This window comes from Lichenicola sp. (genome assembly GCF_965198575.1).
Lineage (GTDB): Bacteria > Pseudomonadota > Alphaproteobacteria > Acetobacterales > Acetobacteraceae > Lichenicola.
Genome location: NZ_OZ240671.1, coordinates 3170001 through 3282814, shown reverse-complemented (window position 1 = coordinate 3282814; position 112814 = coordinate 3170001). Strand labels below are relative to the sequence as shown.

Annotated in this window: 99 protein-coding genes, 3 tRNA genes, 2 rRNA genes and 2 pseudogenes (2 of these 106 cut by a window edge); 59 read left to right on the top strand and 47 right to left on the bottom strand. The window is 67.8% G+C overall.

The features are described from left to right. Positions 1–543: the 5' portion of a LysR substrate-binding domain-containing protein gene (locus ACOEQ2_RS14915; protein WP_419728744.1), read on the bottom strand. 450 nt of this gene lie to the left of the window's left edge; 543 of the gene's 993 nt are visible here — the first part of the coding sequence; its start codon is at positions 541–543; its stop codon lies off the left edge, out of view. 119 nt (positions 544–662) lie between these two features. Between ACOEQ2_RS14915 and ACOEQ2_RS14910 the strand changes: the two genes are divergently transcribed. The 9 genes from ACOEQ2_RS14910 to yjfF all read left to right on the top strand — a co-directional run bounded on the left by ACOEQ2_RS14910 (position 663) and on the right by yjfF (position 10329). Next, on the top strand, positions 663–1610 hold the full coding sequence (locus tag ACOEQ2_RS14910; RefSeq protein ID WP_419728743.1) for a sugar phosphate isomerase/epimerase family protein: 948 nt from the start codon (positions 663–665) through the stop codon (positions 1608–1610). Positions 1611–1641: 31 nt separating this feature from the next. Continuing rightward, positions 1642–3354, top strand: coding sequence for a dihydroxyacetone kinase family protein (locus ACOEQ2_RS14905; protein WP_419728742.1), 1713 nt, complete (start codon positions 1642–1644; stop codon positions 3352–3354). Continuing rightward, positions 3344–3814 (top strand): ribose-5-phosphate isomerase, encoded by a 471-nt coding sequence (locus ACOEQ2_RS14900; RefSeq protein WP_419728741.1) that lies wholly within the window; start codon positions 3344–3346, stop codon positions 3812–3814. Before ACOEQ2_RS14905 ends, ACOEQ2_RS14900 begins: the two co-directional genes overlap by 11 nt. Then, the gene (locus ACOEQ2_RS14895; RefSeq protein WP_419728740.1) at positions 3807–4586 is read left to right on the top strand and encodes a triose-phosphate isomerase family protein; all 780 of its coding nucleotides are present in this window, start codon (positions 3807–3809) and stop codon (positions 4584–4586) included. The genes ACOEQ2_RS14900 and ACOEQ2_RS14895 overlap by 8 nt, the downstream gene beginning before the upstream one ends. Before the next feature lie 4 nt (positions 4587–4590). Beyond that, on the top strand, positions 4591–5556 hold the full coding sequence (locus ACOEQ2_RS14890; protein WP_419728739.1) for a 3-hydroxyacyl-CoA dehydrogenase family protein: 966 nt from the start codon (positions 4591–4593) through the stop codon (positions 5554–5556). Positions 5557–5788: 232 nt separating this feature from the next. Beyond that, complete coding sequence (ytfQ, locus tag ACOEQ2_RS14885) at positions 5789–6760, top strand: galactofuranose ABC transporter, galactofuranose-binding protein YtfQ (RefSeq protein WP_419728738.1); 972 nt, start codon at positions 5789–5791, stop codon at positions 6758–6760. Next, entirely contained in the window at positions 6760–8301 is a 1542-nt protein-coding gene (locus tag ACOEQ2_RS14880) for a sugar ABC transporter ATP-binding protein (protein WP_419728737.1), read from the top strand. The genes ytfQ and ACOEQ2_RS14880 overlap by 1 nt, the downstream gene beginning before the upstream one ends. After that, positions 8298–9338: an ABC transporter permease gene (locus ACOEQ2_RS14875; RefSeq protein WP_419728736.1), complete on the top strand. Its 1041-nt coding sequence runs from the start codon at positions 8298–8300 to the stop codon at positions 9336–9338. Before ACOEQ2_RS14880 ends, ACOEQ2_RS14875 begins: the two co-directional genes overlap by 4 nt. 13 nt (positions 9339–9351) lie before the next feature. Beyond that, the gene (gene yjfF, locus ACOEQ2_RS14870) at positions 9352–10329 is read left to right on the top strand and encodes a galactofuranose ABC transporter, permease protein YjfF (RefSeq protein WP_419728735.1); all 978 of its coding nucleotides are present in this window, start codon (positions 9352–9354) and stop codon (positions 10327–10329) included. A 21-nt stretch (positions 10330–10350) separates the two neighbouring features. Here the strand turns inward: yjfF and ACOEQ2_RS14865 are convergent, their stop codons facing one another. Next, a complete protein-coding gene (locus tag ACOEQ2_RS14865) occupies positions 10351–10992 on the bottom strand; it encodes a JAB domain-containing protein (protein ID WP_419728734.1) in 642 nt (213 codons plus the stop codon). Positions 10993–11223: 231 nt separating this feature from the next. Here ACOEQ2_RS14865 and ACOEQ2_RS14860 point away from each other — a divergent pair, with 231 nt between their 5' ends. From ACOEQ2_RS14860 to ACOEQ2_RS14850, 3 genes are read left to right on the top strand one after another with little or no spacing between them, the layout of a single operon-like run. After that, positions 11224–13485 carry an ATP-dependent helicase gene (locus ACOEQ2_RS14860; RefSeq protein WP_419728733.1) on the top strand — a complete coding sequence of 754 codons (2262 nt, stop codon included), beginning with the start codon at positions 11224–11226 and terminating at the stop codon, positions 13483–13485. Then, entirely contained in the window at positions 13482–14390 is a 909-nt protein-coding gene (locus ACOEQ2_RS14855) for a 50S ribosomal protein L11 methyltransferase (RefSeq protein WP_419728732.1), read from the top strand. Before ACOEQ2_RS14860 ends, ACOEQ2_RS14855 begins: the two co-directional genes overlap by 4 nt. Beyond that, complete coding sequence (locus ACOEQ2_RS14850) at positions 14387–14875, top strand: N-acetyltransferase family protein (protein ID WP_419728731.1); 489 nt, start codon at positions 14387–14389, stop codon at positions 14873–14875. Before ACOEQ2_RS14855 ends, ACOEQ2_RS14850 begins: the two co-directional genes overlap by 4 nt. Before the next feature lie 12 nt (positions 14876–14887). Here ACOEQ2_RS14850 and ACOEQ2_RS14845 read toward each other — a convergent pair whose 3' ends face one another. After that, positions 14888–15454 (bottom strand): hypothetical protein, encoded by a 567-nt coding sequence (locus ACOEQ2_RS14845; RefSeq protein ID WP_419728730.1) that lies wholly within the window; start codon positions 15452–15454, stop codon positions 14888–14890. Between the two features lie 208 nt (positions 15455–15662). Between ACOEQ2_RS14845 and ACOEQ2_RS14840 the strand changes: the two genes are divergently transcribed. The 4 genes from ACOEQ2_RS14840 to ACOEQ2_RS14825 all read left to right on the top strand — a co-directional run bounded on the left by ACOEQ2_RS14840 (position 15663) and on the right by ACOEQ2_RS14825 (position 19406). Next, complete coding sequence (locus ACOEQ2_RS14840; RefSeq protein WP_419728729.1) at positions 15663–16085, top strand: hypothetical protein; 423 nt, start codon at positions 15663–15665, stop codon at positions 16083–16085. A gap of 182 nt (positions 16086–16267) precedes the next feature. Next, complete coding sequence (locus ACOEQ2_RS14835; protein ID WP_419728728.1) at positions 16268–18058, top strand: aminopeptidase P family protein; 1791 nt, start codon at positions 16268–16270, stop codon at positions 18056–18058. A 32-nt stretch (positions 18059–18090) separates the two neighbouring features. Further along, positions 18091–19113 carry an isocitrate/isopropylmalate dehydrogenase family protein gene (locus ACOEQ2_RS14830; RefSeq protein WP_419728727.1) on the top strand — a complete coding sequence of 341 codons (1023 nt, stop codon included), beginning with the start codon at positions 18091–18093 and terminating at the stop codon, positions 19111–19113. Then, positions 19113–19406, top strand: coding sequence for a DUF3253 domain-containing protein (locus ACOEQ2_RS14825; RefSeq protein WP_419728726.1), 294 nt, complete (start codon positions 19113–19115; stop codon positions 19404–19406). Before ACOEQ2_RS14830 ends, ACOEQ2_RS14825 begins: the two co-directional genes overlap by 1 nt. A 3-nt stretch (positions 19407–19409) precedes the next feature. Here ACOEQ2_RS14825 and ACOEQ2_RS14820 read toward each other — a convergent pair whose 3' ends face one another. Further along, a complete protein-coding gene (locus ACOEQ2_RS14820) occupies positions 19410–19757 on the bottom strand; it encodes a DoxX family protein (RefSeq protein ID WP_419728725.1) in 348 nt (115 codons plus the stop codon). A gap of 139 nt (positions 19758–19896) precedes the next feature. On the opposite strand from ACOEQ2_RS14820, the gene ACOEQ2_RS14815 reads away from it, so the two are divergent. Continuing rightward, positions 19897–20181 carry a hypothetical protein gene (locus tag ACOEQ2_RS14815; RefSeq protein WP_419728724.1) on the top strand — a complete coding sequence of 95 codons (285 nt, stop codon included), beginning with the start codon at positions 19897–19899 and terminating at the stop codon, positions 20179–20181. A gap of 6 nt (positions 20182–20187) precedes the next feature. Here ACOEQ2_RS14815 and ACOEQ2_RS14810 read toward each other — a convergent pair whose 3' ends face one another. Continuing rightward, a complete protein-coding gene (locus tag ACOEQ2_RS14810; RefSeq protein ID WP_419728723.1) occupies positions 20188–20799 on the bottom strand; it encodes a hypothetical protein in 612 nt (203 codons plus the stop codon). 102 nt (positions 20800–20901) lie between these two features. On the opposite strand from ACOEQ2_RS14810, the gene ACOEQ2_RS14805 reads away from it, so the two are divergent. After that, positions 20902–21792, top strand: coding sequence for a LysR substrate-binding domain-containing protein (locus ACOEQ2_RS14805; protein ID WP_419728722.1), 891 nt, complete (start codon positions 20902–20904; stop codon positions 21790–21792). A gap of 4 nt (positions 21793–21796) precedes the next feature. Here ACOEQ2_RS14805 and ACOEQ2_RS14800 read toward each other — a convergent pair whose 3' ends face one another. Next, positions 21797–23347, bottom strand: coding sequence for an HAL/PAL/TAL family ammonia-lyase (locus tag ACOEQ2_RS14800; protein WP_419728721.1), 1551 nt, complete (start codon positions 23345–23347; stop codon positions 21797–21799). Further along, positions 23347–24348: an ornithine cyclodeaminase family protein gene (locus ACOEQ2_RS14795; RefSeq protein WP_419728720.1), complete on the bottom strand. Its 1002-nt coding sequence runs from the start codon at positions 24346–24348 to the stop codon at positions 23347–23349. Before ACOEQ2_RS14795 ends, ACOEQ2_RS14800 begins: the two co-directional genes overlap by 1 nt. Before the next feature lie 70 nt (positions 24349–24418). On the opposite strand from ACOEQ2_RS14795, the gene ACOEQ2_RS14790 reads away from it, so the two are divergent. From ACOEQ2_RS14790 to ACOEQ2_RS14780, 3 genes and pseudogenes are all read left to right on the top strand, one after another. Further along, the gene (locus ACOEQ2_RS14790) at positions 24419–25657 is read left to right on the top strand and encodes an MFS transporter (RefSeq protein ID WP_419728719.1); all 1239 of its coding nucleotides are present in this window, start codon (positions 24419–24421) and stop codon (positions 25655–25657) included. A 148-nt stretch (positions 25658–25805) separates the two neighbouring features. Continuing rightward, positions 25806–28178 carry a TonB-dependent receptor gene (locus ACOEQ2_RS14785; RefSeq protein ID WP_419728718.1) on the top strand — a complete coding sequence of 791 codons (2373 nt, stop codon included), beginning with the start codon at positions 25806–25808 and terminating at the stop codon, positions 28176–28178. 192 nt (positions 28179–28370) lie between these two features. Continuing rightward, positions 28371–28535, top strand: a pseudogene (locus tag ACOEQ2_RS14780) (hypothetical protein); the annotation flags it as partial. A gap of 259 nt (positions 28536–28794) precedes the next feature. Here the strand turns inward: ACOEQ2_RS14780 and ACOEQ2_RS14775 are convergent. Next, positions 28795–29595: a phosphate/phosphite/phosphonate ABC transporter substrate-binding protein gene (locus ACOEQ2_RS14775; protein ID WP_419728717.1), complete on the bottom strand. Its 801-nt coding sequence runs from the start codon at positions 29593–29595 to the stop codon at positions 28795–28797. A gap of 83 nt (positions 29596–29678) precedes the next feature. Between ACOEQ2_RS14775 and ACOEQ2_RS14770 the strand changes: the two genes are divergently transcribed. Beyond that, on the top strand, positions 29679–30701 hold the full coding sequence (locus ACOEQ2_RS14770) for a fatty acid desaturase (RefSeq protein ID WP_419728716.1): 1023 nt from the start codon (positions 29679–29681) through the stop codon (positions 30699–30701). Here ACOEQ2_RS14770 and ACOEQ2_RS14765 read toward each other — a convergent pair. Further along, positions 30610–31164, bottom strand: a complete 555-nt coding sequence (locus tag ACOEQ2_RS14765) for an SIS domain-containing protein (RefSeq protein ID WP_419728715.1) — start codon at positions 31162–31164, stop codon at positions 30610–30612. The two genes, ACOEQ2_RS14770 and ACOEQ2_RS14765, sit on opposite strands and share 92 nt — an antisense overlap. A 121-nt stretch (positions 31165–31285) precedes the next feature. Between ACOEQ2_RS14765 and ACOEQ2_RS14760 the strand changes: the two genes are divergently transcribed. Both ACOEQ2_RS14760 and ACOEQ2_RS14755 read left to right on the top strand, forming a co-directional pair. Next, complete coding sequence (locus tag ACOEQ2_RS14760; protein ID WP_419728714.1) at positions 31286–31927, top strand: nucleoside/nucleotide kinase family protein; 642 nt, start codon at positions 31286–31288, stop codon at positions 31925–31927. A gap of 34 nt (positions 31928–31961) precedes the next feature. Further along, positions 31962–32120, top strand: a complete 159-nt coding sequence (locus ACOEQ2_RS14755) for a hypothetical protein (protein ID WP_419728713.1) — start codon at positions 31962–31964, stop codon at positions 32118–32120. Positions 32121–32181: 61 nt separating this feature from the next. Here ACOEQ2_RS14755 and ACOEQ2_RS14750 read toward each other — a convergent pair whose 3' ends face one another. From ACOEQ2_RS14750 to ACOEQ2_RS14740, 3 genes are all read right to left on the bottom strand, one after another. Continuing rightward, complete coding sequence (locus ACOEQ2_RS14750) at positions 32182–33156, bottom strand: C-terminal binding protein (protein WP_419728712.1); 975 nt, start codon at positions 33154–33156, stop codon at positions 32182–32184. Further along, the gene (locus tag ACOEQ2_RS14745; RefSeq protein ID WP_419728711.1) at positions 33153–34322 is read right to left on the bottom strand and encodes a fumarylacetoacetate hydrolase family protein; all 1170 of its coding nucleotides are present in this window, start codon (positions 34320–34322) and stop codon (positions 33153–33155) included. The genes ACOEQ2_RS14750 and ACOEQ2_RS14745 overlap by 4 nt, the downstream gene beginning before the upstream one ends. An 829-nt stretch (positions 34323–35151) precedes the next feature. Further along, positions 35152–35226: transfer RNA gene (locus tag ACOEQ2_RS14740), tRNA-Met, on the bottom strand. Positions 35227–35379: 153 nt separating this feature from the next. Here ACOEQ2_RS14740 and ACOEQ2_RS14735 point away from each other — a divergent pair. Further along, complete coding sequence (locus ACOEQ2_RS14735) at positions 35380–36549, top strand: mechanosensitive ion channel family protein (RefSeq protein WP_419728710.1); 1170 nt, start codon at positions 35380–35382, stop codon at positions 36547–36549. A gap of 30 nt (positions 36550–36579) precedes the next feature. Here the strand turns inward: ACOEQ2_RS14735 and ACOEQ2_RS14730 are convergent, their stop codons facing one another. Together ACOEQ2_RS14730 and prmC are read right to left on the bottom strand one after the other, a co-directional pair. Then, positions 36580–37053: a DUF4167 domain-containing protein gene (locus ACOEQ2_RS14730; protein ID WP_419728709.1), complete on the bottom strand. Its 474-nt coding sequence runs from the start codon at positions 37051–37053 to the stop codon at positions 36580–36582. Positions 37054–37345: 292 nt separating this feature from the next. Then, complete coding sequence (gene prmC / locus ACOEQ2_RS14725; protein WP_419728708.1) at positions 37346–38227, bottom strand: peptide chain release factor N(5)-glutamine methyltransferase; 882 nt, start codon at positions 38225–38227, stop codon at positions 37346–37348. Positions 38228–38305: 78 nt separating this feature from the next. On the opposite strand from prmC, the gene ACOEQ2_RS14720 reads away from it, so the two are divergent. After that, positions 38306–38794 (top strand): hypothetical protein, encoded by a 489-nt coding sequence (locus ACOEQ2_RS14720; RefSeq protein WP_419728707.1) that lies wholly within the window; start codon positions 38306–38308, stop codon positions 38792–38794. Positions 38795–38804: 10 nt separating this feature from the next. Here ACOEQ2_RS14720 and ACOEQ2_RS14715 read toward each other — a convergent pair whose 3' ends face one another. From ACOEQ2_RS14715 to ACOEQ2_RS14680, 8 genes are all read right to left on the bottom strand, one after another. Continuing rightward, the gene (locus tag ACOEQ2_RS14715; protein WP_419728706.1) at positions 38805–39986 is read right to left on the bottom strand and encodes a ceramide glucosyltransferase; all 1182 of its coding nucleotides are present in this window, start codon (positions 39984–39986) and stop codon (positions 38805–38807) included. Between the two features lie 120 nt (positions 39987–40106). Next, a complete protein-coding gene (locus ACOEQ2_RS14710) occupies positions 40107–40628 on the bottom strand; it encodes a nucleoside 2-deoxyribosyltransferase (RefSeq protein WP_419728705.1) in 522 nt (173 codons plus the stop codon). Between the two features lie 30 nt (positions 40629–40658). Next, positions 40659–41714: a peptide chain release factor 1 gene (gene prfA / locus ACOEQ2_RS14705; protein WP_419728704.1), complete on the bottom strand. Its 1056-nt coding sequence runs from the start codon at positions 41712–41714 to the stop codon at positions 40659–40661. Positions 41715–41724: 10 nt separating this feature from the next. Further along, the gene (gene hisS, locus ACOEQ2_RS14700; RefSeq protein ID WP_419728703.1) at positions 41725–42975 is read right to left on the bottom strand and encodes a histidine--tRNA ligase; all 1251 of its coding nucleotides are present in this window, start codon (positions 42973–42975) and stop codon (positions 41725–41727) included. Between the two features lie 19 nt (positions 42976–42994). Next, positions 42995–44167 carry a flavodoxin-dependent (E)-4-hydroxy-3-methylbut-2-enyl-diphosphate synthase gene (gene ispG / locus ACOEQ2_RS14695; RefSeq protein ID WP_419728702.1) on the bottom strand — a complete coding sequence of 391 codons (1173 nt, stop codon included), beginning with the start codon at positions 44165–44167 and terminating at the stop codon, positions 42995–42997. A 255-nt stretch (positions 44168–44422) separates the two neighbouring features. Beyond that, positions 44423–45613: a helix-turn-helix domain-containing protein gene (locus ACOEQ2_RS14690; RefSeq protein WP_419728701.1), complete on the bottom strand. Its 1191-nt coding sequence runs from the start codon at positions 45611–45613 to the stop codon at positions 44423–44425. Positions 45614–45689: 76 nt separating this feature from the next. Further along, positions 45690–46778 (bottom strand): NAD(P)H-dependent flavin oxidoreductase, encoded by a 1089-nt coding sequence (locus tag ACOEQ2_RS14685; RefSeq protein WP_419731241.1) that lies wholly within the window; start codon positions 46776–46778, stop codon positions 45690–45692. Between the two features lie 34 nt (positions 46779–46812). Continuing rightward, the gene (locus ACOEQ2_RS14680; protein WP_419728700.1) at positions 46813–48036 is read right to left on the bottom strand and encodes an aspartate kinase; all 1224 of its coding nucleotides are present in this window, start codon (positions 48034–48036) and stop codon (positions 46813–46815) included. 121 nt (positions 48037–48157) lie between these two features. On the opposite strand from ACOEQ2_RS14680, the gene ubiG reads away from it, so the two are divergent. Continuing rightward, positions 48158–48919, top strand: a complete 762-nt coding sequence (ubiG, locus tag ACOEQ2_RS14675) for a bifunctional 2-polyprenyl-6-hydroxyphenol methylase/3-demethylubiquinol 3-O-methyltransferase UbiG (RefSeq protein WP_419728699.1) — start codon at positions 48158–48160, stop codon at positions 48917–48919. Positions 48920–48936: 17 nt separating this feature from the next. Here ubiG and ACOEQ2_RS14670 read toward each other — a convergent pair whose 3' ends face one another. The 4 genes from ACOEQ2_RS14670 to ACOEQ2_RS14655 all read right to left on the bottom strand — a co-directional run bounded on the left by ACOEQ2_RS14670 (position 48937) and on the right by ACOEQ2_RS14655 (position 51071). Beyond that, complete coding sequence (locus ACOEQ2_RS14670; RefSeq protein WP_419728698.1) at positions 48937–49401, bottom strand: DUF2147 domain-containing protein; 465 nt, start codon at positions 49399–49401, stop codon at positions 48937–48939. Positions 49402–49403: 2 nt separating this feature from the next. Continuing rightward, positions 49404–49928, bottom strand: a complete 525-nt coding sequence (locus tag ACOEQ2_RS14665) for a DUF1178 family protein (protein ID WP_419728697.1) — start codon at positions 49926–49928, stop codon at positions 49404–49406. A 21-nt stretch (positions 49929–49949) separates the two neighbouring features. Continuing rightward, positions 49950–50210 carry a glutaredoxin 3 gene (gene grxC, locus ACOEQ2_RS14660; protein WP_419731240.1) on the bottom strand — a complete coding sequence of 87 codons (261 nt, stop codon included), beginning with the start codon at positions 50208–50210 and terminating at the stop codon, positions 49950–49952. A gap of 108 nt (positions 50211–50318) precedes the next feature. Then, positions 50319–51071: a ComF family protein gene (locus tag ACOEQ2_RS14655; RefSeq protein WP_419728696.1), complete on the bottom strand. Its 753-nt coding sequence runs from the start codon at positions 51069–51071 to the stop codon at positions 50319–50321. 162 nt (positions 51072–51233) lie between these two features. On the opposite strand from ACOEQ2_RS14655, the gene ACOEQ2_RS14650 reads away from it, so the two are divergent. Next, positions 51234–52148, top strand: coding sequence for a methyltransferase domain-containing protein (locus tag ACOEQ2_RS14650; RefSeq protein ID WP_419728695.1), 915 nt, complete (start codon positions 51234–51236; stop codon positions 52146–52148). A gap of 87 nt (positions 52149–52235) precedes the next feature. Beyond that, positions 52236–52430 carry a hypothetical protein gene (locus ACOEQ2_RS14645; RefSeq protein ID WP_419728694.1) on the top strand — a complete coding sequence of 65 codons (195 nt, stop codon included), beginning with the start codon at positions 52236–52238 and terminating at the stop codon, positions 52428–52430. A 36-nt stretch (positions 52431–52466) separates the two neighbouring features. Here the strand turns inward: ACOEQ2_RS14645 and moaA are convergent, their stop codons facing one another. Then, positions 52467–53477: a GTP 3',8-cyclase MoaA gene (gene moaA, locus ACOEQ2_RS14640; protein ID WP_419728693.1), complete on the bottom strand. Its 1011-nt coding sequence runs from the start codon at positions 53475–53477 to the stop codon at positions 52467–52469. Positions 53478–53538: 61 nt separating this feature from the next. Next, positions 53539–53724 (bottom strand): DUF3553 domain-containing protein, encoded by a 186-nt coding sequence (locus ACOEQ2_RS14635; RefSeq protein ID WP_419728692.1) that lies wholly within the window; start codon positions 53722–53724, stop codon positions 53539–53541. Positions 53725–53855: 131 nt separating this feature from the next. Here ACOEQ2_RS14635 and ACOEQ2_RS14630 point away from each other — a divergent pair, with 131 nt between their 5' ends. From ACOEQ2_RS14630 to ACOEQ2_RS14610, 5 genes are read left to right on the top strand one after another with little or no spacing between them, the layout of a single operon-like run. After that, complete coding sequence (locus ACOEQ2_RS14630; RefSeq protein WP_419728691.1) at positions 53856–56453, top strand: hybrid sensor histidine kinase/response regulator; 2598 nt, start codon at positions 53856–53858, stop codon at positions 56451–56453. A gap of 12 nt (positions 56454–56465) precedes the next feature. Beyond that, positions 56466–56987 carry a chemotaxis protein CheW gene (locus tag ACOEQ2_RS14625; RefSeq protein WP_419728690.1) on the top strand — a complete coding sequence of 174 codons (522 nt, stop codon included), beginning with the start codon at positions 56466–56468 and terminating at the stop codon, positions 56985–56987. Then, positions 56984–57382, top strand: a complete 399-nt coding sequence (locus ACOEQ2_RS14620; RefSeq protein ID WP_419728689.1) for a response regulator — start codon at positions 56984–56986, stop codon at positions 57380–57382. Before ACOEQ2_RS14625 ends, ACOEQ2_RS14620 begins: the two co-directional genes overlap by 4 nt. Continuing rightward, positions 57379–58461 carry a chemotaxis-specific protein-glutamate methyltransferase CheB gene (cheB, locus tag ACOEQ2_RS14615; protein WP_419728688.1) on the top strand — a complete coding sequence of 361 codons (1083 nt, stop codon included), beginning with the start codon at positions 57379–57381 and terminating at the stop codon, positions 58459–58461. The genes ACOEQ2_RS14620 and cheB overlap by 4 nt, the downstream gene beginning before the upstream one ends. Continuing rightward, the gene (locus ACOEQ2_RS14610) at positions 58458–59285 is read left to right on the top strand and encodes a CheR family methyltransferase (RefSeq protein ID WP_419728687.1); all 828 of its coding nucleotides are present in this window, start codon (positions 58458–58460) and stop codon (positions 59283–59285) included. Before cheB ends, ACOEQ2_RS14610 begins: the two co-directional genes overlap by 4 nt. 27 nt (positions 59286–59312) lie before the next feature. Here ACOEQ2_RS14610 and ACOEQ2_RS14605 read toward each other — a convergent pair whose 3' ends face one another. The 4 genes from ACOEQ2_RS14605 to ACOEQ2_RS14590 form a co-directional block, all read right to left on the bottom strand. After that, positions 59313–60416: a glycosyltransferase family 61 protein gene (locus ACOEQ2_RS14605; protein WP_419728686.1), complete on the bottom strand. Its 1104-nt coding sequence runs from the start codon at positions 60414–60416 to the stop codon at positions 59313–59315. 5 nt (positions 60417–60421) lie between these two features. Further along, the gene (gene pgmG, locus ACOEQ2_RS14600; RefSeq protein WP_419728685.1) at positions 60422–61843 is read right to left on the bottom strand and encodes a phosphoglucomutase/phosphomannomutase PgmG; all 1422 of its coding nucleotides are present in this window, start codon (positions 61841–61843) and stop codon (positions 60422–60424) included. Then, the gene (galU, locus tag ACOEQ2_RS14595; protein ID WP_419728684.1) at positions 61843–62721 is read right to left on the bottom strand and encodes a UTP--glucose-1-phosphate uridylyltransferase GalU; all 879 of its coding nucleotides are present in this window, start codon (positions 62719–62721) and stop codon (positions 61843–61845) included. Before galU ends, pgmG begins: the two co-directional genes overlap by 1 nt. Positions 62722–62974: 253 nt before the next feature. Beyond that, positions 62975–63060: transfer RNA gene (locus ACOEQ2_RS14590), tRNA-Leu, on the bottom strand. A 58-nt stretch (positions 63061–63118) separates the two neighbouring features. Between ACOEQ2_RS14590 and lipB the strand changes: the two genes are divergently transcribed. Further along, complete coding sequence (gene lipB / locus ACOEQ2_RS14585; protein WP_419728683.1) at positions 63119–63865, top strand: lipoyl(octanoyl) transferase LipB; 747 nt, start codon at positions 63119–63121, stop codon at positions 63863–63865. On the opposite strand, the gene ACOEQ2_RS14580 is transcribed toward lipB, so the two are convergent. From ACOEQ2_RS14580 to ACOEQ2_RS14570, 3 genes are all read right to left on the bottom strand, one after another. Next, positions 63846–64451: a LolA family protein gene (locus ACOEQ2_RS14580; protein ID WP_419731239.1), complete on the bottom strand. Its 606-nt coding sequence runs from the start codon at positions 64449–64451 to the stop codon at positions 63846–63848. The two genes, lipB and ACOEQ2_RS14580, sit on opposite strands and share 20 nt — an antisense overlap. 13 nt (positions 64452–64464) lie before the next feature. Next, the gene (locus tag ACOEQ2_RS14575; RefSeq protein ID WP_419728682.1) at positions 64465–67023 is read right to left on the bottom strand and encodes a glycosyltransferase family 2 protein; all 2559 of its coding nucleotides are present in this window, start codon (positions 67021–67023) and stop codon (positions 64465–64467) included. 80 nt (positions 67024–67103) lie between these two features. After that, positions 67104–67427, bottom strand: coding sequence for a BolA family protein (locus tag ACOEQ2_RS14570; protein WP_419728681.1), 324 nt, complete (start codon positions 67425–67427; stop codon positions 67104–67106). Positions 67428–67516: 89 nt separating this feature from the next. On the opposite strand from ACOEQ2_RS14570, the gene ACOEQ2_RS14565 reads away from it, so the two are divergent. The 4 genes from ACOEQ2_RS14565 to ACOEQ2_RS14550 all read left to right on the top strand — a co-directional run bounded on the left by ACOEQ2_RS14565 (position 67517) and on the right by ACOEQ2_RS14550 (position 71508). After that, positions 67517–68131, top strand: a complete 615-nt coding sequence (locus ACOEQ2_RS14565) for a J domain-containing protein (RefSeq protein ID WP_419731238.1) — start codon at positions 67517–67519, stop codon at positions 68129–68131. Positions 68132–68255: 124 nt separating this feature from the next. After that, positions 68256–69290 carry a cobaltochelatase subunit CobS gene (gene cobS / locus ACOEQ2_RS14560; RefSeq protein WP_419728680.1) on the top strand — a complete coding sequence of 345 codons (1035 nt, stop codon included), beginning with the start codon at positions 68256–68258 and terminating at the stop codon, positions 69288–69290. Further along, positions 69287–71146 carry a cobaltochelatase subunit CobT gene (gene cobT, locus ACOEQ2_RS14555; protein WP_419728679.1) on the top strand — a complete coding sequence of 620 codons (1860 nt, stop codon included), beginning with the start codon at positions 69287–69289 and terminating at the stop codon, positions 71144–71146. The genes cobS and cobT overlap by 4 nt, the downstream gene beginning before the upstream one ends. After that, positions 71143–71508 carry a hypothetical protein gene (locus tag ACOEQ2_RS14550; protein ID WP_419728678.1) on the top strand — a complete coding sequence of 122 codons (366 nt, stop codon included), beginning with the start codon at positions 71143–71145 and terminating at the stop codon, positions 71506–71508. Before cobT ends, ACOEQ2_RS14550 begins: the two co-directional genes overlap by 4 nt. A 5-nt stretch (positions 71509–71513) precedes the next feature. Here the strand turns inward: ACOEQ2_RS14550 and ACOEQ2_RS14545 are convergent, their stop codons facing one another. Next, positions 71514–73448, bottom strand: coding sequence for an ATP-binding protein (locus ACOEQ2_RS14545; protein ID WP_419728677.1), 1935 nt, complete (start codon positions 73446–73448; stop codon positions 71514–71516). Positions 73449–73668: 220 nt separating this feature from the next. Between ACOEQ2_RS14545 and ACOEQ2_RS14540 the strand changes: the two genes are divergently transcribed. The 5 genes from ACOEQ2_RS14540 (at position 73669) to ACOEQ2_RS14520 (ending at position 80129) form a co-directional block, all read left to right on the top strand. Beyond that, the gene (locus ACOEQ2_RS14540; protein WP_419728676.1) at positions 73669–75654 is read left to right on the top strand and encodes a hypothetical protein; all 1986 of its coding nucleotides are present in this window, start codon (positions 73669–73671) and stop codon (positions 75652–75654) included. A gap of 5 nt (positions 75655–75659) precedes the next feature. Further along, a complete protein-coding gene (locus ACOEQ2_RS14535; RefSeq protein ID WP_419728675.1) occupies positions 75660–75818 on the top strand; it encodes a hypothetical protein in 159 nt (52 codons plus the stop codon). Positions 75819–75942: 124 nt separating this feature from the next. Further along, complete coding sequence (gene murJ / locus ACOEQ2_RS14530) at positions 75943–77517, top strand: murein biosynthesis integral membrane protein MurJ (RefSeq protein WP_419728674.1); 1575 nt, start codon at positions 75943–75945, stop codon at positions 77515–77517. 396 nt (positions 77518–77913) lie between these two features. Further along, the gene (locus tag ACOEQ2_RS14525) at positions 77914–79275 is read left to right on the top strand and encodes an outer membrane beta-barrel protein (RefSeq protein ID WP_419728673.1); all 1362 of its coding nucleotides are present in this window, start codon (positions 77914–77916) and stop codon (positions 79273–79275) included. Between the two features lie 74 nt (positions 79276–79349). Beyond that, on the top strand, positions 79350–80129 hold the full coding sequence (locus ACOEQ2_RS14520) for a hypothetical protein (protein ID WP_419728672.1): 780 nt from the start codon (positions 79350–79352) through the stop codon (positions 80127–80129). Positions 80130–80144: 15 nt separating this feature from the next. Here ACOEQ2_RS14520 and ACOEQ2_RS14515 read toward each other — a convergent pair whose 3' ends face one another. After that, a complete protein-coding gene (locus ACOEQ2_RS14515; protein ID WP_419728671.1) occupies positions 80145–80630 on the bottom strand; it encodes a hypothetical protein in 486 nt (161 codons plus the stop codon). An 80-nt stretch (positions 80631–80710) separates the two neighbouring features. Between ACOEQ2_RS14515 and ACOEQ2_RS14510 the strand changes: the two genes are divergently transcribed. The 3 genes from ACOEQ2_RS14510 to ACOEQ2_RS14500 all read left to right on the top strand — a co-directional run bounded on the left by ACOEQ2_RS14510 (position 80711) and on the right by ACOEQ2_RS14500 (position 88002). Further along, a complete protein-coding gene (locus ACOEQ2_RS14510) occupies positions 80711–82183 on the top strand; it encodes a DUF4214 domain-containing protein (protein WP_419728670.1) in 1473 nt (490 codons plus the stop codon). A gap of 88 nt (positions 82184–82271) precedes the next feature. Continuing rightward, complete coding sequence (gene mutS / locus ACOEQ2_RS14505) at positions 82272–85052, top strand: DNA mismatch repair protein MutS (RefSeq protein WP_419728669.1); 2781 nt, start codon at positions 82272–82274, stop codon at positions 85050–85052. 28 nt (positions 85053–85080) lie between these two features. Continuing rightward, entirely contained in the window at positions 85081–88002 is a 2922-nt protein-coding gene (locus tag ACOEQ2_RS14500; protein ID WP_419731237.1) for a [protein-PII] uridylyltransferase, read from the top strand. A gap of 97 nt (positions 88003–88099) precedes the next feature. On the opposite strand, the gene ACOEQ2_RS14495 is transcribed toward ACOEQ2_RS14500, so the two are convergent. Then, on the bottom strand, positions 88100–89353 hold the full coding sequence (locus ACOEQ2_RS14495) for an outer membrane beta-barrel protein (protein WP_419731236.1): 1254 nt from the start codon (positions 89351–89353) through the stop codon (positions 88100–88102). A gap of 363 nt (positions 89354–89716) precedes the next feature. On the opposite strand from ACOEQ2_RS14495, the gene ACOEQ2_RS14490 reads away from it, so the two are divergent. Further along, on the top strand, positions 89717–90178 hold the full coding sequence (locus tag ACOEQ2_RS14490; protein ID WP_419728668.1) for a hypothetical protein: 462 nt from the start codon (positions 89717–89719) through the stop codon (positions 90176–90178). A 9-nt stretch (positions 90179–90187) separates the two neighbouring features. On the opposite strand, the gene ACOEQ2_RS14485 is transcribed toward ACOEQ2_RS14490, so the two are convergent. After that, entirely contained in the window at positions 90188–92071 is a 1884-nt protein-coding gene (locus tag ACOEQ2_RS14485; RefSeq protein ID WP_419728667.1) for a tetratricopeptide repeat protein, read from the bottom strand. Between the two features lie 182 nt (positions 92072–92253). Between ACOEQ2_RS14485 and ACOEQ2_RS14480 the strand changes: the two genes are divergently transcribed. The 7 genes from ACOEQ2_RS14480 to ACOEQ2_RS14450 all read left to right on the top strand — a co-directional run bounded on the left by ACOEQ2_RS14480 (position 92254) and on the right by ACOEQ2_RS14450 (position 101821). Continuing rightward, positions 92254–93747, top strand: a complete 1494-nt coding sequence (locus tag ACOEQ2_RS14480) for a carboxypeptidase M32 (RefSeq protein WP_419728666.1) — start codon at positions 92254–92256, stop codon at positions 93745–93747. Positions 93748–93978: 231 nt separating this feature from the next. Continuing rightward, positions 93979–95301, top strand: coding sequence for an L-dopachrome tautomerase-related protein (locus tag ACOEQ2_RS14475; protein WP_419728665.1), 1323 nt, complete (start codon positions 93979–93981; stop codon positions 95299–95301). Positions 95302–95362: 61 nt separating this feature from the next. Continuing rightward, positions 95363–96763: a threonine synthase gene (thrC, locus tag ACOEQ2_RS14470; RefSeq protein ID WP_419728664.1), complete on the top strand. Its 1401-nt coding sequence runs from the start codon at positions 95363–95365 to the stop codon at positions 96761–96763. Positions 96764–96827: 64 nt separating this feature from the next. After that, a complete protein-coding gene (locus tag ACOEQ2_RS14465; RefSeq protein ID WP_419728663.1) occupies positions 96828–98123 on the top strand; it encodes a M16 family metallopeptidase in 1296 nt (431 codons plus the stop codon). Continuing rightward, positions 98120–99472, top strand: coding sequence for a TldD/PmbA family protein (locus ACOEQ2_RS14460; RefSeq protein ID WP_419728662.1), 1353 nt, complete (start codon positions 98120–98122; stop codon positions 99470–99472). The genes ACOEQ2_RS14465 and ACOEQ2_RS14460 overlap by 4 nt, the downstream gene beginning before the upstream one ends. A 43-nt stretch (positions 99473–99515) precedes the next feature. Further along, a complete protein-coding gene (locus ACOEQ2_RS14455) occupies positions 99516–100544 on the top strand; it encodes a Tim44 domain-containing protein (RefSeq protein WP_419728661.1) in 1029 nt (342 codons plus the stop codon). Between the two features lie 11 nt (positions 100545–100555). Continuing rightward, positions 100556–101821 carry a hypothetical protein gene (locus tag ACOEQ2_RS14450; RefSeq protein WP_419728660.1) on the top strand — a complete coding sequence of 422 codons (1266 nt, stop codon included), beginning with the start codon at positions 100556–100558 and terminating at the stop codon, positions 101819–101821. A gap of 42 nt (positions 101822–101863) precedes the next feature. Here the strand turns inward: ACOEQ2_RS14450 and ACOEQ2_RS14445 are convergent, their stop codons facing one another. Next, entirely contained in the window at positions 101864–103036 is a 1173-nt protein-coding gene (locus tag ACOEQ2_RS14445) for a L,D-transpeptidase (protein WP_419728659.1), read from the bottom strand. 544 nt (positions 103037–103580) lie between these two features. Here ACOEQ2_RS14445 and ACOEQ2_RS14440 point away from each other — a divergent pair. Then, on the top strand, positions 103581–105110 hold the full coding sequence (locus ACOEQ2_RS14440) for a glycosyltransferase family 39 protein (protein ID WP_419728658.1): 1530 nt from the start codon (positions 103581–103583) through the stop codon (positions 105108–105110). Between the two features lie 17 nt (positions 105111–105127). Here the strand turns inward: ACOEQ2_RS14440 and ACOEQ2_RS14435 are convergent, their stop codons facing one another. Continuing rightward, positions 105128–106024, bottom strand: coding sequence for an NmrA family NAD(P)-binding protein (locus ACOEQ2_RS14435; RefSeq protein WP_419728657.1), 897 nt, complete (start codon positions 106022–106024; stop codon positions 105128–105130). A 119-nt stretch (positions 106025–106143) separates the two neighbouring features. On the opposite strand from ACOEQ2_RS14435, the gene ACOEQ2_RS14430 reads away from it, so the two are divergent. From ACOEQ2_RS14430 to ACOEQ2_RS14420, 3 genes are read left to right on the top strand one after another with little or no spacing between them, the layout of a single operon-like run. After that, positions 106144–106422, top strand: coding sequence for a phosphotransferase-like protein (locus ACOEQ2_RS14430; RefSeq protein WP_419728656.1), 279 nt, complete (start codon positions 106144–106146; stop codon positions 106420–106422). After that, entirely contained in the window at positions 106356–106688 is a 333-nt protein-coding gene (locus ACOEQ2_RS14425; protein ID WP_419728655.1) for a phosphotransferase-like protein, read from the top strand. Before ACOEQ2_RS14430 ends, ACOEQ2_RS14425 begins: the two co-directional genes overlap by 67 nt. Before the next feature lie 57 nt (positions 106689–106745). Further along, positions 106746–108206 (top strand): serine hydrolase domain-containing protein, encoded by a 1461-nt coding sequence (locus ACOEQ2_RS14420; protein ID WP_419728654.1) that lies wholly within the window; start codon positions 106746–106748, stop codon positions 108204–108206. A gap of 149 nt (positions 108207–108355) precedes the next feature. Here the strand turns inward: ACOEQ2_RS14420 and ACOEQ2_RS14415 are convergent, their stop codons facing one another. The 6 genes and pseudogenes from ACOEQ2_RS14415 to ACOEQ2_RS14390 form a co-directional block, all read right to left on the bottom strand. Further along, the gene (locus ACOEQ2_RS14415) at positions 108356–110359 is read right to left on the bottom strand and encodes a tetratricopeptide repeat protein (RefSeq protein ID WP_419731235.1); all 2004 of its coding nucleotides are present in this window, start codon (positions 110357–110359) and stop codon (positions 108356–108358) included. Beyond that, positions 110360–110437, bottom strand: a pseudogene (locus ACOEQ2_RS14410) (hypothetical protein); the annotation flags it as partial. It abuts the gene before it with no gap. Between the two features lie 70 nt (positions 110438–110507). Continuing rightward, positions 110508–110651, bottom strand: coding sequence for a hypothetical protein (locus ACOEQ2_RS14405; RefSeq protein ID WP_419728653.1), 144 nt, complete (start codon positions 110649–110651; stop codon positions 110508–110510). A gap of 152 nt (positions 110652–110803) precedes the next feature. Then, positions 110804–110880 (bottom strand) — tRNA-Met (locus ACOEQ2_RS14400). A 31-nt stretch (positions 110881–110911) separates the two neighbouring features. Then, positions 110912–111027 (bottom strand): 5S ribosomal RNA (rrf, locus tag ACOEQ2_RS14395). A 138-nt stretch (positions 111028–111165) separates the two neighbouring features. Continuing rightward, a 23S ribosomal RNA gene (locus tag ACOEQ2_RS14390) occupies positions 111166–112814 on the bottom strand; it runs 1094 nt beyond the window's last position.

Here is a 112814-nt window from a genome sequence, read left to right as displayed (position 1 = left end):
CTCATCGCCGATCTCGTGGTAGCTGAACTGCCTGGAATGCTCGTTCGAGGTGCGGCGGCCAAGCACCATGTCCAGCTGCCCGCTGATCAGCCGCTCGAGCAGGACGTTGCTGGAATCCGCCTGCACCTCGACCTCCATCCGCGGATACAGCGCCTGCGCGCGGGCCACCGCCGCCGTCACGGTCAGGATCGCCGGCGCGTCGATGGACCCGATCGCGACGCGCCCGAGATGGCCGTCCTGGAAAGTGTTGATCTCGTCACGCGCACTTTCCAACTCCGACAGCACGGTCTGCGCGTGCCGGGTCAGGATCACGCCGACCGGGTTCGGCTCCAGGAAGCGACCCCTGCGGTCGAACAGCGCGTGACCCATGGCCGCCTCGAGATCGGTCAGCAGCTTGGAGGCGGCCGGTTGCGACAGGCCGACACTGTCCGCGGCGAGCTGCAGTTTCTGATGGCGGTGCAGCGCCACGAGCAGCTGCAGGTGCCGCAGCTTGAGCCGGCTTTGCACGAACCAGTTGAGGGAGAGGCGCCGCTGACCGGTCACGACCTATACCTGGAATCGTATGACAGGTTGTTGTCTTACGATTAGACGGATATGTCACGTCCGCATAGGCTGGCGCGTTTTCAAGGCGCTCCGGTGCCACCTTGAGATGGGAGAAGGTCATGGCCGCGAGCTTCAATCGGGACGACCTCAATCGGGACAACTGGCCGATCGCGGCCGCCATGATCCAGTACGGCAATACCCGGCCCGACGGCAGTTCGGTGCAGGACCAGTCCGCGGAAGGCTGGGCCGCCACCATGTCGGAGATCGCCGACGCGGGATTCACCGAGATCGACCCGACCGATTGCTGGCTCCGCGTGGCCGACCTGTCGCAGGCGCGCCGCGATGAGTTCAAGACCGCACTTGCCGAGGTCGGCCTGACCGTTCCGGCAATCTCGACGTCGCGGCGCAGCATCATCGATCCCGTGCACGGCGATGAATATCTGGCCTATTGCCACCGGATGATCGACGCTGCCGCCGATCTCGGTGCGCTCACCGTATGCTTCGGGCTGTTCGGTCCGCTGACCGACGCGCAGAAGCAGGTGCTGTGGTTCTGGACCGCCGACGGGTTGCACAATCCCGATGACCCGGCGGTGTATCGCAAGGCTGTCGAGGGCATGCGCGAGCTCGGTGGTCATGCCGAGAAGGTCGGGCTCGATATCGCGCTCGAAATGTATGAGGACACCTATCTCGGCACCGCCGACAGCGCGGTGCAGTTCGTGCACGACGTCAATCACCCGGCGGTGGGGCTCAATCCCGATATCGCCAACCTGATACGCCTGCACAAGCCGGTCGAGCATTGGGCGACAATGATCGAAAAGACCGTGCCGTATGTGCGATACTGGCACGTCAAGAACTACCTGCGGATCGTCGACGAGGCCAAGGGCATCTACCTGAGCGCCCCGGCACCGCTGGAAACCGGCGTGATCAGCTACCGCGCGGCGATCAAGCAGGCGATCGCGCTCGGCTTCCGCGGCGCGTTCGGCTGCGAGCATTACGGCGGAGACGGGCTGAGCGTGAGCGCGTCCAATCGCGCGTATCTGCGTCGCATCCTGCCGAAATCGCTCTGATCGCCCGCAGCGCGAGACTGGAGGAACCAGCATGACCCACGTGTTCGAGGATGCCGACAGCTTCGCCGAGGAGGCGGTGCACGGCTACTGCATGGTGCATGAGCGTATCGTGCGTGCGGTGACCGGCGGCGTGCTGCGTTCCACGGTGACGCCGGCCGGCAAGGTGGCGCTGGTGATCGGTGGCGGCAGTGGCCATTACCCGGCGTTTGCGGGGTATGTCGGAGCCGGCCTGGCGGATGCGGCGATCGCGGGTGACGTGTTCGCGTCGCCTGCAACGCAGCTGATCGCGTCAGTGGCGCGCAAGGCCGAGCGCGGCGCGGGCATCGTGCTGGGGTTCGGCAACTATGCCGGCGACGTGCTGAATTTCGGGTTCGCGGCCGAGCAGTTGCGTGCCGGTGGCATCGACGTGCGCGTGCTGGCGATCACCGACGACATTGCCAGCGCCTCGCCGGAGGAAACGTCCCGCCGGCGGGGTGTGGCCGGCGACATCCCGGTGTTCAAGATCGCCGGAGCCGCAGCCGAAGCCGGGCTTTCCCTCGATGATGTCGAGCGGCTCGCGCGGCTTGCGAATGCGCGGACGCGTTCGTTCGGCGTGGCGTTCGGGGGTTGCACGCTTCCAGGGTCGCGGGAGCCGTTGTTCGAGGTTCCGGCCGGCAAGATGGCGATCGGCCTCGGCATCCACGGCGAGCCCGGCATCGAGGAAACCGACATCATGTCGGCGTCGAGCCTGGCCGCGTTGCTGGTCGAGCGTGTGCTCGCCGAGGCGCCGGACGGTGCATCCGGACGCGCCGCGGTGCTGCTGAACGGACTGGGCGGCACCAAGCACGAGGAGCTGTTCGTGCTGTGGACGTACATCGCCGACGCACTCGAGCGTGGCGGGATCACGCCGGTTTCGCCGCTGGTCGGCGAGTATGTCACCAGCCTGGATATGGAAGGTTGCTCGCTCACCCTCACCTGGCTGGACGAGGAACTGGAGCCGTTGTGGCTGGCGCCGTGCGACACCGCGGCACTGCGTGTCGGCAACACCGCACCGGCCGAGCGGGCACCTGCGCTGCCGGATGAGAGCGACGTGCGTCGGTCATGGCCGGATGCGACACCGGAGGCGAAACGCGCGGGCCAGACGTTCGCGCTGGCCCTGTCACGGCTTGCGGCGACGCTGCGGAATGCGGAAGCGGAACTCGGACGGATCGACGCCCTGGCAGGCGACGGCGACCATGGCCAGGGCATGACCCGCGGCTCTCGTGCGGCGGCCGAGGCGGCGGACGAGGCGGCCAAGGCCGGTGCCGGTGCGGCGAGCGTGCTGGCGGCTGCGGCGGATGCCTGGGCGGCACGCGCCGGCGGCACGTCGGGCGTGATCTGGGGCCTCGGATTGCAGGCGGCGAGTGGCGCGTTCGACGACCGGACCAGCCCGACCCGTGAACAGGCCCGCCAGGCTGCCAAATCGGCGCTCGAGGCGGTGATGCGCCTGGGTGGCGCGCGTCCTGGCGACAAGACGCTGGTCGACGCGCTGGCGCCGTTCGTGGAAACCCTGGTGGCCGACATCGAGGCGGATCTGCCGACCAAGGTTGCCTGGGCGCACGCCACCGAGCGCGCCCATGAAGCGGCCAATGCGACGGCCGACCTGCTGCCGAAACTGGGGCGTGCACGCATCCATACCGAGCGCAGCCGCGGTCATCGGGATGCGGGAGCGGTGTCGCTGGCGCTGGCTGCACGGATCGTAGGCGATACCATCAATGAGCACTGATCCGTTACGCATCGTCATCGGCTGTGACGAGGCTGGAACCCGCTTTCGTGACGCGTTGCGTGCCGACTTCGAAAAGCACCCCGGCGTGTCCGAGGTGACCGATGTCGGCGTCGTGGCTGACGACACCACGGCCTATCCGCATATCGCAGTCCGGGCCGCGCGGATGGTGGCCGAGGGTCGCGCCGATCGGGCGTTGCTGATCTGCGGCACCGGCCTGGGCGTGGCGATCAGCGCCAACAAGGTGCCGGGCATCCGGGCGGTTACCGCGCACGACATGTATTCGGTGCAGCGTGCGGTGCTCAGCAACAACGCGCAGGTGCTGTGTTTCGGCGAGCGGGTGATCGGGCTCGAGCTGGCGCGTGTGCTGGCCGGCGAATGGCTGAAGCACCGTTTCGATCCGGCATCGTCCTCGGCGCCGAAAGTGGATGCGATCAGCGGATACGAACGCCCCGATGCGTGACGTCGCGCACCGCCGCCGGATCGTCGGTGTCAGTCTCAAGATGTATATGAGCCTGGCGCAGACGCGAGGCTGGATGGAACGCCTTGCCGTGATGGCGACCGCCGGACTGCCGGACGATGTCGATCTGTTCGTGATCCCGGATTTTGTCTCCCTGCATGCCTCTCGCGAGGCTCTCGCCGCAACGCGGGTCTTGCTCGGCGCGCAGGATGTCTTCTGGGAGGATAGCGGCGCGTTCACCGGTGAAGTTTCGGCGCCTGTGCTGGCGGAAGCAGGTTGCCGTTTCGTCGAGATCGGACATGCGGAACGCCGGCGGCTGTTCGGCGAGACCGACGAGATCGTCGGCGCCAAGACCGCAGCCGCGGTGCGCAACGGCCTGGTTCCGGTGCTGTGCATCGGCGAGGCCGACCCGATGGCGCCGGACATGGCGGTCGCGGAGTGCATGCGGCAATTCACCGCCGCCACCGACGGCATCGACCCGGCACGCGAGCTGGTGGTGGCGTGGGAGCCGGTCTGGGCAATCGGCGCGGCTACGCCCGCTACGCCTGACTTCATCCGTGCGGTCGGGAGCAGGCTGCGGACCGCACTTGGCGATCGGCCGGCGACGCGCCTGATCTACGGGGGCAGCGCCGGGCCTGGCCTGCTTTCCCAGCTTGGCGACGCGGTCGACGGCCTGTTTCTCGGCCGCTTCGCTCATGACATCGATGCGTTGCGCCGTGTGCTCGCAGAAGCCGGCGCGACATCCCTCCCCCTCTCACCCTCTGCCGGAAATTGACACCATGATCAGCACCATCGAAACCGCGGCCGTGATCGGCGCCGGATATATGGGCGGCGGCATCGCACAGTCGCTGGCCGCTGCCGGCATCGTCGTGACACTCGCCGACGTCTCCGCCGAGGCCACCGCAAATGCCTTGAAGCGACTGCTGCGCGAGGCGGCGGAATTCGAGGCGCAGGGTCTGTTCCCGGCCGGGTCCACCGAGAAGATCACCGCCAACCTGCGTTTCGCGGAATCGATCGAGGAGGCCGTGCGGGACGTCGACTTCATCGAGGAGGCGGTTCCGGAAGTCCCGGCGATCAAGCATGAGGTGCTGCGTCGGATCTGTGCCGCGGCCCGCCCGGACGCCATCATCGGCACCAACACCTCGACCCTGCCGGTGAAGATCCTTGCTCCTGCCGTCAGCAATCCCGAGCGGTTCCTCACGGTGCATTTCAGCAATCCGGCGCCGTTCATTCCCGGCGTCGAGCTGGTCGCCGGCGAGGCGACCGATCCCGCGGTCATCCCGATCGTGAAGGACATGCTGCGGCGGGCCGGACGGTCGAGCGCCCAGGTCGCGGATGTGCCGGGCTTCGTGCTCAACCGTCTGCAATACGTGCTGCTGAAGGAAAGCAATTCGATCGTCGAGGCGGGCATCGCGACGGCACGCGACGTCGACGTCATCGTGCGCTCGACCTTCGGCTTCCGACTGCCGTTCTTCGGACCGTTCGCGATCGCCGACATGGCAGGGCTCGACATCTACGCCGCCTGCTTCAAGACCTTCGAGGACGCGTTCGGCGAACGGCTGGCCACGCCGGCACTGCTCAAGTCGCTCGTCGATGACGGGAAGTTCGGCGTGAAGTCCGGGGACGGCTTCTACGGGAAATTCGAACCCGACATGGCTGCCAAGCTGGTTGCCTACCGTAACAAGGCGTATGCACGCATGGCGCAACTGCTGGAGGAGCTCGGGCCGTCGCCTTTGGACGAGTGAGTTCGTTACGGGCGTTCGCCGGGACTGTAACCTAAAGCTTCAAGCCGGCGGAATAGCCGGCTTGTTGCGCACAAAGCATATTCTATTACCTGCTGCGCGGTGCTATCACTGGCACGTCCAAGAGTTCGTCGTCCAAGGCGATCCAGTTCGAAATAGTCAAGTATGGCCGGCGCGACAGTCGGGGAATTGAAATCCTCGAGCGTTGCGATCGTCAAACAAAACGGGGGAAACAATGAACTTCAAGAAAACCATGCTTTCGACGGCTTTTGCCGCAACCATGCTGACCGCCGGTGTGGCGCATGCGAGCGGCCTGGTCGTGGGCTTTTCGCAAATCGGCTCGGAGTCCGGCTGGCGTGCTGCGGAAACGTCGGTGACCAAGCAGGAAGCCACCAAGAACGGCGACACGGTCAAGATCTCCGACGCGCAGCAGAAGCAGGAGAACCAGATCAAGGCGATCCGGTCCTTCATCGCGCAGGGCGTGGACGGGATCTTCCTGGCGCCGGTCGTCGCCACGGGCTGGACGCAGGTGCTCGGCGAGGCGAAGGACGCCAAGATCCCGGTGATCCTGCTCGATCGCGACATCGATCCGTCCGGCAAGTCGCTCTATCTGACCGCGGTGACGTCGGACAGCGTGCATGAAGGCACCGTCGCCGGCGACTGGCTGGTCAAGGCTGTCGGCTCTAAGCCGTGCAACATCGTCGAGATCGAGGGCACGGTCGGGTCCAGCGTTGCGGTGAACCGCAAGAAGGGCTTCGACGACGCCGTCACCAAGCAGCCGAACATCAAGATCGTGCGCTCCGAGACCGGCGACTTCACCCGCAGCCAAGGCAAGCAGGTGATGGAAAGCTTTATCAAGTCGGAGAATGGCGGCAAGGATATCTGCGCCGTTTACGCGCATAACGACGACATGATGATCGGCGCGATCCAGGCGATGAAGGAAGCCGGGCTGAAGCCGGGCCAGGACATCCTGACCGTGTCCGTCGACTCCGTGCCGGACATGTTCAAGGCGATGATCGCGCATGAGGCGAACGCCACCGTCGAGCTGACGCCGGACATGGCCGGTCCGGCGTTCGTGGCGCTCGCGGCTTACAAGGCGCACGGCACGGTCCCGCCGAAGTGGATCGAGACCAAGTCGGTCCTGCACACCTCCAACGACACCGACCTGCAGCAGATCCTGGACCAGAAAAAGGACCTCGGATACTGATGTCCGACGCGCCGGATCCCGGGCCACTTCTGGAGATCCGTGGCCTCTCGAAGAGCTTTGGCGTGGTTCGCGTGCTGGACGAGGTCGATCTCGTCCTGCGTGCGGGCGAGATCCACGCCCTGCTCGGCGAGAACGGGGCCGGCAAGTCGACGCTGATCAAGTGCGTCACCGGTGTGCATGGGCGCGACGCCGGCGAGGTCAAACTTGCGGGCAAGCCGATCGCGCCGCGCACCACCGAGGAGGCCGTGGCGGAAGGACTTGCCACGGTCTATCAGGAGGTGAACCTGCTGCCGAACCTTTCGGTGGCGCAGAACCTGTTCCTTGGCCGTCAGCCGACGCGGTTCGGGCTCGTGCGCGGTGCGGAAATGCGCCGGCGTGGCGCCGAATTGTTGCGCGGTTTCGGGCTCGACATCGATCTCGGCCGGCCGCTCGGCTCGTATTCGGTGGCGATCCAGCATGTGTGCGCGATCGCGCGCGCGGTCGATCTGTCGGCGCGTGTTCTGATCCTGGACGAACCGACGGCCAGCCTGGACGCGCATGAAGTCGGTGTGCTGCTCGACGTGATGCGGCAGCTGGCCGCACGCGGACTGGCGATCCTGTTCGTCACCCACTTCCTCGATCAGGTCTATGCCGTCAGCGACCGGATCACCGTGCTGCGCAACGGCCGGCTGGTCGGTGAGCGTCCCACGGCAAGCCTGCCGCGGATGGAACTCATCCGGATGATGCTCGGCCGTGAGCTCGACGAGGCCGTGTCCGTGCGCGAGACCAGCGGCAGCGGTGGTGAGCTGATCGGCAGCTTCCACAACATGAGCAAGCGCGGCAGCATCGCCCCCTTCGACCTCGACTTGCATCGCGGCGAGGTCGTGGGCCTGGCCGGGCTGCTCGGATCGGGCCGCACCGAGACCGTCCGCGTGGTGTTCGGGGCCGACAAGGCGGATACCGGACGGGTGGAGTTGAACGGCGCGCCGGCCCGGATCGCGTCCCCGCGCGATGCCTTGCGCCAGGGCCTCGGATACTGCCCGGAGGAGCGCAAGACCGAGGGCATCGTTGCCGAATTATCGGTGCGCGAGAACATCGTGCTGGCGCTCCAGGCGCGTCGCGGCATGTGGCGGCCGATCCCCCGCCGCGAGCAGGACGACATCGCCCGGCGCTTCGTCAAGGCGCTGGATATCCGCCCGCCCGACCCCGAGCGCCCGATCGGGCTGCTGTCCGGCGGCAATCAGCAGAAGGCGTTGCTGGCACGCTGGCTGGCCACCGAGCCGCGCATCCTGATCCTGGACGAGCCGACCCGCGGCATCGATGTCGGCGCGCATGCGGAAATCATCCGGCTGATCCGCGAGCTGTGCGCCGATGGGCTGGCGCTGCTGGTGGTGTCCTCGGAGCTGGACGAGATCGTGACCTACGCGGACCGCGTGGTGGTGCTGCGCGACCAGGTGCATGTCACCACGCTCGAGGGCGAGTTCATCACCGTTTCCGCCATCCTGACCGCCATCGCCGCCGATGACGCAACTGCGCCGGTGCAGGCGGAGGTGATGGCATGAGTGCCGCGGTGCAGCCGACGCCCGGCGCCGGATCGCGCTCCCGCCTGCGGATCCCGCGCCGTGGCATGCCGCAGATCATCGCGCTCGTGGTCGTGCTGCTGCTCGATCGGGTGGCGTCACCGGGCTTCTTCCACATCCACATGATGGGCGGCCGAATGTTCGGCAGCGTCATCGACGTGCTCAACCACGGCGCGCCGGTTGCGATGCTGTCGCTCGGCATGGTGCTGGTCATCGCCACCGGCGGCATCGACCTGTCGGTGGGTGCGGTGATGGCGATCTCGGGCGCGATCGCCGCCACCCTGGCCGATACGCAGCCGCTGGCGGTCACGCTGCTTGCGGCGGTCGCCGTCGGCCTGGTGTGCGGCGTGTGGAACGGCATCCTCGTCGCGTGGCTCAGGATCCAGCCGATCGTCGCCACGCTGATCCTGATGGTGGCCGGCCGCGGCGTGGCGCAGCTGATCACCGGCGGCCGCATCCGCACCTTCTCCTCGCACGGCCTGTCCTGGTTCGGCGGCGGCTCGGTCGCGGGCGTGCCGGCGGCGGTCGTGGTGACCATCGGGGCCGTGCTGGTCACCCTGGCGCTGGTGCGCGGCACCGCACTCGGGCTGATGGTGGAGGCGACCGGCGGCAATGCCCGCGCGAGCCGCCTCGCCGGCATCGACACCCGCACCATGACCGTCGCCGTCTATGCCTGGTCGGGGATCTGCGCCTCGGTGGCGGGCGTGCTGGCGGCGGCGGACATTCTCGGTGCCGACGCCAACAATGCCGGGCTCTGGCTCGAGCTGGACGCGATCCTGGCCGTGGTGATCGGCGGCACATCGCTGCTGGGCGGCCGGTTCAGCATCCTGCTGGCGGTGGTGGGCGCGCTGATCATCCAGTCGATGAATACCGGCATCCTGCTCTCGGGGCTGCCAGCCGAATTCAACCTGGTGGTGAAGGCGATCGTGGTGCTGGCGGTGCTGCTGGCGCAATCGCGGCAACTGGTGGCGATCGGCGGTCGGTTCCGTCGCGCCGGCCTCCGTCGCAGCCGGGTCTGAGGGGAGACCGGACATGGGCGGCAAACTTCCGGTGATCGTCACCACGATCGTGTTCCTGATCGGCTTCGCGATCTGCGGCGTGCATTTCCGGCATTTCGCGTCGACCCGCGTGGTCGCAGACCTGCTCACCGACAATGCCTATCTCGGTGTCATGGCGGTGGGCATGACGTTCGTCATCATCTCCGGCGGCATCGACCTGTCGGTGGGTGCCGTGCTCGGCTTCACCACGGTGTTCCTGGCCATCGCCATCGGCAAGCTCGGCATCCCGGTGCCGATCGCGTTCGGGCTCGTGCTGCTGCTTTCGGCAGCCTTCGGCGCGGCAATGGGTGCACTGATCCAGTACCTGGAAATGCCACCCTTCATCGTCACCCTTGCCGGCATGTTCCTGGCCCGCGGCAGCGCCTTCCTGCTGTCCACGCAATCGATCCCGGTAACGGCACCCCTCTACGACACGCTGAACAATTTCGCGGTGCATCTCCCCGGCGGCGGCAGGCTCAGCTTCGTCACGATGCTGATGCTGGCGGTGTTCGCGCTCGGCATCCTGCTGCTGCACTTCACCCGCTTCGGCGCCAACGTCTATGCGCTCGGCGGCAGCCGGGCTTCCACCACGCTGATGGGCATCCCGGTCGCCCGCACCACGGTGCAGATCTACATGCTGTCGAGCACGCTCGCCGGCCTCTCGGGCATCGTGTTCTCGCTCTACACCTCGTCCGGCTACTCGCTGTCCGGCGTCGGCAACGAGCTCGACGCGATCGCCGCGGTGGTGATCGGCGGCACCCTGCTGTCGGGTGGCTACGGCACGTTGTTCGGCACCTTCGTGGGCGTCATGATCGAGGGGCTGATCCAGACCTACATCACCTTCGACGGCACCCTGTCGAGCTGGTGGGCGAAGATCGTCACCGGCGCTCTGCTGTTCGCGTTCATCGCGTTCCAGCAGGTGATGTCGAGCGGCGTGTTGCGCCGGCGCAGGTCACCGACGGCGCGGGCCTGACGACGCCCGACCGCGCCCCTCTTACATCGCCAGCAGGCCCTTCTGGCGCAGGCTGATCCAGCTCCCCTGGCCGACCAGCATGTGGTCGTGCAGCGTTACCGACAGCAACCCCAGCGACTTGATCACCGGTGCACACAAGGCCGCCTCGCGCTTCGGCAATCCCTTCTCGAGCGGCCCCACCGGCACGACGCGGATGAGGATCAGCGCGGTTGCGTGCACTGCCAGCGCCCTCCCGCCCAGCACGTAGGAGAGGTCGCCGGGCTCGGCCACGACCACCTCGTCGGCAAGCAGCCGGTTGCGGTTGTCGAGCAGCAGCGCGCGCAACTGGCCCGGCACGGCTGCACGCAACGCCACGTCCAGATAGTCGAGCAGCCGGTCCCAGTTGTTCAGCACCGGCATGCTGCGCGTCTCGGCGGCGGCCAGGTATTCGGCAGCCGGACCGGGCAGCCCGAGGATCTCGATCGCCGCTTCGGTCACGCCGGCCTCCAGGGCCAGCGCCGTGGGGGTTGCCGACAGCACCCCGGAGAGGCTGCCGAAGACGTTGATCAGGTGCTTGGCCAGCGGCTTGGTGTCGCCCATCGGGATGCCCAGGAACAGCAGCATCTCGAGGATCTCGTAATCCGCCAGCGTCCCGGCGCCTTGCGACAGCACCCGCTCACGCATGCGGGCGCGATGCCCCTGCGGGCCGGTTCTCTCGAAGGGTGGGCGATTCGGCCGGACATCCGTTAGATGTGGGGCGAGTGCCAGCGTGACTGGATCGGGGATGGCCGTGCGCAATATTGGGCGGGTTTTTCCTAACATATCGTTAGTGTAGGCCCAGGGCCGGCTCTCCGGGAAGCCGTTCCGAGAAGGCGCATTGAGGCGCGTCCTCCGGCACCCTAGATTGTCGCCCACATGACATCCTATCTCGAACGGCTGAACCCCGAGCAGCGCGAGGCCGTCGAGACGGTCGACGGGCCCCTTCTGGTGCTGGCGGGTGCCGGCACCGGCAAGACCCGCGTGCTGACCACCCGATTCGCCCACATCCTGCTGAGCGGCCGCGCGTCGCCCGGCCAGGTGCTGGCGGTCACCTTCACCAACCGCGCCTCGCGGGAGATGCGCGAGCGGGTGGCGGCCCTGCTCGGGCGGCCGGTCGAGGGGCTGTGGCTCGGCACCTTCCACGCGCTGTGCGCCCGCATGCTGCGGCGGCATTGCGAGTATGTCGGGCTGACGTCGAGCTTCACCATCCTGGACACCGACGACCAGCTGCGGCTGCTCAAGCAGACCATGGAGCTGCACCGGATCGACACCAAGCGCTGGCCGGCGCCGGGCCTGATGGGGGCGATCCAGCGCTGGAAGGATCGCGGCCTGACGCCGGACCGCATCACGCCGGCCGAGGATACCGATTTCGCCGGCGGCAAGGCGCGCCAGGTGTACGCCGATTACCAGGAGCGGCTGCGTCAGCTGAATGCGGCGGATTTCGGCGACCTGATGCTGCACATCGTCGAGATCCTGCGCACGAAGCCGGACGTGCTGGCGCAGTATCAGCGCACGTTCCGCTACATCCTGGTCGACGAGTACCAGGACACCAACACGATCCAGTATCTGTGGCTGCGTCTGCTGGCCCAGCGCGAGGGCCAGCCCGCGAACATCTGCTGTGTCGGCGATGACGACCAGTCGATCTATTCCTGGCGCGGCGCAGAGGTCGAAAACATCCTGCGTTTCGACAAGGATTTCCCAGGCGCGAAGGTCGTGCGGCTGGAGCGCAACTACCGCTCGACGGCGCCGATCCTGGCCGCTGCGTCGGGCCTGATCGCGCATAACGAAGGCCGGCTCGGCAAGACCTTGCGGCCGGGCGGCAACGACACCAGCGGCGACAAGGTGCTGATCGCCTCGGTGTGGGACTCCGACGAGGAGGCGCGCATGGTCGGCGAGCAGATCGAGCAGCTGCACCGCGAGAAACACGCGCTGTCGGAAATGGCGATCCTGGTGCGCGCCGGCTTCCAGACGCGCGCCTTCGAGGAGCGCATGATCACGCTCGGGCTGCCGTACCGGGTGATCGGCGGCATGCGGTTCTACGAGCGCGCCGAGATCCGTGACGCGATCGCCTACATGCGGGTGATGAACCAGCCGGCCGATGACCTCGCGTTCGAGCGCATCATCAACGTTCCGCGCCGCGGTGTCGGTGACGTGGCGCTGAGCGCGCTGCACACCACCGCCCGCAATGCGCAGATCCCGATGACCGAGGCGGTGCTGCGTCTGCTCGCCGACGGCACGCTCAAGGGACGCGTGCGCGATCAGCTCGGACAGTTGATGGCGACGCTGGCACGCGGACGTGCCGCACTCGGCGAGAGCGCGCAGGATGACCGGCTCGCGGGTGGCGCGCATATCCGCGTGGTCGAGACGCTGCTCGAGGAGAGCGGCTACATCGACATGTGGAAAAAAGACAAGTCGCCGGACGCGCCAGGCCGGCTCGACAACCTCAAGGAACTGGTGCGCGCGCTGGTCGATTTCGAGACCCTCGGCGGCTTCCTCGAGCATGTGTCGCTGGTGATGGAGAACGACGAGAACGCAGGCGCCGACAGGGTCAATCTGATGACGCTGCACGGCGCCAAGGGCCTGGAGTTCGACAGCGTGTTCCTGCCCGGCTGGGAAGAGGGCCTGTTTCCGAGCCAGCGCACGATGGATGAAGGCGGCAACAAGGGACTCGAGGAGGAGCGCCGGCTGGCCTATGTCGGCATCACCCGGGCCCGCAAGCGTGCGCTGATCAGCCACGCCGCCAATCGTCGCATCTACGCCAACTGGCAGAGCTCGATCCCGAGCCGCTTCATCGACGAGATCCCCGACGAGCATGTCGAGCATATGGGCTCGGCGTCGCTGGCCCGCGAGCAGATGCGGAGTGCACCTCCGGTGTTCGGCGGCCAGTTCCCGCTGATGGCGAAACGCCCGCGCACCGTCGAGGCCTGGGAGCAGCCGGCGCGACCGGCACGACAGGGCGCGATCGAGCCCGGTACCCGCGTGTTCCATCAGAAGTTCGGTTACGGGGTCGTAAAGAGTGCGGATGACAACAAGCTCGATGTCGAGTTCGAGAAGGCCGGGTTCAAGCGCGTGCTCGACAACTACGTGCAGCCGGTGAGCGACGCGGAAGTCGGCGCCAACACCGGATCCGGCGCATGACCGCGATCACCCGCCGCCATGCGACACGCCTGGAGACCGTGCATGTCACGGTGCCGGACGAGGCGGTGGAAGCGTATGAGAGTGCGCTGGCCAGCGTCTGCACCACCGTCGGCATCTTCGAGGCGGACGACACCCAGACCGTCTGGCGCATCGAGGGCGTGAAGGATGCCGGCATCGGCGAGGCCACGCTGATGGACGCGCTGGCGCTGGCGGCGGCGGCAACCGGCATCGTCGCCCCGCTGGAGCGTCACGAGACCGAGGCCGAAGGCTGGCTCGCGCGCACCTATGAAAGCTTTCCCGAGCAGCAGGTCGGCCGCCGTTTCGCCATTCGCGGCACCCATCTGGCGGCTCAGGCGGGCGGTCCGCGGATCACCCTGACGCTGGATGCCGGGATCGCCTTCGGGTCCGGCGAGCATGGCTCCACGCGCGGCTGCCTGCGGGCGCTGGAGCGGGTCGCGTATCGCCGGCCGACGCGGATCCTCGATCTCGGCTGCGGCTCCGGCATCCTGGCGATGGCGGCGGCGGCCCTGCTGCACAGGCCGGTGCTGGCGGTCGATATCGAGCCATGGTCGGTGCGCGTGGCGGCGCAGAACGCGGCGATGAACGGGTTGCGCAACCAGTTGGTATGTCGCCACGGCAATGGCTGGCGCACGCCGGACATCCGTGCGGCGGGGCAGTTCGACTTGGTGTTCGCCAACATCCTGGCGCGCCCGCTCTGCATGATGGCGCGCGACCTCGGGCAGCACCTGGCACCCGGCGGCACCGTCATCCTGGCGGGGCTGCTCGACAGCCAGGTGCGCATGGTGCTGGCCGCCCACCGACGCCAGGGCCTAGTGCTCGAGCACCAGATGGTCGAGGGCTACTGGGCGACGCTGATCCTCCGCCGCCCGGCTGCCCGCGCATGATCCGCGACGCGGGACCGGCCGACCTGCCGCGCATCCTGGAGATCACCAACGACGCGATCCTGCACGGCACGGCGCTCTGGACGATCACGCCTGCCACGATGGAGACCCGAGGCGCCTGGATGCGCGAGCGTCAGTCGGCAGGGTTGCCGGTTCTGGTGGCAGAACTGGATGGTGCCGTTCAGGGGTTTGGCTCGTATGGCTCGTTCCGCCCGCATGACGGGTTCGTGCACACGGTCGAGCACTCGATCTACATCGACCCCACGGCGCAACGACGCGGGCTTGGCAACGCGATGCTGACGTCGTTGATCGCGCATGCGACGGCGGCGGGAAACCACGCGATGATCGGCGGCATCGCGTCGGAAAACACCGGCTCGATCCTGCTGCACGAGCGCCACGGCTTCACCCGCGCCGCCACCCTCCCCCAGGTCGGCCGCAAATTCGATCGCTGGCTCGACCTGGTGTTCATGCATCGCTTGTTGGGTTGAGTGGCAGTCAGGTCAGCGCGAGATGGCCTTGCAATCCGCCTCGGCCGGCTGCCTGTTCTCGCACAGGGTGCGAGCATTCGAGATCGCGGTATCCGCCGCTGTTGTCCGCGGCATGGCGGCCAGGATTGCGGGCAAGCACTGACCATGATCACGCGCATCCATCCGCGATGCGATGTCGATCAGCCCGACTGCGACGAAGAGGTCGCCCTTGATGTCGGCTTTGCCATACTCGCCGGCGATTGCCTGCGCCTCGGTGCATACGTCCTGGAACAGCGCCGGGTGATCGAGCAGCGCACCGTCAAGACGCTTGCGGCTCAGGTCATCACGATTGGAAGGAGTTTTGCGTGTGAGGCCGTTCGTCGTCGCTTGTGATTCGAGCAGGATGTGCAGCGACTGGTCGATGATACGGATCGTGCTGCAATGCGCGGTCGTGCAGTGGGTTTCTTCGGCATCATGAGCGGCAGATTCGATTGCATCGAGCGTCGGTGTCGAAAGACCCTGTGAAGGCTGCGCGCATGCAGGTAGGCGCGACAGCGCAAGAACCAAAGCCGAAGCTGCGGCACGAAATCTGGCAGACATGGCAACGTCCTGGCTGTCGATGGAACGAGAGGTCGCGGCCGCGGCGCCGTGGCGACTGACTGAATGAACCTGATTGCCCGGCCAGGGTCCACTCCCCCCCGCCCATGGGCGCTGAATGAAAACACAGGTCCCAGCTCCATCTCGCTCTCGGATTTCGATCCTGCTCATCGCGACAGCGCTCGGAGCGTCATGCACTGCGCCTCGAGCTGTGGGAGCGCCGTTCAGCGTCGACATTACCGTCTCCGCTGCCGATCTGCTGGTTGACGGCAGGATCACGACAACGGCGTGGCCACGCAAGGTTCTCAGGGCACCCGATGAAGATGGTCAGTTCGAGGTGCTCGTGCGCAGGAGTGCTGTGCCCGATATCGACGCGAGAGCCTGCCGTTCGTCTTGGCTGCTGGTGCGGATGCCCGCGATCGCACCGCCGCTCGATTCAGGCTACCAGCCGAAGCCGCGTGGCCCAGCCAACCAGAGGAGGCTTGATAATGCCATCGCCGAGTATGCGAAGTTGAAGGCCGATACGGCTTCCGGCCAGCCGTCCACGCTCAGGGTGAACGGGGGTGGCGACGCATCCACGACCGTGCACGGTCTCAAGCTTCCGGGATGCAACTTGTTCTTCTCATCGCCATGAGCATGAGATGGCATCGCCTCGGGACCACATCACCGAGCGGTGCCATCTCAGGGATCGACGCCTGCCAACTTCCGTTCGAACGCGGTCCGGCATCTGCTGGATCGAAAAGGTCTGGGCCTGGACGCCGACGCTCCGGAAGTCGATCCTCTAGCACTAAACGCCACATCAGGAACGCTCGCCGAATGACGCAGACGCACGCAACCGCCGCCGAACGCCTCGCAGCCCTCCGGGAAATCCTCGCTCAAGACGGGCTGGACGGGTTCATCCTGCCGCGCGGCGACGAGCATCTGGGCGAGTATGTCGCCCCCTACGCCGAGCGGCTGGCCTGGCTGACCGGGTTCACCGGCAGCGCCGGCGTCGCCATCGTGCTGGCCGACACCGCGGCGGTGTTCTCCGACGGACGCTACGTGCTGCAACTGGCCTCCCAGGTGGACGGCGACAGCTACCAGCGCCTGCACATGATCCGCCAGCCGCCGGAGACCTGGCTCGCCGAGACGGTCGCCACCAGCACACCCGGCCGCGATGCCCGCATCGGCTATGACCCCTGGCTGCTCAGCACCGATGCTGTCGCGCGCTACAGCAAGCCCGGCATCGAGCTGGTCCCGATGACCGCCAACCCGGTCGACGCGGTCTGGACCGACCGGCCCGCACCCCCGATGGCGGAAGCCCTGCCGCACCCGATCGCGTTCGCCGGGCAGTCGGCGCAGGACAAGCGGCACGAGATCGCCGGTCTGCTGCAGGACGCCGGCGAGGACAGCGTGGTGCTGAGCGACCCGGCCTCGATCGCCTGGGCGTTCAACATCCGGGGCCGGGACGTCGATTTCACCCCGATGGCGCTCGGCTTCGCGCTGCTGAACGCCGACGAGACCGCCACCCTGTTCATGGCGCCGGAAAAGCTCCCCCCCGCCACGCGCGACTGGCTCGGCAACGGCGTCCAGCTGCGGCCCGTCTCGGAGATCGGCGCGGCCCTCGCCGAGCTGTCCGGCCGCCGCGTCCGCGTCGATCCCTCGGGCGCGGCGGCCTGGTTCGGCCAAACGCTGCGGGCGGCCGGCGCCACCGTGTCCGCGGCTCCTGATCCGTGCCTGCTGCCCAAGGCGCGCAAGAACGCCGTCGAGCAGCAGGGCTCGCGCGACGCCCACCACCGCGACGGGCTCGCCCTCTGCCGGTTCCTGCACTGGCTCTCGGAGAATGGCGTCGGCCAGAGCGAGACCGAGCTCGCCACCCGCCTCGACAGCTTCCGGCAGATGGACCCCACCTATCGCGGCGAGAGCTTCCCGGCGATCTCCGGCACCGGCCCGAACGGCGCCATCATCCACTACCGCGCCGACTCTGCCACCGCCCGCCGGCTGCAGCGCAACGAGGTCTATCTGATCGATAGCGGCGGCCAGTATCCGGACGGCACCACCGACGTCACCCGCACCGTCTGGAGCGGTCCCGCCCCAGCCCCGGCGCAGGTGCGCGACCACGTGACCCGCGTGGCGCAGGGCCACATCGCCCTGGCGCGGGCACGCTTTCCAGCGGGCGTGCATGGTGGCCGATTGGACGCGTTTGCCCGCGCGGCCCTCTGGCAGGCGGGGCTCGATTACGACCACGGCACCGGCCACGGCATCGGCAGCTACCTGTCGGTGCATGAGGGCCCGTGCGGGATCTCGGCCACCGCGCGGCCGATCCCGATCGAGGCCGGCATGATCCTGTCCGACGAGCCTGGCTACTATCTGCCCGGCGCCTATGGCATCCGGCTGGAAAACCTGCTTCTGGTGCGCCCGTCGGAGCTGGGCGGCGATACCCGCTTCCTGGAGTTCGACACCCTGACGCTGGCCCCGTTCGATCGCGCGGTGATCGAGCCTGCGTTGCTGGCACCGGCCGAGACCGACTGGATCGACCGCTACCATGCGCGGGTGCTGGCCGAGCTCGGGCCGGATCTGGACCAGCCGGCACGCGACTGGCTGACCCGGGCCTGCGCGCCGCTCTGAGCCGGGGGCGTTTCGAGAGGAGCCGTTGCGACATGAGCGACACCAAGATCCCGGCCACCCTGATCCCCGGTGACGGCGTCGGGCCGGAAATCGTCGAGTGCGTCATCGAGGTGCTCGATGCGTTGGGCACCCCGTTCGAGTGGGACCGGCAGCTCGCCGGGATGGCGGCGGTCAGTGACAGCGGCGACCCGCTGCCGCTGGCGACGATCGAAAGCATCCGGCGCACCGGCCTGGCGCTGAAGGGCCCGTTGACCACGCCGGTCGGCGGCGGCTTCAAGTCGATCAACGTGACGCTGCGGCAGGAATTCGAGCTGTTCGCCAATCTGCGGCCGGCCCGCACGCTGATCCCCGGCGGCCGCTTCGACGACATCGACATCGTGCTGGTGCGCGAGAACCTCGAGGGGTTCTACGCGGCGATGGAGCACTATTTGCCGATCGGCCACGACCCCAAGGCGATCGCCATGTCGACCGGCTTCAACACCCGCGCCGAGTGCCGGCGGATCGTCGAATACGCCTTCGAGTATGCGGTGAAGAACGGCCGCAAGAAGGTGACGGTCGTCCACAAGGCCAACATCCTCAAGGCGTTGACCGGACTGTTCCTCGAGGAGGGCCGCAAGGTCGCCAAGGAGTACGAGGGCCGCGTCGAGATGAACGACCGCATCGTCGATGCCTGCGCCATGCAGCTGGTGCTCGATCCCTGGCAGTACGACGTGATCGTCACCACCAACCTGTTCGGCGACATCCTGTCGGATCTGATCGCGGGCCTGGTCGGCGGTCTCGGAATGGCGCCGGGTGCGAATATCGGCACCGATGCGGCAATCTTCGAGGCGGTGCATGGCTCGGCGCCCGACATCGCCGGCAAGGGGCTGGTCAACCCGCTGGCGATGCTGCTCTCGACCGGGCTGATGCTGCAGCATGTCGGGCGCCAGGACCTGGCCACCCGGCTGACCACCGGCATCGATCGCCTGCTCGCAAGCGGGGTGCGCACGCGCGATCTCGGCGGCACTGCGGGCACACGCGACCTGACCGGCGCCCTGCTGCAACAGCTGCGGTGATGGCAGATACCCGGCCAACGGGCCCGTCGCCGGAAGCGTTGCGCGCCGAGATCATGCGTCAGGTGACGATCCGTGGAGACGACAAGTCGATCTGCCCGAGCGAGGTTGCCCGCGCCTACGGCGAGGACTGGCAGCGCCTCATGGGACAGGTCCGGGATGCCGCCCGGGCGCTGAGCCGAGAGGGGCGGATCGACATCCTGCGCAAGGGTCGGCCGATCGAGCCCGAGGCGGTCCGCGGCGTGATCCGGCTGCGGCTTCGCCCCGCGGCACCGGATCCGGAGACCCCGGACTGAGGCTCAGCGACCGCCGATGAAGCCGGTCATCGCCGCCGCCAGCAGCCCCGCACGCGGCGTCACCAGCATGTCGTTCTTGTGCTTCAGCTCCGCGGTCAGCAGGCACACCGACGTGCCGCTCAGCAGCAGCGCGCCGAGCTTCTGGGTCGACCGGGTCACCAGCAATGCTGCACCGAGCAGCTCGGTGGCGCCCATGATCTGCATGTCGTTGCGGGTCCAGCCCCAGCTCTTGAACAAAGCGGCCTCGGCCTCCATCGGCGCCAGCTTGGCGATGCCGGCCGAGGCGAAGGCGAGACCGACCAGGGTGTGCCACAGGGACGGTGCTGCACGCTTGCGAAGAAGGCTGGTCATGTGACGGTATCTCCGGATGGTCCGGTCGGGAACGCTCGATCTCGGGCCGGGTTCGCGGGGTGGTTGCCGGCGGTTTGGTTCCGACCGCAGAATGCGACCGGCGGCGCAACGGGGCCGCTCGTAGTCGTCCGGAGACATGATGCAGCAGGCGCTTAACCTGATCCTCGGCCTCGCCGTCGGGCTGTTCAACCTGATCGTCGCCGCGATCGCCGCGATCGAGGGCTTCTGCCGCCATGTGCTGACCGGGGTGGGCATCACCGGCGAGCTCCAGACGGTGCTGCTGGTCATCCTGGCAGTGCTGCTGATCGTCGCCGCCTTCCGGGTCTTCGGGCGGCTGTTCGCGGTGCTGATCGCCCTCGTCCTGCTGCTCATGCTGCTGCACGCGCTGGTCGCCGGCGGTCACCCGGCCGGCCTGCACGTCTGAGCCGCGTCATACCCGCCGGCGGTAGTCGTATTGGTGGCCGAGCCATTCCCGGCCGGTGCCGTCGGCCGGGGTGAAGTACTGCTGCTTCACGTCGCGATCGGCGCCCCGGACGGTGATGACCTGGCGCAACCGCAGCAGCTGTCCGGTGACGATCGGCCCCGGCCCGGGGCTGGCAAAGGGCTGGAAGCTGAACGCGATGCTGACGCCGTCGCCACGATTGTCGCTGGCGGCCAGCATCAGCCCGTCAGGGCCTCTTGCATCGAAGGACACGTACTGCCATTGCGCCGTGAGCCGGTCGTAGGTCAGCAGGTCGGTCCGCGCTACGAGCGCATGCGCCGTGTCCGTCGCCGGCCGGATGATCTCCTGCAGCAGCGCTCCCAGCATCCGCCGCTCCGCAACCAGCCCGGTCGTCGTCACCGGCGCCGCGTCTGGTCCATCCCAGGCGGTCTCCGTCACGTCCCACAGCCCGACACGCTTGCCGATCATGCGCGCCTCCGGGCCGAATTCGTTCAATTGCGCCGCGGTGAACGCCTCGGCTCGTGCCATGCCGCGCGGCGCCCGTCCGAGCGACATGGCGCCGAGCACTGCGGCTCCGAGAAACAGTCTACGATCAAGCATGGCGCGCCTCGCTGGGATCCGATTGGTCGCGCCTAGCTGGGCCGCTTGCGATCTGCGGATAAATGGCCGACCGGATCGGTCGCTCGAAACCGGGAGTGGTGAATGGACCGGCTGGGCAGCATGGCGGCCTTCGTCAGGGCGGTGGATCTGGGCTCGTTCGCAAAGGCGGCAAGCGCGCTGGATATGTCGCCGCAGATGGTCGCCAAGCATGTGGCGCATCTGGAGGCGCGGCTCGGCACGCGGCTGCTCGACCGCAGCACCCGCCGGCAGAGCCTGACCGAAATCGGCCGCAGCTACGCAGCGCAATGCCGGGTGGTGCTGGCCGAAGCCGAGCGGGCGGACCTCGTCGCCGACGCGGCGCGGGGCGTGCCGCGGGGGATGCTGCGGATCAACGCACCGGTCTCCTACGGCAGCTGCCGCCTGGTGCCGCTGGTCGCCGGCTATCTCAGGCGCCATCCGGGTGTGACGGTCGATCTGGTGCTCAGCGACCGCCTGGTGGATCCGATCGAGCACGGCTTCGAGGTGCTGTTCCGGATCGGCCCACTATCCCGGACGCGCCTTCGCGCACACCGCCTGCCATTGTTCCGGACGGTCGCCTGCGCGTCGCCCGGCTACCTGGCCGAGCGCGGAGCGCCCGCGACCCCGGCGGATCTGGCCGACCACGAATGCCTGGTCTATGGGCGACCCGACGAGCCGGCGCTCGACGAGTGGCGCTTCACGCGGGGCGGCCGACCACAGCGGGTGCGCATCCGCGGCCGGCTGCGGGTCAACACCGCGCAGGCGCTGCTGACCGCCGCACTGGACGGGTTCGGCATCGGCCTGATCGCAGAGGACCTGGTGGCGGACGCGCTGCAGTCCGGCCGGCTCGTGCGCGTGCTCGGCGACTACCAGACGCCGGGGCGGCCGGTGCATATGCTGACCCAGCCCGACTCCAGGCAGACGCCGAAGCTGCAGAGCTTCGTCGCACTCGTGCTCGACACGCTCGGTGGCTGAGCGTTCATGGCGCTGCGGCCGGGAACAGCCGGTCCAGCACATCCTGGAACAGGCCGTCCCGGATTGCCGTGGCGAGGGTCTCGAGATCGCCCGCCACGGAGCGGTCCTCGTCGATGCCAGCCACCAGCGCCCTGACCGCCGCATGATGCACCGCCGTGCCGATGCCCAGGCGGACATATTCGCCCGCCATGCGCAGGTCGATTGCCTGGGCGGCGGTGACCAATTCGCACGCCGCCAACAGCCCGAGCGCCTCGACGATCGACGCCGTCTTGCAAACCACCGCCATCGCCATCCCGGCGTAATCCTCGATCCCGTCTGCCACGGCCAGGACGCAGGCGGGCACCGGCTGGGCATCGCGGGCGATTGCGGCGACCAGGGCCGCCACCGTCTTCTGCAATGGCGCCAGGCCGCTGCGACCGCCGTGGCGCGGGGTCAGGAAGCGCGGCAGCCCGGTCGTCTCGGCCGACATCAGCTGCATGATGCGCGCGCCGGTCAGGACGGCCACCCGGGACAGCGCCAGGCCGAGCGCCTCGAAGGCCAGCGCCAGGTGCGTGGTGTCGAAGCTCGCCGTGCCGACGATCTCGCCGGACGTGGCCAGCACCGCAGGATTGTCGTCGGACCAGGCCAGTTCGGTGGCCACTGCGCGATCCGCAGCCTGAATTGCCGCCAGGGCGCTGCCGAGCACCGCGGGCGCGCACCGGAAGCTCAGCGGATCGTGCAGCCGGCGGGCGCCTCCCGACTGGTCGAACGAGCCGCCCTGCAGCAGCCGCAGCATCTCGGCCGCGATCGCCACCTGGCCGGGCACCGGATGCAGCGCTGCGACCTCTGGCCGCAGCGGCGACAGATTGGCCCGCTGCGCCTCGAAACTGAGAGCCGCCGCCGCCGCCAGAGCCGAAAACACGCGCTCGATGTCCGCGATCAGAAGCGCCCCGAGGCCGCTGCATGCGGCGCTGGATGAAACCATCGCCAGTCCATCCCTGCCCTGCAGCCGCGGAACGCTCAGACCGGCCTGCGCGAGCGCCTCGCCACCGGGCAGGAGCTGACCCGCCAGCCTCGCGGTCCCCTCACCGAGCAGCACCGACCCGATATGCGCCAGCGGGGCCAGATCACCCTCTCCCAGCGAGCCCAGCAGCGGCACCACCGGGCGGATGCCGGCATTCAGCACTGCCTGGTAGCCCCGCACCGTCGATGGCGACGCACCGGACGTGCCGACCGCGAAGCCGGCCAGCCGTGCGATCATCATCGCCCGCACCTGCACGTCGCCGGCGACCGGTCCAACTCCGACCGCCCGGGTCAGCACGATACGCCGCTGCACGTCGGCGTCGTCGGGCCCGAGCGATGTGTCGGCGACGGCCCCGAGCCCGGTGGTGACGCCATAGATCGGTGCCCCGGTCGCGACCGCCCGGAGCAGCGCCGTGTGGGCTGCCGCGATCCGGGCCAGCGCATCCGGGTGCAGCCGGATCGCATGGTCGCCACGCGCAGCCGCCACCACCTGATGCGGTGTCACCGGCCGCTCCCCACCAAGTTCCAGGATCGGTGCTGCGGGCGGCAGCATCAGGCGAACCGCAGCTTCTGGCCGATGCCGAGGCGCCTCGCCTTTTCCAGCATCGCGTGACCCAGCGCGATGTCGGACAACGACAAGCCGCGATGCCACAGCAGGATGGTCTCCTGGTCCGTTTCGCGGCCCGGACGCAGTCCCGCAACGATCTGGCCGAGCTCGGCATGCAGCGTCGCTTCCGACAACAGCCCGGCCTCGACATGCGCGCGCAGGCTGCCGAACTTGCCAGTGCGGCACTGGCCCCAGTCATCGACCACCATCTTGTCCATGATCCCGGTCAGCGACAGCTCGACGGCACTCATCGTGCCGTACGGGATCACCAGCGCGCCCGGCTTGATCCAGTCGGTGTGCAGCAAAGGCTCCGGCGCATCGAGCCGCGATGCCTCGACCACGATGTCGGCACCCTCGACGCAGCTTTGCCAATCCGCAGTCGCCGTCACCGGTTTTCCGAGGTCCGCCGCCAGTTTCGCCGCGAACGCATCGCGACTTTCCGGCCTGCGCGAATGAATGCGGATCTCGTCGAACTCGAACAGCCGGTCGAGCAGCCGCACGTTCCAGTACGCGGTGCCGCGTGCGCCGACATGGCCGAGGACCTTGGAGTCGGCACGCGCCAGGTATTTCGCGCCGATCGCCGTCACCGCGCCGGTGCGCATGTCGGTGATGCCGCTCGCATCCAGGATTGCCCGGGGGATACCCGTATGGGGATCGAGCAGGAGCAGTGTCGCCAACTCGGACGGCAGCCCCTTGGTGTAGTTGTCGACGAAATCGCCGACCACCTTGACGCCGGCGAGATCGATCGGGGCCTTCAACGCGCCGCGCAGCACGTTGAAATGGCCGCGCGCGACGCCCGGCTCGAGATGCACCCGCGGCTCTATGACAGCCTCGCCGCGCCCCTGCGTCGCCAGCGAGGTCTCGATCGCCTGCAGGATCTCGTCGTCGGTGATCGCCAGCGCCTCGACGTCGAAGCGATTGAGGAAATCGATATAGATCGGCTGCATCGGCAGGCGCTCCCGTGATCGGCCGGCACCCTGCTGGCGGCGGCAAGGTGGTGCTGCTACGCCGGCCCGCATGACACCCAGGCAGCTCCGGCGCACCCGTTTCGTGGCACTCGGTCTGCTGATGCTGGCCGGCTGCGTCAACTATCTCGACCGCTCGGCGGTGGCGATCGCCAATGCGCCGATCCGCGAGAGCCTCGGCCTGTCACGCGGCGAGATGGGGGTGCTGCTGTCGGCGTTCTCCTGGAGCTACGGGCTGTCGCAGATCCCGGTCGGCATCCTGATCGACCGGTACGGCCCGCGGCGGCTGCTCACCGCAGGGCTTTGCGTGTGGTCGGCGGCCCAGGCGGCGGCCGGGCTGGTTGGCGGCCTCGGCGCGTTCATCGGCGCCCGGCTGGCGCTCGGCATCGGCGAGTCCCCGCTCTATCTCGCCGGCACCAAGGTCTGCACCGCCTGGTGGGACCCGTCGCGGCGGGCCCTGCCGATCGGCATCTTCAACGCCTCCTCGGCACTCGGCCCGGCGATCGCGCCACCGATCCTGACCGCGCTGATCCTGGCGTTCGGCTGGCGCATCGCCTTCATCGCGATCGGGGTCGCCGGGCTGCTGGTGGCGGTCGCCTGGCACGGCCTGTACCGGGATCCGCAGCGGGGCGAACGGCCGGATGCACATGTCGAGGCCGCTCTGGACCCCGCACCCGGCTGGCGCGCATTGCTGCGCACGCGCACCAGTTGGGGCATGGCGATCGGCTTCTTCGGCGTCATCTACACCACCTGGCTCTACGGCGCCTGGCTGCCCGACTACCTGCACAGCGTGCTGCACCTCTCGCTGCGACAGGTCGGAGTATGGGCCGCGGTGCCGCAAGTCTGCGGGTTCGGCGGTGCGCTGCTCGGCGGTGCGGTGTCGCATCTGCTCGGCCGGCGGGGCGTGTCACCGATCGCCGCCTGCACCCGCCCGCTAATCGCCGCCCTGCTGCTGGCCGCGTTGGCGACGGCGGCGCTGGCATTCTGCACCAGCGCGGCCCTCGCCGTCGTGCTGGCGAGCCTGGCGCTGTTCTGCGCGAATCTGGCCTCCTCGTGCGGCTGGGCACTGGCCGCGGTCGCCACCACAAGCGGATCCGTGGCAACCCTCGAGGCGATCCAGAATGTCGGCGGCTCGCTGGGAGGCGCACTGGCCCCGATGCTCACGGGGTTCCTGGTCCAGGCCACCGGATCGTTCACCCCCGCCCTGCTGACCGGTGCTGCGATCAGCGCAGGCGCGGCACTGGTTTATGCCGCCGCGGTGCGCCCGGTCGCGGCCCGGAGCGACCCTTGAGGTATCCACGGTGCAGGCTCGTGTGATGCATTATTACCACACGGTGCTCGTATAACGAGTCCATATGACGCAGCGTCTGTATCGCGGGTGTAACGCGGCGGCTAGCGTCGATGTGCGGCCGATTGCCGCGACACCATCGAGAGACGTCATGTTCCCCGCTGCACGCCAAAGCTTCCGCCCTGTCCTGCTCGCCGGCACAGCCTTGCTGGCCGTGTGCGCAGGGATTCCCGCCCGCGCGCAAACGGCGGGTATCCCGGCGGCCACCGGTGCCACGCGCACGACGGCACCCGCGCACGCGACGCCCGCCAGCACCCGGGCCGCCCTGGCCCCGAGCACCGGGGGCGCCGAAACGGTCAGCGTGTATGGCCAGGGCTCGACCCGGCAGCTGACCTCGGTCTCGGCCAAGACCATCCAGGCGGCGGCGCCCGGTACCAACCCGATCAAGGTGCTGTCGCAGCTGCCGGGCGTGGATTTCCAGTCGGCCGATCCGTTCGGCGCCTATGAATGGTCGGCGCGGGTGTATGTGCGCGGGTTCGCACAGTCGCAGCTCGGCTTCACGCTCGACGACATCCCGCTCGGCGACCAGTCGTTCAACAACTATAACGGCCTCAGCATCACGCGCGCGATCATCAGCGACAATGTCGAGCGCGCCAACGTGTCGCAGGGCGCCGGCAGCGTCTCGATCGCCTCGAGCAGCAATCTCGGCGGCGCCCTGCAATTCTATTCCGCAGATCCGTCCGACAAGTACGGCGGCGCGCTCGAGCAGACGTTCGGCAGCAACGACACGTATCGCACCTATGTCAGGCTCGATAGCGGCGTGCTGAACCAGACCGGCACCAAGTTCACCGTGTCCTACGCCCATACCGATCTCGATAAATGGAAAGGCTCCGGCTACAACGAGAGCGACCAGGTCAACGCCAAGCTGGTGCAGCCGATCGGTGGCGTCTCCAGCCTGAAGCTGTTCTTCGACTGGAGCGCCATCAAGCAGTTCGACTACCAGGACGAGGACCTGAACTATCTGCAGACCCTCGGCGGCCGGGTCGACAACTATTATCCGAACTATGCGGCAGCGTACAAGGCCGCCGAAGGCATCTACAGCCACAACGAGACCCTGACCAACGACCCGTTGGACGTCTCGTATTATGCCGGAACCGCGACGCGGCAGGACTTCCTGTCCGGCCTCACCTTCGACAGCCTGCTGACCGATACGCTGGACTGGAAATCCACTATCTACGGCCATGGCGACAATGGCTATTCGACCTGGACCACGCCCTATACCCCGTCGCCGAACGGTGCGCCGCTCTCGATCCGCACGATGCAGCCGGCGATCACCCGCTACGGGTTGCTGTCCGCGCTGAGCTGGGATGTCGGGCATCACACGATCGAGAGCGGTATCTGGTACGAGTACGACCAGTTCAGCGAGGCGCGCTATTTCTCCGAGGCACCGCTGCTCGGGCAAGGCACGCTCGGCGATCCCAACGACCACACGCCGGCCAATCCATTCGCCGTGCCATGGGCGGAGATCTGGAACACCAACACCTTCCAGTATCATCTGCAGGATACCTGGCGTGTGCTGCCGCACGTCACGTTGAATGCCGGCTTCCGTTCGCTGGTGATCCACACCGGCAACGAAGCCACGACGCAGGATCCGGCCTATAACGGCGGCAGCCAGATCGGCACCGGCGCGCTGACCGCGGCGAACGGGTTCCTGCCGCAATTCAGCGGCAACTGGCGATTCGCCAAGCACCAGGAGGTGTTCGCCGACATCTCGCACAACATGCGCGGCTACCCCGAGGACGGCTACAGCACCAACAGCTCCAACACGCCGTGGAGCGCCAACGAGGCCGCCTTCAAGCAGATCCAGAACACGCTGAAGCCGGAAACCGATTGGGTTTACGAGGGCGGCTACCGTCTCACCACGAAGCCCTTCATCGGATTGCTGTCGTTGTATCACGTGGACTTCTCGAACCGGCTGCAGACGATCTCGTTCGGCCCGATCATCAACCCCACCACGGCGGTGCAGAATGTCGGCGGCGTGACGACCAACGGCGTCGAGGCCAGCGGCACCTTCTACCCGCTGCCGCATCTGTCGCTCTACAACTCGATCAGCTACAACCGCTCGACCTTCAACGACGACCTGGTCACCGCGACCGGTGTCGACGATCTACGCGGCAAGTCGATCCCGAACTATCCGACGCTGATGTACAAGGGCAGCATCGCCTACCAGTTCGGCCGCCTCACCACCCATATCGACGGCAACTACTACTCGCATCGCTATCTGAGCTACCTCAACGACACCTCCGTGCCGGGCTATTTCATCGCCAGCCTGGGTGCGCGCTACGTGCTGGCCGACCATGGCACGCTCAGCCGCGTCAACGTGCAGTTCAACGCCTACAACCTGTTCAACAAGCAATATGTCGCGACCACGGGCGAAAACGGCAACCCGATCTCCGGCGACTACCAGTCCTTCCTGATGGGCGCACCACGACAATTCTTCGGGTCGGTGGGCGTCAGCTTCTAGAGGTCTCCGGGATACACTCATCGCCGGGACGGACAGGAATCGCCGGCGGACTTGCTCCGCCTCATCCGACGTAGGGAGGTCGCGAAGCGGACCGGGAAACCCTGGCGGCGGGCATTCCCGCCGCCGATGTCGTGGTGAGCCACGCGACCGTGAGGGGTTTCGAGGACGGGCCGGTTGCGCACGATCCGGAACATGCCTCCCTCACCGCATGGCGCGAGGTTCATGCAGTCACTCTCGATCAGCAATATATCTTCCAGGTCCAAGCTCGTCGGGATCCCGATGGCGGCAGCCTACGCATCCTCGAAGGCAGCCATCCGAAACCACTCGAAGACCGTGGCTCGGTATTGCGCGCAGAACGGATGGAACATCCGGTGCGATTCGAACCATCCCGCAGCGATCCTCACCCCCGTGTGGGAACCGATGCTGGGACAGGGTCCCGATCGGGAGGCCCGAATGGCAACGGTTGTCGCCGCTGTCGCCGTCGGACGAGGCGCCCTACGTCACAGGGTCCGAGTTCAATATCGACGGCGGCCTGTCGGCGGGTTCGGCTGCATCTCCGGGATGATGACCAGCCGTCGGCACGCATACCGGCCGAGCCGGAACCGGTGGCGACGCCTCAAGCGAGAACCGGATAGCCCGCGATTTCCGCATCGTGTTCCAGTTGCCGGATCACCTCGTATGCGTCTCCCGGCAGCACGACGAAGCGGTCGATCAGCAGTGCCCGGCGTACCGCCGCCAGCGCGGGGTCGGCAGCCACGACCGCAAGCGCCTCGCGCAACTTCTCGACCAGGCTCGCGTCGCCGGCGGTGATCAACGGCAGCCCGGGTGCCGCCGGGGTCCAGCCCAGCACCCGCATCGGAGCCGTCAGCGCCGGACGGTTCGCCTGCAGCAGCGCGAGCGTCACGCAGTCGATCGCCGCCAGGTCGGCAGTACCGCCCCCGACTGCTGCAAGGCTCGCCGCATGGCCGCCGGTGACCACGACGTCGCGGAAGAACGGCCTCCCACCGGCGAGCGGCGCGATCGTCGCCCGGAGCAGGTTCATTCCGGAATTGCTATCCGGGTTGTTCAGCGCGCACACGCCGCCGCGCAGCGCCTCCAGGTCAGCGGCCGGATTGTCCCGGTGCACGACCAGCGCACTGCGATACCAGGCGCCCTCGCAGCCGGGCGCCGTGTAGGCCGGCGTCGCCACCACCCGCACATGCTCCGGCAGCGACAGCAACGGATAGCCGCAGGTCTGCGACAGCAACAGGTCGGGCTGCCGCCAATGCGCGGCCAGCGCGTCCGGAGACGATAATTCATCGGGCGCTGCGACACCGGCCGCACGCAGCGCGACAGCCAGCGCCTGCCACAGCGCGGCGGTCTGGGGGCGAAGCTCCGGCAGGTCATACATCGGCAGGCTGCTTAAAATGCCATCCATGGATGTGATACTCCTATACTACCGGCTTCTATCGTCTTAATGTCTTACAACCGTTGTCCGCGGTGATGCGTCCAGGGAGGCTCATGAAAACCATTGCTGTGCCGTCGCCGGCCTCGTCCCGACGCCGCCTGGAGTGGCCGTCCATCGTGCTGGCCGCGGTGATCCATGCCGGCTGGCTGACCGCCACCTTCTACGCCAACATGATGGCCTGGTGGGTCGCGCTTCCGATCGGCGCGTGGCTGATTGCCTGGCACATGTCGCTGCAGCACGAGGTGATCCACGGCCATCCGACCCGACTGCCATGGCTGAACGATCTGCTCGGCAGCCTGCCGATCAGCCTGTGGCTCCCCTACCACCGCTACAAGGCCAGTCATCTCGGGCATCATCGTGGCGAGACCCTGACCGATCCGATCGACGACCCGGAAAGCCATTACATCACTGCCGATCGCTACGCCCGCAGCCTCCTGCCCGAACGCCTGCTGCTGCGTGCCAACAACACCCTCCTCGGCCGGCTGACGGTGGGCCCGCTGCTCGGCCAGGCGGTCTTCCTGACCAGGGAAGCCAGGTTGATCCTGGCCGGCGACGGCGACGCCATCCGCGGCTGGCTGGTGCATCTTCCCGGCCTGGCGCTGGTCGTCGCCTGGCTGACGCTCGTGTGCCACCTGTCGCTGCTCAGCTACGTCGTGCTGTTCGTGTATCCGGGCTATTCGCTGGCGTTGGTGCGGTCGTTCGCCGAGCACCGTTCGGCCGACGCGGCGGATCATCGCACCGCCATCGTCGAGCGCACACCGATCCTCGGGCTACTGTTCCTGAACAACAACCTCCACGTGGTGCATCACCTGCAGCCCGGCCTGCCCTGGTACCGGATCCCCGCCGCCTACCGCGCCGATCGTGCCGCGCTGCTGCAGCACAATGGCGGCCTCGTGTATCGCGGTTACCTGGATGTCGCCCGCCGCTACCTGCTGCGCCAGCACCACGACCTGGTGCATCGCAGGGAGCTGCGAGCGCCGGCCGCTATTCCAGGTTGGTGTGCCGCTGCCGCATCGCGTCGGGGTCGACCCCGATCAGATCGAGCAGTTTCATCACCATCACCTCGAACAGGATGAACAGGCACCCCTCGTATAGCGAGCCCATCGGCAGGCCGGACAGGACCTCGCCATCCCCGTGCGCCGCCATGGTCTGCGCCGGCAGCACCAGCACCCTGTCGGCTGACCTGGCGCCGCGACCGGATGGCTGCGCGGTAATGACCAGGATCGTCGCCCCGGCACGCTTCGCCACATCGAGCAGCGCCAGGCCGGTCGAGAGCTCACCCGGTCCCATGGTGGCGACGAACAGGTCGCCGCGGCCGATCGCCGGGGTCGTCATGTCACCCACCACCGATGCCGCAAGCCCCATGTGGAACAGCCGCATCGCCAGGCCGCGGATCTGCAGACCCTCGCGCCCGGCGCCGAACACCACGATCTTGGTCGCATCGGCAAGCATCTGCACGGCTGCATCGACCGCGTGATCGTCGATCTTCTCGAACACGCGCCCCAGCTCGTCGATGGCGTCCTGGTAGGATTGGGTCATGGTCTCTCTCCAGGTTAGAGTGGCCGTGGGCCGCCGCGGTCGACAGATCGCGCGGCACCCAAGCCGACGCCTGATCTCCATGCAGGTTGCCATACGTACGAGCGTGAAACGAACATAAGTGATGATGGACCCGATCACGTCGAGCTTGCCGGACGACCTGCTGCGACGCGCGGGGGGGCTTTTCGCGGACGGCTCGCGCCGGCTTCTCGGCATTACTGGAGAGCCTGGCAGCGGAAAATCGACGCTGGCTGCGCGTCTCTCGGCCGCACTCGGACCCGAACGCGCCGTGGTGGTGCCGATGGACGGCTATCACCTGGCACAGGGCGAGCTGGACCGACTCGGCCGGGCCGATCGCAAGGGCGCTCCGGATACCTTCGACGCCGCCGGGTTCGTGTCGCTGCTGCGCCGGCTGCGTCATCCGGCCGACGGGGAGACGGTGTACGCGCCCTGCTTCCGGCGCGAGATCGAGGAGCCGGTCGCGGGCTGCATCGCGGTGTCGTCGGCGACGCCGCTGGTGATCGTCGAGGGCAACTATTTGCTGCTGGACGGCCCGTGGAGCGCGGTGCGGCAGCTGCTCGACGAGAGCTGGTTCGTGGCGACGCCGGAGCCGGATCGCCAGGCCTGGCTGCTGGCCCGGCACATGGCGTTCGGACGCAGCCGCACCGAAGCCGTTGCCTGGATCGCGCACACCGACGAGCCGAACGCGGTGCTCATCCGGGCAAGCCGGGTGCATGCAGATCTCCTGGTAACCGGCACCGGCTGATCATCAGCAGGCGTGGCCGCCATCGGCCAGGACGATGCTGCCGGTCACCGGGCTGGCGGCGTTGGATGCCGGCGTGGCGGCGATCGATAACGCGCCGACGCGCTGTTGCTCGACACTCGAGGCGCGCAGCAACCGGGGCCCCTCCCGCGCGGGCTTCGGCGATATGGTGGAAAGCCTCGGCGATACGACCTGATGCATCCCATGCTGCGGACCCGGTTGCCGACCGTGGCCGAGCCCGTTGCATCAGGTCGGGTCTATGTCACCGCCGAGCGCAGCGGCTGGCCGGCCAGTGCCCGTGCGGCTTCCTCGGATGCGAGACGCTGCAGCGCATCGAGGCTTTCGACGCAATAGAAGGCGGCATGCGGCGTCAGGATCACGTTCCGCATGGTGCGCAACGGCGAGCCCGGATCGAGCGGCTCCGGATCGAACACGTCGAGCGCCGCGCCCCCGAGGCGACCATCCCTCAGCGCCTCCGCCAGCGCCGCCTCATCCACCAGGGCGCCGCGTGCGGTGTTCACCAGCATCGCACCAGGTCGCATCCGGGCGATCGAGCGCCGGCCGATGATGTGGCGAGTGGCGGACGTTGCCGGGAGATGCAGCGACACGCCGTGCGCCTCGGCCAGCAGCGCGTCCAGCTCCACACGCTCGATGCCGGCAGCCTGCAATTTTCGTGGATCCGCAAACGGATCGCTCGCCACCACACGAATACCGAACGCCTGCAGACGCCTGGCCACCAGCAGCCCGATCCGGCCGACGCCGATCAGCCCGACGGTGCTCGCCGACAGCGCCGGCAACGGACGCTCCCGGTCGGGATTGATCCAGCCTTCCCGGCGGATCGCATCGTCGAACACCGGCAGCCGACGCAGCAACGCCAGCATCGAGGCGGATGCATGGTCGGCGACGGTGTCGCTGCCGTAGTCGGGAACGTTGGCGACGCGGATACCGAGCCGCCGTGCGGCGTCGAGATCCACATTGTCGGTGCCGATGCCGTAGCGGACCACGACACCGCCTCCGCGCATCCCCGCAAGTGCAGCCTCGTTCACCGGCACCAGGTTCACGAACGCGACGTCGGCGTCGTGCAATGCCTCCGCGACATCACCCGCATCCTGGCAGTCGAACACCTGGAACAAGGCGCCCGCGCGCTCGGCCGCCGCACGCTCATGCACCAGCCCCTCGAACCGCGGGTCGGTGACGACGACCCGCTTCGATCGGGAGTCGCCCGCGGTCAAGACGCGCCGACCAGGCCACGGCTGGCGAGGTTGCGCATGAGGGCGGCGATGCCGAAGGTCCAGGCCGGCGCCTCGTCGGCATAGGTGACGGTATTGACCAGCCGGCCGAGCGCCGGTGCGGCGATTTCCACGCGGTCCTGCAGCTTGTGGGTGAAGCCCTGCCCCGGCACGTCGCGATCCTGCGTGGGTGCGAACAGCGTGCCGAGGAACAGCATCATGCCGTCGGGATACTGGTGGTGCCGGCCCATCGCGTGCTCGACCAGGTTCAGCGGATCGCGGCTGATCTCCTTCATCGAACTGGTGCCCTCGAGCACGTATTTGTCGCTGGCACCGCTGACCGTCAGCGTGATCTCGAGGCGGCGTACGTCGTCGATGCCGAAGCCCGCATCGAACAGCCGGATGAACGGACCGATCGAACAGGACGCGTTGTTGTCCTTGGCCTTGCCGAGCAGCAACGCACTGCGACCTTCGACGTCGCGCAGATTGACGTCGTTGCCGAGCGTCACGCCCTGCACCACGCCGCGGCTGTTCACCGCCAGCACCGCTTCCGGTTCCGGATTGTTCCAGTTCGACGCCCGCAGGATGCCGATCTCGGCGCCGAGCCCGACCGACGACAGCACCGAACCCTTGGTGAACACCTCTGCGTCCGGGCCGATGCCGACCTCGAGATATTGCGACCAGTAGCCGCTCTCGATCAGCACCTGCTTGACCCGCGCCGCCTCGGCCGATCCCGCCTGCAAATTGGTGAGCGAGCCGCCGACCGCGTCGAGCACTTGGGCACGGATCGCGAGCGCGCGGGTCGGATCGCCCTTGGCGCGTTCCTCGATGACCCGCTCCAGCATAGACCGGGCGAAGGTCACGCCGCACGCCTTGACCGCCTGCAGATCGCACGGCGCCAGCAGATGCGGCCGGTCGCTGCGACGCGCCAGGCTGTCGGCGATGACCGCCTCGACCGGGTAGGACAGCGTGCCCGCGATGCCGGCGATCGCTGCGGCGGGATCTTCGCGCTCCAGCAGGTCGGCCATCGTCGGGCCCGCGGCAGTGACATCGACGAGCCGGTCGCCGCGCAGATGCACCAGGCACGGTCCGCCGAGCGCCGGATCGAACAGGCGCCCGACCAGCGTCGCCCGGTCATGGTCCGATGGCAGGATTGCAGCAGCGTTCATGGAGGGTCTCCGGGATTCGCGGTTCAGCATGTCGGCGAGATCCGTGGCCACTCGGCCTCCGTCGCGACGTCACGGAGGATCGCCAGACAATCGCTCATGTCAACGCGGAAGGGGAGCGGCGTCGGCAGCGCCATGCCGGGAGATGAACGCCGGCACAACACGTCCGCGCAGGCGACTGCAACAGCCTGCCCAGGACTGTACCGACTGCGTCGGAGCGGTCCCGCTGGGTGATCGAGGCATCCGGACGCGACGTGATCCGTTTGCTCCGGAGCGCCTCCAGGCACAAACGGGGCTTCACGAGGACTGTCGTGTCAGTGACCGCAACATGCAACGGGTATCGAGTTGCCTGGACTGAACGAGGCTTTTCCGGAACTGCAATCGATTTCCGGGATATGGCTTTTCTCGAGTGCGGGCCATGCGCCGGACGCTTCGAGACGGAAACCGGGAGCAACTTCATGACGACATCATGCAGCGTTACTCTCTGAACGAGAGCTTTTCGATCCCGGTCGTTCGGGAGATCCACTTCATCGACCTCGCATAGAAGCCGGGGGATCTTTCAATAGCCATTTGTTTTGAATTTTCTTGAAACGTATCGACTATGCGCGCGGAGTCCGATGTCGTTCGCAGGGCCTTGAGGAAATGGGACAGAGTTACGTGCTCGACACTGCCGTGTCGGGCGAAGTCGAGCACTGCCAGGTCAGAGGGCGGACTTTCCCCGTTGCCTCCGCCTCACGCGACAGACGGCAGCGCCATCCCGCGGAAGACCCCTGGATCGCCCATGGTGCAGTGCACCATGATCAGCTATCATTCGTGGACGAACCCGACGCGGTGGTAGCGGCGGACGGATTTGAACCGCCGACCAAGAGATTATGATTCTCCTGCTCTACCGCTGAGCTACGCCGCCATCGCGCCGGGAGCGGTCAGATACCGAGGCGGGGGTGCCAAGTCAACGCCGGGGCCGGCAGACGGGGGTGCCCGGGGTCCTCCGCCATGCCGGCAGGAGGCCGATTTCTCCCGCTGCCATCACCCAGGACCTGGTCAGCCGACACGGAGGCCCATGCGCAACAACTTTCTCGCCATCGTCAGCACCGTCCGCAGCTGGTTCGACTGGGCACCGGCACCGCTTGCTTCGGCTCTGGTGCTGATCCTCGCCGGCTGCCTCACGCTGGTCGGCAGCCGCCTGCTGATGAACCTCCTGCTTCGGCTGCCGGGGCCCAGGCGCGACTTCTTCCGCTCGTTCGCGCACGAGTTGCGCCGGCCATTGCGCGTGCTGGTGGTGGTGGTCGCACTGGGTGCCGCGTTGCCGGCGGTCGGGCTCTCCTACGCCGCCTTCACGGTGCTCGGCCAGGTGCTGCTGGTGGCCTTCGTGCTGCTCGCCGGCTGGACCGCCTCGCTCGCCATCCGGACGTCCGCGAACCTCTATCTCGGCCGCTTCAAGACCGGCGAGGAGGACGACCTGCTGGCGCGCAAGCACGTCACGCAGATCCGCATCCTGAAGCGCGCCGCCGACCTGCTGCTGTTCGTCTTCACGATCTCGGCGGCACTGATGACCTTCGAGCCGGTGCGCCAGTACGGGCTGAGCCTGTTCGCGTCCGCCGGCGCCGCCTCGCTGGTGGTCGGCCTGGCCGCTCGGCCCCTGCTCACCAACCTGATCGCCGGCGTGCAGATCGCGGTCACGCAGCCGATCCGGCTCGAGGACGCGGTGATCGTCGAAGGCGAGTGGGGCTGGATCGAGGAGATCACCTCGACCTACGTGGTCGTCAGGCTGTGGGACTGGCGCCGGATGATCCTGCCGATCGCGTATTTCCTGGAAAAGCCGTTCCAGAACTGGACGCACCAGTCGGCGTCGTTGATCGGCTCGGTGTTCTTCTACCTCGACTACCACGTGCCGGTTGAGGCATTGCGCGCGCATCTAGAGGAGATCGTGCAGCAGACGCCGCTGTGGGACGGCAAGGTGGTGAACCTGCAGGTCAGCGACATCAAGCAGAGCTCGGTCGAGATCCGCATGCTGGTCAGTGGCCGCAACGCGCCGCAGACGTGGGACCTGCGCTGCTTCGTCCGTGAGAAAATGCTGAGCTTCCTGCAGGCCAACTGCCCGGAAGCGCTGCCACGCACACGCGTGCTGATGGACAACGCGACCGGAGACGTCAGCCCAGGTGGGAGCGGCCGCGCCGGTGCGCCGTTCAGCCATGGCGTCGGGCCGGATCAAGGTCCGACAGGACCCTAGACCCGACCCCTCACCGCCAGGGTCGGGCAGCTAGCTGTCGGCGGAAGAGAATTCCGGCTGCGTACGCTGTTCGTCCGGCATCATCTGCTGTTCGGCAGGCCCGTTCGACGACATCTGCTGGGACTCGCCGCGATCATCCTGCTCGCCGCCATCCTGCTGCTGCCGGTTGTTGCGCTGGTTGTGGTGCGGCTGCTGGTTGGCCTGGCTCTGCTGGGTCGCCTGCGCGATCGCGTTCAGGATCCGGAAATAATGCTCGGCATGCTGGAAGTAGCCTTCCGCCATGACCCGATCGCCGGAGCTGGTGGCGTCGCGCCCAAGCTGCAGGTACTTCTCGAAGAGCTGCTGGGCCGTGCCGCGAATGCGCAGATCGGGGCCATTACTGTCGAAGACGTGATTACGATTGAGCGGGATCTGGCCATTGTTGTGGCGGATCGGGGTGCTGCCGCCGCCGCCACCACCGCCCCCCGGACGATGGTTGCGGCCACGCATACGTTTCATGTTCATCAGCTTGTCACAGCACTTTCCTGATCGCGGCCCCGACCGTCCGGGCGCCGTTGAGGATGATCGTCCGATACGCTGTCCGATCCGTTTTCAGCCGCTGATCGGCGATGGCGAACCCCATATCTCGAATTGCGCTCGGGACTCGAAGATCGCTCGGCATCAGGCCGGTATGCGAACGGACACTGTCATCCGTCGCGCCTGCGTATTTCGATTAACACGGTGTTGCAGGATTTGCCATGTCCGGCGTGTCGCGTCGTGAACCTAGCGAGGGATACTTCGCCTGCCAAACTTTTTCTCAAAGCGGCGCCTCGAGCACTACCGCGCGCTCGACTCCGCCGAGGTCCCGCCTGACCCCCAGCGGCACCAGGCCGGCATCCGAACCGAGCGCCTCGACGTCACCCGCCTGGCCGACGCCGACCTCGAGCACAGCCAGGCCTCCAGGCGCCAGCTGGTGTTGCAGCACCAGCATGATCTGCCGGTATGCGGCAAGGCCGTCATCACCGCCGGACAGCGCCCGGACCGGTTCGTGCAGCGCCACCTCGGGCATGAGCGCCGCGATATCCGCATCCGGGATGTAGGGCGGGTTGCTCAGGACGACATCGAAGCCCGCATCGGGGGATCCGGGGAGCCGCATCGCGCCGGCCCAGTCGCCGCACAGGATCGCGGTGCGCTGATCCAGCCGGTTGTCGCGCGCATTGAGGCGGGCCAGCCGGCACGCCGCCTCGGACACGTCCACGCCCATGCCCCAGGCGCCGGAATACTCTGAAAGTGCCGCCAGCAGCAGGCATCCGGTGCCGGTGCCGAGATCGAGGATGCGTCGCACCTGATTACGGTCGGGCCGGGCCTGCAGCAGTGCCTCGATGAGAGATTCCGTGTCCGCCCGCGGGATCAGCGTCGCGTCCGAGACAGCGAGATCGAGTGTCCAGAACCCCTGCCGGCCAATCAGGTAGGCCATCGGCGTCCGTGCCGCGCGGCGGTGCAGCAGTGCGAGAAAGCCCGCCGCCTCGACCTCCGCTGCGGGTCCGATCGCCAGCAGGCCGACGGCATCGACCCCGAGCGACAGCGCCAGCAGCAAGCGCGCCTCCCGCCTCGGCTGCCCGATCCCGGACGCCACCAGCACCGCTTCCGCCTCGGCCAGCAGATCGCGCACCATCCGTCGGCCGGGCTGCCGGATCATTCGAAGCTCCTTGCTGCCAGCAGGCGACCGCACCTGCCGGGTGGCCACCGCGAGCCGGTGGTCTATCCTGGAGTGAGCATGATGCGACACCCGATCCTCGACACCCTTCCCCGCCTGCTGCCGTGGCGCTGCCTCGCCGGCGCCCTGCTCGCCGCGGCGACGTTGCCGGCGCCGGCAGCCCTCGCCACCGATTTCACCGTCGTCGACGGCCGCGCCGCGGAGGAGATCAGCGAGACCAGCCGCCTCTATATCGACGGCAACCTGGTCGGCACCTTCCGACTCGACGACCGCACCACCGAGATCAGGATGCCGATCACCTTGCCGGACGGGCCGCGCATTGCCCATGACTATGTGTTGTGTGGCGAGATCACCATCCGCAACCGGGCGGGTGCCCCGGAAATCCACGAGGTCAGCGGCGAGGGCGTGCTGCGCGATCCGCGAGGGCGCGTGTTCGTGGCACTCGGCGCCCGCGACTTCACCCTGTTCTACCTGGCCGACCCGAGCGACCCGGCGGCGGTGGAGACCCAGCCAGGCCATTCGATGTTCTGCCAGGCGCCGGTCTCCTGACCGATCGCGATCAGCCGGTGCCGGATACCACGAGGTCGACCGGCTCCAGATCCCGGCTCTCCGCGACCGGCGGCTGCCGGATATCCATGGCGTTTCCGCGCCAGGTGAAGTCATGCCGGCGCCAGGCCTCGACCCACAGCACCGGCAGCAGGATGTCGCGGATCACGCAGGCGACCAGCATCCGCAGCGACACATGCCATCCGGCAACGCGCGCCAGCACCGCCTCGCCGCCGAACCAGATCGCCGCCAGCAGGGCCAGCAGAGGCACCTCCGGCCATCCGGCGAGCCGCGCCGCACCGGCTCCCGCCAGCAACGGGAACAGCGAGCCGGTCAGGATCTCGGGCAGGTACATCACCGGGAAGGTCTTGCGGCGCAGCGTGGCCCAGCGCCGCTGACGCGACCACACCTCGCCGAAACCGCGCGTGCCGAGCGGCTGCTCGAACGGCGCGTCGACCAGATGCACGTGCAGGCCGGCGTCACGCACCAGCTTGGTGAAGGCCGCGTCCTCCGCCATCTCGCCGCCGAGCGCCCGCAGCAGCCCGCCGGCGCGATCGACCACGTCACGGCGGCACAGCATGCTCTTGCCCTGCGCGAAGCCGAACCCGAACGTCTCGCCGACATACTGCCAGCGCGCCTCGAAGGTGTTGAGGAACGCGCATTCCAGCGACGCCCAGACGTTGCCGGGCCTCGAGCCGATCGGCATCGAGCACACCAGGCCGGTATCGGGGCGCCAGCGCTGCATCAGCCGCTGCACGTAATCCACCGGCATCAGCACGTTGCTGTCAGCCAGGATGATCCAGCGGTGACGCGCCGCATCCCAGCCCTTCAGCACGTTGTTCAGCTTCGGATTGCAGCTCCGATGGTCCTCCCCGACCAGGAGCGTCGCCCGGTGTCCGGGATGCTGCGCGATGAGCTCGCGAACGATGACCGCAACCGGGTCGTCGGCGCGGGCCACGCAGAAGACGATCTCGTACTCCGGGTAGTCGAGTGCGAAGCTGGAAGCGAGTGTTTCACGCTCGAAGTTGTCGACCCGGCACACCGGCCGGATGATGGTGACCGGCGGCGCATGCACGGCCGGCGCGACACGCGCACGGGGCTGGCGGCAGCGGAGGGCGGCGACGCCGAGGCTGACCACGTGCACCACCGTCGTGACCAGGCAGAACGCGGCAGCGGCGACGGCAAGTGGTGTCACGCCTTGCTCCGATCCGGGCGGTGGCGGCGCCTTCGGCGGGCCGTGCACCCTCGATAGCGACGGCGCCCGATTTGTCCAATGACCGTTGCGCGGCAGCGGCCCCGGGGTGACCGAACGGGGTCAGGCGCGCCTTGCCGCGAACAGCCTCCGGGCTTCCTCGACGGCCTGCTCGACGCTGACGCACATGGCATCGACACCGCACGACAGCATGAGGTTGTCGGCAAGCGGCACGCCGAAACACTCGACCGAGAAACCGTCGGCAGCCCAGCATGTATCGTCGATATCCCGGGTCACCGCGCCGGAAGCTTCGACGCGCTGCATGTAGGACCGGACGTCGCTGCTGTATCCGACGACGATCTTTCCGAGTGCGGCGCCGACGCCCATCTCGTAGGCGGTGCCGACATCGGCCGAGACACCGCGGAACGGCGTCATGTTGGCGACGATCGCATCGCAGGCCCGGATCATCGCCATGTTGGCTGCGCGGATGAGGCTCGCCGTGTCCTGCCCGGCTTCGGGTGTGATCTCGTTGTCCATCGGGTAGAGGCCCTCGACACCGAGGCGGGCGCAGATCGCCTTGAGCGTGCGGCCGTGCTGCGCAGGGTCGGGAAGGAACACGTCGGGGCCGGCCAGGTAGATCTTCATGACCGGTTCGCCCGCACCCTGTTCCGGAGGCTATTCCTCCTGGGCCAGGCGCGCGGCCTGTTCCTCGGAGGTGAGCGCATCGACGAACTCGTCGAACTCGCCCTGCATGACGCGGTCGATCTTATACAGCGTCAGGTTGATCCGGTGGTCCGACACCCGGCCTTGCGGGAAATTATAGGTGCGGATGCGCTCGCTGCGATCGCCGGTGCCGACCTGGCTCTTGCGGTCGGCGGCACGGGTGGTGTGCAGCTGCGCCCGCTGCGCCTCGTACAGCTTGGCGCGCAGGATCTTCATCGCCTTGGCGCGGTTCTTGTGCTGGCTGCGCTCCTCCTGCATCGCCACCACCACGCCGGTCGGAAGATGCGTGATCCGCACGGCACTTTCGGTCTTGTTGACGTGCTGGCCACCGGCTCCCGACGCGCGATAGACGTCGATGCGCAGGTCGCTCTCGTTCACCTGCACGTCGACCTCCTCCGCCTCCGGCAGCACCGCGACGGTGACCGTCGAGGTGTGGATGCGGCCCTGCGTCTCGGTGGTCGGCACCCGCTGGACCCGGTGCACGCCGGACTCGTATTTCAGCCGGGCGAACACGTCGCGGCCGTTGATGTTGGCGATCGCGCCGCGCAGTCCGCCGAGTTCGCTCTCGTCGAATTCGAGCACCTCGAACTTCCAGCCATGCAAATCGGAGAACCGCCGATACGCCTCGAACAATTCCGCCGCGAACAACCCGGCCTCGTCGCCACCGGCGGCCGGCCGGATTTCCAGGATGGCGCTGCGGGCGTCGGCCTCGTCCTTCGGCAGCAGCGCCAGCCGGATCTCGTGACGCAGGCCGGGCAGCCGCTCGCGCAGGCCGTCGAGCTCGCTCAGCGCCAGTTCGCGCATGTCCGGATCGGCGAGCATGGCTTCCGCGTCGCGGGCCTCCTGCTCGGCCTGGCGCAGCGCCCCGATGCGCTCGACCAGCGATCCCAGCTCGGCGAACTCGCGCGACGCCTTGTTGAAGGCCTCGCCCGAGAGGGTGCCGGACAGCATGTTCTGCAGCTCGTCGGAGCGACCGACGATGCGGTCGAGCCTGTCTTCGAAACTCATGGCCGTAACTCTAGCGCGTCAGCAGGAAGGCCACGCGCGTGGCAACCTCGTCGAGCGCCACTTCCTCCTGGCCCCCGCCGCCGAGATCCTTCAGCTGGACAACGCCGCGCTCGACCTCCGCATCCCCGAGGATCACCGCGAACCCGGCGCCGATCCGGTTCGCCCGCTCCATCCGGCGCTTCAGGTTGCCGCGATAGGCCATTTCCGCCCGCACGCCCCCCTGCCGCAGCGCCTGCAACAGCTTCACGGCGACCGGCAGCACGGCCTCGCCGACCGGCACCACGGCAACCGGCACGGGCACCGCCGGCGCGCCCTCGACCAGCATCGCCAGCCGCTCGATGCCGGCAGCCCATCCGATTGCCGGCGTCGGCGGACCGCCCATGTCGGCGACCAGCCCGTCGTAGCGACCGCCGGCCAGCACGGTGCCTTGCGCCCCAAGCTGATCGGTCACGAACTCGAACGCCGTGTGGCTGTAATAGTCGAGCCCCCGCACGATGCGCGGGTTCTCCCGGAACGCCACGCCGAAACTGTCGAGCGCGCTCCGCAGACCGTCCCAGAACGCACGCGCCGCCGGTGTCAGGAACGCCTCGATCATCGGCGCGTCGGCCACCAGCGCCTGGTCGGAGGGCGACTTGCTGTCCAGGATGCGCAGCGGGTTGCGCTCCAGCCTGGCCCGGCTGTCCTCGGACAACTGCTCGCGCATCTCGCCGAAATAGCCGATCAGCGCCTGCCGCCACGCGTCCCGGCTCTCCGGATCGCCGAGCGTGTTCAGCTCCAGCACCGTCTGGCCCTCGATGCCCAGCGCCCGCAGGATGTCGCGCCCCAGCGTGATCGCTTCCGCATCGGCGAGCGGCTCGCCCGGCCCGATCAGCTCGGCGCCGATCTGGTGGAACTGCCGGTAGCGCCCCTTCTGCGGCCGCTCGTAGCGGAACATCGGCCCGGCATAGAACACCTTCTGCGGCAGCGACTGGGTCAGCCCGTTGCTGACCAGGGCGCGGCACACCCCCGCCGTGCCCTCGGGGCGGAGCGTGATGCCGTCGCCGCCGCGATCGGTGAAGCTGTACATCTCCTTCGACACCACGTCGGAGGTCTCGCCGAGGCTGCGCGAGAACACCCGGGTGTCCTCGAAGATCGGCGTACTCCACTCGTCGAAGCCGTACAGCCCAGCGACCCGGCGCGCCGTGTCGACGACATGGGAGTGGCGACGCTGATCCTCGCCGACGAGGTCGCGGGTGCCGCGGACCGGTTGCAGAGCGTCCAATGGAGTAACTGCCTGCTTGCTATTCCGCCGCCTGCACGGCGGTGGCGGTCAGCAGGCGGGACGCATCCGCGGCCTCGCGCGCCCTGGTGGCGTCGATCTCGGCCTGCAGCAGCTCGGCCTTTGCGGTCACCAGCTCGACGATGTGCTCGACCATGTCGATCGCCGGCATGGTGTGGTCCTGCTTGCCGGCCGCATACACCATGTGCCGCCCCGACCCGCCGCCGGTGACGCCGATATCGGTCATCAGCGCCTCGCCGGGCCCGTTCACCACGCAGCCGATGATCGACAACGTCAGCGGGGTCTCGATATGCGCCAGCCGCTCCTCGAGCGTCGCCACCGTCTGGATCACGTTGAAGCCCTGCCGCGCACATGACGGGCACGAGATGATCTTCACGCCGCGATGCCGGATGCCGAGCGACTTCAGGATGTCCCAGCCGACATGGACCTCCTCCGCCGGTTCCGCCGACAGCGAGACGCGCAGGGTGTCGCCGATGCCGGCCCAGAGCAGGTTGCCGAGCCCGATCGCGCTCTTCACGGTGCCGGCGCGCTTCCCGCCCGCCTCGGTGATGCCGATATGCAGCGGGTGGTCGCAGACGTCGGCAAGCTGCTGGTAGGCGGCGACCGCCATGAACACGTCGGACGCCTTCACGCTGATCTTGAACTCGTGGAAGTCGTGGTCCTGCAGGATCTTGGCGTGCTCGAGCGCGCTCTCGACCAGCGCCTCGGGGTTCGGCTCGCCGTACTTCTCCAGCAGATGCCGCTCCAGCGACCCGGCATTGACGCCGATGCGGATCGAGCAGCCATGGTCCTTGGCCGCATTCACCACTTCGCGCACCCGCTCGGGGCTGCCGATATTGCCCGGATTGATGCGCAGGCAGGCGGCACCCGCACGGGCGGCCTCGATGGCGCGCTTGTAGTGGAAATGGATGTCCGCGACGATCGGCACGTTCACCTCGCGCACGATCTCGGCGAGTGCGGCGGTGCTCTCCTCATCCGGGCACGACACCCTGACGATATCGACGCCGGCGATCTCGGACAGGCGGATCTGCTCGATGGTGGCCTTGGCGTCGGTGGTCAGCGTGTTGGTCATGGTCTGCACGCTGATCGGCGCGTCGCCGCCGACCGGCACCCGCCCGACATGGATCTGGCGCGACTTGCGGCGTTCGATCTGCTGGTAGGGACGGTAGCTCATCTGGTCTGTTCCCCTGCGTGGCGCCGCGACCGTGCGTGCCGGCTGGCTGCCGTCGGCGATGACGACAATGCCCGGTACTGCACGGCGTCGGCGACCAAGGCACCGTGCACGAGCCCGCTTCCTGCCAGGATCGGGCGGAATTGGCCAGGGCCGGCACCGCATTGCGGCATTCCGGGCCGGTCATGTGGCCCCCGTGACATGGTCGGTCCTGCGGCCCCCGGCAAGCAATCGGACCGGTGATGCAAGAGTGGCGGCCTAGTCGGCGGGCGGAGTCGGCTCGGATTGCCTGGGATGACTGCCCGGACCGGACGTGGTGGAGCCGGGATCGCCGGCGGCCGGGGGTGCCGCGATGGAGCCGTTACGGATCGATGCGGCATCGAGCGGGATGTTGCGCCGGACCGCGCCGTTGCGACCGAGAACGGGAGAAGTCACGCCGTCGGCGGTCAGCGTCAGGCCGCCGGCATTGCCCGTGGTCAGGGTGAGTGCCGCGGAGTCGGCCGGCACCACCCAGCTGTCGCCGGCGCCGAGCACGTGGTCGTAGATCACCTTGCCGCCAACCTGGCGAACCTGCACCCAGCAGGTCGCCGACGCCTTGAGCGTGATCTGTCCCGGCGCCGCGACCGGTCCGGATGCAGCCGTGGCAGATGGCGCGTTGGACGCGGCAGCCGCAGGACCGGCCGATGCGGCAGCCGGCCCCACGGCGGCAGCGGTCGCAGGAATCCCCGGGCCGGAAGCCGGCGGGGCGGTTGCGGTGGAGGATGCAGCGGTCGAGGCAGCAGTCGGTGCCGCGCCCGCTCCGACCGACGCAGCCGACGCAGCCGGCGCAGCCGGCGCAGCTGCAGATGCTGCCGGACCGGCGGCGGTTTCCGGGAGGACGGCTGCGGGCGGTGGCGGCAGTGCCGAGGGAACCTGGCCAGGTGCCGGCATCACCGTCGCCACCTGCGGCGAGGTTGCCGGTACACGCCCCCCGGCATACGGCACCAACGCGGCCGGCACCGCAGGCACCGGGTGCGAGAGCAGGCGCTCGTGACCGGTGAACTCGTACCAGGCGACATAGGCGCCGCCCACCAGCAACACGCCGAGCAGCACCACCGCCCCCGCCGGTACGCCACGCTCCGGAACCGGCGCCGGGAAGGCCAGTTCGGGCTTGCGGTTGATGTCCTTGGTCTCGTGCCGGAAGCGCCGCGAGATGTCGTCGGCGTCGAGTCCCAGGGCACCCGCGTAGGCGCGCAGGAAGCCCAGAGCGTAGGTGTTGCCGGGCAGCTTGGCGACCTGCCCGCTTTCCAGCGCCTCCAGGTAGGACAGCTTGATCCGCAGCCAGGCAGCCACGTCCGGCAGCGTCCAGCCGAGCTGCTCGCGCTTGACCCGCAACGCCGCACCGACCGGCAGCATCGAGGTATCGGCGGTGACGGTCCGGACCTGCTCGGGTTGCTCTGTGGTGCTCATCGTGTCGCCTCGGTTGGCGAGACCCTACAGCATGATGCCCGCCGGGCCACTGCCCGGCTGCCGGAGACGATGAGGCTCAAGCCGGCAGCGGATTGCGCAACATGAGCGCCCGCACCGCCTGCTCCACCAGCTCGTCGAGGATCTCGGCGGTCGGCTGCACCCGCGTCACCATGCCGACCGACTGCCCGGCCATGACCGAGCCACCCTCGATGTCGCCATCGACCACCGCGCGCCTGAGCGATCCGGCCCAGAAATGCTCGATGTCGAGCTGTGCGGCCTCCTTGGTCAGCTCGCCCGACTGGAACCGCCGCAGCGTCTCTGCCTGGTGCACCAGGAACCGCCTGGTGCCGTCATTGACCAGCCCGCGCACCGGGATCACCGGGAAGCGCTCGTCGAGCTGCACCGACGGCAATGCGTCACGCGCCGAGGCGCGCACGAAGGCCTGCTTGAACCGGTCATGCGCGATGCTCTCGGTCGAGGCCGCGAACCGGGTGCCGAGCTGCGCGCCGGCCGCTCCCATCTCCAGCATCCCCAGGATCGCGTCGCCGCGCCCGAGCCCGCCTGCCACGAACACCGGCAGCTCGCGCAGATTGGGCAGGATCTCCTGCGCCAGCACGGTCAGCGAGACCGGACCGATATGGCCGCCCGCCTCCGAGCCCTCGATGATCAGCGCGTCGGCGCCGAGCTTCATCAGCCGCTTGCCGAGCACCAGGGCCGGCGCGAAGCCGATCACCTTGGCGCCGCCATCCTTGATCGCCCGCATCGCCCCACCGGACGGCACGCCGCCGGCCAGCACCACATGCCCGACCTTGGCCGCGACACACACGCCGATCAGGTCGTCGAGCTTCGGGTGCATGGTGATGAGGTTGACACCGAACGGCTTGTCGGTGCGCGCCTGGGTGGCGGCGATCTCGGCCTCGAGCAGCGCCGGGCTCATCGCACCGCAGGCGATCACCCCGAAGCCGCCGGCATTGGAGATCGCCGACACCAGGTGGCGCTCGCTGACCCAGCTCATGGCACCCCCCATGATCGCCACCTGGCTGCCGAGGAAGGCCGTGCCACGTGCCCACAGCCGGTCGAGCTGTTGCCTCGCGGCCTGGTATTCGGGATCGACCATGGGGACCGACGCAGGCATTTCGGGGGCTGGCATGACCGAAGCTGACATCATTTCGGGCTCGATAAGTTGGGCGGACGCGGGATCAGGCGACATCGAGGCCATACGCACTATGCAGGGCCCGGACCGCAAGCTCGGTATATTCGGCGGCGATCAACACACTGACCTTGATCTCGCTGGTGGAGATCACCTGGATGTTGATCGAGCGCTCCGACAGGGTGCGGAACATCGTGCTGGCGACACCGGCGTGGCTGCGCATGCCGACGCCGACAACGCTGATCTTGGCCACGTCCGCATCGGTCAGCATCTCGCCGTACTGGATGTCGCCATGCGCCGCCTGGAGCACCTGGATCGCCAAAGCGAGGTCCGAGCGGCCGACCGTGAAGGTCATGTCGGTGGTGCCGTCGGCGCCGGTGCTCTGCACGATCATGTCGACGTTCACGTGCGCCTCCGACAGCGGCCAGAACACCGCCGCCGCCACGCCCGGGCGGTCCGGGACCTTGCGCACGGTGATCTTGGCCTCGTCGCGCGAGTAGGCGATGCCGGCGACAATTTCCTGTTCCACGATCTCGTCCTCGTCCACCACCAGCGTGCCGGGCAGCATGCCGTCGCCGAAGCTCGACAGCACCTGGACCCGGACCCGCTCCTTCATCGCCAGCTCGACCGAGCGGGTCTGCAACACCTTGGCACCCACCGACGCCAGTTCCAGCATCTCTTCGTAGGTGATCTTGTCGAGCCGCCGCGCCTTCGGGACGATCCGCGGGTCGGTCGTGTACACCCCGTCGACATCGGTATAGATGTCGCAGCGGTCGGCCTTCAGTGCCGCCGCCAGCGCCACCGCCGAGGTGTCGGACCCGCCGCGGCCGAGCGTGGTGACGCGATTGTCCGGCCCCAGCCCCTGGAACCCGGCCACCACCGGAACCTGGCCCGATTGCATCCGGGCGATCAGCTGCTCGCCCTCGACCGCCTGGATCCGCGCCTTGCCGTGCGCGCCGTCGGTCCGGAGCACGATCTGCCAGCCCTGCCAGGAGCGTGCATCCACGCCAACCGCCTGCAGCGCGATCGCCAGCAGGCCGCTGGTCACCTGCTCGCCGGTCGCCACCACCGCATCATATTCCCGCGCATCGTGCAGCGGCGACAGCGATTGGCAGTAGCCCACCAGCTGGTTGGTGATGCCGGACATCGCCGACACCACCACCGCGACCTCGTCGCCGGCCTCGACCTGGCGCTTCACCCTGAGGGCCACCGACCGGATGCGATCGAGGTCGGCCACCGAGGTGCCGCCGAACTTCATCACGATGCGAGCCATCAGCGGATCGTCTCCAGGCGGACAGGGCGCGGCAGGCATCGTCCGGTGGGGCGGTGATCACGCCGACATTGCCCGCATGCGGCAGGCGGCTCACATAGCTGCCTCGAGCGGAGGCAGCAACATGCAACCAGACCAGACGACCCCGGAACGAGACGCACCGAAGCAGTCATCCGTCTCGCCGGACGAGATCGCCCGCTTCGGACGCCTGGCCGCCGATTGGTGGAACCCACGCGGACCGATGCGGCCGCTGCACGACATGAACCCGCTCCGCGTCGGCTGGGCGCACGCCAGGCTGGCCCCGCTGCGGAACCAGGGCCCGATCCGGCTGCTCGATCTCGGCTGCGGCGCCGGGCTGGCAAGCGAGGCGTTCGCCCGGCTGGGCTACGACGTGCTGGGTGTCGATGCGTCGGCAGAGGCAATTGCGGCGGCGCGGGTGCATGCGGCGCTCGAGCCGGACGCGCTGCAGGCCCGCGGCGGCCGGCTCGAGTACCGGGCGGCAAGTGCCGAGGAGCTGGTCGCCGAGGGTCGGCAGTTCGACGCCATCACCGCACTCGAGGTGATCGAGCACGTCACCGATCCGGCGGCGTTTCTCGCACTGCTGGCCAGCCTTCTGCGGCCGGGCGGCATCATCGTGCTCTCGACGCTCAACCGCACCTGGCAGTCGCTGGCCACCGCCAAGATCGGCGCCGAGTACGTGCTGCGGCTGCTGCCCGCCGGCACCCATGACTGGAACAGGTTCATCACGCCGGCCGAGCTGTCCGGGCTGGCCGCACGCGCCGGGCTGCGGACCATGGACATCGCCGGCATGGTCCCGGCAGGTCTGCATGAATGGCGCGAGAGCCGCCGCCTCGGCGTGAACTACATCGTGGCGCTGGCGGTCTGAGGATGCGGAGCCGGCCGTCAGCCTGGGAGCTTGCAGTCCGGTCCGATGGTGCCGTGGTAGCGGGTCCAGCCCTGCGTCTCGCCCAGCATCGGCAACAACACATACCCGCGCAGCTTCAGCACGTCCGGCTGCGGTGACCAGATCGTGGCCTGGTAGCTGTGGCCGTTATCCGGATCCAGGATGCTGCCCGCCCAGTGCCCGGGTTCATCGGCAGGCCTGAACTTCGTCAGCAGCGCCAGCTTGCATTGCGGCCGGTGCCAGACATCCAGCGGCATGCTGCCGGTATAGCGCATGCCCACCAGCCAGCCGCAGAGCATGTCGCCGCAACGGGCGATCTGGAACACACCGTCGGAATCCTGGGTCAGCCACTGCCCCAGCACCGGCGTCGCCGGATCCGTCCGGGTCTGAGCCTGCGCCACCAGACGAAGCTGCGGGACCAGCATGAGCGCCAGCCCGGCAGCAGCGGCAACGGATCGACGCATGGTCAGCTTTCCGCCGGCTTGAGCCAGGGGATCTGCATGATGTCGACGCCCTCATCGGCGAGCGTTTCGCGATCGGTCTCGCTGGCATTGCCGTAGATGCCGCGGATAGCAGCTTTGCCCCGATGCATGCGCAGCGCCTCGGCGGCAAATTGGTCACCGACGTCGTCGCAGTTGCGCTCGACATGGGCACGCACCTTCTGCAGCACCGCGCGAAGCTCGTCCGGCAACGGCACGCTGTTCTGCTCGGCCACGCGTGTCCCGGACTCCGCAGGTGGCGAGGCCTGCGCGCCTGCCGCTCCTCCATCCGCCACCTGTGGCGTAGGCGCTGGCCCGTCCTTCGTCCCCTGAGGTGCGCGAGCCCGACGCGTCCGCACCGCCGGCGCCATCAGGCCGCGACCGACCTCGGTGGTGCCGCAGGCCGGGCAGCTCAGCAATCCGGTGCCCGCCTGCAGATCGAACGCGGCGCTATCCCTGAACCAGCCTTCGAACGCGTGCCCGTCGCCACACCGCAGCTGATAGTGGATCATCGAGCGAGCCTGGCCGTGATGTCAGGCCGGCTGCAGCAGCGCATCGAGCTGACCCTTGGCGTCCAGGGCCATGAGGTCGTCACAGCCGCCGACATGGCGCCCGTCGATGAAGATCTGCGGCACGCTGGTCCTGCCGCCGGACCGCTCCCTCGACGTGATGCGCTCGGCGGAGCCATGCGGCGCGTCGATCTCGTTGAAGGCCGCACCCTTCTGCGACAGCAGCTGCATGGCCCGGGCGCAGTACGGGCACCCGTACTGCGTGTAGATCTCGATCTCTGCCATGCTCATCCGTCTTGTCCGCTCGCGAGAAGCCGCGAACACCCATCCGAAAATCGTATGCCCGACCGACGGTGACAAGAGGGGCGATGCCCGGACCGCGGCCCCGTGCAGTCAGTCCGTCTCACGCGCCGCCCGGGCCGCAGCCAGGACATCCACCGTGTCGGCGCCGGCCGCAAGCAACGCTTCCGCACAGGCGCCGGCTGTGGCGCCGGTCGTGAGCACATCGTCCACCAGCACGATCCGGCATCCGGACAGTGCCGCGATCCGGCTTGGACGGCTGCCGATCGCGCCGGCCACGACGGTCTGCCGCTCGGTCGGGGACTGCCCGACGAGGGTCGGAGTGTGCCGCAGCCGCACCAGCGCATCGACCATGACACGCCGTCCGGACAGTCGGCCGATCGCCTGCGCCAGCAGGGCCGCCTGGTTGTAGCGGCGGGTGAACAGCCGCTTCCAGTGCAACGGCACCGGCACCAGCAGGTCGCAGTCGTCGAGCAGGCTGCGGCCGGCGCGAACCATGTGACGCGCCAGCACTGCCGCGTTCTCGGTGCGATCGCCGTATTTCAGCGGCAACACGAGATTGCGGGAGAACTCGTCATAGGCGAACGCGGCGCGGGCGAAGCGCCAGGGCGGCGGCCGGTCCAGGCACGTCGCACAGCTCGACGCGAAGCCGGCCGCGGCCGCACTGGCAAAACCGGTGCCGCAGCGAATGCAACATGGCTGGACGATCATCGTCGCCTTGGCAAAGCAGGCGACGCAGAGCCGCCCCGGCTCGTCCACTGCCGCATCGCAGGTCGGGCAGTGCGGTGGCAGCAGCAGATCGAGCATCGCCCGACCGATCGCCATCCCGGCACGGGCCGTCAGCATCCTCGCCGCCATCCATGTCCCCGTTCAGTCCGTTATCGGAATGAATATCCTCTCGGGCGGCGGGATACGCAAACCTGCGACGGGCTGCGCCGTGAAGGCTGCCCGTGGTGCCAGGGTTGGCATACGACCGCGCGATGCGCACATGCGAGCCCCGAGGATGCGATGAAACGGCCAGAAACCATGGATGAAAGCGTCATCTTCGACCGTCGTGCGGTGCGCCTGCATCGCGACCGGGCGGCCGCTTCCAGCCCCGGCATCGGCAGCGTCGGCGCCATCCTGGAGGATGCGGCGGCCCGGCTGCTGGACCGGCTCGACGATGTCACCCGGCGCTTCACGCGCGCCCTCGATGTCGGCGGCCGCGGCGTGGTGGCGCCGTTGCTGCGGGCGCGCGGGATCGAGACGGTGTCGTGCGACCTGTCCGCCCGGATGGCCGCGCGGTCCGCGACCTCGGCCGAGCATTTGGTGGTTGCGGCAGATGAGGAGTGGCTCCCGTTCGCCGCGGGCAGCTTCGACCTGGTGGTCGCCAGCCTGTCGCTGCATTGGGTCAACGACCTGCCTGGCGCGCTGATCCAGCTGCGACGCAGCCTGGCCCCGGACGGGTTGCTGCTGGCCTCGGTGCCGATCCTGCCGACCCTGGCCCCGCTGCGCGCCGCCCTGTTCGGCGCCGAGCTCGAACTGCTGGACGGCGCCTCGGCGCGGATCTCGCCGTTCCCGGAACTCCGCGATTGCGCGTCGCTGCTGCAGCGGGCCGGCTTTGCGCTGCCGGTTGCCGACTCCGACGAGCTGCTGCTGAGCTACGCCGACCCCCGGGCGCTGCTGGCCGATCTGCGGGCGGCCGGCGAATCCAATGCCGTGATGCTGCGCGACCGCCGCATCCCGCCGGCGGCCCTGTTCGCCCACGCCCTGGCAATGCTGGAGGCGGATGTGGATGGCCGGCTGCAGCTGCCGTTGAAGCTCGCGATGATGACCGGGTGGGCCCCCTCGCCCGATCAGCCGAAGCCGCTCAAGCCGGGGCAGTTCACGGTCCGTCTGGAGGATGCGCTGGCCGCGATGCCCGATCCGGCGGGCGACCCCTGAAGGCCGCCGGCGTTCATCACGCTGGCACCCGATACCCGGCTCCGGGCAGCCATGCTAGATCGGCTGATGCAGCCTCGAGGACCCTGGATGTCTCGCCCACCCTTCCGCATCGTGTTGCCGGCCCTGGCGCCCGCTTGCTTGTCCGCCTGCCTGATCGCGACCCTGCTCGTGTCGGCGTGTGCGGAACGGCCGGCTCCTGCACCCGACGCCGCGCCGATGCCCGGTTCCAAGCCGGCCCTTGCCGCCCCGCCCTCGTCGCTGATGACCCCGCACGGCTACTGATCCAGCTCCACCGGCCCGCAGGCTCGGCCGCTTCGCTCAGCCGCCGGTGGCGCTCATGTGACGACCGACGCCGCGCGTCTGCTGCCGATCGATGATGAAGTCGTGGCCCTGCGGCTTACGGGCGATGGCGCGTCGGATCTCGCCCATGAGTGCCTGGTCGTCCACCCCGGACCGCAGCGGACGCCGCAGATCGGCGGAGTCGTCCTGGCCAAGGCACATGTACAAGGTGCCGGTGCAGCTCAGCCGGACGCGATTGCAGGTCTCGCAGAAGGTGTGCGTCATCGGCGTGATGAAACCCAGCCGGCGGCCGGTCTCGGCAACGTGCACGTAGCGCGCGGGACCGCCGGTGCGATACGGAACGTCATGCAGGGTCCAGCGCTGCTCGATCCGGGCGCGGACCAGGGATAGCGGCAGGTAGCGGTCGGTCCGGTCCTCGCCGGTGTCGCCCATCGGCATCGTCTCGATCAGGCAAAGATCGGCGCCGACCTGGCCGCACCAGGCGATCATGCTGTCGATCTCGTCCTCGTTGGTGTCGCGCATCGCCACCATGTTGACGCGCACCGCGAGGCCTTCCGCACGCGCCGCCTCGATACCCTCGAGCGTCCGCTCCAATTGCCCGAGTCGGGTGATGGTCCGGAAGCGACCGGCGTCGAGGGTGTCCAGGCTGACATTGACCCGCCGCACCCCGGCCGCCCTGATCGCCTGCGCCAGGCGGGGCAACTGGCTGCCGTTCGTCGTGAGCGTGACCTCGTCGAGGCCGGGCTGCCCCTCCGGTCGGCCGAGCCAGCTGCCGAGCTCCTGCAGGAAAGTCTCGATCCCGCGCCGGACCAGCGGTTCGCCCCCGGTGACGCGCATCCGGCGGGTGCCGAGCTTGACGAAGGCGCCGCACAACCGCGAGAGCTCCTCGAAGGTGAGCACGTCGGGCTTCGGCAGGAAGACCATGTCCTCCGCCATGCAATAGACGCAGCGCATGTCGCAGCGGTCCGTCACGGAGACGCGCAGGTAGCTGATATGCCTGCCGAAGGGGTCGATCAGTGGCGCGTTCATGGAGTCCTGCATGCCAGCCGGCGGCCGAACGCGCCCGGCAACCGCACCAGAGATTGTGGCGCTAGCCTAGAATATCGAGGTCGACCAGGGCAGCGTTGATCAACACCTTGCCCTGGTGCTCGAAATTGACCGTGATCCGGGCGCCGATCGCCGACTGCACCTGGCCGTCGCCCCACTCCGGATGCACCGGATGGCGCACCCATTGCCCAGGCTCGATCATCGAACGGAACGGCGCAGTGTCCACCATGGCAACCCGAACGCCGGCGCAGGCTCTCCGTTCGTGATCGAGAATACGACAATCAGTCTCCCGCCGTTTACTTTTCGTTCGCACCCTCATGCGCATCATCGGCACCGACAGCTAGCCGGATGGAGTGCGGGTTGGACGACCTTGTGGCAGAATTTCTCACCGAGACCTCCGAAAGCCTGTCGGAGCTCGACCTCGCCGTGGTGCGGCTGGAACGTGCACCGGATGATCAGCCGACACTCTCGCTGATTTTCCGGCTCGTCCATACCATCAAGGGCACGTGCGGCTTTCTGGGGCTTCCCCGCCTGGAGAAGGTGGCCCATGCCAGCGAGACCGTGCTCGACAAGCTCCGGACCGGCAGCCTGAAGGTGTCGGCGGACGGCATCGGGCTGATCCTGTCGTCGATCGACCGGATCCGGCTGATCGTCGATACGATCACCCGAACCGAGGCCGAGCCGCCAGGCGATGACGCGCCGCTGATCGCCGAACTGAACGCACTTGCCGAGGGTCGACTTCCGCCCAAGAGCCGCCCGGCACTGGCCGAGACTGCCGCGCCGACCGCCGCGATCCCGGTGCCGCTGCCTACCCTCGCCCTGCAGACCGCGAAGCAGCCGTCGGAGGCTCCGGCTCCGGTGCCGGCAGCCGCACCCGCGGAACACCACAACGAACCGGCATCGACACGCGGCCAGACCATCAGGGTTGCGGTGGACGTGCTGGAAACGCTGATGACGCTGGTCAGCGAGCTCGTGCTGACGCGCAACCAGTTCCTGCAGCAGTTGCGGGTCAGCGGCGACTCCGAGCTGACCGGGCCGGTGCAACGCCTCTCGCACCTCACCACCGAGCTGCAGGAAGGCGTCATGAAGACGCGCATGCAGCCGATCGGCAACGTCTGGAACATGCTGCCGCGCCAGGTTCGCGATCTGGCACACGATCTCGGCAAGCGCGTCGACCTGGTCATGCACGGCGCCGAGACCGAACTCGATCGCCAGGTGCTCGAGCTGATCAAGGATCCGCTCACCCACATGATCCGCAACAGCGCGGATCATGGGCTGGAAACTCCGGCCGAGCGCGAGCGCGCAGGCAAGTCGCCGGTCGGCACCATTACCCTCAGTGCACGTCACGAAGGCGGCCATGTCGTCATCGAGATCGAGGACGACGGGCGCGGCATCGACGTGCGTCGGATCGCGGACAAGGTGGTCTCGCAGGGCATGGCGACCCGTGCCCAGATCGATCTGATGAGCGACATCGAGATCCGGCGCTTCATCTTCCAGCCGGGGTTCTCCACCGCCGCCGCAGTCACCTCGGTGTCCGGCCGCGGCGTCGGCATGGACGTCGTGAAGACCAACATCGAGCAGATCGGCGGCATGATCGAGCTGCACAGCGTGTTCGGTCAGGGCAGCCGCTTCCTCATCAAGATCCCGCTCACCCTCGCGATCATCTCGGCCCTCATCGTCGGCGCCGCCGGGGAACGCTTCGCGATCCCGCAGACGAGCGTCGTCGAAGTGGTGCTGCCGATGCCGGCATCCGAGACCCGGATCGAGATCATCGACGGAGCCGCGGTGCTGAGACTGCGCGATCGCCTGCTGCCGTTGATCCGGCTCAACACGCTACTCCAGATCGAGGACCTGTCGCCCGATCCGACCAAGCCGAAAACCGACATGGTTGCGGTGATCGCGGTCGGCAGCATCCGTATCGGCCTGATCGTCGACGGGGTTTACGACACCGAGGAAATCGTCGTGAAGCCGGTGGCGCAGGTGCTGCGGCACATTCCGCTATTCGGCGGCAACACCATCCTCGAGGACGGTGCGGTGATCATGATCCTGGATCCGACCGGGATCGCCCGCCACGCCGGCCTGGATGCCACCAAGAAGAGCGCCACCGCGAAATCGGCCGAAGTCGAGCAAGCAGACAACCGGCGCATGGACATGTTGCTGGTCAAGGCCGGCAAGGGTGCTCCGAAAGCCTTCCCGCTCTCGCTCATCTCACGGCTGGAAAGCATCGAGGCCAACCGTCTGGAAGTCTCCGGCAGCCGGGTGATCGTACAGTATCGCAACGAGCTCATGCCGATCATCACGCTCGATGATACCGTCGATCTCGTGGCACTGGCGCTGCGCGACGAGAACAGCACGGTCGCCCATCCGGTGCTGGTGTTCGATAATGGCGGCAAGCCTGCGGGGTTGCTCGTCGAGACGATCCTGGATGTGGTCGAGACCGATCTCCAGGTCGAGTTCGGCACCGAGCGACAGGGGTTCCTCGGCACGGCAGTGATTGCCGGGCGCGCGACCGACATCGTCGATGCCGCCTACTGGCTCACACGCGCGTCCGGCAGCTGGTTCCGCGCGCCCGCCGCCAAGAACGCCCGCAAGCCACGCCTGCTGGTGATCGACGACAGCAGCTTCTTCCGCCAGTTGCTGGCACCGACACTTTCTGCCGCGGGTTACGAGGTCACGGTCGCCGACTGCGCCGAAAAAGCGCTCGAACTGCGCGACTCCGGCCAGAGCTTCGACGCCATCGTGTCCGACATCGAGATGCCCGGCATGGGCGGCCTCGGGTTCGCCCGCAAGGTCCGCGAAAGCGGTCTCTGGGCCGGCCTGCCGATGCTTGCCCTGAGCGGCAGCGACCTGGTCCAGGAAGCACGTGCCGCAGGGTTCACCGACATGATCCGCAAGTTCGAGCGCGACGAATTGCTGACCAGCCTCGAGCAGTGCCTCTCCCATTCCATCGCCGCCTGAACGGAGCCGATCATGTCCTCCCAGATCGACAAGATCAGCCCGGACGCGCAAAGCAAGCGCAACCGGGATGGAAGCGGAACCTCCGCCAGCACGCAGGAAGATGCTCAACAGGAGCGCGGCTTCGTCACGCTGACGCTCGGCGGCCAGATGTGCGGCGTTCCTGTCCTCGCGGTCCGCGAAGTCATCACCAACAGCAAGATCGTCCGGGTGCCGCTCGCACCGCCCGAGATCGCCGGCAACATCAACCTGCGCGGCCGGATCGTCACGACCATCGACACGCGACGACGGCTCGGACTAGGACCGGCACCCGAAACCGCAGATCGGGTCGCACTCGTTGCGGAGCATGAGGGCAGTCTCTACGCGCTGCTGATCGACCAGGTGCAGGAAGTATTGAGCCTGCGCCCCGACATGATCGAGGAAACGCCGGCCAACCTTTCGGCAACCTGGCGCCATTTCAGCAACGGCGTGTTCCGGCTTCCCGAGCGCCTGATGGTCGTCCTCGACATCAGCCGGCTGCTGGCACTTCCAACATGACCGCCGATCATCGTGGCCAGGTCTGCCTGATCGTCGATGACAGCCGGACGGTCAGACACATCGCGCGCCGCATCATCGAGGATGCCGGCATGCGGGCGCTGGAAGCGGCGGACGGTGCAGATGGGCTGGAAGCCTGCCTGGCGCACCGGCCGGACTACGTGCTGCTCGACTGGAACATGCCGCGGATGAGTGGCCTCGAGTGTCTGAAGGCAATCCGCCGCGAACTTGGCCCGGACCTGCCGCGGGTGATCCTCTGCACGACCGAGAACGACATGGAACACATCGTCGCAGCGATCGAGGCCGGCGCCCAGGAATTCATCATGAAGCCGTTCGATGCTGATATCCTGATGGGCAAGATCACTGACGCGAGCATGACTCCGGGAGCAGGCGCTTGAGTGCCGCTGTCCGCACGCCGCGCGATGAAGCGCGTCGGGTGCGCGTCATGGTGTGCGACGATTCCAGCACGATCCGCAGCCTGATCGCCAGGGTCCTGGAGACCGATCCCGAGATCGAGATCGTTGCCAGCGTGGCCAACGGCGCGCTCGCCGTCGAGACGCTCAAGCGCATCCCGGCGGACGTCGTGCTGCTGGATGTCGAGATGCCCGTGATGGACGGACTGACCGCCTTGCCGCTGCTGCTGCAGGTCGATCCGTCGGTTCGCATCATCGTCGCGTCCGCCCTGACCACGGCGGGTGCCGCGATCGCCATACGCGCGATCCAGGCCGGTGCCGCCGACTGCATGCACAAGCCGCTGGCCAATGCGCGAGAGACGTTCGCGCGCGATATCCTGGCTCGCGTCCTGGTCCTTGGACGACGCAAGCCGGCGCCGCGAGCAGTGACCGCCGTGATCGGCCAGACACCGGTCAGCCCGATCGTGCTCCGGCCGATCGGCAGACGGCGCCCCGTCCTCATCGCAATCGGCAGCTCCACCGGCGGCCCGCAAGCCCTCTTCACGCTGCTCGGCAGCCTCACCAGGCCTCTGAACCAGCCGATCGTGATCACCCAGCACATGCCACCGCTTTTCACCAAGAGCCTGGCGGAGCATCTGGCCCGGATCGGCCACCGCCCGTGCGTCGAAGCCGAGGACGGCATGCCCCTCCTGGCCAACCGGGTCTATGTCGCACCGGGGGACAGGCATCTTCTGGTGGAAGGAGAAGCAGACCGTCTCGTCGGACGGGTTGTGGAAACACCGCCGGAAAACTCCTGCCGACCTTCAGTCGACCCGATGCTGCGGAGCGCAGTCATCTCCTGCCAGGGCCGCGTGCTCACGGTCATCCTTACCGGGATGGGCCGGGATGGCGCAGCCGGGGCGCGGGCGGTGGTCGATGCCGGCGGCACCGTCCTGGCGCAGGACGAAGCCAGCAGCGTCGTGTGGGGCATGCCGGGCGCCGTGGCCAGGGAAGGGCTGTGCCACGCGGTATTGCCGCTCGATCGTCTTGCCGCAAAGATCGTCGAGCTGGCTGGCGTGGCATGACCAGCTTCGACACGATCGCCGCAACGCTGAAGCTGCGCTCCGGGCTGTCGCTCGGCACCGACAAGGACTACCTGGTGCGTGCGCGGCTGGAGCCGATCCTGAAACGCCGCAGCTTCGCCAACCTCGACATCCTGGCCGATCGCATGCGCAGCGACCCGGGGCTGGAGCGAGAGGTGGTCGAGGCGATGACCAGCAACGAGACGCTGTTTTTCCGCGATGGGCGGCCGTTCGACCATCTTCGCGAGGTCGTCTTGCCGATGCTGCACAGCACTCGCCCACGAGGCGCCACGCTGCGTATCTGGTCGGCGGCCGCCTCGACCGGCCAGGAGGCCTATTCGCTCGCGATGCTGATCAGCGAGATGGGGCCGGCCATGGCCGGACGGGTGTTCGAGATCGTGGGCACCGACATCGCCCGCGAGCCGCTGGCACGTGGAGAGGCTGGGCTCTACTCGCAATTCGAGGTGCAGCGCGGGTTGCCGGCCAAACTCCTGGTCAAATATTTCAAGAAGGAGGATGCCGGCTGGCGGATCAATCGGGAACTCCGGGATATGGTGAAGTTCCGTGAGTGGAACCTCTTGTCGGACCTCAGCGGCCTCGGACGTTTCGACATAATCTTCTGCCGGAACGTACTCATCTATTTCGACCAGCCGACGAAGGCGCGTGCTCTGGACGCGGTGTCCCGACAACTCTCGCCAGATGGTGTGGTCTATCTCGGCGGCGCGGAAACGCTGCTCGGCCTGAACAGCGGCCTGGCACCGATGTCGGGCGGTCACGGCATCTTCCAGAAAGGCGTGACTGCGATACCGGCAAGAGCTGCGACCTGATGCACCAGCTTCCGGCCGGCGCCTGTGTCACGCCCTGCGGAGGTGCCTCAGGAATTCTTTATCGTCGATCAGCAAGTTCCGGTCATAGGGCGCACCGATCGTCACATCGGCTGCCGCCTGACGACAGCGGATCTCGCGATAGGCATGTCCGAAGTGAGTGCTGATGAACCAGAAGAAAGTGTCCGGCATTTCCGCCGCGGCAAACAGAAGTGCCTGCGCAGGCGATCGTGCGAAAGCCAGGTTCGTCATGGCTGCACCCAGTGCGCCGGCGACGACCCGTGCATCCCGCAACGCTGCAATCTGCTGCGCAAGTGAGAGGGATGCCGTCTGCAGTACGTGAAATCCGGCGTCCCGCGCGAGCGCCTCGGCCTGCGGCGAACTCGCAAAGGAACGGCGCATCCCCGCCCCGCGTGCGATGAAGACCCGCTCCTGCCCGGTGCCGGAGATGTCATGAGTCAGGTGCTCGTGGCAGTCCCGGACTAGCGGCGACATATAGACGCCGTGTTGGGTCAGGCCGCCCACCAGGATCAGGGTGCGAACCCGAACCGGCGCATCCCCGGTCACCTGGACACGCGCATCGGCAATCCCAACCCGGCGAAGACTGCTCTGCATCACCTCGCCAAGCTGCGGATTGCCGACGTCATGCACGAGCACGCCGATCCGTCCGCCGCGCAGCCGATCGATCACGAGATGCACCATCGGCAGCATCTCGATCAGCCAGTGGCCGTAATTTCCCGCACCGCGCTTCTTGCCCAGTATGAGGGCTTCGTCGTGGAGGGGCACCGCAACACCGTCGAGAGCTGTCCGAACCTGGTCCGTGGCCCAGCCGATCTCCACTTCGGAATGCTGCGTGATGCTGGGTCGATACAGCCTGCCGTCGCGGTCGAAGACCAGCCCCTCGCAGGCAACATAGACGTCTCGCAACAGCCAGACCGTCACCGGACGCGATGCAAAGAAGCGCTCCCGCTGGGCCCAGCTGGCAGCCACGACATCGTCAGGCACCAGCTCCGGGTTGGCGATGTCAGGCGGCACCGCACGAAACGCAGGTGACGTGACCTGCATCACGATCGAAGATGCTGGCGGATCGATAAGCTCCGCCGGCCCGCTCATCGGCAGGCCGGCGGCAGCCACCGAGCTCAGTGGCCGGCGTTCTCGCCCGAGAAATCCGGAGCCTCGAGGCCGGACGCCTCGAGCTGATGCACGAGCTCTGCCTTGAGCCGCTCCAGCCCGTCCTCGCTGAAACCTTCCGCACGCGCCACCAGCACCGCCTGGGTATTGGACGCCCGCAGCAGCCACCAGCCATCGGCGGTCCGGACGCGCACGCCGTCGATCGCCGAAACCTGGGCGCCGGACTGCTTCAACCGGCCGGCCACCTCGTCGATGACCTGGAACTTCCGGGTGTCGTCGCAGTCGAAACGCAGCTCGGGCGTGCTCACGGCATGCGGCAGCGCCTCCTTCACATCGGAGAACGGGCCGTTCATGCGCGCCACGATACCCAGCACTCGGACAGCCGCATACAGCGCGTCATCGAAGCCATACCAGCGGTCGGCAAAGAACACGTGGCCGGACATTTCGCCGGCCAGCGGGCTGCCGGTCTCGGCCATTTTCGCCTTGATCAGCGAGTGGCCGGTCTTCCACATCAGCGGAACGCCGCCTGCCCGCTGCACCTCGTCGAACAGCACCTGGCTCGCCTTCACGTCGGCGATGATCGTCGCACCCGGATGGGTTTTCAGAACATCTCGCGCCAGCACGACCAGCAACTGGTCGCCCCACAGGATCTGGCCCTTGTTGTCGACCACGCCGATCCGGTCTGCATCGCCGTCGAAGGCAATTCCGATGTCGGCCTTCTTCTCGGCCACCGCCGCGATCAGCTGCTCGAGGTTCTTGGCCACCGTCGGATCGGGGTGGTGGGCTGGGAAATTGCCGTCGATCTCGCCGTTCAGCACGGTGTGTTCGCCCGGCAGCGACCGAACCAGACGTGCCAGAACTTCGCCCGCGGAGCTGTTGCCGTTGTCCCAGACCACCTTCAGGAGCCGGTCGCCGCCGTCCCAGTCGGAGATCAGCCGGGCAATGTAGTCATGACTGACATCGATCGACCGCTCCGAGCCTTTCGCCTCGGCCACCACGTCACCCGCTGCGGCCAGGCGCCCAAGCTCCTGGATCTGCGCCCCGAAGAACGGCTTGCGACCCAGCATCATCTTGAAGCCGTTATAGTTCGGCGGGTTGTGACTGCCGGTTACCATGATGCAGCCGTCGGTCGCGAGGGTCGTCGCGGCGTAATACAGCATCGGCGTCGGGCCGCGACCGACCCGCAGCACCTCCATGCCGGAGGCCATCAACCCCTGGACCAGAGCCTCCTCGAGTTCGGGCGAGGACAGCCGGCCATCATATCCGACCGCCACCGTTCGCCCCTCATGGCGCGAGACGATGCTGCCGAAGGTTCGGCCGATCGCGTAGGCGTCCGCCGCATGCAGCGTCTGACCGACGATGCCGCGGATGTCGTACTCGCGAAGGCTCGTGGCATGGAAGGTGTGGGCGGCGCCGAGGGTCGCGGACATCAGAGTTTTCCCACGTAGGTTTTCAGGAACTCGCGAACCGCCGGTCCGAGATCCGGACGCTCGAGGGCAAAGGCGATCTGCGCCTCCAGGAAACCGATCTTGTCACCGCAATCGAAACGACGTCCCTCGTAGCGCAACCCGTGGAACGGTCCGTGGCCGATCATCTTGGCCATCGCGTCGGTGAGCTGCACCTCGTTGCCGGCGCCACGCTCGAGCCGGCTGAGATGCGTGATCACATCGGCAGTCAGCACGTAGCGGCCGATGATCGACAGGTTCGACGGCGCGTCCTCGGGCTTCGGCTTCTCGACGAGGCCGGTCACCTCCACCAGGGTCCCATCGTCATGACCGATCTTGAGGATGCCGTAGCGGTTGGTGTGCTCATGCGGCACTTCCGTCACCGCAACGACACTTCCACCGGTCTGCTGGTAGGCGTCGGCCAGCTGCTTCAGGCACGGCGTCTTCGACAGGACGATGTCGTCCGGCAGCAGGATCGCGAACGGATCGTCGCCGATGAAAGCGCGCGCACACCAGATCGCGTGCCCGAGACCAAGCGGTTCCTGCTGGCGCACCGACAGCATCGTGCCCGGCATCATGCTGGACTCGCGCAGTGCCTCCAGCGCCTCCGGCTTGTTGCGCTCCTTGAGTGTGGCCTCGAGTTCGTAGGCGCGGTCGAAATATTCGACGAGCGCGGTCTTGCCGCGGCCGGTGATCAGGCAGAACTGCTCGATCCCGGCGGCGCGCGCCTCATCGATCGAATACTGGATCAATGGCCTGTCGACGACCGGAAGCATTTCCTTGGCCATCGCCTTGGTCGCCGGAAGGAAGCGCGTCCCCAGCCCTGCGACCGGAAGCACTGCCTTGCGTAAGGGCTTGATCACGTTATCCACCTTCGCTTGGGCCGCCGATCCGAAGCGGCGGCATCATTACGCTCGAAGCGTGCCACGTGGCTGCCATGGCTGCAATGCGCGCGCGCCGCTACGCCACCAGAAGCGCTGCGGAAGGCGGCTGCAACTTGAGCCGCCTTCAAACGGGTAAAAATGTTTTGATGATGATGAAGCCGACGATGTTCCGGCTCTGCATTTCGCCGCATCGCAACATACGCGCGGTTAGAAGGTGCTCTTCGAGGTGATTTGGTGCGGTCGAGAAGACTCGAACTTCCACGAGGTTTCCCCCACAAGCACCTCAAGCTTGCGCGTCTACCATTCCGCCACGACCGCACCGTGACATCCCGGGGCCGATACGCCATATCCGGGAGGACGGAGGCGCGTATAGACGATGGACGACCACACCGCAATCGTCGTAACCGAGAATCCCGCGATCCCCTTGATCAAGGCCGCGGTGGACGCGGGATCGGCGCCGGATTGGCTCCGGAGCGACCTCCTGGTCCCCTATCCGGCGGCAATCGACCGGATGGGAAAGCTCGTCACCGGGATCCGCGACCAGAGCGGCCGCGAGAGCGTCTGGCTGCTCGAGCATCCTCCGACCTACACCGCAGGCACGTCCGCGCAGCCGGGCGATCTGTTCAACCCGTTCGGCTTCGACACCTTCGAGGCGGGTCGTGGCGGCCAGTGGACCTATCACGGCCCGGGCCAGCGCGTGGCCTACGTCATGCTGGACCTGCACCGGCGCCACGGTCCGGTCCCGCCGCAGGACGTCCGCGCCTACGTCACCGCACTGGAAGGCTGGCTGATTGCGGCTCTTGCAATCCTCGGCGTGGATGCCGGGCGACGCGACGGCCGCGTCGGCGTCTGGGTCACCGATGCCGTCAGCGGCCGGGAGGCGAAAATTGCAGCCCTCGGCGTCCGGCTGACGCGCTGGGTCACCTGGCACGGGGTCTCGCTGAATGTCGATCCGGCGCTCGGCCATTTCGACGGGATCGTTCCGTGCGGAATCCGCGAGCACGGGGTGACCAGCCTGCGGGCGCTCGGCATCGATGCGACGATGCGAGATGTCGACGCGGCGTTGGCAGCGTGCTGGCCCGCGGCGTTCGGGGGGGAGCCGCCTAAGATCCGGGCGGCATGAACAGCGCTTCATCGAGGGTTTGGCCAACGCGCTGATCATACAGATGGAACCGCGTCCGGTGCTGCTCGGCATCGACCGCCTCCAGGCCGGAGAGCAGGAGCGATCCGTCCGGCCGCACCTCGAAGAACAGGGTCAGCAGCCCCTGCGCCGGGTTGCTGGCCCGGGCAAGCGAGAGTTGCAGAGCCGCCCCGCTGCGCTGGATGTCGGTCACGTCGATCTCGCCGGACAGCCTGACCGGCCCGGAGAGCAACAGGCCCAGCGGATTGGCGGCGAGCGAGATCCGCGTCGTGGAGTCGGTCGCGTCATCGTGGATGGTCAGGCGGCCGCGGGTCGCGACGACAATCCGCCGGGTTGGCGCATCGTATTGCAGCCGGAGATGCCCGGTCTCGAACCAGGCGCTGCCGGCGCCGGTGTCCGAGCCGGGACCAACCTGGACGAACCGGGCCGCGAGGCCACGCATGCTGTCGAGGCTCGACTGCGCCGCATCGATGCTGGCCTGTTCCGCCGCGGTGTGCGGCGTGACGTGCGGTCCCAGCGCGCAGCCCGACAGGACAAGCCCCGACGCCAGCAGGGCCGATCGTAACATCCGCACCACAGGATCAGCCGGTGACGACCTGATCCGCCCGGACACGTGCCGGATCCTCCAGGTCGTAGAACAGCCGGTCGACGCGCGAGAAGTTGGGGTTGAAGAACGGGTCACTGCGAAAGAACGGCTTGTCGCCCCAACGCTCGTACATGATCTGCTGCTCGCGGAAGAAACGGTCCTCCTGGTCCGGGCGCATGTCGCTGCCGCGCGACAGGCTTTCATGGTGCTCGGCCACGAAGTCGGCGCACCAGATGATACGGTGGCCACTCTCATACACTTTCAGGCACAGGTCGACGTCGTTATAGGCAACCTTGAGGTTCTCTTCGTCGAAGCCGCCGACCTGGCGGAACACATCGGCGCGGATCAGCATGCAGGCGGCGGTGACGGCGACCAGGTCGTGGCTTAGCCGGGCACGTCCGATATACCCGTAATCGTCATCCGGAATGCCGAGATGGATGTGCGCCGCGACACCATGCGTGCCGACGATGACACCGGCGTGCTGCACGGTCTTGTTCGGATACAGGAACTTTCCACCGACGATGCCGACCTCGCTGTCGGAAAGCGCCTCGCCGAGGATCCGGTTGAGCCAGCCGTCGTCGGTGATGAACACGTCATTGTTCATGAACACGAAGAACTCGGCGTCGTTGTCCTGCGTCGCGAGATTGTTCAGCCGCGAATAATTGAAATCCTCGATCACGTCGAGAACACGCACCTTCTTGTTCTGGCGGGCTTCCTTGATGAAGGGCCCGGATTCGACCGATGTCGACCAGTTATTCACCAGGAGGATCTCGTAATTGTCGTAGTCGGTGTTCTCAAGCAGCGTCTTCACGCAGTGGCGTGTGGTCTCGATCTGGTCCCGGAACGGGATGATGATCGACACCTTCGGCTTGGTCTGCGGGATCCACTCGACGCCGTAGATGGTCAACCCGTTGATGGACGAGACCTTGGCGACCTGGCCCTTGCGCTTCAGGTGATCGGCTACCGCGCGCACGCCGGCATCGACCGCGTAGCCCTTCTTGGACACGTCGGCGGCCGTCGAGTTCGGCGTGATCCGCCAGTGATAGAGCAGCTCAGGCACGTGCACGATCTGCGACGGCTTCAGGATTTCCGAGCAACGCAGGATGAAGTCGTGATCCTGGGCGCCATCGTACTCCTTCTTCAGCAACCCGACCTGGCGCATCGTTGCAGTCTCGACCACTGTCAGGTGGCAGACATAGTTGCAGCCGAGCATGTACCGGTAGTTCCAGTCCGGCTTCAGGTTCGGCTCCAGGTAGTAGCCAGCCTGGTCGATCTTGTCCTCGTCGGAATAGAGCAGCTTGGCGCCGGTGCGCTGCGCGGTGCGGATCATCACCTCGAGCGCCACGTCGACGATCATGTCGTCATGGTCGAAAAACACCGTCCACTCGCCGATGGACGCTTCCATCGCGATATTGGTAGCCTTGGCGATGCCGACGTTCTTTTTCGAGCGGATGCAGCGGATGCGCTTGTCGGCACGGCAGAACTCGTCGATCTTTTCGGAGACCTCCTTGGACTTCGATCCGTCATCGACGATCACGAGATCCCAGTTCTCGTAGGTCTGAGCGATCACGCTCTCGACCGCAGCCACGAAATCCGACAGCAGCGGCTTGTAGGTCGGCACCATGACGGTGACCAGCGGCTCCGGCGGCAGCGTTCCGGCCTGCTTCAGCGCGCGTCGCTCGGCCGCGACCCGGGCACGCAAATTCTCGTAATAACGCCGAGCCCAGCGATCATAGTCGCCGAGATGATAGCCCTGGCTCGGCAGCAGCGAGCCGATCTGACGCCGCAACTTCTCCATGTCCGCGTACATGCGGCTCATGTCGTTGGAGATCGAAACCAGCTTGCCCTCGAGGAAATTCGAGACTGTTCCGGTGACGAACGGGCTGTTGTCGAGCTCGATCATGTCCGGCAGCACGAAGAAGCGGAACTTCTGCGCGTAGTCCTTCATGAAGGCGTGCGGAATGGCGAACTCGAAACCACAATTCGGATCGCAGCCGAGCACGTTGCCGACATCGCGCCGGAAGCGGTCAGCCTTGAGTTGGGCGATCTTGACGTTGTCGCAGGTGATCATGATGTCGCAGCGCGCGTGCGCGACCGAATCACGTCCCACCTTGCGCAGCACCCACCCGCGTAAAGCGTTGTGGACCAGGCCGTCGACGTTGCCCTGGATGGTGACATGTGGCCGCGCGCTGAACTCGTAGGACGGCTTCAGGCTGCTGAGCCCGGCCTCACCCATGTGCGGCAGGACGTGGCCGTCCGGCAGAAGGAAGCTGATGACGTGCGGCTCGCCGTCCAGGTATTTCTCCGGGATGTCGAACTCGAAGGCGACCTCGGCGGATGCCAGGCCGAGCGCTCCCCGCACGTCCTCGCGCAGACCGTTGCAGATCACGGTACCCAGTGCGGTGCCGTCGATCAGCGCAGTCAGCTTCACAACTTCATGCGGCGACACCAGGTCGGTGACCCAGCCGGACGCGCGGCCAGCGTCAAAACGATCGAAGTAACCGTTAAAACGCGTCGAGGTCGAACTCGCCATAGTGTCGTCGAAATCCGCCATCAACTGCCTCTCTGGCACGATAAAAACATCCGAAGGTGAAGAATCAGTTACCGGAACGCCGGAGGGCGTGCAAATGACGTTCAAGCGTGGCGAGGGTGCTCCCGATGCTCCGCCGGGGTCCGCAACGTCAGCGACAGTGCGTGCAGCCCGCTCCGGAACTCCGGGCCGAGCGCCTCGTGCACGAGCCGGGAACGTTGCACGCGACTGCTGCCCTGGAAGGCTTCGCTCACCAGCAACATGGCATAGTGTGTCTCCCCGACCCCCGCAGGCCCGCGCTCGCGCATCCCTGCATGGCCGGCGTGGCGGGCGCTCTCGTCGCTGATCTCAAGCAATTCGGGGTGGAACCGCTCCATCATGGCCGCCCGCATCCTGGCCGCCCGGTCCGCCACTGGCATCTCTGTCATGGTATCCTCCGACCGGTCCGGGCCCGGCATGCGCGTCGCCCCCCGGTTCCTCTTGCGCGAGCCCGAACAGCACGCACATAAACGCCGTGATGATGCGCAGGAACCAGCGACACCGGGCATTCGACCCAGATCCGGCGGCGCCAGACAAGGCCTGCGACATCCCCGGCTGCCCGGAACGTGCCGGCTACCGGGCGCCCCGTTCGAGGCAGACGCTGACCGAGTATTTCTGGTTCTGCCTGGATCATGTGCGCGAGTATAACGCGCGCTGGGACTATTATAAGGGCATGAACCCCGGGCAGATCGAAGCCCACCTGCGTGCGGACGTGTCCTGGAACCGGCCGTCCTGGCGGCTGGGCCATCTGGGCGGCGCCGGCGCCTTCGAGGAGGACCAGCTGCTCGACCCGCTGGGCCTGTTGCGTGGCACCGCCGAGGCGCGCGTGCGGGGGCGTCAGCGCGGCCGCGAGCCGGTGGACCAGCGGCCGGAGGCGTTGCGCCAGCCGCTCGAGACGCTCGGGCTGGGTTGGCCGGTCTCGCTTGCCGAGGTCAAGACCCGCTACAAGGACCTCGCGCGGCGGCACCATCCTGACGCCAATGGTGGTGATCGCGCGGCCGAGGAACGGCTCAAGACGATCAACGTAGCATATACGGCGTTGCGGGTTCATCTGACCGAAGCGCGCCAGGCGAGCCTCGCCGAGACCGGATGACGACCGGGCGCCCGCTGCCAAGGTTGCTCTGCCCAGAGCGACGAGCGGCCAGGCGATGACACGAGATGGACAGGACGCGGACCGAATGGACGATATCGCCGACCCCAGAGGCATGGACACCACCATGAGCCGGGACGCCCTGCCCAGCTCCGACCTTGGTGATGCCGGGATCGAGGGATTGCCCCCGACCTCCGTGCTTCGGCAGCCGGATGTGGTGCTTTCGGCGCGCGCGGTGTTCGGCATCGACAGCGACATCGAGGTGGCGGCGTTCTCGCAGCGCACCGAGCTCGTGCCGGACATCGACCCCGCCTACCGCTTCGACCACGACACCACGATCGCGATCCTCGCCGGCTTTGCCCACAACCGCCGCGTGATGATCCAGGGCTATCACGGCACCGGAAAGTCGAGCCACATCGAGCAGGTCGCGGCGCGGCTGAACTGGCCCTGCATCCGCATCAACCTCGACAGCCACATCAGCCGCATCGACCTGATCGGCAAGGACGCGATCGTCCTGAAGGATGGCCAGCAGATCACCGAGTTCCGCGAAGGGCTGCTGCCCTGGGCGCTGCAGCACCCCTGCGCGCTGGTGTTCGACGAGTACGATGCCGGCCGCCCGGACGTGATGTTCGTGATCCAGCGGGTGCTCGAGGTCGAGGGACGGCTGACCCTGCTCGACCAGAACCGGGTGATCCGGCCGCATCCCTCGTTCCGGCTGTTCGCCACCGCCAACACGGTCGGGCTCGGCGACACCACGGGGCTCTATCACGGCACCCAGCAGATCAATCAGGGCCAGATGGATCGCTGGAACATCGTCACCACCCTGAACTACCTGCCGCACGCGCAGGAGACGGCGATCGTGCTGGCCAAGATCGGCTGGGACGGCCGTGACACCGGCCTCAAGCGGCGCGTCGAGAGCATGGTGGCGCTGGCCGACCTGACCCGCGCCGGCTTCATCCATGGCGACATCTCGACCGTGATGTCGCCGCGCACGGTGCTGACCTGGGCCGAGAACACCGCCATCTTCGGCGATCTCGGCTTCGCGTTCCGGCTCACCTTCCTGAACAAGTGCGACGAGGCCGAGCGCGCGACGGTGGCCGAGTACTACCAGCGCTGCTTCAACCAGGAGCTGGCGCTCGGCCCGGTGAACAAGACAAAGTGAGCAGCGAGACCACCCGCACCGAGGGCTTCAAGCGCGCAACGGCCGGGGCCCTCCGGGCGATCAGCGGGCAGAAGGACGTGCAGGTCACGTTCCAGGCGGGACCGGCCCAGGTCGGCGAGAAGCGGGTGCGGCTTCCCTCACCCAGCCGCGCCCTGCCCGCCGCCGAGATCGCCAAGATGCGTGGGGCGGCGGATGCGGCCGCGCTGCGTCTGCGCCACCACGACAACGCGGTCCATGCCGCGCGCACGCCCACGCCGCGCGAAGCGCGTGAGGTGTACGACGCGCTCGAGCAGACCCGCATCGAGGTGGTGGGGGGCCGCCACATGGGTGGTGTGGCCGCAAACCTGCGCAGCCGGCTGGAGCAGGAGTGCGAGGTCGCCGGTTACGACCGCATGACCCGGCGCGATCAGCTCCCGGTGGCTGCCGCCTTGTCCCTGCTGGCCCGCGAGCGGCTGTCCGGCGAGCCAGCACCGGAAAACGCGGCGCGCGTGCTGGACCAGTGGCGCAGCACCCTCGCCGCCGACGCCGATCGCGCACTCGACGAGCTGGCTGCGAGCCAGGACGACCAGCAGGCCTATACCCGGGCCGCCCGTCGCCTGCTTGCGGCCTACGACCTGGCCGAGATGGACGTCGAGACCGAGGAAGAGGAAGAGGACAGCGACGCCGGCGACGACCAGTCGGAGCCGGAGCCGGAGGAGCCGCAGGCCCCGCAGCCGGAGCAGGGCCGGAGCAGCACCGAGGAGAGCCTGAGTGCCGAGCCGGAATCTGCCGGCGCGAGTGGCCCCGAGGAGCAGGACGATACCGACCAGAAGGGGGCCGCGGAAGGCGAGGATCGTCCAGGCGGCCCGCAGGCGCAGCGCGAGCCGCAGCAGGCCGCGATCGGCACCAACTACCGCGCCTACTCGCGGCAGTTCGACGAGGAGATCGCCGCGGAGGCCTTGTGCGATCCGGAAGAGCTTGCCCGCCTGCGCCAGCAGCTCGACCAGCAGCTGCTGAACATGCAGGGCGTGGTGTCGAAGCTCGCCAACCGGCTGCAGCGCCGGCTGATGGCGCAGCAGACCCGCGCCTGGGAGTTCGACCAGGAGGAGGGCATCCTCGATGCCGGCCGTCTGGCCCGGGTAGTGGTGAACCCGATGATCGCGCTGTCCTACAAGCACGAGCGCGACACCGATTTCCGCGACACCGTGGTGACGCTGCTGATCGACAATTCGGGCTCGATGCGCGGCCGCCCGATCACCGTGGCGGCAATGTGCGGCGACATCCTGGCCCGCACGCTTGAGCGCTGCGCCGTCAAGGTCGAGGTGCTGGGCTTCACCACCCGTGCCTGGAAGGGTGGCCAGAGCCGCGAGCGCTGGGTCGCCGACGGCAAGCCGCGCGAGCCCGGCCGGCTGAACGACCTGCGCCACATCATCTACAAGGCCGCCGACATGCCGTGGCGGCGGGCGCGTCGCAACCTTGGGCTGATGCTGCGCGAGGGGCTGCTCAAGGAGAACATCGACGGCGAGGCGCTGACCTGGGCGTATCGCCGGTTGCTTGCCCGCAAGGAGAGCCGCCGCATCCTGATGGTGATCAGCGACGGCGCGCCGGTCGATGACAGCACGCTCTCGGTCAATTCCGGCAGCTACCTGGAGCACCATTTGCGCGAGGTGATCGCCGAGATCGAGAAGGCGCGCGGCGTCGAGCTGATCGCCATCGGCATCGGCCACGACGTGACGCGCTACTACCGCCGGGCGGTCACCATCACCGATGCGGAGGAGCTCGGCGGCATCATGATGGCCAAGCTCTCGGAGCTGTTCGACGAGGATGGCGGCCGTGGCAGCGGCCCCGCGAGACGCCGCTTGAGCCGGGCGGCGTGATCGCACCGAAGCACGAACCCGAAATCGATCGGTCGGTGGCGGCCGCCCGCCTGAGGCGGATGCTTGATCGTGCGCCCCCGAAACTGCGGGCGGTGATGCCCGGGGTGGCGGCACTGGTCATCGGGCTGGTCGTCGGGGTCGCTTTCGCGCTGCCTGTGCTGGCGTTCCGATGGACGGCGCCGGGCCAGAAGCGGGTCGTGCTGCTGGTGCTTGTGGGGCTTGCGGCGGTCCTGTTCATCCGCCGTTCCAGCCGGCTGCTGCGGGTCCTGCTCGACAGCGCGCCGCAACCGTGGCGGCTGCCGCTGCTGGGTCTCTGGGGCCTCGCGGCGATGTCCATGCTCGCCGGCCTTGCCCTGAGCTGAAGGCGTCAGGCCAGGAGCGACTGCATGCCGGTCCGGGCGGACGGCAGGCTGGCGGCGAAATCGTCCGCGACCAGCGAGAGCGCCTGAGCCGAGCAGGCCTGCGCCAGGTCGTGATCGCTCCAGACGTCCTGTTTCGACAACGCGAACACCAGCATCCGGCCGACCCGGGACGCCATCGATCGTTCCGCCTGCTGCAGCGCCTGCTGACGCATCGCCTCCGGGTCGGCCGCCCAGGCGAACTCATGCTCCAGCAACAGCCGCATCGCGGCGATCGCGGCGTAGTGGCCGTTCAGGAACAGCTGGTGGGTCTCGGGATAGTAGCGGGCCGCGCGCTCCTGCAGCCCACGCGCCTCGATCTCGTGCTCGTCGCGCAGCATCAGAATCTGTGGTGACAGCTCCGTCTCGAACGCATCGCCCTCCACGCTGCCGGCCGCGGGGTCGAGCTGACCGTGCACGCGCTCGGGGATGACTGCTGGCGTCGAAGCGGGCGGGATCGGGTCCGGCGGGACCGGCTCCACTGCCACCGCGCCGACCTGCAGCGGCGCGGCCGCCGGGCTGGCGACCGCAGGATCCGCGATGGTGTGGATCGCCGCGGTCGGCACCAGGCGCTTCCGACGACGGACCTTGAGGTCGCGCAGCAGCCGGTCGAGATCGCCGTAGATGTCCGGCAGATAGCGCGCGGACGGTGCCTGCGCATCGATGATCGCGATCAGCCAGTGCGGACGATGCTCGTGCACGGCCTTGGCGAAGTGCCGGCACGCGACCTGGCCCTGCCGGCCGCCGCCATAGCGCAGGAACTGCCGGTAGCCGTCCGGAACGATTTCGAACGCCTCCGGCAGCTCGATGAACACCGAGATCGCGCGGGCGCCGAACGGGATCCCGAACACCGGCGCCGCATGCAGCCAGTGCTGGCGCCTGAGCACGTCGTAGAGCTCGTCGCGATAGACCAGGCCGCAGGTGCCGGGCGTCGGATACGCTGCCTCCGGCGGCACCTGGCCCCTGCCGGCATGGTCCGGATCCGGGTCCGGTGCGTCGTGGGCGTAGTGCAGCTTCACCCCGTCCGGCAGCGTCACCGTCTCGTGCCGGCCGTAGTCGCGCGGGATCCTGACCGAAAGCGGCTCGAAATAGCGCCCCTGCTGCTCGAGCAGCAGCAGCACGTCGGGCTCGAGCCGGAAGAACCGGTATGTCAGCTCCTCGGCGAGCCAGTCGGCCGGCATCGATGGGGCGCCCTGGTATGGATCGCGCACCGTGTCCTGGTCGGCCGCGTTGCCGAACAGCACCACCTCGGTCCAGTCCTGGTCGAGGGCGTGGCCGCAGGCGATGGCCTCCGCACTGACCTCGAGCACGTCCTGCAACTTCACCTCAGGCTTGCGAATCCTCGATAATCTGCCTGTAACGTTCTGGCCGAGCCTCGGCTCGACAGGTCCGTTGCCGACGCGCTGCAACCGGCCATACACCCCGTCGCGCCAGCCCAGCACCACCTCGTGCACGATGCCCTGGTGACAGGAGCGGTAGCGCAGCCCGTGCCGGTTCGACGGCAACGACGCGACCTTGGCGCCCATGCCGAAATTCTGGTCGAGCCGGTGCTGCTTGCGGATCGACGAGGCGATGTCGCACATCCGGAACAGCTCGTCCGCGTCGAGCCCCCGCCCGCTGTTCCAGATCGAGAGCTTGGGCACGCCCTCGATCGACACCGCCGACAGCCTGACCTGGCCGTATCCGGGACGTGCCGTCGCCGCCGCCTCGAGCGCGTTCTTGACCAGCTCGCGCAGCATCATGACCTTCGGGCATCGCTCGATCATGCTGGCGACGAGGAAGCTCTCATCGCCGACCCTGAGCTGGGTGACCCGCGCGGTCGCGACAGGCGCTGCCGCCGGTCCGAGGATGTCTCGTGCCATTTCGGGGATCGAGCGACGGGCGGGTTTGCGTTCGATGTTCATCCCGCATCCTACCACCACGCATTGCGTTACGCACAGCGAACGAACTTCATCCGGAATATCCGATGTGCCGCGGGGATCCGGCTTCAGGTGTGGCCGCCGACACCACGTCATGCGAGATCCGTTGCACGCACTGCATAATGTCATTATGTTATCAGCACTATCAGGATTTGACCGGCACTCCGGGCGGCGCCTGTCTGACGGCCACCAATCAGAGGTCTGCATGTCACTCACGCTGCGCCCGAATTTCAGCCTGCCCGGACCGTGGGAGCTGCGGCCTACGCTCAATCTTGCAAGCTTGCCGAACGAACCACGACAAATTCCGGAGCGCCTTGCGGTCGAGGCATTGCCCGCCGGCTGGATGTTGCGCGGCACGCGCCACGTCGGGGCCAACCTGATCCTGCTGGACGCCGAGAACGATCTCGGGGATCGCCGGACCTGGTTTGCCGGGTCCGACGGCGACTTGATTGGCGACCGCCCGGACCTGCTGCCGCATTTCGCCGTCGCGGCGCTGCGGCAGCAGATCCTGGCGAACGGCCCGATCGAGCTGCATGAGCCGAATGGCTCGCGCCGGCTCGACCAGACCTACATGTCCGCGATCATGCTGGATCCGGTCATCGCCTCGACCGCCGGTTTGTTGCTGCGCGCGCCGAAAGGCGGCCTGCGGGCGATCCATCACGGGGATGGCGTGGCGATCCTGTCCTTCATCGAGGGATGGTCGCCCCGCCTGCTGTTCACCGGGTTCGCGCCGCTGCTGCTGCTCGATCTGGTGCATGACGATGGCCTGGAGGTGGTCTGGTACATCGACGAGGAGGGCATGTTCCTGGGCGGCCAGGTCGGCCACCTGGATGCCGTGTTCCGCGACGCGATCCTCGAATACGGCAACGCGCGCAGCGCGGATCAGCCGGATTGGCAGGAACGCGACCTGACCGGTTATTGCCTGCTCAGCAACGCCATCATGGCGCAGATCTCGCCGCTCCTGGCAGCACCGCCGGTGGCCTCCACGACCATCGCGCGACACACCCGGCTCGCCCAGGCCGACCCTGCACGCGTGCTGGCGATGCCACCGGTCATGGGTGTCACGTTGCGCCAGGTGGAACGCGGCGATCCGGCGGGTGACCGCTCGCGCGACAGCCAGCGGCCCGGCTGGGTCGACCACGACGGACGGTGCCTCGCATCTGGCACGGGGGCGTCGCTGAGCTTCGACCTGCCGTACCGGCCGACCGTGTTGCGACTGTCGCTCGAGCTCGAGGCGATCGGCCGGCCGCGTCGCGCGATGGTGACGCTGAATGGCTGGGACGTCGCGACCTTCCTGCTGGACCTCGATATCGGCGCTCCCGAACGCCGCGACATCTGGATCCCGACCGAGTGCCTGTCCGACAACACGGCGCGCTTCCAGATCAGCTTCGAGCCAGCCGACAAGGCGATCGCCTGCAGCCTCGGAATGGCACGGCTGGAGATCGGACCGGAGGTGGCGCCGGTGGTCGTCCCCGCCACCCAGGATCTGATGAGCGGCTTCGTCAGCCTGGGCATGGATTGCGAGTTCGGCTTCGTGCAGCGCGTGCTGGGAGCCGAGCCGATGGGCCTGTTCCGCTTCGCCGGCTCGACCAACCGGCTCAACCTGATCCGACTGATCGAGAACGACTTCAAGGGTATGGGCGCGCCAGGGTCGCTCTCGACGCATGCACGCCGGGCGCAGGTGATGCGGCCGGGCAGCGGCGGAGCGTTCGAGGAGGTCGAGGAATTCTACATGACCGACCGCGCCAACCGGTACCACTACCACACATGGAAGGGGCCCGCGGACAGCACCGAAGCCGAGGCGATCGCCGAGAACGAGCAGAAGGTCGCCTATCTGGGCCGGAAGATGATCGAGGATTTCGAGGACGGCGACAAGATCTGGGTCTATCGCGACATGAAGCCGATGGCCGACCTCCCGGAGGTTTACAGCCTGCACCACGCGATCAATCGTCACGGCCCGAACAAGCTGTTGTGGGTGACGCGGGTGGTGACCGGACGGCCCGCCGGCGCCGTCGAATGGATCGCGCCGAACCTGCTGCGGGCCTACTCGGACCAGACCCACGGCGACGCCCAGACCTTCGACGCGCAGAAGTGGCTGCAGCTCTGCATCGACGCCTACCGCGCATTCGGCGAGAGCACCGGCAAGGCTGCGAGCAGAACAGGTGCCGGGGACTGCCGCTCGGCGGCCTGACCGTCATGATCATGCACGACCATTGGCAGACGCTCGAGATCGCCGACCGGATCATGCCGATGCAGCGCGGCACGATCCCCCGCGAACAGGATCCCGCCTCGACGTCCGTCGTCGCGCTGATGGCAATCGCGCGCCGGGACTATCGCAGCGCCCGGGCGGGGTAGCCGGCCCGTCCGAGGGAGCGCCGCTCCCCGCGATGGACCTCGCCGGGTCCGGACGTTACAGCAGCGGGATGCGATCACGCCCGACTGCCCGTATCCGGACGACCCTCCTGCCGGACCTGTCCGCGTGCTGAAGGGCTTCCTGACGGTCGGCAGCTGGACCATGCTGAGCCGCATCCTGGGGCTGGTGCGCGACCAGCTGCTCGCCGCTCTGATGGGCGCCGGGCCGATGCAGGACGCCTACCAGGTGGCGTTCCGGCTGCCCAACCTGTTCCGACGGCTGTTCGGCGAGGGCGCCTTCAACTCCGCGTTCGTACCGCTTTTCTCAGGCCTGCTGGCCAAGGAAGGCCCCGACGTCGCGCGTGGTTTTGCGCGTGAGGCGCTCGGCGTGCTGCTGTTCTGGCTGCTCTGCCTGACCCTGCTCGGCGAGCTGTTCATGCCGCAGGTGATCCGGGTGATCGCCCCGGGATTTGGCGCCAACTACCAGCTCGCCGTGTCGCTCGGCCGCATCACCTTTCCCTATGTGCTGCTGATCTGTGCCGCCGCCCTGGTGTCGGGCGTTCTGAACGGCCTGGAGAAGTTCGGTGTGGCCGCCGCCGCCTACGTGCTGTTCAACGTGGTCGGCATCGCCGCGATCGTGTTCCTGACGCCGCACGTCGCCAGCGTGGCGCACGCCGCCGCCTGGGGCATCACCGCGTCGGGCGTGTTGCAGCTCGGCGTGCTGATGATCGCCTCCCACCGGGCCGGCATGGGGCTCGGCCTGCCCCGCCCGCGCCTGACGCCGCGCATGCGGCTGCTGATGCGCCGGATGCTGCCGGGCCTGGTCGGCAGCGGCATCACCCAGCTCAATCTCGGCGTCGACACCATCATCGGCACGCTGCTGCCGGCGGGGAGCGTGTCGCTGATGTATTTCGCCGACCGGGTGAACCAGCTGCCCCTCGGCGTCCTGGGTGCGGCTGCCGGCACCACCATGCTGCCGGTGCTGACCCGCCACGTGCAGACCGGCGACCTGGTGCAGGCGCACCGCACCCAGAACAGCGCCATCGAGTTCGCGCTGATCCTGACCCTGCCCGCCTGCCTCGCCCTCATGGTGCTGTCGGTGCCGATCCTCGGGACGCTGTTCGGCTACGGCGCGTTCACGCCACGCGACGTCATGCTGTCCGCCCAGTCGCTGACGGCGTACGCGTTCGGGCTGCCGTTCTTCGTGCTGATCAAGGTGCTGGCCCCCGGCTTCTTCGCCCGCGGCGACATGTCGACGCCGGTCAGGGTCGGCATGGCGACGCTCGGCTTCAACCTGTGCCTCAACCTGCTGCTGATGCACCCGCTGCAGCATGTCGGGCCGCCGCTTGCCACCAGCCTGGCCTCGGCGATCAACGCCATCGTGCTGATGGTGCTGCTGCTCCGGCGCGGCTACCTGCGGCCCGACCGAGTGATGCTGTCCCGGCTGCTGCGCATGGGCATGGCAGCGGTCGGCATGGCGGCGGTGCTGGCAATGCTCTCGCACACCCTGCTCGCCGGGCTCGAAAGCTGGCACGGGCTCTACCGCATCTGCGGGCTGCTGCTGCTGGTGACGGTCGGCATGGCCAGCTACGCGATCCTGCTGCAGCTGCTGGGCGTGTTCGACATCCGGCGGCTGCCGGCCAGGCTGCGCCAGCGGTTGCAGAGAAGACGACAACCGGCGCAGGACCGGGCCAGGGGCTGACGCTGCGTCCGAGCGAAACGGACCAGGCGAGGTCTTCAGCTCGCGCGTCCGGCGGGCCTCCTCGTGCAACGGACAGCCAGGATCCGCCGGATGATGCCGCGGCCCACCGACGTAATAAAATTAGGCAGCTACCGCTCACGCCGCAAGAAAGCGTGGCAAATCTGCGACAACATGGTGTTTTCTGAGGCAAGGGCGGTTCGGCGTGCCGGTTCTGCCTGGACAAGGGGCAGTCCGGCCAGTCACAGACAATCCTGTCGGACGCGTATCGACACCTCGCTTGTTCCGGTTGAGGGACGAGTCGACGCCAGCCTGAATGACCGGAGGATCGACATGACCCTGTTCCCTGCGACCCTGACCGCGCAGCACCGCGCCTGCTCAGGCCGAGCAAGGAACCACATGGTTCGGACCAGCCGTCGCACCCTGCTGGCCGGCGCGTCGCTGCTGCCGATGGCACTCGCCGGGTTGCTGGCGATGCCTGGCGCCGGTCTTGCCCAGACCGCAGCCCAGAGCGGGGCACAAACTGGCGCCCCGGCGGTCTCGACCGGGACCACGCCTGCGTCGGCGAGCGTCAACGGCACCGCCGCGACCGCCACCCCGGCCGCACCCGCTGCGCCCGCCGCACCGAAGACCTGGGCCAGCACGATCACCTATGGCGCACAACTCGATGCCGGGATCACCGGCAATTTCGACCGGCCGGCGGATGGGTTGAATTATGGTCGGCTGTTCGACGACAAGGCCAACACGGTGCTGCTGAACAGCCTGCAGCTGACCGTTACCCGGCCGATCGACCCGACCCTCTCGACCTACGATTTCGGCTTCATCCTGCAGGGCACGTATGGATCGGACGCGCGCTACACGCATTACCTGGGCGAGTTCGGCTATCTGACGCACGACCGTGACCAGTTCAGCATCCTGCAGGCGAACGTGACGATGCACGCGCCCTGGCTGGTAAAAGGCGGCATCGACTTCAAGCTCGGCCAGTTCGCCACGCTGATCGGCTACGAGACCATCGACCCGAGCACCAACCCGTTCTATTCGCACTCCTACAACTTCAATTTCGGCCCGTTCCAGCATACCGGCCTGCAGGCGGTGGCCCACGTCAATCCGACGCTCGATCTCTACGGCGAGGTCGATACCGGCGAGAGCACGACCTTCGGCGGCGGCGACAACAATGCCGAGCCGGCAGGCCTGGTCGGGTTCGGACTGAACGGGTTGGCGGGCGGCAAGCTGACAGCCCTCGCCTACATCCATCTCGGGCCGGAGAACGCCACCAACGCGCTGGGCAACAACGCCAACAGCGAGATGCGCTACGAGGCCGACAGCGTTGTCACCTACAAGGCGACCGACAAGCTCACCTTCGTTGCCGAGGGCCAGTGGCAGCATGACGATGCGTTCGGCGCGGACTCCTATGGCCTGGCCGGCTACGCGAGTTATGCACTGACGCCGACACTGACCGCGAATTTCCGCGGCGAGGTGTATCGCGACAATGCCGGCTTCTTCGTCGCTGCCGATCCCGGCAACCTCGACCCGATCCGGGCACTGAACGGACTGCCATCGCGCGCCTATGGTGCCGGCCGGCAGACCTACAGCGAGTGGACCTGGGGGGTGAGCTACAAGCCGGTGATCCCGCACGTGGCGCTGCTCGCCTTCCGCCCCGAAATCCGCTGGGACAAGTCGTTCAGCGGCGGCCACCCGTACAACGACCTCACCAACACCGGAAACTTCACCCTCGCCGGCGACGTGATCCTGGGGTTCTGAGCATCGTCAGGGCGCGGCGATCGACAAGACCGGTCCGGACGGACTTGCTCAGGCATATTCGATACCGTTTCGCGGTGATCGCCACCGGCCTTGTGCTGGCGGTCCCGGCTGCCGGCCGGTGTGACCAGGGTCCGGATCTCGAAGCGGCGTTCATCGCGAGTTTCGGGCATGCGTCGCCGCTTACGCGGACCCTGACCGTGCCGATCCACGATGGCCCGGATGCACCGAAGCGTGTCGGGACCGGGTCCGTCAGCTTCGGCGTCCGCCCGAACCGTCTTGTCGATCTGGGCGATCATGAGGTCGCGCTCGTGTCCTACGAGGTCAACGAGATCGTGGCCCATGCGGCTCCCGGCGCTATTGCGATCTCCTATCTCGGTCGAACATCGGGCGGCTGGGTGCCACGGCACCTCTGGCCGGAGTTGCTCACCTCCGGCGTAGGGGGCCAGCCGGCAAATGCCGGCGCCGAGCTGCATCGATTCGCAGGCGATCCGCTGTTCTTCGCGCGGAGCGCCCGGTGCGGCATGGGCGAATGCTCGGAATGGATCGGCGTCATCCGTATGTCGAGCGCGGGCCCGGTTGCTTATGACGACATCCTCGCGGGCGCAGCGTCACCGACCGGCGAAACCAAAGCGCTTATGAAGATGAACCACGACTGCGAGAGCTACGCGCTGAAGGCCCGGATCGAGCCACCGCGCCGGCTCGGGTCGCTCTTCTCGGTCCGCTATGACGGCTGGACCGCGCCGCCCGGGACGCTGTTCCCGAAGAAGCCTCTCCACCTGGTCACCGATTTCGTGCCCGACGGCACCAGGCTGGTCATGCAGCCGGCCGTGCCAGTCCCCACCTGCGGCCGCTGAACGGTCGAAGGCGCTTCACGGACGTCCGCTACGAGCGAGTTGACGGGCTGCCGCTTCGGCGGTGTCCTCCGGACGCGTATTGAATGCGATGGCTGCACCGGGTGCGCCCTTGTGGACGGCGTTGATCACGATCTCGAACAGGCCGAGGCTCCTGGGCGGGATCCTGAGGCCGCCGCCGATCACCACGCAGTCGTAATGCGTGCCGGATAATTGCCTCTCGATGGCGGGACCCGCTGTTTCATCGGGCGCGATCATGCAGGTGTCGCCCTGCCATCCCCGTGCCTCGATATCGGCGACAGCCACAGCAATGCCGGCGGCGATCTTTTCCGCATCGAACCCTGGCGGCAGGGCAGGATCGGAATAATCCACCGTTTCGGGCTTCTGGCCGATGAACAATATCCGGGTCATGATTTCCCTCCGTCCGCACGGCGAAAGCCGCCGGCCTGAACGCGATAAATTGCCATAAAACCAGAAAATCTTGTTTCTTGGGCGCGACGACAACTTGTTGCAGCGATTTCTGCCCGTTAAACGTGTGCATCCGGGCGCCTCCTGCCGTCTGGTTGCAAGAGGCGGCTGATACGATGACCTACTCCCTCGAGGGCTTCGACTGGAAATACGAGCCGGTCGTCACCTGGTCGTTCGAAACCAGTGGGGTGTCGACGCTCGGCGATACGTCGTTTTCGAACGAGGTGGTCGACGCGGCGCAGCAGAACCTGATCGAGCAGGCTTTCGCATCCTGGCAGTCACAGTCCGGGGTCATCCTGGCCCAGGTCGCCGACAACAGCAGCTCCACGGAAACTCCCGACATCCGGATCGGCTTCGGCAACCTGCTGAACGGCGCACAATCCGACGGCAACGAGATCGGGGTGACGATCCCGTATTATTATGTCGGCACCAGCGACCTGGCGCCCGGCGTGACGATCGAGTTGCAGGACCCCTCGATCACGCCGCTGCAGGCGGATGCGAGTGGCACACTGATCTATTCGGGCACCGGCGCCAGCTTCGAGCAGGTGGCGTTGCACGAGATCGGGCATGCGCTCGGGATGGCGCACGATACCAGCTCGACCGCGGTGATGTACCCGACCGCCACCGACCTGAACCGGACGTTGAGCGGTTCCGACATCGCCGGCATCCAGTCGATCTATGGTCCGAACGAAGGCCAGGGTCTGGACCAGGACACGATCTATTTCTACGGCGACAGCAGCGACTACACGCGTGCCCAGAACGGCAACGGCACGTTGCTGGTGCACGACAATGTCGGCACCGAAGGCACTACCTCCGTCACGGCCGACCAGGTCTATGTGTTCCAGGACGGCGCCGCGCTGGCCGATCCGACCGGAAATGCCGCGATCGTCGCCCGCCTCTACCACGCCGCCTTCAATCGCGACCCTGACCTGGGCGGGCTCGAGAATGCGACCAACGCGGTCAATTCCGGCCAGTCCATCGATCAGATCGCCACGGGTTTCGTGGGCTCGCAGGAATTCGCGGGCGATGGCTGGAACCAGCTGAACACTATGCAATTCATCACCCGCGCCTATGAGACCACCCTGGACCGGACCCCCGATGCGGGCGGCGCGCAGGACTGGCTGAACGGGCTGCAATCCGGCCTCAGCCGCGCCGATGTCCTTGCAGGCCTCGCCCAGAGCCAGGAGGCCCGGGCACTCTACGAACCGCTCGGCGGAGACAAGGACGATTCCGAGGTGTACCGGCTGTATGAAACAGCACTCGGCCGCGCACCCGACCCGACCGGCATGAACAGCTGGGCGACCAATCTCGATAACGGGCAGAGCACCACGCAGGTGGCGGCCGGGCTGGTCGGCTCGCAGGAGTTCGCGCGGGACTACGGCGCGTTCAGCAACACCGGTTTCGTCGCGGCGCTGTATCAGAACACGTTGCATCGCGCAGGCAGCGCCAGCGAGATCAATGGTTGGACCAGCGAGCTCGCCAACGGCGCGTCGCGGGCCAGCGTGATCGTCGGGTTTGCCGACAGCGTCGAGAACCGGCTGGATACGGCCGCCGCCACCAACGACGGATCGGTCTTCCTGAAAGGCTGAACACCGGCGGCCACATCCGGCGCAGCACCTGCCGCAGGATCGGCCGGGCGACTGGAGCAAGCTGCCGCCACCCTCTACAGATCGTCCGATGAACGACGATGTGACCCCAGACGCAGTCCGTTCGGCCGAGGGCGCGTCGCCGGCGATGGCGCAGTGGTTCGCGCTCAAGGCACGCAATCCGGACGCGCTGCTGTTCTTCCGGATGGGCGACTTCTACGAGCTGTTCTTCGCCGACGCCGAGGCCGCCGCCGCCGCCCTGGACATCGCGCTGACCGCCCGCGGCCGGCATGCCGGTGAGCCAATCGCCATGTGCGGCGTGCCGGTGGCGGCCGCCCAGGCCTATCTCGCCAGGCTGATCCGGCGCGGCTTCCGGGTTGCCATCGCCGAGCAGACCGAACCCGCCCGCAAGCCGGGACCTGGCGTGCCGAAGGGTCCGTTGTCGCGCGATGTGGTGCGGCTGGTCACCGCCGGCACCCTGACCGAGGACGAGCTGCTGGAGCCGGGCCGCCCGAGCCTGCTGCTGGCGCTGGTGCAGGCGCCTGCCCGACGCAGCGCGCGTCCGGATGCAGCGGCGAGCCCACCCGTGATCGGGGCCGCCTGGATCGACGTGTCCACAGGCCTGTTCGAGACCGCGTCCGTCAGCGGCGCGGGCGCGCTGGCGGAGCTGCTCGGCCGGCTCGATCCGGCGGAGATCCTGGCGCCGGCATCGCTGCCACTCGGCGAGTTCGAGCCACGCCGTGGCGCCGCGCCGCTGGCGCCTGCCCCGCTCGTCGCCCGCCAGCGCCTGGCCGAGCCGTTCGGCGCCGCCAGCCTCGACGCGTTCGGCAGCTTCACGGACGAGGAGGCGATGGCCGGCATGGTCGTGCTGGACTACGTGCGCGACAGCCAGGCGGGCCAGCTGCCGCGGCTGTCCCGCCCATCGTCGCAGGGCGCCGGTGGCAGCGGCGGCCTGCTGGGACTCGATCCGGCGACGCGCGCCAGCCTGGAACTGCTGCGCAGCCGAGACGGCACCACCGAGCACAGCCTGTTCGCGTGCGTCGCCCGCACGGTCACCGCACCCGGCAGCCGGATGCTGGCAGGTTGGATCGCCGGCCCGCTGACCGACCTCGACCGCATCGTCGCCAGGCAGGATGGCTGGAGTGTCCTGGCCGGCGATCCCACCTGCACGAGCGCCTTGCGGCAGGCCCTTCGGGGTGCGCCCGACATCGCACGCGCACTGGGGCGATTGTCGGTCGGCCGCGGCCAGCCGCGCGACCTGGCCGCCTTGCGCGACGGGCTGTTCGCGGCGCGCGAGGCGGCGGCGGCACTCGACCTGGCCGCCGGACATGGCGACCGCGGTGCCGACCGGGCGGCTGCGATCCACTCGCCGTTGCCGGAGCTTCTGAAGCGCGCGCGCGGCATCCTGCGCGACGGCACGGCGCTCGAAACACTTCTTGCCGCCGCACTCAGCCCCGACCTGCCGGCCCGGCTCGAGGACGGTGGCACCATCGCCACCGGCTTCGATGGCGAGCTCGATGCCGAACGCGCCTTGCGGGACGACAGCCGACGCGTGATCGCTGGCTTGCAGATGCAGTACGCGCAAGCCTTCGGGGTCGCCAGCCTGCGCATCAGGCACCACGCCCAGCTCGGCTACGTGATCGAGGTGCCGGTCGCGGCGGCAGCCCAGCTCAAGGGCCGCCCGGAGCTGGTGCTGCGCCAGGGCACCGCCAGCGCCGCCCGGTTCTCCACCGACGAGCTCGCCGATCTAGACCGGCGCATCGGCGAGGCCGCCGACCGCACCCTGCAGCGCGAGCGCCTGGTGTTCGGGTCGCTGGTGGCACAGGCGCTGGCGCATGCCACGCTGCCCACGATCGCCGAGGCACTGGCGTTGCTCGACGTGCTGCAATCCTGCGCCGGGATTGCGGCCAGCGGACGCTGGTGCCGGCCGGTGCTGACCGACGATGCGTCGTTCCGGCTGGAGCAGGCGCGGCATCCGGTGGTGGAGGCCGCGCTCACCCGCACCGACCGCTTCACCCCCAACGATTGCGACCTCTCCCCCGATCGCCGGGTGATGCTGCTGACCGGGCCCAACATGGCCGGCAAGTCGACCTTCCTGCGCCAGGCCGCCATCGCCGTGGTGCTGGCCCAGGCCGGGCTGCCGGTGGCGGCGGACGCGGCCCGGATCGGCGTGGTGGACAGGCTGTTCAGTCGCGTAGGCGCCGCCGACGATCTGGCCCGCGGCCGCAGCACCTTCATGGTCGAGATGATCGAGACCGCGGCGATCCTGCACCTGGCCGGCCCGCGCTCGCTGGTGGTGGTGGACGAGATCGGCCGCGGCACCTCGACCCTCGACGGGCTGGCGATCGCCTGGGCGGTGCTGGAGTCGCTGGCCGGCGCGCAACGCTGCCGCACCATCTTCGCGACCCACTTCCACGAGCTCGGCGAGCTGGCCGAGACGCTCCCGGGCCTCTGCGCCCACACCATGAGCGTGCGCGAATGGAAGGGCCAGGTGGTGTTCCGCCACGAGGTCGTCAAAGGTGTCGCTGGGCGCAGCTGGGGCGTGCACGTGGCGCGGCTCGCCGGGGTGCCGGAACCGGTGGTGCGCCGGGCCGGGCGGCTGCTGGCCAGCCTGGAAAAAACCCGCGCCGCGAGCCGGCCGCCGCTGCCGCTGTTCGCCGGGCTGGACGAACCCGAACCTGTGGATCCGCCACCGCCGGACACCGGCACGACCGCTCCCAGGCCCGATGCGCTCGGCCACGCCCTCGGCGCGATCGATCCCGACCAGCTGACGCCGCGCGAGGCGCTGGACGCGCTCTATCGGCTGAAGGCGATCTTTGCTGCAATGCACGATGTTGCTGTTGCCGCGGACGGCGACGCGCTACGATCGTGAGACAATGCCTACACCAGCCTCGCTGTTCATGGATCCAGAGGATGCCGCCCGCGCCCTCGCCTTGGCACTCGCAAAACCTGCAGACGCCGGACCGACGCCGCGCGCCGCAGCCCTGGCCTTGTTCCGACGTCATCTGGCGCGGATCCAGCAGGCCATCCGCGACGAGTTCGAGCAGCACCGGCTCGATGGCGAGACCGCCGCGCAGAGCCTCTCCGCCCTCACCGACGGGCTGATCGACGCGCTGCACGACTTCACCCTGAACGACGCCTTGCAGGAGCAGATCGCCGCCGCCCGGCTCACGCTTGCCGAATCGGCACCGGGCATGACGCTGGCGATCGCGGCCACCGGCGGCTACGGGCGCGGCACCCTGGCGCCGTTCAGCGACATCGACCTGTTGTTCCTGACCGACGAGGAGCCGGCGCCGGCGATCCTCGCGGCGGTCGAGTTCATGCTCTATTTCCTGTGGGACCTGGGGCTCAAGGTCGGGCACGCGACGCGCTCGGTCAGCCAGTGCATCGCCGAGGCCGCCGACGACACCACCATCCGCACCACGCTGCTGGACGCCCGCCGCATCGCCGGCGACGACGCGCTGTTCGCGATGTTCCAGGCCCGCTACATCGTCGCCTGCGTCGAGGCGGGTCCGGGCGGGTTCATCGCCGACAAGCAGCGGGAGCGCGCCATCCGCCACCAGCGCTACGGCGAGAGCCCGTTCCTGGTCGAGCCGAACATCAAGGAAGGCCGCGGCGCGCTGCGCGACCTGCAGACGCTGTACTGGCTCAGTCGCGACACCTTCGGCACCAGCAGTTTCGCCGAGCTGGCCCGCCCGACCGGCCGATATCGCGGCACCCCCGGCCTGCTGACCGAACAGGAAGCCAAGCGCGCGCAACGCTCGTGGGACTTCCTCTGGACGGTGCGATTCCACCTCCACTACATCGCTGGCCGCGCCGAGGAGCGCCTCACCTTCGACATGCAGCCGGTGGTCGGCGCCCGCATGGGATACACGCGGCACGGTCGCCAGGTCGGTGTCGAGCGCTTCATGCGGCACTATTTCCTGACCGCACGCGAGGTGATGCGCCTCACCCACATCCTGGAACCGCAGGTGCTGCGCGAGGCGCTCGGGGTTCCGGCGGCTGCGCGCCAGGCTGACCCGGCGCTGCTGGCGGCAGGCTTCGAGCTCGTCGACGGGCAGATCATGCCGGCGCCCGGGGTGTCGTTCGACGACCAGCCGATCATGATGCTGCGGCTGCTGGCGCAGGCCTGCGAGCGGCGCCTGGCGATCCACCCGCTGGCGATGCACGCGCTGATCCGCTGGGAGCGACGTGCGGCCTCGCTGCGTGGCGACGCCGAGGCCAACCGCATCCTGCTCGGGCTGATCTGCGGCACACGGCCGGAGCGGCGTCCCAGACCCATCTCCGCGGAGCCGGCGGGCACGACCGGGGGCCGCGCCTCGCCGCCCGACGAGATCGGCCGCGGTGAGCCGGCGCAGTCCGGCGCCAGGTGGCTGCATGTGCTGAACGAGACCGGGCTGCTGGGCCGGCTGATCCCGGAATGGTCGCGCATCGTCGGCCAGATGCAGTTCGACACCTATCACGTCTTCACCGTCGACGAGCACACCATCGAGGCGGTGCGCATCCTCGGCATGCTCGAGGCCGGGCTGCTCGCCGAGGAGACGCCGGTCGCCAACGATCTCGTCGAGGACCTGCAATCGCGCCGCGCGTTGTATGTGGCGACGCTGCTGCACGACATCGCCAAGGGCCGCGGCGGCGATCATTCCGAGCTCGGTTCGGAAGTGGCGCTGCAGCTGTGTCCGACGCTCGGCCTCTCGGCGGAAGAAACCGAGACGGTGTCGTGGCTGGTGCTGCATCACCTGCTGCTCAGCCAGACCGCGTTCCACCGCGATATCGACGACCCTAAAACCATCCTGGACCTCGCCGACACCATCCAGTCGCCGGAGCGGCTTCGGCTGCTGCTGATCCTGACCATCATCGACATGCGCGCGGTGGGCCCGAAGGTCTGGAACAACTGGAAGGCGACGCTGCTGCGCGAGCTGTACGGGCGGGTGGCGGAAGTGCTGGCCGGCGGTCTCGCGACCCCGGAGCGCGACGTCCGGGTATCGCGCGCCAAGGACGCGGTGCGCGACCTGCTCGAGGCGGACGGATTCGAACCCGCCGAGATCGCGACGTTCCTGGCCCTCGGCTATGGCGGCTACTGGCTGTCGTTCGACCCGGAAACGCACGCCCGGCACGCGAGGATGATCCGCGAAAGCACCGCGCGGGCCTCGACGCTCACCGTCGACACGCAGCCTTTGCCGGCGCGCGCGGTCACCGAGGTCACCATCTACACCAGCGATCATTCAGGCCTGTTCAGCCGGATTGCCGGAGCGCTCGCGGTGGCCGGCGCCTCGATCGTCGATGCGCGCATCCACACCATGACCAACGGCATGGCGCTCGACACCTTCTGGGTGCAGGACGCGGCCGAGGACACGTTCGACGCGCCGCATCGGCTCGCCCGCCTCACCATCCTGGTCGAGCAGGCGCTCTCGGGGCGGATCGACCTCGCCAGCGAGATCGCCAAGTCGTCGAGCAGCCTGATGGGCCGGCGAATGCGGGCGATCCATGTGCCGCCGCGCGTCGTGGTGGATAATCGCGCGTCCAATACCCACACGGTGATCGAGGTGAATGGCCGCGACCGCCCCGGCCTGCTGCACGACGTCACCGCGGCGATCAGCCAGCAGGGGTTGCAGATCGCGTCCGCGCATATCACGACGTACGGCGTGCGCGCGGTGGATGTGTTCTACGTGAAGGACGTCTTCGGGCTGAAGCTCAGCAACGAACGCAAGCTCGACGAGTTGCGCGTGAGCCTGGTCGGCGTGCTCACCCGCGCCGAGGACGCGATCGCAGCACTCGCCGGCCCGCCGCCGGAACGCAGGCGTACCGGCACGACGGCCTAGAGCTTTTCCCGATCGAGAGGGATCGAAAGAAAACTCCAGGTCGTTGTCTGGCGAGCAATCATATCCGATCGATACGCGAGATCGATCGGATGATGCTCTAGAACCCGAGGATCACATCGGCGGCGAGGGTGAAGCTGCCGTTGTCGGCGAGGCCGTTATACGGGTGGCCGCCGCTGAACGATTTGTCCCAGCGAATTTCCGGGCGGAACGCGAGCAACGCCACATGCGGGATCACCGGCTTGTAGCTCACGCCCCAGGTCCACTCGCTGTAGGTCTGCCGGCCGGCCGAGAACGAGCTGTTGGACAGTCCGTTGAGCGCACGCACGTTGTCCAGGTTCCCGGGATAGGCCGCGACGAAGAAACCGGAGTTGTCGCGATACACCTCGCCGCGGAAATTGGCCGTCAGCGTCGGTGTCAACGCGTAGCTCGCGTAGCCCGCCGCACCATACGCTTCCGCACCGACCAGATCGTCATGCAGCCAGTTCAGCTCCAGCACGAAGGTCAGCTTGTCGGTCGCCTTGTAGGTGTTGATCAGGTCGCTCTCGTAGCGCATCTCGCTGTTGGCATCGTTGCCGATCGCGTTGGTCGCGTTCTCCGGCCCGAAATGCGACAGCGCCAGCACGGTCAGCTTGCCGCCCGCCAATCCGTTCAGTCCGAACCCGACCAGGCCGGCCGGCTCGGCATTGTTGTCGCCGCCACCGAACGTGGTGCTCTCGCCGGTATCGACTTCGCCATAGATGTCGAGCATCGGGCTGACATGCACGACCGCTTCCAGTCCGGTGTGCTGGAACGGACCGAAATTGAACATGTAGGAGTGCGAATAGAACGGGTTGGTGCTGGGATCGATGGTTTCGTAGCCGATCGGTGTCACGAACTGGCCGAGCTTGAAGTCGATGCCGCCCTTCACCAGCCAGGGCGCATGCAGCAGCAGGTTCGCCTGCAGCAGGGTGAACTGGTTGCGGTCGCTGGTGACGTTGTCGAACTCGCCGAGGAAATGAGTGTAGCGCACGTCGGAACCGTACGTGCCCTGCAGCGTGAAGCCGATATCGTAGCCGCTGGACGAGCTGTCGATCGGCCGGGTGGCGGTCAGCTGCAACTGGTTCAGCAGCACCGTGTTGGCCTTGTCGTCGAACAACCGGCCGTAATTCAGCCCGTCCGACGGGCGGTCGAAATTGCCGGTGATGCCGGCATCGACCTGCGCGCCGAAGGTGATGGTGCTGGCCCAACTTTTCGGGGCAGCCGGCGCAGCGGGAGCAGCCGTGGCGCCCACCGCATTGACGCTGGCCGCAGCGGTCGGCGCCGGTGAAGCACCAGGTGCGACGCTTTGCGCTTGCGCCACTGCGCACGTCATCACGAACGTTGCGCCAGCAAGAGCGCTCGTTCCGAGCAATCTTCTGGCACCGCGGCCCAAGGAAATTCGTCTGTTGATCACGTGTCGCCACCCAAACTCTGTCGGCATGGACGTGCGGGTGCGACCCGTCATGATTCAGGCGGGCCGGCGCAGTCCTGCTGGCGGAGTTAGGCCAGCGACCCGGGTAAAGCCGCGATACGGATCTGGCGGGATTGCATAAACCCGGCATAAACGACGACGGCTGTGGCTGTATTTACACATGATTTATTTGGCTGCCCCGCAATGCGTATCGATCCTTTACGCGCGTCCGCCGCACTGTGTGGTCATCCGGAAGCGTTCATGCCCCGGTGGAGACTGATGGCAATGAGTGAGTCACTTCGTGATCGTCGCACGCGATATGCCCGCACGATCCTGCAATCCCGGTCGAGCTCGGTCGCACTCGTCGGCGAGACGTCCGACCTGGAGGGGATGCGCGTCCTGGTGCTCGGCTGCTACCCCGCCGATACCCTGTCCGCCCTGATCCATACCGAATGCCGCCGTGCCGAGGCACGTCTGCCCGACGCCCACACCGAGACCCGGTCCGCCGACATCGTCCTGGTGCCGCATGCGACGCTGGTCACCATCGGCCGCATCATCAACCAGGCCGTGCGCTCGCTCGACGATCACGGCCGCATGGTGATCGCCGTTCCGCACGCCGAGCGCGACTTTGTCGGTGTGGCCATGAAGGCGCTGGTGCAGGCCGGCTTCGACGCGCCCTACCTGCAGACCGATGGCGGCGAGATGCGGATCCATACCGGCCGCGGCGTGATCGCACGCCGGGCCTGAGCGCCAGGGCTACTGGCGCGCCCGATCGGCCAGTGCCGAGGCCAGGCGCGCCACCGGATCGAGCCAGGCCTGGTCTGGTGGCAGCGGTTCGGCCTGGCGGAACTGGCGCAGGGACGGATACCACAGGCTGTGCCCGTCCGGGCCGGTGCCGCCCTCCTGCCAGCGCCAGTCGCCGCCGAAGCGGTTGAGCAGCCAGACCGGACGACCGAGCGCTCCGGCGAGGTGCGCGATCGCGGTATCGACGCTCACCACCAGGTCGAGCTCGGCAATGAGCGCCGCAGTCGTGGCGAGATCGGACAGCGGCGCCGGCGGCACGACCAGGCGCATTCCGTCCGGCGCCACATCGGATGCGGCCGCACCCTGCTGCAACGAGACCAGGCTGACGCCGGCGACCCCGGCCAGCGGCGCCAGGTCGGCCAGCCGCATCGACCGGCGGCGATCGAACCGATAGGTCGGGCTGCCGGCCCAGGCGAGACCGACCCTCAGTCCCGGCAGCGATCCGACGAATTCCCGCAAGGCCGGCTCGTCCGATGCGCTGAGGTAGGGCACGAATGGCGGTGGCGCCGGCGCGTGCAGCAGGTGCGGCAGGCTGAGCAGGCTGGCACGGGCACCGCAGCTGCCGATCGCGGGATCGTCCAACGGCACCACCCGGCAGTGCGGGTCGGCGAAGTGTCGCGCCAGCCCGAGCAACGGCGCCGGCAGTGCCAGCACGACCGGTCCGAGGCGCGCGGCAAGCGGCACGTAGCGCAGGAACTGGATCGCGTCGCCCAGGCCCTGCTCGGCATGCAGCAGCAGCGCGGCGCCATCCGCCGGCGTATGACCGTCCCACTCCGGAAGCTGCCGTGCCGAGGCCGGCGCGGCTGCCGACACCAGCGATCGCCGCGCCTCGAACAACGCCCAGCCTTCCTGCAGCCGCGCCGTGTCATCGGGCCCGCGACCGCGCAGGTCGGCGGTCGCCAGCAACACCGTTGCCCGGTTGAAACGCGCGCGTGCCGCGTGATCGGAACCAGCGGGTGCGCGCGTCTCGACCGTCCGGAAGCAGGCCTCCGCCTCGGCATGGCGCCCGAGATCGGTCAGCACGCTGCCGCGATTGACCAGGATGGCGTCCTCAGCCGGCGCCAGTTCCGCCGCGCGGCCGAGTTGACGCTCGGCCTCGACCACGTCGCCCTGCGCCATCAATACCAACCCGAGATTGCTCAGCGTGGCCGGGCTCGGCGTTCCCGTCGCCGCAGCCTGGCGCAGCAGCGTGCCGGCCTCGTCGAGCTGGTGACGCTCGAACAGCAGCCCGCCGAGATTGGCCAGCGCGCCGGCATCCTCCGGAAGCAGCGCCACTGTCCTGCGGAACGCCGCCTCTGCCTCCGCAAGCCGTCCGAGCCGCCCGAGCAGGGCGCCGAGCTGATGCCAGGATTGCGCATCGTCGGGCGCCAGGCTGGTGGCGGTGCGCCGGCTCGCGATCGCCTCGTCGAAGCGACCGAGCCGTTCCAGCGTGGTGGCCAGGGCGACATGCGCCCGCGGATCGTCGGGTTCGCGCAGGACCGCCACCTGCAGCGCCGCCCGCGCCTCCTCGGCATGCCCGAGCTCTGCCAGCGCCTGTCCGAGATCGATATAATAGTGGGCGACCTCCGGCCGGGCGCGCACCGCACGACCGATGAAGGCGACGCCGAGGTCGCTGCGGCCGCCGATCCGGGCCAGCACCCCCATGCCGTGCAGGCTGTCGGCGTGATCGGGCTGCACCGACAGTGCCTCGCGATACAGGATCTCCGCCTCGGTCAGCATGCCGAGACGGTGCTGCTGCAGGGCCTCGGTCGCGAGCGCGTCCGCCTGCGTGGCCCGGCGTCGTGCGTCGCGTCGGCTGCTCGGGGCGGCTGCTGGTCCGGGTTCATGTCTCGACATCGATGCCGGTTCTAGCCGAACCGCCAGCTCGGGTCGAAGCGGGCGGGTCGAAGCCGGTGGCAATTTCCGCGGCGTCCGGGTTTCCCTGGGCCTGGCCTGTCGCTATGCCGGGAACGGTCTGCGCACCGATTGCAAGAGAACGTGCCAAAAAACGTGCCCAGAAAACGCAGCAGGAGTGGCGGATGCAGGCCTATCACGCGCTGGAACGACGTTTCGCCAGGCTCAGCCGTCTGGATGGCGCGCTCGGCATTCTCGGCTGGGACAAGGAGGCGATCATGCCGCTGGGTGCGGCGACCGAGCGGGGCGAGCAGATCGCCACCCTGTCGGTGATCCGCCACGAGCTGCTGACCGACAGCGAGACCGACGAGCTGCTCGACCGCGCCGAACGTGACGACGCGGGCGCGCTGGATACGTGGCAGGCTGCCAACCTGCGCGAGATGCGACGCCAGCATGCGCATGCCGTGGCGGTGCCGGGCGATCTCGTCGAGGCGGCCTCGCGCGCGGCCACCACCTGCGAGGTCGCATGGCGGCAGGCGCGGGCGGAGAACGACTTCGCCGGGCTGCTGCCGTTGCTCACGGAGGTGCTGGAGACCCAGCGCGAGGTCGGGCGTGCGAAAGGCGCCGCGCTGGGGTTGTCGCCGTACGACGCGCTGCTCGACCAGTACGACCCCGGCACCACCCAGGCCTTCATCGACCCGATCTTTGCCCGCCTGCAGGAGGGGTTGCCGGCGCTGCTGGCGGAGGTGCTGGAGCACCAGGCGCGGCTGCCGCCGCCATTGCCCCTGCCCGGTCCGTTCCCGGTGGCGTTGCAACGCGAGCTTGCCGGCCAGCTGATGCGCGCGGCCGGCTTCGACGAGAGCCGCGGGCGTCTCGATACCAGCACGCACCCGTTCTGCGGCGGCGCCACCGACGACGTCCGGATCACCACGCGGTACGACGAGAGCGATTTCTCAGGTGCGCTGATGGGCGTGCTGCATGAGACCGGGCATGCGCTCTATGAGCAGGGCCGCCCCCGCGAGTGGCTCAGCCAGCCGGTCGGCCAGGCGCGCGGCATGACGCTGCACGAAAGCCAGTCGCTGCTGATCGAGATGCAGGCCTGCCGTGGCGACGCGTTTCTCTCGTATCTGGCGCCGCTGCTCCGGCAGACGTTCGGCGACAACGCCGCGTGGTCGCCGGAAAATCTTGGCCGCCATTACCGGCGGGTGCGCCCGGGTCTGATCCGGGTCGATGCCGACGAGGTGACTTACCCGGCGCACGTGCTGCTGCGCTACCAGCTCGAGAAGTCGCTGATCGCCGGTGACCTGGCACTCGCGGATCTGCCTGCTGCATTCAATGACGGACTGCGCGCGCTGATCGGCATTGACGTGCCGGACGATCGACGAGGCTGCCTGCAGGACATTCACTGGCCGGGCGGCGCCTGGGGCTACTTCCCGACCTACACCCTCGGTGCGATGACCGCGGCCCAACTGTTCGCAGCTGCGACACGATCAGAGCCTCGGCTCGATCCCCGCCTGGCGACCGGCGACTTTTCGGTCTTGCTGGAGTGGTTGAGGCTGAATGTGCATCGAAAGGCGAGCGTCTCGACCACCGCCCGGATCGTGTCCGAGGCGACCGGCCGGGAACTCGACGCTGCGATCTACCAGGCCTACCTGCGGGATCGTTACCTTGAGCGTTAACGAAGCGGCAACCTGGGGGCGCGATAACCCAGGTGCCGTACCGGTTCCTAGTTCGTGGCAGTGACGAACGATGCGGGCATCGGCATGATCACTCCGGCTTCCGTTGCCGCAACCGTCCCGATCGCGAAGGTCATGATCATACCTGTGAGGAGGATAACCCGTGCCATCTCGCTGCGCTCGCTGACTTCAGTTGAACCGATTGCTGCATCAAGTCCTGGGCAATTTGCGCGGTTGCCTCACGTTCCCGTCAGCATCCTGCTTCGCTGCCTGCTGCTGCCGGCGATCCTGATCGGCTGCATCCACGCTTCGGCCCGGGCAAGCACCACGCCGCCGGTGTCGCCACCGGCCAATGCGTCGGCCACTGGGCCTGCGACCGTGGTTCCGGCGGATGCGCTGACCGAGCGGGCGCAATCCCGGCAGCTGGTCTGGAGCGGCGTGGTCGTCGCGCCGGATGGTCGCACGTTCGTGGTCATGCCGCGGCTGGCCAACAGCTCCGGCCCGCAACTGGCACAACTCGCCGCCGATGGCACCCTGACACCCTATCCGGATGCCGGCTGGAACCGGGCCCCGGTCACCGCTCCGACCCCGGCCGGACCATCCGATCACGCCCCGGGTGGCGCGCAGCCGGCCGCCCCGGCGTTTGTCGGACTGACCGCGATCCGTCTGTCGCCGGATGGTGCGCTGTGGGCGGTCGATACCGGCTCGCCCGGGTTCGGCAAGTCGGCGCTGCCGGACGCCAGCCGGCTGATCCGGATCGATCTCGGCTCCGGCCAGGTCACCCGGGTGCTCACGCTTTCCGCCGACATGCTGCGGCCGAAGAGCGTGCTCGCAGACATCCGCTTCAATGGCGGACATGCCTATGTGACCGATGCCGGAGCGCCCGGCCTGATCGTCGTCGATCTCGCAGCCGGCAGCTTCCGCCGTGTGCTCGACCATGATCCGGCGCTGACCGGCCAGCGCCCGGTCACGGTGGATGGCGAAATGCTGAAGGGTCCGGACGGCAAGCCCGCGATGAACCTCGGCAGCCTGCTCGAGGTCACCCCGGATGGACGTTATCTCTATGTGCAGCCGTTTTGCGGTCCGATGTCACGCATCGCCACGGCGTTGCTGGACGACCCACAGGCCTCGCCGCGATCGCTCTCCAACGGGATGGCGTTCTGGTACGACACCCCGGCGCTCGGCGGCATGGCGATCGCCGCGGACGGCACGCTCTACCTGAACGACCTCGAAACCGACAGCATCCTCACCCTGTCGCCGGCGCGCCAGCTCGGGCTGCTGCTGCACGATCCCCGGCTGCACTGGGCCGGCGGATCGTCCCTGGGATCGGGTGGCGTGCTGACCGTGCCGGTGCCGCAACTCGATCGCGCGGCCACCTTCCATCACGGCCATAGTCAGGTCCAATTCCCGGTGGGGTTGTATTCGCTGAAGCCGGTGGAGTTGGCGGCGGCGGCAACGCAGGCCGGCAAGGTGGCGGCGGCACCCGCGCCCGGTCCTGCTCCAGCGGCAGCAAAGGGCCCGGCGCGTCCGGACGCCACTCCGCGGGTTCCGCCATGAACCGGTGCCGGCGAGCCCCCGCCCCTTCGCGCCGACCTGGACCCTGCCTATGATCGGGGCCATGCGTTATGTCTCAACCAGGGGCCAGGCCCCGATCCGCGACTTCTCCGGCGTCCTGCTTGCGGGGCTGGCCGAAGATGGCGGCCTCTACATGCCGGAGCAGTGGCCCGAGTTCTCCGCTTCCGACTGGCGGGCGATGCGCGGCCTGACCTACCCGGAGCTGGCAGCCCGGGTGATGGCACCGTTCACCGCCGGCGCGATCGATTTCGAGACGCTGCGGGAGATGTGCCAGGCAGCCTACGCAGGCTTCGCGCACCCGGCGATCGTTCCGCTGGTGCAGCTCGACCACGAGCTGTTCACCCAGGAGCTGTTCCACGGCCCGACGCTGGCCTTCAAGGACCTGGCGATGCAGCTGCTCGGCCGGCTGTTCGACCACGTGCTGCGCCAGCAGGACCGCCGCGTCACCATCGTCGGCGCCACCTCCGGCGATACCGGCTCGGCGGCGATCGAGGCCTGCCGCGACCGCGAGCGCCTGGAGGTGGTGATCCTGCATCCGCTCGGCCGCACCAGCGAGGTGCAGCGCCGGCAGATGACCACCGTGCTCTCGCCCAACATCGCCAACCTGGCCGTCGAGGGCACCTTCGATGACTGCCAGGACCTGGTGAAGGCGATGTTCGCCGACGCCCCGTTCCGCGACGACATGCAGCTGAGTGCGGTGAACTCGATCAACTGGGCCCGGGTCGCCGCACAGATCCCCTACTACGTGGCGTCCGCTCTGGCGCTGGGTGCTCCCGACAGGGAGGTGGCGTTCGCAGTGCCCACAGGCAATTTCGGCAACGTGCTGGCGGCCTGGGCCGCGCGCCGGATGGGACTGCCGATCGTGCGGCTCGCCGTCGGCTCCAACCACAACGACATCCTGTCGCGCTTCCTCGGCGCCAACGACATGAGCGTGCGCGGGGTGACGCCGAGCCTGTCGCCCAGCATGGACATCCAGGTCAGCTCCAACTTCGAGCGGCTGCTGTTCGAGCTGCTGGGCCGGGACGCGACTGCCACCGCCGCCCTCATGACCGGCTTCCGCCGCGAGGGCCGGATGGCGGTGCCGGACGCGGTCTGGCGGGATGCGACCTCACTGTTCCACGGCCTGACCCTGGACGATGCCGCGACCTCGGCCGAGATCCGCCGCCTGCATGACCAGGCGGGCTACCTGGCCGACCCGCACACCGCGATCGGCATCTCCGCCGCTCGCGCCGCCCGCATCCCCGGCGTTCCCATGGTGGCGATGGCGACCGCGCATCCGGCCAAGTTCCCGGACGCCATCCGGGCCGCCACCGGGTTGACGCCCCCCCTGCCCGAGCACCTCGCCGACCTCTACCAGCGACCGGAGCGCTACCGCGTGGTGGCGAACCGTCTCGATGCGGTCGAGGATGCGGTGCGCGGCGCGGTGCTGAAGAACGCCGCCTGAACCCCCATATCCCTCTCCAGCCCGGCACCCAGACGCGGCCACCGAGCGCGCCACCAGGAACCCGATGACCGATAGCAGCAGCCCCGACCTGATCAACACCACACGCCTCGCCAACGGCCTGACCATCGTCACGGAGCGGATGGACCGGGTCGAGACCGTCTCGCTCGGCGCCTATGTGGCGAGCGGCACGCGCAACGAGCTGGCCACCGAGAACGGCGTCTCGCACTTCCTCGAGCACATGGCGTTCAAGGGCACCGAGCGACGGTCGGCGGCACAGATCGCCGAGGAGGTCGAGAATGTCGGGGGCCACATCAACGCTTACACCGCCCGCGAGCAGACCGCCTATTACGTCAAGCTGCTGAAGGAGGACCTCGCCCTCGGCGCCGACATCATCGGCGACATCCTGACCCATAGCAGCTTCGAGGCCTCGGAGCTGGAGCGCGAGCGCGGCGTGATCCTGCAGGAGATCGGCCAGGCGAACGACACGCCGGACGACATCGTGTTCGACCATTTCCAGGAAACCGCGTTCCCCGAGCAGCCGATGGGCCGCCCGACGCTCGGCACCGAGCCTCTGATCAAGGCGATGAAGCGCAACACCCTGACCGACTACATGCGCGCCCACTACACCACCGGCAACGTGGTGATCGCCGCCGCCGGCAACCTGCATCACGAGCAGGTGGTGGAGCTGGCGAAGCAGCATTTCGCCGACCTGCCGAGTGCTGCCCTGGAGAAGCCGGAGCCGGGCCGCTACCAGGGTGGCGAGTTCCGCCGGCAGAAGGAGCTCGACCAGGTGCATGTCGTGCTGGGCTTCCCGTCGGTGGGCTACGGCGATCGCGACTATTACGGCACGCTGCTGCTCTCGACGCTGCTCGGCGGCGGCATGTCCTCGCGGCTGTTCCAGGAGATCCGCGAGAAGCGCGGGCTGGTCTATTCGATCTACTCGTTCAACGCGCCGTTCCTGGATGGCGGGCTGTTCGGCATCTATGCCGGCACCGGCGAGGACGAGGCCAAGGAGCTGGTGCCGGTCACCCTGGAGGAGCTGCGCAAGGTGCAGCTGTCCTCCGGCCCCGACATCGTGCGCCAGGACGAGCTCGACCGGGCGCGTGCGCAGCTGAAGTCGAGCCTGCTGATGTCGCTGGAAAGCACCGGCAGCCGCTGCGAGCAGCTTGCTCGCCAGCTGCAGGTGTTCGGCCGCATCATCCCGACACAGGAGACCGTTGCCAAGATCAACGCGGTGACGCTGGACGACGTGCGTCGCGCCGCCGCCCGGGTGTTCCGCGGCGACCCGACGCTGACAGCACTCGGCCCGGTGACGCATATCCCGCGGCTCGGTGAGGTCGCGGAGCGGCTGGCGGCATGAGCGACGCCGGGATGAGCGATCCGGTCGGCCTGCTACAGGAGTTGGTGGCGCACGCCCGCCGTGCCGGTGCCGATGCGGCCGACGCCATCCTGGTGTCGGGCACGTCGCTCGGCGTTCAGGTCAGGCAGGGCCGCCAGGAGGAACTGGAGCGCTCGGAGCATAACGATATCGGCCTGCGGGTGTTCTCGGGCACACGCAGCGCGATCGTCTCGACCACCAGCACCGATCCGTCCGGGTTCGAGCGGCTGGTCACCCAGGCGCTGGCGATGGCCAGGGTGGTTCCGGAGGACCGGTTCGCCGGGCTGTGCGAGCGGGCCGAGCATGGCTTCGTCGGCGCCGATGGGCTCGATCTTGCCGATGCATCCGAGCCCGACATCGCCGTGCTGGCCGAGCGCGCGCAACAGGCGGAAGCCGCGGCCTTGGCGATCGCGGGCGTGACCAACAGCCAGGGCGGATCCGCGGGCTTCGGCCGCACCAAGATCGCGCTCGCGACATCCGCCGGCTTCTCCGGCAGTTATGCGCGCACCAGTCACTCGGTGTCCGCCAGCGTGCTCGCCGGCAGCGGCACCTCGATGCAGCGCGACTACGACTACCACTCGGTGGTGCATCTGGCCGAGCTCGACGACCCCGCCGAGATCGGCCGCCATGCCGGCGAACGTGCCGTGGCCCGCATGAACCCGGTCAAGCCGCGCACCGGCCGGATGCCGGTGGTGTATGATCCGCGTGTGTCGGGCAGCCTGCTTGGCCATCTCGCCGGCGCCATCAACGGTGCGTCGGTGGCGCGCGGCACCTCGTTCCTGAAGGAGCGCATGGGCACCCGCATCCTGCCACCGGGCATCCGCGTGCTGGACGATCCGACCCGCCATCGCGGCCTGCGTTCGAAGCCGTTCGACGGCGAGGGCGTGCCGACCGCGCCGCTGGTGCTGGTCGAGGATGGCGAGCTGCGCAGCTGGGTGCTGGACGGCCGCAGCGGTCGACAGCTCGGGCTGGCCAGCACCGGCCATGCCTCGCGCGGTCCGTCATCGCCGCCCTCCCCCTCCACCAGCAACCTCTATTTGACCGGTGGCACCGTCGGCCCGGATGCGCTGATCGCCGACATCGCGGAGGGGATCTATGTCAACGAGATGATGGGCTCGGCGATCAACGGCCTGACCGGCGATTACAGCCGGGGTGCTGCGGGCTTCATGATCCGCAACGGCGCGCTCGCCGAGCCGATCGCGGAACTCACCGTAGCAGGCAACCTTGTCGAGATGTTCGCCCAGATGCAGCCCGCCAACGACCTCGTGTTCCGTCGCGGCACCGACGCCCCCACCATCCGCATCGACGGCATGATGATCGCCGGCGCCTGACCCACCTTCCCGTACCTCAAGCCGCACACCAGGACAGCACATCATGACAACGACCAGGGTCGTCTCCGGATCGGCCCGCCCGGACGCCTCGCGCAACCGCCCGCGCAGGAGATCGGCTGCGGCTCTCGCGGTGCTGCTGGCTGCCGGTCCGATCGCGGCGCCGGTGCTTGCCACGTCCATGCTCGTCAGCGTTTCCGCAGAGGCGCGGCCCGGCGGCGGCATGTCGATGGGCAGCCGCGGCTCGCGCACCTACATGGCACCGCCCTCGACCGCCACTAATCCAGGCGGCGCGTCGCCGTTCTCTCGAAGCCTGACGCCCCAGAATGGCAGCCAGAACGGCTATGGCCAGAACGGCTATGGCCAGTCCGGCTATGGCGGCATGCGGTCGCATCCACTCGGCGCCGGGCTGATGGGCGGCCTGATCGGGTTCGGCCTCGGCGGCCTGCTGCTCGGTCACGGCTTCTTCGGTGGCGGCTACGGCGGCGGGTTCGGCGGCGGCAGCCTGCTCGGGCTGCTGATCCAGATCGCCATCATCGCCTTCATCGTCCGGTGGCTGTTCCGCCGCTTCGGGGCGAGCCGCATGGCCGGCGCATCCGGCGGTCCCGGCTATGGCGGCGGCATCGGCCCGGTGGGTGGAATGACCGGGAACGGCGCGCGGCCCGGCACGAACCTCGCGATCACGCCCACCGACTACCAGCAGTTCGAGCGCGCGTTGCTCGACATCCAGCAGGCCTGGTCGATGCAGGACCTGCGCAGCCTGTCGCGCTTCGCCACGCCGGAAATGGTCAGCTACTTCTCCGACCAGCTTTCGGATCTCTCGAGCCGCAACCTGCGCAACGTGGTGAGTGCGGTACGCATGGAGCAGGGCGACCTGTCCGAGGCCTGGAGCGAGGGCGGCCGCGAGTTCGCCACGGTGGCGATGCGGTATTCGCTGATCGATGTCACCACCGACCTCACCGGCCGCGTCGTGGATGGCAGTCCGAACGAGCGCCAGATGGTGACCGAGCTCTGGACCTTCGCACGCGCACGCGGCGGCAGCTGGGCGCTCTCGGCAATCCAGCAGGGTCGTTGAGGCTGCAGCGGATGCGATCGAAGCTCCTGGCCGGGATCTCCGTAGCCGCGGCGCTCGGAACGGGGGCGGTCCTGCTCGGAGCCCAGTCGCGGTCGGGTCCGACCATCACGCCGGCGGGCGTCATTCCGGAATACACGAAACAGGATGCAGCCTCGCAGCTGCAGGCGGCAGCGGATGTCGCGATCGCCAATCGCCTGCCGCTGCTGATCGACAAGGTCTATTACACCACCGGAACGCTCGACGTGTCGGCGGCTGCCGGCAGCGCCTTCGTCATGAAGAGCGACGGCGGCGGCCAGATCCTGATCGCCAGTGGTCAGGACATGGTCCGATACGATCCGACCGTGCCGGCTCTCGGCAAGATCGTCATCAGCGACCTGTCGGTGCGCAATGTCGGGCCGGCCAACACGGGCAGCGTGCTGACCGTCGACTGCACGCGCGCCAACGTGTTCTGCACGATGGGCACCTCCACGATCCGCGACGTCTATGCCGACAATGTCGGTCGCCTGGCCAGTTTCCGCGGCGTCGGCTCGTTCCACGTCGTCGATAACTGGCTGGTGCGGCCCAACAACAGCGCCGCCGTGCACGAGGATTTCGTCGATCTCGACGGCGGCACCAGCCCGGCCGACAGGAGCTGCAACGCCGGCATCTATATCGACGGCAACACCGTGATCGGCGGCGCGCTGTCGCGAGTGAACGGCTGCGCGCAGGGCATCCGCTGGCGGGACAACAATCTGGGCGCCGGCTACAAGGGCATCTACCAGACCAACCCGTACTACGTGGAACAGCTGCAGATCATCCACAACTCGATGGAGGCATGGGGTGGCGGCGTGCTGATCCCGCAATCCGCCTTCGACCAGATCGAGCAGAACGCCTTCAACGAGGGCCCGGTCGGCTCCTACGCGGATTGGCACGCGATGGTCATCGGCACCGCGCACACGGCCAACGCGGACGAGATCGTCGACCACAACAACGTCTTCGGCTTCAACGGCGCCGTGACCGACACGCCGATCATTGCCAATATCGGCAATGGCGGCACCTTCGACGGCAATGTCGTCGGCGGGGTCATCGGCTCGCGCACGCATATCTGCATGCAGGTCGGCACCGACGATAGCGGCAATACCAAGCGCAACACCCTGAAGACGCCACCCTTGACGGTGATCGGCAACTCCGCCTGGGTCTGCGGCTCGATCAGTGCGCTGGGAACCGCGCCGTTCATCGCGCAGGGCAACCAGTACAATCTCGATGACGGCAAGCTCGCCTCGTTCAAGCGCGACTGAGAGCGCATCCGGACGCGTGTCGACGGAGCGCGCGCCTGGTCGCTACGGCAGGCCTTCGGCATTGTCGGCCTGGCGTGTGTCGAGCCTGCCGCCCGGCGCAAGTCCGGCCGCCACGGTCCGCGGCGCTGCACCCGGCGGCTTCATGCTCGACAGCTTTACCGGCGCGCTCACCCGCACCACCGCAGTCGCCTGGCTCCGGCTGGCCAGGACGGCAGGCTGCTTCTGGACCGCCGGCGGCAGCGCCTGGGCGGCGAGCCATTCGGCAAAGCGCTGGTTGATCGCCGTCGCCTCGCCCGGATCGGACGGCGCCGCATCGGGCTCCGAACTGTCGATGACGATCACCTTGTCCCCGGCCAGCCTGGTCGTCGCCCGGTCCTTGGGCAGCAGCGCGGCGATCGCGCGGTCCTGCGAGGCCAACTGCACGAGCTGCATGTCGATCAGCCCCGAGCGATCCAGGAACTGGTTGAACGCGGCCGGGATGCGGATGCAGGCCTCCGAATCAGGTCGCCCCAGTCGAGCCTCGAGGAAGGTCGGGTCGGTCGCGTGCATCTCGAGACGCACGGCGGTAAGTGCTGCCGGCTTGCGCCAGTCCTCCGTGGTCTGCCAGCCGAGGTCCCAGACCCGCATGCCCTTGAGCCCGTTGCCGCGGATATGGTGCTCGTTGAAGGTGCCCTGGGCCCGGTAGCCCAGGATCGATGGCGTGTTGGTGAACACGCCGACCGGCGTCTTGAAGTGCTCCAGCCGCCCGGGCTTGCCGGTACTGACCCGGACCGCACCGATCACCTGCCAGGGTGCCGCGCCCGGCAACGCCAGGATCACCCAGAGCCGCTGCACCGCAGGCGAGCGATCCACCAGCAGCAGCGTCTGCGGCCGGTCGATCGCCTGGCCGGACCGCTCCAGCAGGCGTGCAGCCAGCCGGAAGCTGGCCGCCTGGACCTCAGGGTCCACCCGGGCCAGAGAATGGCCGACGGCGAGATGCATCTGCAGCGTCAGCAGCCGTGCCGCGTCGACCGTCTCCGCGGCGCTCAGTATTGGCGGCGGCGGCGGCGGCGGCGGCAACGGCGACGAAGCGGCTGTCCCGGCGACGGCAAGCGGCAGCGGCGATGACAGGGCTTGCGAGGATGCCGCAGCAGGCACCGCGACACCGATAAGCCCGGCCTGCAGAACCAGGAATTGGAGCCGGGAGCGATGGATGCCGAAGCAGCATCGAGCCATCGTCGCACCCCTCCCCCGTCATGCCGTGCTGGCCCCGCCGGCGAGGCCCATTTTCGGTGTCCATCGTGCCTCATCGCGGGCACGTCGGACAAGTCTGTCAACCGCAAGTTGAACGCCGGCACTCGATGTGCGGTACGAATGCCGGCGGCGGCGGCGTCGTGCGAAATAGCGCTCGCAGCGGCGGACCTTCCGGCTGATCATCGGCCCGAACCGAGCAGGAGCATCGCGCATGCCGATCCGTGCAATCAGTGTCGTTGACGGAATGCCGGCGCCGGCTGTCGGGGGTAGCCGCCCTGCCGATCGTCCGGCGCGCCGCCTGACCGGGACCGCCTAGGATGTCGCCGAAACAGCGTTGGGGCGTGGCGGTGGCCATCGTCATCGGCGTCGCGTTCTCCGTGCTGCTGATGATGCGGGCGGCGGAGCTGATGGGAAGCGGCGTCCTGAGCTCCAGGTGACCGCACCAGCCTCGGCGATCGCTCCGGCCGGCATTTGGAAAACCGCCTGCCACCTGTAGAGAGGCGTGCTTCGATTTCGGCAGGACGGCATGGCGTACGCTCGAAACCTCTCCGCGCGACTACGCCACGCCTCGATGACACGGCGATCGCAACGCAGCGACCACGCCGACCGGCTGCCGCAGAGCTGGGTGCTCGGGCTGCTCGGCGCGGCGCTGCTGGCGCGGCTGCTGTTCATCGTGCTGGTGCCGTTCTTCATCCGGCCGGACGAGGTGTTCCAGTTCCTCGAGCCGGCGCATCGGCTGGTCACCGGCCAGGGCGCCGTCACCTGGGAGTGGCACGCCCACATCCGCTCGTGGCTGCTGCCGGGGGTGATCGCGCCGATCCTGTGGGTCAGTGCGGCACTCGGCTTCGGCCATTCGATCGAGGCGGTGCAGTCGGTGCTGGCGGTAGCCTCGCTCGGGCTGGTGTATGCGGCGATCCGCTTCGGCGAGACCTTCGGCGGCCGCCCGGGCGGGTTATTCTGCGGCGTGCTGATGGCGTTCTGGCCGGACCCGATGCTGTTCGGAACCCACACCCTGTCGGAAATCCAGGGCGGCAACCTGCTCGACGTCGCGACCCTGGCCGGCACCATCCTGCTGGCCCGCGAGCGCGTGTCGTGGACGGCCTGGTTCGGCATCGGGCTGCTGCTCGGGCTGGCGATCATCCTGCGCTTCCACCTGATCCCCGGCGTGCTGCCGCTGCTCGCGTTCGCCGTGCTGCCCCCGGTTCGACAACACCGGACCCGCGCCGTTCCGATGCTGCTGCTCGGTCTGGCGCTGCCGGTGCTGGGCCAGGCGATCCTGGACGACCTGACGCTGGGTTCGCCGCTGCAGTCGATGTGGAAGAACTTCGACCTCAACATCGGCAAGGGCGCTGCCGCGACCTACGGGGTGATGTCGCCGCTGTTCTACCCGGCGCGGCTGTCGCAGCTGTGGGGCGCCTCGACGGTGCCGGTGCTGGTGTGCTTCGTGTTCGGCTTCCGGATCGCGCCGCTGCCGGCGATCACCGCCCTGGTGGTGATCGCCGCTCACAGCGCCGTCGGGCACAAGGAATTCAGCTTCATCTATGCCGCGCTGCCGCTGATGCTGATGGTCGCGGGGCTCGGTGCGACGCGCCTGCTGGCACGGTATGGGTGGACTGACCCGCGCTCCCGCACCATCGCCGCGTTCGTGATGCTCGCCTCCGGCCTGCTGACCACACTGAGCGGATACAAGCCGATCATCCGCGAAGGCTCGGATTTCGTTGGGCTGGCCCGGGATGCACGGTCGCGTCCGGACCTGTGCGGCGAGGCGCAGTATGTGGGGTCGAGCGAGTGGTGGGCCCTGGCGGGGGGCTACAGCGTGCTCGACCGCAACGTGCCGATCTATCTGATCCGCAGCCCCGCGGCGTTCGCGGAGTCGGCGCCCGGCTTCAACGTCGTGATCGCCAACAAGGCGCTGCTGCCGACACTGCCCACCGCCTACAGGCAGATCGAGTGCCTGCACGAGATGTGCCTGCTGCAGCGAGACGCGTCCTGCCGGCAGACGCCGATCAACCTGCTGGAGAGCGTGCCGGGTCTCGGGCTGCAGGCTCACCACTGAGCGGTGGCGATGCCGGTTCAGGCGGTGGGGGCGAGCACGTCCCGGGCCGAGATCCATGACCTGGCGCCGTACCGGTCGTTGTCGAGCGGCTTCAGCGTGCCGCGGCCGCTGGCCATGTCGCGCAGATACTGCATGCCCTGCCAGACCGGGAAGACCGCGTCGCTGCGTGGCGTGAGTGTCCGCAGCGTCCGGATGACCACGCCGAGCAGCGGGATCCCGCCGGCGCGCCAGAGCCCGAACGGCTGGCCGGTGAGGTCCGTCATGATCCCGGCGAGTTGGCGCGGGCTGACCGTCGAGCCGGCGATGCGCAGGATCCGCGGGGCCGCTTCATCGAGTGCCACCTCGGCGACATAGTCCGCGATGTCGTCCCTGTCGGTGAAGTCGAGCGGCTGGTCCGGACTGCCCCAGTAGAGGATCCGGCGGCGCTTGTGCAGGACGATCGGCGCCTGGCCGGTGAGCAGGTCCGCGAACGCACCGTTGAGCACCGAGGTGGCGCGGATCGGGGTGGCGTCGATGCGCGCCATGAAGCGGCGGCGCAGGTCGAGATTGCGGTTGTCGCCCGGGCGGGTGCGGGTGAAGTCGAGCGAATAGTCGGACGGGATGAACCGCGCCACACCGGCGGACACGGCCGCATCGAGCAGCCGCCCCTGCATGCCGAGGATCACCGGTTCCAGGCCGTTGAGCGCGGACACCACGCAGACGGCTCCGTCGCATGCCTGCGTTAGCGCCGCGACATCGTCGTAATCGACCTCGACCAGTGTCGCGCCGGCCGCTTCCAGGCGGGTGCGGATCGCCGCTGCGGTGCCCGGTCGCAGCAAAGCCCGGAACGCGATCTGGCGGCGGCCGAGGGCGGCGGCGATGCGTCCGCCGAGATCGCCGGTAGCGCCGGCCAGGATGATGATCGGGCCGGTCATGATTGGCGCTCCGTGTTGGCCGACCCCGACTGAACACCGGACGGCACCGGTCGTTCCGGTGCGGACGGCGCTGGTCGGGCAGAGGCGGCGGTTGCAGCTCGCCTCGTCGGCGGAACACGGTGTCGGTTCGTGAGGGCATCGAGGGTGAGTTGGGAGAAACGCCTGACGTCATCATCCTGAACGGCGTCGGCAGCGTCGGAAAAACGTCAGTTGCGCGGGCCTTGCAGGACATGACCGCAAGGACTTTCCTTCATGTCTCGATGGATGTCTTTGCCGCGATGTCGCCCGACCGCATGTTCGGCCATCCGTGGTCATCAGGACCGGACCGGCGATGGCGAAAACCATGCGCGGGATGCGTCACGCCATCGCTGCCCTGGCGGCGCAGGACACTGACCTGATCGTCGATGACGTCATGGTGGCGGCAGCGGAGGCCGACGATTATCGGGCTCCCCTGCCTCACGCGGAGCTCCGCTTCGTCGGACTGTTCGCGTCCCTCGACGTGCTCGAGGCGCGCGAGCCGGCCAGTGGCGCTCGGCACCCCGGCCTGGCCCGCTGGCAGTTCGACCGGGTTCATCGTGGTCAACGGCATGATCTGGAAATCGACACATCCCGCTCCACGCCGGCAGGTATCGCCGAGCGCATCCGGGACGCATCCGGGCCGTGAACGGCGCTGCCACGCCGGCGCTTGCGTCCTGGCCGATCTTCCCCGATATCGCCGCACGTGACTGACCGAATGGGCCCGATGCACGTGATCCAGCCGACCATCTGCCGCGGCGACATCCACCAGGCCGCCACGGGACTGCGGATGGCGGGCGCGTTGCTGTCCGCGTGTGTCTGGCTGCTGCCGGTGGCGGCGCATGCGGCTCCGTTGAACCCGCAGCAGACGCAGGCGATCGACGACAGCGTGCAGGAGTGGCTGGCCAGCACCGGCGCTCCGTCGGTGTCGATCGCCGTGGTCGAGGAGGGTGTGGTCGCGTACGCCAGGGCCTATGGCAAGGCGCGCCTGGATCCGGCCCGGATTGCCACCACCGACACCCGCTACGCGGTCGACAGCGTGTCGAAGGAGTTCACCGCCAGCGCCATCCTGATGTTGCAGCAGGCGGGCAAGCTGCAACTCGACGACCCGGTGTCCCGATTTCTCCCGACCCTTGGCGGTGCTCCTGTCGGCAGCGTCACCATCCGTCAGTTGCTGAGCCACACGGCCGGATTGCGCGACTACTGGCCGCAGGACTACGTGCCGTCGGAAATGATCCGACCCACGAGCACCACGGCGCTGCTCGATGAGTGGGCCAGGAAGCCGCTCGATTTCAAGCCAGGCACGGACTGGCAATATTCAAACACCGGCTATGTCGTGGCGGGTGCCATCGCCGAGAAACTGTCCGGCGAGGCGCTGGTGCCGTTCCTGCAGGCCCGCATCTTCCAGCCGCTGCACATGACGCACGTGGTCGAGGATGACACGGCGCCGCTGCCGCAATCCGACGCCGGCGCCTATACGCGCTATGGAATGGGCCCGGTCAGGTCGGCGACCAAGGAGGGCCGGGGCTGGCTGTTCGCGGCCAGCGAGCTGGCGATGACGGCGACCGATCTCGCCCGGTGGGATGTCAGCCTGATCGACCGCTCGTTGCTGAGCGGGGGGTCGTACGAGGCGCTCACCCGCACGGTGAAGCTCGCGAGTGGCAGCGACACCCACTATGGGCTGGGGGTCGAGGTGCAGGACGACCAGGGACGGCGCGAGATCAGCCATGACGGCGCCGGATCAGGATTCCTCGCCGCCAACGCGATCTGGCCAGGCGCGAAGGTGGCGGTGGTCGCGCTGACCAACAACGACTGGGCCAGCCCGTCGGCGGTGATCGACCGGGTGGCGTTCGTGGCGCTGCCTCCGACAGAAACGGAAGCACCTGCACGCAGCGTGTTCGACGACTTCCAGCATGGCCGGATCGATCGCGGCCGGTTCACCGAGAATGCGAACGCCTACCTGACGCCGGCCGTGCTGGCCGACCAGGCGGCGGGGCTTTCGGCGTTGGGTCCGTTGCGCCTGATGAAGCTCAGCCACTCGTCCAACCGCGGCGGCATGAGGATACTGGTCTGGTCGGTCACCACCACCCGGGCAAGAGTCACCGTCGTGGAGCGGACCCTCCCCGATGGCAGGATCGAGCAGTTCATGGTGACCGCGCCCGATTGATTATGCCGGGCAACGTTGCTGGACGGAGCGGCGACCTTTTGGCGCGGGAGTTATTCGGCGTGCAGGATCGAGCGCAGTCCCACCGATCTTTGCAACGCACACGTTCCGCAACGACCCCGATGCAGGGACGTCCGCACGAGGCGTCGCTCTCACCCCGGCTGCTCTGCCCGGCTCTGCCACATGGTACGGTATGCTGCCTCGAGCCCGCGCGTGAAGCCCGCCGCGTCGCACAGTGCGGACGCTGCCATGCGCGGCCGGAGACTGTGGCGCAAGCGAGCCAGATGCGCAGGATCAGCGGCAAGTTGCCGGGCGATCTGCACGTACTCCGCCTCGGACGCGGCGATCCAGTCGGTCAGATCGAGCGTCCGCAGGAACCCCGCGGTCTGCCGCGAGACCCCGGTCCGCCCGGGCATCGTGACGATCGGTACGCCCATCCAGAGCACCTCGCAGCTTGTGAGGCCGCCGGAGAACGGCCACGGATCGAGCGCGACGTCGATGTCGCCGTACTCCGCGAACATCGCCTGATGCGACGAGGCCGGGCGCAACTCGAGTCGGTCGCTCTCCAGCCCGGCCGCCGCGAAGGCATCGACCATCCGCATCCGCATGCGCGGGTCGGAGAGCGATGCCCATTTCAGCACCAGGCGGGAGCCGGGCACCGCGGCGAGGATTTCCGCCCAGACGCGCACGACGCCCGGTCCGAGCTTGGCCAGGTTGTTGAAGCTGCCGAAAGTCACCGGGGCGTCGGTCCGGGAGGGTGGTCCGGCGGGGTCGGGCGCGTATTCCGGAGCGACGTAGCAGAATCGGGATCCCGGCAGCCGGATGACCTGCTCGCTGTAGAGGTGATCCTCGTCCGGCTGGATTGTCTCTGCGTCCGAAAGGATGAAATCCATCCGCGACAGGCCGGTCGTTCCCCAATATCCGAGCCAGCTCACCTGCACCGGCGCCGGCCTGAGGGCAAACATCGGCAAACGATTCAGGCCCGTGTGGCCTGACAGATCGACCAGGATATCGATCCGGTCGGCCTGCACCAGCGCCGCCGCAGCAGCGTCCGGCAGCCCGACCAGACTGCGCCAGTGGTCGGACAGGGTCTGCAAATGCGCGGTCATGTCGTCGCCGCGCGGATGATTGCTGTAACAGAAAACCTCGACGACCCTGGAGTCGTGGCTGGCCAGAATGGGACGAAGAAAATGTCCCACCGGATGACTTGCGAAATCACCCGACACGTAGCCGATCCGCAGGCGACGGTCGGGGTCATCCGGTTTGTGCCAGACGTCATGGTGCACCGGATTTTCGAAGCGGCCCGCGAAATCACGCGCCTGATCAAGGAGCGACCGTGGGTCGATATCAGGCTGGTAGTGCGAGTTCACCAGGAGGTTGGAATACACCTCGGGGAGCTCAGGCCGCAGCCGGATCGCGGTTCTGTATGCGGTGATGGCGTCGACGTGACGTCCGAGATCGTTCAGCACATTGCCGAGGTTCGAGTATGCAGTTGCATGGGTTGGATTGATGCGTAGCGCCGTCTCGTATGCAACCAGTGCATCGTCGTAGCGGCCGTCGCTGCGAAGCATGGTGCCGAGATTGACGTGAGCTTCGGCAGATCCCGGGGCTAGTCTGATTGCGGTCTCACAGGCGGCAATCGCTGCGTCGAGGCGGCCGACTTCCTTCAGCGCGTTGGCCATGTTGGCGTGGGCCTGCGCGAAATCCGGCCTGATCTGCACGGCGGTTCGATAGGCCGTCGCAGCGTCGTCGTAGCGACCCATTTGGGCCAGGACGTTGCCAAGATTGTATCGGAAGTCGGCAGAGTCCGGCCTGATGCGAATCGCCGCGTTGCAGGCGGTGACGGCCTCGGTGAATCGTAGGAGATCCTTCAGCACGACGCCCAGGTTGGCCTGCGCCTCGGCAAAATCCGGCCGGATCCGGAGCGCATCCCGATACGCTCCCGCTGCCTCGTCCAGCCGACCTGAAATCCGGAAAGCGTTGCCAAGGTCGAAAGACACCGCGGCATGATCGGGCTCGAGCCGGAGTGCGGCCCTGTATGCGTCAATCGCTTCATCAGGGCGGCCGAGTTCCGCAAGGGCGTTGCCGAGGCCGTGGTGATACGCAGCGGCGCGCGGGCTGACCTCGATTGCCGAAGCGTAGAGCTTGGCGGCCAAGTCGCTGCGCCCGACTTGCAGAGAGAGTGCACCCAGCAAATGCAAGGCGTCGGCATGCCGCGGATCGATTGCGAGCACTTGGCCATAGAGGCTCTGTGCCTGATCGAATTGTCCGCTGCTGTGGTGTCGGACAGCACGCTCGAACACTTCACGGACGTGCGGCGACGACGCGGATCCGGCGACTGTCTGTCGCTCGGATCGTCTCTGCTTGCGGTTCACCGAACGAGCCGGTTGGGGTGCCGCCGCGGAAGTCGGCGCGATCCTGGTTCTCGAATGAGAGGCCGATCTTCATGTCGAGAGTACAAGTCCGTCGGTCCCGCCCCGGTATTACCGCATCCTTGGTAACAGGTGCTGAGGGCTTGATCGACCGCCAACTGCCAAGACGCGACGATCCGCACGAGACGGTCCGCTTGTTCTTCTAACCGGGATCGGGTTCGGGATCACTGGTTGCGGGGACAGGATTTGAACCTGTGACCTTCAGGTTATGAGCCTGACGAGCTACCGGGCTGCTCCACCCCGCGTGGGTGATGGTGTTGTGTGGTGTGTTGGAAGACCTGGCGGCGACCGACTTTCCCGCGTCTTAAGACGCAGTATCATAGGCGCTGGGGGTTTTCACGGCCGAGTTCGGGATGGGATCGGGTGGATCATTCCCCGCCATGGCCACCAGGTCGTCCAGCACACCCGGGTGAGCCGGTGTGTAGGACGTGTGGGGTTGGTGCGTGCGTTTGTATGTGTGTGTGGTGTCGTTGTGGTGTTGTGGATGATTTCTATGCATGTGGTTTTGGCTCGTTTGACGGAGCCGGATGTGGTTTGAGCCTATTGGGCGATTAGGACCAGTTAGCTGAGCGCATTACTGCGCGTATACATCTGGCCTATCAACGTGATGGTCTATCACGGCCCTCGGGGAGACCTGGTTTTGAGGTAAGTTTCTCGCTTAGATGCTTTCAGCGATTATCTCGTCCGCACGTAGCTACCCGGCCATGCCGCTGGCGCGACAACCGGTGCACCAGAGGTGCGTCCATCCCGGTCCTCTCGTACTAGGGACAGCTCCTCTCAAGTCTCCAACACCCACGGCAGATAGGGACCGAACTGTCTCACGACGTTCTAAACCCAGCTCACGTACCACTTTAATCGGCGAACAGCCGAACCCTTGGGACCTGCTCCAGCCCCAGGATGTGATGAGCCGACATCGAGGTGCCAAACCTCCCCGTCGATGTGGACTCTTGGGGGAGATCAGCCTGTTATCCCTAGAGTACCTTTTATCCGTTGAGCGATGGCCCTTCCACGCGGGACCACCGGATCACTATGGCCGACTTTCGTCTCTGCTCGAACTGTCGCTCTCGCAGTCAGGCGGGCTTATGCCATTGCACTCAGCAGCCGATGTCCGACCGGCCTGAGCCCACCATCGCGCGCCTCCGTTACACTTTGGGAGGCGACCGCCCCAGTCAAACTGCCCACCATGCAGGGTCCCGGACCGGGCTGACCGGTCGCGGTTAGACATCAGAAAAATTCAGGGTGGTATTTCAAGGATGGCTCCACCTGAGCTGGCGCCCCGGCTTCAAAGCCTCCCACCTATCCTACACAGCATTTTCCTGATGCCACTGCAAAGCTACAGTAAAGGTTCATAGGGTCTTTCCGTCTGACCGCGGGTACCCCGCATCTTCACGGGGAATTCAATTTCGCTGAGCCGATGCTGGAGACAGCGGGGAAGTCGTTACGCCATTCGTGCAGGTCGGAACTTACCCGACAAGGAATTTCGCTACCTTAGGACCGTTATAGTTACGGCCGCCGTTTACCGGGGCTTCAATTCAGTGCTTGCACACCTCCTCTTAACCTTCCGGCACCGGGCAGGCGTCAGACCCTATACGTCGTCTCTCGACTTCGCAGAGCCCTGTGTTTTTACTAAACAGTCGCTACCCCCTGGTCTGTGCCACCCACACATGGTTGCCCACCTATGGGTCTCGCTTATCCCGAAGTTACGCGAGCAATTTGCCTAGTTCCTTCAGCATCGTTCTCTCAAGCGCCTTGGTATACTCTACCAGTCCACCTGTGTCGGTTTAGGGTACGGTCTATACGCCAGAGCTATTTCCCGGAATGCTCAAAAAGCCCATCCAATCCGATAAGGACAGACAACATCTCGCATTCGTCACTTCTGGCAGGCTGGGGAATATTCACCCCATTCCCATCGACTACGGCTTTCGCCCTCGCCTTAGGAGCCGGCTCACCCTGCGCGGATTAACCTTGCGCAGGAACCCTTGGACTTTCGGCGACAGTGTTTCTCGCACTGTTTGTCGCTACTCATGTCAGCATTCGCACTTCCGATACCTCCAGGAGACATCACCATCTCCCTTCACAGGCCTACGGAACGCTCCGCTACCGCGCATACATCAAAGTATGCACCCACAGCTTCGGCACGTGGCTTGAGCCCCGTTACATCTTCGGCGCAGAGTTTCTA

Bases quoted from the DNA above. Each gene is read 5' to 3' on its own strand.
- ACOEQ2_RS14690 (WP_419728701.1), bottom strand. From the start codon at position 45,613: ATGAGCACCACAGAGCAACCCGAGCAGGTCCGGACCGTCACCGCCGAT.
- ACOEQ2_RS14635 (WP_419728692.1), bottom strand. From the start codon at position 53,724: ATGGTGGACACTGCGCCGTTCCGTTCGATGATCGAGCCTGGGCAATGG.
- yjfF (WP_419728735.1), top strand. From the start codon at position 9,352: ATGGGCGGCAAACTTCCGGTGATCGTCACCACGATCGTGTTCCTGATC.
- ACOEQ2_RS14905 (WP_419728742.1), top strand. From the start codon at position 1,642: ATGACCCACGTGTTCGAGGATGCCGACAGCTTCGCCGAGGAGGCGGTG.
- ACOEQ2_RS14405 (WP_419728653.1), bottom strand. From the start codon at position 110,651: ATGAAGATCGGCCTCTCATTCGAGAACCAGGATCGCGCCGACTTCCGC.
- ACOEQ2_RS14445 (WP_419728659.1), bottom strand. From the start codon at position 103,036: ATGGCTCGATGCTGCTTCGGCATCCATCGCTCCCGGCTCCAATTCCTG.
- prfA (WP_419728704.1), bottom strand. From the start codon at position 41,714: ATGAGTTTCGAAGACAGGCTCGACCGCATCGTCGGTCGCTCCGACGAG.
- ACOEQ2_RS14845 (WP_419728730.1), bottom strand. From the start codon at position 15,454: ATGTCTGCCAGATTTCGTGCCGCAGCTTCGGCTTTGGTTCTTGCGCTG.
- ACOEQ2_RS14755 (WP_419728713.1), top strand. From the start codon at position 31,962: ATGCTGCCGGTCACCGGGCTGGCGGCGTTGGATGCCGGCGTGGCGGCG.
- ACOEQ2_RS14565 (WP_419731238.1), top strand. From the start codon at position 67,517: ATGATGCGCAGGAACCAGCGACACCGGGCATTCGACCCAGATCCGGCG.
- ACOEQ2_RS14805 (WP_419728722.1), top strand. From the start codon at position 20,902: ATGGACCGGCTGGGCAGCATGGCGGCCTTCGTCAGGGCGGTGGATCTG.
- ACOEQ2_RS14910 (WP_419728743.1), top strand. From the start codon at position 663: ATGGCCGCGAGCTTCAATCGGGACGACCTCAATCGGGACAACTGGCCG.
- ACOEQ2_RS14860 (WP_419728733.1), top strand. From the start codon at position 11,224: ATGACATCCTATCTCGAACGGCTGAACCCCGAGCAGCGCGAGGCCGTC.
- mutS (WP_419728669.1), top strand. From the start codon at position 82,272: ATGAACGACGATGTGACCCCAGACGCAGTCCGTTCGGCCGAGGGCGCG.
- ACOEQ2_RS14625 (WP_419728690.1), top strand. From the start codon at position 56,466: ATGTCCTCCCAGATCGACAAGATCAGCCCGGACGCGCAAAGCAAGCGC.
- ACOEQ2_RS14720 (WP_419728707.1), top strand. From the start codon at position 38,306: ATGATGCGACACCCGATCCTCGACACCCTTCCCCGCCTGCTGCCGTGG.
- ACOEQ2_RS14800 (WP_419728721.1), bottom strand. From the start codon at position 23,347: ATGCTGCCGCCCGCAGCACCGATCCTGGAACTTGGTGGGGAGCGGCCG.
- ACOEQ2_RS14525 (WP_419728673.1), top strand. From the start codon at position 77,914: ATGGTTCGGACCAGCCGTCGCACCCTGCTGGCCGGCGCGTCGCTGCTG.
- ACOEQ2_RS14810 (WP_419728723.1), bottom strand. From the start codon at position 20,799: ATGCTTGATCGTAGACTGTTTCTCGGAGCCGCAGTGCTCGGCGCCATG.
- ACOEQ2_RS14450 (WP_419728660.1), top strand. From the start codon at position 100,556: ATGCGATCGAAGCTCCTGGCCGGGATCTCCGTAGCCGCGGCGCTCGGA.
- grxC (WP_419731240.1), bottom strand. From the start codon at position 50,210: ATGGCAGAGATCGAGATCTACACGCAGTACGGGTGCCCGTACTGCGCC.
- pgmG (WP_419728685.1), bottom strand. From the start codon at position 61,843: ATGTCCGCGACCCTCGGCGCCGCCCACACCTTCCATGCCACGAGCCTT.
- ACOEQ2_RS14710 (WP_419728705.1), bottom strand. From the start codon at position 40,628: ATGAAGATCTACCTGGCCGGCCCCGACGTGTTCCTTCCCGACCCTGCG.
- ACOEQ2_RS14645 (WP_419728694.1), top strand. From the start codon at position 52,236: ATGTCTCGCCCACCCTTCCGCATCGTGTTGCCGGCCCTGGCGCCCGCT.
- ACOEQ2_RS14850 (WP_419728731.1), top strand. From the start codon at position 14,387: ATGATCCGCGACGCGGGACCGGCCGACCTGCCGCGCATCCTGGAGATC.
- ACOEQ2_RS14650 (WP_419728695.1), top strand. From the start codon at position 51,234: ATGAAACGGCCAGAAACCATGGATGAAAGCGTCATCTTCGACCGTCGT.
- ACOEQ2_RS14745 (WP_419728711.1), bottom strand. From the start codon at position 34,322: ATGAACGCTGCTGCAATCCTGCCATCGGACCATGACCGGGCGACGCTG.
- ubiG (WP_419728699.1), top strand. From the start codon at position 48,158: ATGCAACCAGACCAGACGACCCCGGAACGAGACGCACCGAAGCAGTCA.
- ACOEQ2_RS14545 (WP_419728677.1), bottom strand. From the start codon at position 73,448: ATGAACATCGAACGCAAACCCGCCCGTCGCTCGATCCCCGAAATGGCA.
- ACOEQ2_RS14580 (WP_419731239.1), bottom strand. From the start codon at position 64,451: ATGTTACGATCGGCCCTGCTGGCGTCGGGGCTTGTCCTGTCGGGCTGC.
- cobS (WP_419728680.1), top strand. From the start codon at position 68,256: ATGAGCCGGGACGCCCTGCCCAGCTCCGACCTTGGTGATGCCGGGATC.
- ACOEQ2_RS14455 (WP_419728661.1), top strand. From the start codon at position 99,516: ATGACAACGACCAGGGTCGTCTCCGGATCGGCCCGCCCGGACGCCTCG.
- ACOEQ2_RS14480 (WP_419728666.1), top strand. From the start codon at position 92,254: ATGCAGGCCTATCACGCGCTGGAACGACGTTTCGCCAGGCTCAGCCGT.
- ACOEQ2_RS14440 (WP_419728658.1), top strand. From the start codon at position 103,581: ATGGCGTACGCTCGAAACCTCTCCGCGCGACTACGCCACGCCTCGATG.
- ACOEQ2_RS14575 (WP_419728682.1), bottom strand. From the start codon at position 67,023: ATGGCGGATTTCGACGACACTATGGCGAGTTCGACCTCGACGCGTTTT.
- ACOEQ2_RS14815 (WP_419728724.1), top strand. From the start codon at position 19,897: ATGCAGCAGGCGCTTAACCTGATCCTCGGCCTCGCCGTCGGGCTGTTC.
- ACOEQ2_RS14875 (WP_419728736.1), top strand. From the start codon at position 8,298: ATGAGTGCCGCGGTGCAGCCGACGCCCGGCGCCGGATCGCGCTCCCGC.
- ACOEQ2_RS14435 (WP_419728657.1), bottom strand. From the start codon at position 106,024: ATGACCGGCCCGATCATCATCCTGGCCGGCGCTACCGGCGATCTCGGC.
- ACOEQ2_RS14490 (WP_419728668.1), top strand. From the start codon at position 89,717: ATGAGTGAGTCACTTCGTGATCGTCGCACGCGATATGCCCGCACGATC.
- thrC (WP_419728664.1), top strand. From the start codon at position 95,363: ATGCGTTATGTCTCAACCAGGGGCCAGGCCCCGATCCGCGACTTCTCC.
- ACOEQ2_RS14540 (WP_419728676.1), top strand. From the start codon at position 73,669: ATGTCACTCACGCTGCGCCCGAATTTCAGCCTGCCCGGACCGTGGGAG.
- ACOEQ2_RS14820 (WP_419728725.1), bottom strand. From the start codon at position 19,757: ATGACCAGCCTTCTTCGCAAGCGTGCAGCACCGTCCCTGTGGCACACC.
- ACOEQ2_RS14830 (WP_419728727.1), top strand. From the start codon at position 18,091: ATGAGCGACACCAAGATCCCGGCCACCCTGATCCCCGGTGACGGCGTC.
- ispG (WP_419728702.1), bottom strand. From the start codon at position 44,167: ATGAGCTACCGTCCCTACCAGCAGATCGAACGCCGCAAGTCGCGCCAG.
- ACOEQ2_RS14425 (WP_419728655.1), top strand. From the start codon at position 106,356: ATGGCGAAAACCATGCGCGGGATGCGTCACGCCATCGCTGCCCTGGCG.
- ACOEQ2_RS14895 (WP_419728740.1), top strand. From the start codon at position 3,807: ATGCGTGACGTCGCGCACCGCCGCCGGATCGTCGGTGTCAGTCTCAAG.
- ACOEQ2_RS14680 (WP_419728700.1), bottom strand. From the start codon at position 48,036: ATGGCTCGCATCGTGATGAAGTTCGGCGGCACCTCGGTGGCCGACCTC.
- ACOEQ2_RS14825 (WP_419728726.1), top strand. From the start codon at position 19,113: ATGGCAGATACCCGGCCAACGGGCCCGTCGCCGGAAGCGTTGCGCGCC.
- ACOEQ2_RS14865 (WP_419728734.1), bottom strand. From the start codon at position 10,992: ATGCGTGAGCGGGTGCTGTCGCAAGGCGCCGGGACGCTGGCGGATTAC.
- ACOEQ2_RS14835 (WP_419728728.1), top strand. From the start codon at position 16,268: ATGACGCAGACGCACGCAACCGCCGCCGAACGCCTCGCAGCCCTCCGG.
- ACOEQ2_RS14485 (WP_419728667.1), bottom strand. From the start codon at position 92,071: ATGTCGAGACATGAACCCGGACCAGCAGCCGCCCCGAGCAGCCGACGC.
- ACOEQ2_RS14620 (WP_419728689.1), top strand. From the start codon at position 56,984: ATGACCGCCGATCATCGTGGCCAGGTCTGCCTGATCGTCGATGACAGC.
- ACOEQ2_RS14890 (WP_419728739.1), top strand. From the start codon at position 4,591: ATGATCAGCACCATCGAAACCGCGGCCGTGATCGGCGCCGGATATATG.
- ACOEQ2_RS14900 (WP_419728741.1), top strand. From the start codon at position 3,344: ATGAGCACTGATCCGTTACGCATCGTCATCGGCTGTGACGAGGCTGGA.
- ACOEQ2_RS14760 (WP_419728714.1), top strand. From the start codon at position 31,286: ATGATGGACCCGATCACGTCGAGCTTGCCGGACGACCTGCTGCGACGC.
- prmC (WP_419728708.1), bottom strand. From the start codon at position 38,227: ATGATCCGGCAGCCCGGCCGACGGATGGTGCGCGATCTGCTGGCCGAG.
- ACOEQ2_RS14685 (WP_419731241.1), bottom strand. From the start codon at position 46,778: ATGTCAGCTTCGGTCATGCCAGCCCCCGAAATGCCTGCGTCGGTCCCC.
- ACOEQ2_RS14500 (WP_419731237.1), top strand. From the start codon at position 85,081: ATGGATCCAGAGGATGCCGCCCGCGCCCTCGCCTTGGCACTCGCAAAA.
- ACOEQ2_RS14735 (WP_419728710.1), top strand. From the start codon at position 35,380: ATGCGCAACAACTTTCTCGCCATCGTCAGCACCGTCCGCAGCTGGTTC.
- ACOEQ2_RS14670 (WP_419728698.1), bottom strand. From the start codon at position 49,401: ATGCGTCGATCCGTTGCCGCTGCTGCCGGGCTGGCGCTCATGCTGGTC.
- ytfQ (WP_419728738.1), top strand. From the start codon at position 5,789: ATGAACTTCAAGAAAACCATGCTTTCGACGGCTTTTGCCGCAACCATG.
- ACOEQ2_RS14460 (WP_419728662.1), top strand. From the start codon at position 98,120: ATGAGCGACGCCGGGATGAGCGATCCGGTCGGCCTGCTACAGGAGTTG.
- ACOEQ2_RS14785 (WP_419728718.1), top strand. From the start codon at position 25,806: ATGTTCCCCGCTGCACGCCAAAGCTTCCGCCCTGTCCTGCTCGCCGGC.
- ACOEQ2_RS14610 (WP_419728687.1), top strand. From the start codon at position 58,458: ATGACCAGCTTCGACACGATCGCCGCAACGCTGAAGCTGCGCTCCGGG.
- ACOEQ2_RS14765 (WP_419728715.1), bottom strand. From the start codon at position 31,164: ATGACCCAATCCTACCAGGACGCCATCGACGAGCTGGGGCGCGTGTTC.
- moaA (WP_419728693.1), bottom strand. From the start codon at position 53,477: ATGAACGCGCCACTGATCGACCCCTTCGGCAGGCATATCAGCTACCTG.
- ACOEQ2_RS14770 (WP_419728716.1), top strand. From the start codon at position 29,679: ATGAAAACCATTGCTGTGCCGTCGCCGGCCTCGTCCCGACGCCGCCTG.
- ACOEQ2_RS14655 (WP_419728696.1), bottom strand. From the start codon at position 51,071: ATGCTGACGGCCCGTGCCGGGATGGCGATCGGTCGGGCGATGCTCGAT.
- lipB (WP_419728683.1), top strand. From the start codon at position 63,119: ATGGACGACCACACCGCAATCGTCGTAACCGAGAATCCCGCGATCCCC.
- ACOEQ2_RS14570 (WP_419728681.1), bottom strand. From the start codon at position 67,427: ATGACAGAGATGCCAGTGGCGGACCGGGCGGCCAGGATGCGGGCGGCC.
- ACOEQ2_RS14880 (WP_419728737.1), top strand. From the start codon at position 6,760: ATGTCCGACGCGCCGGATCCCGGGCCACTTCTGGAGATCCGTGGCCTC.
- ACOEQ2_RS14790 (WP_419728719.1), top strand. From the start codon at position 24,419: ATGACACCCAGGCAGCTCCGGCGCACCCGTTTCGTGGCACTCGGTCTG.
- ACOEQ2_RS14665 (WP_419728697.1), bottom strand. From the start codon at position 49,928: ATGATCCACTATCAGCTGCGGTGTGGCGACGGGCACGCGTTCGAAGGC.
- ACOEQ2_RS14775 (WP_419728717.1), bottom strand. From the start codon at position 29,595: ATGGATGGCATTTTAAGCAGCCTGCCGATGTATGACCTGCCGGAGCTT.
- ACOEQ2_RS14465 (WP_419728663.1), top strand. From the start codon at position 96,828: ATGACCGATAGCAGCAGCCCCGACCTGATCAACACCACACGCCTCGCC.
- ACOEQ2_RS14510 (WP_419728670.1), top strand. From the start codon at position 80,711: ATGACCTACTCCCTCGAGGGCTTCGACTGGAAATACGAGCCGGTCGTC.
- ACOEQ2_RS14730 (WP_419728709.1), bottom strand. From the start codon at position 37,053: ATGAACATGAAACGTATGCGTGGCCGCAACCATCGTCCGGGGGGCGGT.
- ACOEQ2_RS14855 (WP_419728732.1), top strand. From the start codon at position 13,482: ATGACCGCGATCACCCGCCGCCATGCGACACGCCTGGAGACCGTGCAT.
- ACOEQ2_RS14535 (WP_419728675.1), top strand. From the start codon at position 75,660: ATGATCATGCACGACCATTGGCAGACGCTCGAGATCGCCGACCGGATC.
- ACOEQ2_RS14495 (WP_419731236.1), bottom strand. From the start codon at position 89,353: ATGACGTGCGCAGTGGCGCAAGCGCAAAGCGTCGCACCTGGTGCTTCA.
- ACOEQ2_RS14795 (WP_419728720.1), bottom strand. From the start codon at position 24,348: ATGCAGCCGATCTATATCGATTTCCTCAATCGCTTCGACGTCGAGGCG.